This is a genomic window from Pantoea eucrina (assembly GCF_020079945.1).
Classification (GTDB): domain Bacteria; phylum Pseudomonadota; class Gammaproteobacteria; order Enterobacterales; family Enterobacteriaceae; genus Pantoea; species Pantoea eucrina.
This window is the reverse complement of record NZ_CP083448.1, coordinates 3209876-3323146: the sequence shown is the minus strand read 5'-3', so window position 1 is coordinate 3323146 and position 113271 is coordinate 3209876. Positions and strand designations below refer to the sequence as shown.

Annotated in this window: 103 protein-coding genes, 4 tRNA genes, 3 rRNA genes, 1 pseudogene and 1 riboswitch (2 of these 112 only partly in view); of the genes and pseudogenes, 52 read left to right on the top strand and 59 right to left on the bottom strand. The window is 55.9% G+C overall.

Going from position 1 to position 113271, the window contains the following annotated elements; translation table 11 throughout:
* The 3 genes from glnG to glnA form a co-directional block, all read right to left on the bottom strand.
* On the bottom strand, positions 1 to 274 hold the 5' portion of the coding sequence (gene glnG / locus LAC65_RS15815; RefSeq protein ID WP_039381345.1) for a nitrogen regulation protein NR(I). The gene continues 1136 nt to the left of window position 1, outside the view; the window shows 274 of its 1410 coding nt (coding positions 1-274); its start codon is at positions 272 to 274; its stop codon lies beyond the left edge, outside the window.
* A gap of 7 nt (positions 275 to 281) precedes the next feature.
* Entirely contained in the window at positions 282 to 1331 is a 1050-nt protein-coding gene (gene glnL / locus LAC65_RS15810) for a nitrogen regulation protein NR(II) (protein ID WP_039381343.1), read from the bottom strand.
* A 177-nt stretch (positions 1332 to 1508) separates the two neighbouring features.
* Positions 1509 to 2918, bottom strand: coding sequence for a glutamate--ammonia ligase (glnA, locus tag LAC65_RS15805; RefSeq protein WP_039381340.1), 1410 nt, complete (start codon positions 2916 to 2918; stop codon positions 1509 to 1511).
* Positions 2919 to 3357: 439 nt separating this feature from the next.
* On the opposite strand from glnA, the gene typA reads away from it, so the two are divergent.
* From typA to fabY, 5 genes are all read left to right on the top strand, one after another.
* The gene (gene typA / locus LAC65_RS15800) at positions 3358 to 5178 is read left to right on the top strand and encodes a ribosome-dependent GTPase TypA (RefSeq protein WP_039381337.1); all 1821 of its coding nucleotides are present in this window, start codon (positions 3358 to 3360) and stop codon (positions 5176 to 5178) included.
* Between the two features lie 139 nt (positions 5179 to 5317).
* The gene (gene yihX / locus LAC65_RS15795; protein WP_039381334.1) at positions 5318 to 5914 is read left to right on the top strand and encodes a glucose-1-phosphatase; all 597 of its coding nucleotides are present in this window, start codon (positions 5318 to 5320) and stop codon (positions 5912 to 5914) included.
* Between the two features lie 5 nt (positions 5915 to 5919).
* Complete coding sequence (locus LAC65_RS15790; RefSeq protein ID WP_039381331.1) at positions 5920 to 6786, top strand: virulence factor BrkB family protein; 867 nt, start codon at positions 5920 to 5922, stop codon at positions 6784 to 6786.
* The gene (dtd, locus tag LAC65_RS15785; protein WP_039381329.1) at positions 6783 to 7220 is read left to right on the top strand and encodes a D-aminoacyl-tRNA deacylase; all 438 of its coding nucleotides are present in this window, start codon (positions 6783 to 6785) and stop codon (positions 7218 to 7220) included. Before LAC65_RS15790 ends, dtd begins: the two co-directional genes overlap by 4 nt.
* A 59-nt stretch (positions 7221 to 7279) precedes the next feature.
* Positions 7280 to 8227 (top strand): fatty acid biosynthesis protein FabY, encoded by a 948-nt coding sequence (gene fabY / locus LAC65_RS15780; protein WP_039381327.1) that lies wholly within the window; start codon positions 7280 to 7282, stop codon positions 8225 to 8227.
* A gap of 48 nt (positions 8228 to 8275) precedes the next feature.
* Here the strand turns inward: fabY and LAC65_RS15775 are convergent, their stop codons facing one another.
* The 7 genes from LAC65_RS15775 to gmk form a co-directional block, all read right to left on the bottom strand.
* A complete protein-coding gene (locus LAC65_RS15775) occupies positions 8276 to 9955 on the bottom strand; it encodes an AsmA family protein (RefSeq protein WP_039385670.1) in 1680 nt (559 codons plus the stop codon).
* A gap of 122 nt (positions 9956 to 10077) precedes the next feature.
* Positions 10078 to 11466: a nucleobase:cation symporter-2 family protein gene (locus LAC65_RS15770; RefSeq protein ID WP_039381325.1), complete on the bottom strand. Its 1389-nt coding sequence runs from the start codon at positions 11464 to 11466 to the stop codon at positions 10078 to 10080.
* A gap of 133 nt (positions 11467 to 11599) precedes the next feature.
* Positions 11600 to 13678: an ATP-dependent DNA helicase RecG gene (gene recG / locus LAC65_RS15765; protein ID WP_039381322.1), complete on the bottom strand. Its 2079-nt coding sequence runs from the start codon at positions 13676 to 13678 to the stop codon at positions 11600 to 11602.
* The gene (gene trmH / locus LAC65_RS15760) at positions 13675 to 14370 is read right to left on the bottom strand and encodes a tRNA (guanosine(18)-2'-O)-methyltransferase TrmH (RefSeq protein WP_039381320.1); all 696 of its coding nucleotides are present in this window, start codon (positions 14368 to 14370) and stop codon (positions 13675 to 13677) included. Before trmH ends, recG begins: the two co-directional genes overlap by 4 nt.
* Before the next feature lie 3 nt (positions 14371 to 14373).
* A complete protein-coding gene (gene spoT / locus LAC65_RS15755) occupies positions 14374 to 16482 on the bottom strand; it encodes a bifunctional GTP diphosphokinase/guanosine-3',5'-bis pyrophosphate 3'-pyrophosphohydrolase (protein WP_039381317.1) in 2109 nt (702 codons plus the stop codon).
* Between the two features lie 20 nt (positions 16483 to 16502).
* Entirely contained in the window at positions 16503 to 16778 is a 276-nt protein-coding gene (gene rpoZ, locus LAC65_RS15750; RefSeq protein WP_013511051.1) for a DNA-directed RNA polymerase subunit omega, read from the bottom strand.
* A 57-nt stretch (positions 16779 to 16835) separates the two neighbouring features.
* Entirely contained in the window at positions 16836 to 17459 is a 624-nt protein-coding gene (gmk, locus tag LAC65_RS15745; RefSeq protein ID WP_039381313.1) for a guanylate kinase, read from the bottom strand.
* A 239-nt stretch (positions 17460 to 17698) separates the two neighbouring features.
* Between gmk and ligB the strand changes: the two are divergent.
* Positions 17699 to 19435 (top strand): annotated as a pseudogene (gene ligB / locus LAC65_RS15740) (NAD-dependent DNA ligase LigB); the annotation flags it as partial.
* Here ligB and LAC65_RS15735 read toward each other — a convergent pair.
* The 6 genes from LAC65_RS15735 to LAC65_RS15710 all read right to left on the bottom strand — a co-directional run bounded on the left by LAC65_RS15735 (position 19382) and on the right by LAC65_RS15710 (position 24578).
* Positions 19382 to 19999 (bottom strand): trimeric intracellular cation channel family protein, encoded by a 618-nt coding sequence (locus LAC65_RS15735; protein ID WP_071668661.1) that lies wholly within the window; start codon positions 19997 to 19999, stop codon positions 19382 to 19384. The pseudogene ligB and the gene LAC65_RS15735 sit on opposite strands and share 54 nt — an antisense overlap.
* A gap of 304 nt (positions 20000 to 20303) precedes the next feature.
* Complete coding sequence (locus LAC65_RS15730; protein ID WP_200889501.1) at positions 20304 to 20948, bottom strand: oligosaccharide flippase family protein; 645 nt, start codon at positions 20946 to 20948, stop codon at positions 20304 to 20306.
* 73 nt (positions 20949 to 21021) lie between these two features.
* Positions 21022 to 21288: a hypothetical protein gene (locus tag LAC65_RS15725; protein ID WP_039381300.1), complete on the bottom strand. Its 267-nt coding sequence runs from the start codon at positions 21286 to 21288 to the stop codon at positions 21022 to 21024.
* Between the two features lie 432 nt (positions 21289 to 21720).
* The gene (locus LAC65_RS15720; RefSeq protein ID WP_039381299.1) at positions 21721 to 22116 is read right to left on the bottom strand and encodes a hypothetical protein; all 396 of its coding nucleotides are present in this window, start codon (positions 22114 to 22116) and stop codon (positions 21721 to 21723) included.
* Positions 22117 to 22377: 261 nt separating this feature from the next.
* A complete protein-coding gene (gene lpxP / locus LAC65_RS15715; RefSeq protein WP_094111960.1) occupies positions 22378 to 23301 on the bottom strand; it encodes a kdo(2)-lipid IV(A) palmitoleoyltransferase in 924 nt (307 codons plus the stop codon).
* Positions 23302 to 23714: 413 nt separating this feature from the next.
* Entirely contained in the window at positions 23715 to 24578 is an 864-nt protein-coding gene (locus LAC65_RS15710) for a YicC/YloC family endoribonuclease (protein WP_039381293.1), read from the bottom strand.
* Positions 24579 to 24711: 133 nt separating this feature from the next.
* Here LAC65_RS15710 and LAC65_RS15705 point away from each other — a divergent pair, with 133 nt between their 5' ends.
* The 3 genes from LAC65_RS15705 (at position 24712) to pyrE (ending at position 26635) form a co-directional block, all read left to right on the top strand.
* Entirely contained in the window at positions 24712 to 25128 is a 417-nt protein-coding gene (locus tag LAC65_RS15705; RefSeq protein ID WP_039381290.1) for a DUF3574 domain-containing protein, read from the top strand.
* Between the two features lie 98 nt (positions 25129 to 25226).
* Entirely contained in the window at positions 25227 to 25943 is a 717-nt protein-coding gene (gene rph / locus LAC65_RS15700) for a ribonuclease PH (protein WP_039381287.1), read from the top strand.
* A gap of 50 nt (positions 25944 to 25993) precedes the next feature.
* Positions 25994 to 26635, top strand: a complete 642-nt coding sequence (gene pyrE / locus LAC65_RS15695) for an orotate phosphoribosyltransferase (RefSeq protein ID WP_039381285.1) — start codon at positions 25994 to 25996, stop codon at positions 26633 to 26635.
* Between the two features lie 74 nt (positions 26636 to 26709).
* Here pyrE and slmA read toward each other — a convergent pair whose 3' ends face one another.
* The 3 genes from slmA to coaBC all read right to left on the bottom strand — a co-directional run bounded on the left by slmA (position 26710) and on the right by coaBC (position 29075).
* On the bottom strand, positions 26710 to 27306 hold the full coding sequence (gene slmA, locus LAC65_RS15690) for a nucleoid occlusion factor SlmA (RefSeq protein ID WP_039381278.1): 597 nt from the start codon (positions 27304 to 27306) through the stop codon (positions 26710 to 26712).
* A 112-nt stretch (positions 27307 to 27418) separates the two neighbouring features.
* Positions 27419 to 27877 carry a dUTP diphosphatase gene (gene dut, locus LAC65_RS15685; protein ID WP_039381277.1) on the bottom strand — a complete coding sequence of 153 codons (459 nt, stop codon included), beginning with the start codon at positions 27875 to 27877 and terminating at the stop codon, positions 27419 to 27421.
* Positions 27855 to 29075 carry a bifunctional phosphopantothenoylcysteine decarboxylase/phosphopantothenate--cysteine ligase CoaBC gene (gene coaBC / locus LAC65_RS15680; protein ID WP_039381275.1) on the bottom strand — a complete coding sequence of 407 codons (1221 nt, stop codon included), beginning with the start codon at positions 29073 to 29075 and terminating at the stop codon, positions 27855 to 27857. The genes dut and coaBC overlap by 23 nt, the downstream gene beginning before the upstream one ends.
* Before the next feature lie 189 nt (positions 29076 to 29264).
* On the opposite strand from coaBC, the gene radC reads away from it, so the two are divergent.
* The 4 genes from radC to mutM all read left to right on the top strand — a co-directional run bounded on the left by radC (position 29265) and on the right by mutM (position 31468).
* Positions 29265 to 29921 carry a RadC family protein gene (gene radC / locus LAC65_RS15675; protein ID WP_039381272.1) on the top strand — a complete coding sequence of 219 codons (657 nt, stop codon included), beginning with the start codon at positions 29265 to 29267 and terminating at the stop codon, positions 29919 to 29921.
* 243 nt (positions 29922 to 30164) lie between these two features.
* Positions 30165 to 30401 (top strand): 50S ribosomal protein L28, encoded by a 237-nt coding sequence (gene rpmB / locus LAC65_RS15670; RefSeq protein ID WP_010616494.1) that lies wholly within the window; start codon positions 30165 to 30167, stop codon positions 30399 to 30401.
* A gap of 11 nt (positions 30402 to 30412) precedes the next feature.
* A complete protein-coding gene (gene rpmG, locus LAC65_RS15665; protein WP_001051798.1) occupies positions 30413 to 30580 on the top strand; it encodes a 50S ribosomal protein L33 in 168 nt (55 codons plus the stop codon).
* 78 nt (positions 30581 to 30658) lie between these two features.
* Entirely contained in the window at positions 30659 to 31468 is an 810-nt protein-coding gene (mutM, locus tag LAC65_RS15660; RefSeq protein ID WP_039381267.1) for a bifunctional DNA-formamidopyrimidine glycosylase/DNA-(apurinic or apyrimidinic site) lyase, read from the top strand.
* Here mutM and coaD read toward each other — a convergent pair whose 3' ends face one another.
* From coaD to LAC65_RS15620, 8 genes are all read right to left on the bottom strand, one after another.
* Positions 31469 to 31954 carry a pantetheine-phosphate adenylyltransferase gene (gene coaD / locus LAC65_RS15655; protein ID WP_039381263.1) on the bottom strand — a complete coding sequence of 162 codons (486 nt, stop codon included), beginning with the start codon at positions 31952 to 31954 and terminating at the stop codon, positions 31469 to 31471.
* A complete protein-coding gene (locus LAC65_RS15650) occupies positions 31951 to 32727 on the bottom strand; it encodes a glycosyltransferase family 2 protein (protein ID WP_039381258.1) in 777 nt (258 codons plus the stop codon). The genes coaD and LAC65_RS15650 overlap by 4 nt, the downstream gene beginning before the upstream one ends.
* A 3-nt stretch (positions 32728 to 32730) precedes the next feature.
* The gene (gene waaA, locus LAC65_RS15645; RefSeq protein WP_039381256.1) at positions 32731 to 34005 is read right to left on the bottom strand and encodes a lipid IV(A) 3-deoxy-D-manno-octulosonic acid transferase; all 1275 of its coding nucleotides are present in this window, start codon (positions 34003 to 34005) and stop codon (positions 32731 to 32733) included.
* 85 nt (positions 34006 to 34090) lie between these two features.
* Positions 34091 to 35224 carry a glycosyltransferase family 4 protein gene (locus LAC65_RS15640; RefSeq protein ID WP_039381254.1) on the bottom strand — a complete coding sequence of 378 codons (1134 nt, stop codon included), beginning with the start codon at positions 35222 to 35224 and terminating at the stop codon, positions 34091 to 34093.
* Complete coding sequence (gene rfaQ, locus LAC65_RS15635; protein ID WP_039381252.1) at positions 35217 to 36293, bottom strand: putative lipopolysaccharide heptosyltransferase III; 1077 nt, start codon at positions 36291 to 36293, stop codon at positions 35217 to 35219. The genes LAC65_RS15640 and rfaQ overlap by 8 nt, the downstream gene beginning before the upstream one ends.
* Before the next feature lie 72 nt (positions 36294 to 36365).
* A complete protein-coding gene (locus LAC65_RS15630) occupies positions 36366 to 37316 on the bottom strand; it encodes a glycosyltransferase (protein ID WP_039381249.1) in 951 nt (316 codons plus the stop codon).
* A gap of 47 nt (positions 37317 to 37363) precedes the next feature.
* Positions 37364 to 38473, bottom strand: coding sequence for a glycosyltransferase family 9 protein (locus LAC65_RS15625; RefSeq protein WP_039381248.1), 1110 nt, complete (start codon positions 38471 to 38473; stop codon positions 37364 to 37366).
* A 42-nt stretch (positions 38474 to 38515) separates the two neighbouring features.
* The gene (locus tag LAC65_RS15620) at positions 38516 to 39640 is read right to left on the bottom strand and encodes a glycosyltransferase (protein ID WP_052246462.1); all 1125 of its coding nucleotides are present in this window, start codon (positions 39638 to 39640) and stop codon (positions 38516 to 38518) included.
* Between the two features lie 299 nt (positions 39641 to 39939).
* Here LAC65_RS15620 and LAC65_RS15615 point away from each other — a divergent pair, with 299 nt between their 5' ends.
* Positions 39940 to 40908: a polysaccharide deacetylase family protein gene (locus LAC65_RS15615; protein ID WP_039381247.1), complete on the top strand. Its 969-nt coding sequence runs from the start codon at positions 39940 to 39942 to the stop codon at positions 40906 to 40908.
* Here LAC65_RS15615 and LAC65_RS15610 read toward each other — a convergent pair.
* From LAC65_RS15610 to rfaD, 6 genes are read right to left on the bottom strand one after another with little or no spacing between them, the layout of a single operon-like run.
* Positions 40896 to 41897: a glycosyltransferase family 2 protein gene (locus tag LAC65_RS15610; protein ID WP_039381242.1), complete on the bottom strand. Its 1002-nt coding sequence runs from the start codon at positions 41895 to 41897 to the stop codon at positions 40896 to 40898. The two genes, LAC65_RS15615 and LAC65_RS15610, sit on opposite strands and share 13 nt — an antisense overlap.
* Complete coding sequence (locus LAC65_RS15605; protein ID WP_039381241.1) at positions 41894 to 43150, bottom strand: O-antigen ligase family protein; 1257 nt, start codon at positions 43148 to 43150, stop codon at positions 41894 to 41896. The genes LAC65_RS15610 and LAC65_RS15605 overlap by 4 nt, the downstream gene beginning before the upstream one ends.
* Positions 43137 to 44318, bottom strand: coding sequence for a glycosyltransferase (locus tag LAC65_RS15600; RefSeq protein ID WP_039381240.1), 1182 nt, complete (start codon positions 44316 to 44318; stop codon positions 43137 to 43139). The genes LAC65_RS15605 and LAC65_RS15600 overlap by 14 nt, the downstream gene beginning before the upstream one ends.
* The gene (rfaC, locus tag LAC65_RS15595; protein WP_039381239.1) at positions 44315 to 45283 is read right to left on the bottom strand and encodes a lipopolysaccharide heptosyltransferase RfaC; all 969 of its coding nucleotides are present in this window, start codon (positions 45281 to 45283) and stop codon (positions 44315 to 44317) included. The genes LAC65_RS15600 and rfaC overlap by 4 nt, the downstream gene beginning before the upstream one ends.
* A complete protein-coding gene (gene rfaF, locus LAC65_RS15590; protein ID WP_039381237.1) occupies positions 45271 to 46329 on the bottom strand; it encodes an ADP-heptose--LPS heptosyltransferase RfaF in 1059 nt (352 codons plus the stop codon). The genes rfaC and rfaF overlap by 13 nt, the downstream gene beginning before the upstream one ends.
* Before the next feature lie 17 nt (positions 46330 to 46346).
* Positions 46347 to 47279, bottom strand: coding sequence for an ADP-glyceromanno-heptose 6-epimerase (gene rfaD, locus LAC65_RS15585; protein WP_039381236.1), 933 nt, complete (start codon positions 47277 to 47279; stop codon positions 46347 to 46349).
* Positions 47280 to 47509: 230 nt separating this feature from the next.
* Here rfaD and LAC65_RS15580 point away from each other — a divergent pair, with 230 nt between their 5' ends.
* Complete coding sequence (locus tag LAC65_RS15580) at positions 47510 to 48721, top strand: glycine C-acetyltransferase (RefSeq protein WP_039381234.1); 1212 nt, start codon at positions 47510 to 47512, stop codon at positions 48719 to 48721.
* Entirely contained in the window at positions 48718 to 49746 is a 1029-nt protein-coding gene (gene tdh, locus LAC65_RS15575) for an L-threonine 3-dehydrogenase (RefSeq protein WP_039381231.1), read from the top strand. Before LAC65_RS15580 ends, tdh begins: the two co-directional genes overlap by 4 nt.
* 30 nt (positions 49747 to 49776) lie before the next feature.
* Here the strand turns inward: tdh and LAC65_RS15570 are convergent, their stop codons facing one another.
* From LAC65_RS15570 to envC, 4 genes are all read right to left on the bottom strand, one after another.
* Positions 49777 to 50688: a hypothetical protein gene (locus tag LAC65_RS15570; RefSeq protein ID WP_039381230.1), complete on the bottom strand. Its 912-nt coding sequence runs from the start codon at positions 50686 to 50688 to the stop codon at positions 49777 to 49779.
* Positions 50681 to 51910 carry a glycosyltransferase gene (locus tag LAC65_RS15565; RefSeq protein WP_203025744.1) on the bottom strand — a complete coding sequence of 410 codons (1230 nt, stop codon included), beginning with the start codon at positions 51908 to 51910 and terminating at the stop codon, positions 50681 to 50683. Before LAC65_RS15565 ends, LAC65_RS15570 begins: the two co-directional genes overlap by 8 nt.
* 102 nt (positions 51911 to 52012) lie before the next feature.
* Positions 52013 to 52912, bottom strand: coding sequence for a divergent polysaccharide deacetylase family protein (locus LAC65_RS15560; protein WP_039385667.1), 900 nt, complete (start codon positions 52910 to 52912; stop codon positions 52013 to 52015).
* A 3-nt stretch (positions 52913 to 52915) separates the two neighbouring features.
* Positions 52916 to 54217, bottom strand: coding sequence for a murein hydrolase activator EnvC (gene envC / locus LAC65_RS15555; protein WP_039381228.1), 1302 nt, complete (start codon positions 54215 to 54217; stop codon positions 52916 to 52918).
* Positions 54218 to 54466: 249 nt separating this feature from the next.
* Between envC and LAC65_RS15550 the strand changes: the two genes are divergently transcribed.
* The 5 genes from LAC65_RS15550 to cysE all read left to right on the top strand — a co-directional run bounded on the left by LAC65_RS15550 (position 54467) and on the right by cysE (position 57576).
* Positions 54467 to 54898 (top strand): rhodanese-like domain-containing protein, encoded by a 432-nt coding sequence (locus LAC65_RS15550; protein WP_039381227.1) that lies wholly within the window; start codon positions 54467 to 54469, stop codon positions 54896 to 54898.
* A gap of 18 nt (positions 54899 to 54916) precedes the next feature.
* A complete protein-coding gene (grxC, locus tag LAC65_RS15545) occupies positions 54917 to 55171 on the top strand; it encodes a glutaredoxin 3 (protein ID WP_039381226.1) in 255 nt (84 codons plus the stop codon).
* Positions 55172 to 55211: 40 nt separating this feature from the next.
* Positions 55212 to 55676 (top strand): protein-export chaperone SecB, encoded by a 465-nt coding sequence (gene secB / locus LAC65_RS15540; RefSeq protein WP_039381225.1) that lies wholly within the window; start codon positions 55212 to 55214, stop codon positions 55674 to 55676.
* A complete protein-coding gene (gene gpsA, locus LAC65_RS15535) occupies positions 55676 to 56695 on the top strand; it encodes an NAD(P)H-dependent glycerol-3-phosphate dehydrogenase (RefSeq protein WP_039381224.1) in 1020 nt (339 codons plus the stop codon). The genes secB and gpsA overlap by 1 nt, the downstream gene beginning before the upstream one ends.
* Before the next feature lie 65 nt (positions 56696 to 56760).
* The gene (gene cysE, locus LAC65_RS15530; RefSeq protein ID WP_039381223.1) at positions 56761 to 57576 is read left to right on the top strand and encodes a serine O-acetyltransferase; all 816 of its coding nucleotides are present in this window, start codon (positions 56761 to 56763) and stop codon (positions 57574 to 57576) included.
* Here cysE and trmL read toward each other — a convergent pair.
* The 3 genes from trmL to cpxR are packed head-to-tail and all read right to left on the bottom strand — an operon-like array spanning position 57573 to position 60156.
* Entirely contained in the window at positions 57573 to 58046 is a 474-nt protein-coding gene (trmL, locus tag LAC65_RS15525) for a tRNA (uridine(34)/cytosine(34)/5-carboxymethylaminomethyluridine(34)-2'-O)-methyltransferase TrmL (RefSeq protein ID WP_039381222.1), read from the bottom strand. The genes cysE and trmL overlap by 4 nt on opposite strands.
* 35 nt (positions 58047 to 58081) lie before the next feature.
* Complete coding sequence (gene cpxA, locus LAC65_RS15520) at positions 58082 to 59458, bottom strand: envelope stress sensor histidine kinase CpxA (protein WP_039381221.1); 1377 nt, start codon at positions 59456 to 59458, stop codon at positions 58082 to 58084.
* Positions 59455 to 60156, bottom strand: coding sequence for an envelope stress response regulator transcription factor CpxR (gene cpxR, locus LAC65_RS15515; protein WP_039381220.1), 702 nt, complete (start codon positions 60154 to 60156; stop codon positions 59455 to 59457). Before cpxR ends, cpxA begins: the two co-directional genes overlap by 4 nt.
* A gap of 150 nt (positions 60157 to 60306) precedes the next feature.
* Between cpxR and cpxP the strand changes: the two genes are divergently transcribed.
* The 5 genes from cpxP to LAC65_RS15490 all read left to right on the top strand — a co-directional run bounded on the left by cpxP (position 60307) and on the right by LAC65_RS15490 (position 65099).
* Positions 60307 to 60819, top strand: coding sequence for a cell-envelope stress modulator CpxP (cpxP, locus tag LAC65_RS15510; RefSeq protein ID WP_039381219.1), 513 nt, complete (start codon positions 60307 to 60309; stop codon positions 60817 to 60819).
* A gap of 188 nt (positions 60820 to 61007) precedes the next feature.
* On the top strand, positions 61008 to 61910 hold the full coding sequence (gene fieF / locus LAC65_RS15505; RefSeq protein WP_039381218.1) for a CDF family cation-efflux transporter FieF: 903 nt from the start codon (positions 61008 to 61010) through the stop codon (positions 61908 to 61910).
* Between the two features lie 207 nt (positions 61911 to 62117).
* Positions 62118 to 63080 (top strand): 6-phosphofructokinase, encoded by a 963-nt coding sequence (gene pfkA / locus LAC65_RS15500; protein ID WP_039381217.1) that lies wholly within the window; start codon positions 62118 to 62120, stop codon positions 63078 to 63080.
* 140 nt (positions 63081 to 63220) lie between these two features.
* On the top strand, positions 63221 to 64210 hold the full coding sequence (locus LAC65_RS15495) for a sulfate ABC transporter substrate-binding protein (RefSeq protein WP_039381216.1): 990 nt from the start codon (positions 63221 to 63223) through the stop codon (positions 64208 to 64210).
* Between the two features lie 133 nt (positions 64211 to 64343).
* Positions 64344 to 65099 carry a CDP-diacylglycerol diphosphatase gene (locus tag LAC65_RS15490; RefSeq protein ID WP_052246461.1) on the top strand — a complete coding sequence of 252 codons (756 nt, stop codon included), beginning with the start codon at positions 64344 to 64346 and terminating at the stop codon, positions 65097 to 65099.
* A 52-nt stretch (positions 65100 to 65151) separates the two neighbouring features.
* On the opposite strand, the gene tpiA is transcribed toward LAC65_RS15490, so the two are convergent.
* The 3 genes from tpiA to fpr form a co-directional block, all read right to left on the bottom strand.
* A complete protein-coding gene (tpiA, locus tag LAC65_RS15485) occupies positions 65152 to 65919 on the bottom strand; it encodes a triose-phosphate isomerase (RefSeq protein WP_039381215.1) in 768 nt (255 codons plus the stop codon).
* Between the two features lie 121 nt (positions 65920 to 66040).
* A complete protein-coding gene (locus tag LAC65_RS15480) occupies positions 66041 to 66628 on the bottom strand; it encodes a YiiQ family protein (protein ID WP_039381214.1) in 588 nt (195 codons plus the stop codon).
* 103 nt (positions 66629 to 66731) lie between these two features.
* On the bottom strand, positions 66732 to 67478 hold the full coding sequence (gene fpr, locus LAC65_RS15475) for a ferredoxin--NADP(+) reductase (protein WP_039381212.1): 747 nt from the start codon (positions 67476 to 67478) through the stop codon (positions 66732 to 66734).
* Between the two features lie 285 nt (positions 67479 to 67763).
* Here fpr and emrD point away from each other — a divergent pair, with 285 nt between their 5' ends.
* Positions 67764 to 68960 (top strand): multidrug efflux MFS transporter EmrD, encoded by a 1197-nt coding sequence (gene emrD, locus LAC65_RS15470; RefSeq protein WP_039381210.1) that lies wholly within the window; start codon positions 67764 to 67766, stop codon positions 68958 to 68960.
* Here the strand turns inward: emrD and glpX are convergent.
* From glpX to LAC65_RS15455, 3 genes are all read right to left on the bottom strand, one after another.
* Positions 68950 to 69960 (bottom strand): class II fructose-bisphosphatase, encoded by a 1011-nt coding sequence (gene glpX, locus LAC65_RS15465; RefSeq protein WP_039381207.1) that lies wholly within the window; start codon positions 69958 to 69960, stop codon positions 68950 to 68952. The genes emrD and glpX overlap by 11 nt on opposite strands.
* A 97-nt stretch (positions 69961 to 70057) precedes the next feature.
* Positions 70058 to 71569, bottom strand: a complete 1512-nt coding sequence (gene glpK, locus LAC65_RS15460) for a glycerol kinase GlpK (RefSeq protein ID WP_039381204.1) — start codon at positions 71567 to 71569, stop codon at positions 70058 to 70060.
* Positions 71570 to 71598: 29 nt separating this feature from the next.
* Complete coding sequence (locus tag LAC65_RS15455) at positions 71599 to 72447, bottom strand: MIP/aquaporin family protein (protein WP_039381201.1); 849 nt, start codon at positions 72445 to 72447, stop codon at positions 71599 to 71601.
* 407 nt (positions 72448 to 72854) lie between these two features.
* Between LAC65_RS15455 and zapB the strand changes: the two genes are divergently transcribed.
* Positions 72855 to 73094 (top strand): cell division protein ZapB, encoded by a 240-nt coding sequence (zapB, locus tag LAC65_RS15450; RefSeq protein WP_039381198.1) that lies wholly within the window; start codon positions 72855 to 72857, stop codon positions 73092 to 73094.
* 51 nt (positions 73095 to 73145) lie between these two features.
* Here the strand turns inward: zapB and rraA are convergent, their stop codons facing one another.
* From rraA to priA, 6 genes are all read right to left on the bottom strand, one after another.
* Positions 73146 to 73631, bottom strand: coding sequence for a ribonuclease E activity regulator RraA (rraA, locus tag LAC65_RS15445; protein WP_039381195.1), 486 nt, complete (start codon positions 73629 to 73631; stop codon positions 73146 to 73148).
* Positions 73632 to 73786: 155 nt separating this feature from the next.
* Complete coding sequence (gene hslU / locus LAC65_RS15440) at positions 73787 to 75121, bottom strand: HslU--HslV peptidase ATPase subunit (RefSeq protein ID WP_039381194.1); 1335 nt, start codon at positions 75119 to 75121, stop codon at positions 73787 to 73789.
* An 11-nt stretch (positions 75122 to 75132) separates the two neighbouring features.
* Positions 75133 to 75663, bottom strand: coding sequence for an ATP-dependent protease subunit HslV (gene hslV / locus LAC65_RS15435; protein WP_071668633.1), 531 nt, complete (start codon positions 75661 to 75663; stop codon positions 75133 to 75135).
* Between the two features lie 176 nt (positions 75664 to 75839).
* Positions 75840 to 76781 carry a cell division protein FtsN gene (gene ftsN / locus LAC65_RS15430; protein WP_039381191.1) on the bottom strand — a complete coding sequence of 314 codons (942 nt, stop codon included), beginning with the start codon at positions 76779 to 76781 and terminating at the stop codon, positions 75840 to 75842.
* A 210-nt stretch (positions 76782 to 76991) separates the two neighbouring features.
* On the bottom strand, positions 76992 to 77990 hold the full coding sequence (gene cytR, locus LAC65_RS15425; protein ID WP_420852415.1) for a DNA-binding transcriptional regulator CytR: 999 nt from the start codon (positions 77988 to 77990) through the stop codon (positions 76992 to 76994).
* 197 nt (positions 77991 to 78187) lie between these two features.
* Entirely contained in the window at positions 78188 to 80386 is a 2199-nt protein-coding gene (priA, locus tag LAC65_RS15420) for a primosomal protein N' (RefSeq protein ID WP_224144793.1), read from the bottom strand.
* Positions 80387 to 80607: 221 nt separating this feature from the next.
* Between priA and rpmE the strand changes: the two genes are divergently transcribed.
* Positions 80608 to 80823, top strand: coding sequence for a 50S ribosomal protein L31 (rpmE, locus tag LAC65_RS15415; RefSeq protein ID WP_039381182.1), 216 nt, complete (start codon positions 80608 to 80610; stop codon positions 80821 to 80823).
* Positions 80824 to 80896: 73 nt separating this feature from the next.
* On the opposite strand, the gene metJ is transcribed toward rpmE, so the two are convergent.
* The gene (gene metJ / locus LAC65_RS15410; RefSeq protein WP_039381180.1) at positions 80897 to 81214 is read right to left on the bottom strand and encodes a met regulon transcriptional regulator MetJ; all 318 of its coding nucleotides are present in this window, start codon (positions 81212 to 81214) and stop codon (positions 80897 to 80899) included.
* A 275-nt stretch (positions 81215 to 81489) separates the two neighbouring features.
* Between metJ and metB the strand changes: the two genes are divergently transcribed.
* Complete coding sequence (metB, locus tag LAC65_RS15405; RefSeq protein WP_039381178.1) at positions 81490 to 82650, top strand: cystathionine gamma-synthase; 1161 nt, start codon at positions 81490 to 81492, stop codon at positions 82648 to 82650.
* A gap of 2 nt (positions 82651 to 82652) precedes the next feature.
* Positions 82653 to 85085: a bifunctional aspartate kinase/homoserine dehydrogenase II gene (locus LAC65_RS15400; protein ID WP_039381176.1), complete on the top strand. Its 2433-nt coding sequence runs from the start codon at positions 82653 to 82655 to the stop codon at positions 85083 to 85085.
* A gap of 57 nt (positions 85086 to 85142) precedes the next feature.
* Here the strand turns inward: LAC65_RS15400 and ppc are convergent, their stop codons facing one another.
* Both ppc and argE read right to left on the bottom strand, forming a co-directional pair.
* A complete protein-coding gene (gene ppc, locus LAC65_RS15395) occupies positions 85143 to 87794 on the bottom strand; it encodes a phosphoenolpyruvate carboxylase (RefSeq protein ID WP_039381173.1) in 2652 nt (883 codons plus the stop codon).
* A gap of 249 nt (positions 87795 to 88043) precedes the next feature.
* Entirely contained in the window at positions 88044 to 89192 is a 1149-nt protein-coding gene (gene argE, locus LAC65_RS15390; protein WP_039381171.1) for an acetylornithine deacetylase, read from the bottom strand.
* A gap of 164 nt (positions 89193 to 89356) precedes the next feature.
* Here argE and argC point away from each other — a divergent pair, with 164 nt between their 5' ends.
* From argC to oxyR, 5 genes are all read left to right on the top strand, one after another.
* Positions 89357 to 90361: an N-acetyl-gamma-glutamyl-phosphate reductase gene (argC, locus tag LAC65_RS15385; RefSeq protein WP_039381168.1), complete on the top strand. Its 1005-nt coding sequence runs from the start codon at positions 89357 to 89359 to the stop codon at positions 90359 to 90361.
* Between the two features lie 18 nt (positions 90362 to 90379).
* Positions 90380 to 91156, top strand: coding sequence for an acetylglutamate kinase (gene argB, locus LAC65_RS15380; protein ID WP_039381166.1), 777 nt, complete (start codon positions 90380 to 90382; stop codon positions 91154 to 91156).
* Between the two features lie 14 nt (positions 91157 to 91170).
* Positions 91171 to 92388 (top strand): argininosuccinate synthase, encoded by a 1218-nt coding sequence (locus tag LAC65_RS15375; RefSeq protein WP_039381164.1) that lies wholly within the window; start codon positions 91171 to 91173, stop codon positions 92386 to 92388.
* A 68-nt stretch (positions 92389 to 92456) separates the two neighbouring features.
* Positions 92457 to 93830, top strand: coding sequence for an argininosuccinate lyase (gene argH / locus LAC65_RS15370; protein ID WP_039381161.1), 1374 nt, complete (start codon positions 92457 to 92459; stop codon positions 93828 to 93830).
* A gap of 348 nt (positions 93831 to 94178) precedes the next feature.
* Complete coding sequence (oxyR, locus tag LAC65_RS15365) at positions 94179 to 95096, top strand: DNA-binding transcriptional regulator OxyR (protein ID WP_039381159.1); 918 nt, start codon at positions 94179 to 94181, stop codon at positions 95094 to 95096.
* On the opposite strand, the gene sthA is transcribed toward oxyR, so the two are convergent.
* A complete protein-coding gene (gene sthA / locus LAC65_RS15360) occupies positions 95079 to 96479 on the bottom strand; it encodes a Si-specific NAD(P)(+) transhydrogenase (RefSeq protein WP_039381156.1) in 1401 nt (466 codons plus the stop codon). The genes oxyR and sthA overlap by 18 nt on opposite strands.
* A 193-nt stretch (positions 96480 to 96672) precedes the next feature.
* Here sthA and fabR point away from each other — a divergent pair, with 193 nt between their 5' ends.
* Together fabR and LAC65_RS15350 are read left to right on the top strand one after the other, a co-directional pair.
* On the top strand, positions 96673 to 97317 hold the full coding sequence (gene fabR / locus LAC65_RS15355) for an HTH-type transcriptional repressor FabR (RefSeq protein WP_039381154.1): 645 nt from the start codon (positions 96673 to 96675) through the stop codon (positions 97315 to 97317).
* A gap of 18 nt (positions 97318 to 97335) precedes the next feature.
* Positions 97336 to 97692 carry a YijD family membrane protein gene (locus tag LAC65_RS15350; protein WP_039381151.1) on the top strand — a complete coding sequence of 119 codons (357 nt, stop codon included), beginning with the start codon at positions 97336 to 97338 and terminating at the stop codon, positions 97690 to 97692.
* A gap of 31 nt (positions 97693 to 97723) precedes the next feature.
* Here LAC65_RS15350 and trmA read toward each other — a convergent pair whose 3' ends face one another.
* A complete protein-coding gene (trmA, locus tag LAC65_RS15345; RefSeq protein ID WP_039381148.1) occupies positions 97724 to 98827 on the bottom strand; it encodes a tRNA (uridine(54)-C5)-methyltransferase TrmA in 1104 nt (367 codons plus the stop codon).
* Positions 98828 to 98940: 113 nt separating this feature from the next.
* Positions 98941 to 99120, top strand: a riboswitch (cobalamin riboswitch).
* Between the two features lie 69 nt (positions 99121 to 99189).
* Between trmA and btuB the strand changes: the two genes are divergently transcribed.
* The 9 genes from btuB to LAC65_RS15300 all read left to right on the top strand — a co-directional run bounded on the left by btuB (position 99190) and on the right by LAC65_RS15300 (position 107694).
* Complete coding sequence (btuB, locus tag LAC65_RS15340) at positions 99190 to 101055, top strand: TonB-dependent vitamin B12 receptor BtuB (RefSeq protein WP_039381146.1); 1866 nt, start codon at positions 99190 to 99192, stop codon at positions 101053 to 101055.
* A complete protein-coding gene (gene murI, locus LAC65_RS15335) occupies positions 101000 to 101851 on the top strand; it encodes a glutamate racemase (protein WP_039381143.1) in 852 nt (283 codons plus the stop codon). The genes btuB and murI overlap by 56 nt, the downstream gene beginning before the upstream one ends.
* Before the next feature lie 395 nt (positions 101852 to 102246).
* Positions 102247 to 103789 (top strand): 16S ribosomal RNA (locus tag LAC65_RS15330).
* A 72-nt stretch (positions 103790 to 103861) separates the two neighbouring features.
* Positions 103862 to 103938, top strand: a tRNA-Ile gene (locus LAC65_RS15325).
* Between the two features lie 139 nt (positions 103939 to 104077).
* Positions 104078 to 104153, top strand: a tRNA-Ala gene (locus LAC65_RS15320).
* Positions 104154 to 104347: 194 nt separating this feature from the next.
* Positions 104348 to 107253: ribosomal RNA gene (locus LAC65_RS15315) — 23S ribosomal RNA — on the top strand.
* Between the two features lie 63 nt (positions 107254 to 107316).
* Positions 107317 to 107432, top strand: a 5S ribosomal RNA gene (gene rrf, locus LAC65_RS15310).
* Together the 16S, 23S and 5S rRNA genes with 4 tRNA genes alongside form the textbook arrangement of a ribosomal RNA operon.
* A gap of 101 nt (positions 107433 to 107533) precedes the next feature.
* Positions 107534 to 107610 (top strand) — tRNA-Asp (locus LAC65_RS15305).
* A gap of 8 nt (positions 107611 to 107618) precedes the next feature.
* Positions 107619 to 107694, top strand: a tRNA-Trp gene (locus tag LAC65_RS15300).
* Between the two features lie 128 nt (positions 107695 to 107822).
* Here the strand turns inward: LAC65_RS15300 and hdfR are convergent.
* Complete coding sequence (gene hdfR, locus LAC65_RS15295) at positions 107823 to 108644, bottom strand: HTH-type transcriptional regulator HdfR (RefSeq protein WP_039381140.1); 822 nt, start codon at positions 108642 to 108644, stop codon at positions 107823 to 107825.
* Between the two features lie 121 nt (positions 108645 to 108765).
* On the opposite strand from hdfR, the gene LAC65_RS15290 reads away from it, so the two are divergent.
* The gene (locus tag LAC65_RS15290) at positions 108766 to 109104 is read left to right on the top strand and encodes a MaoP family protein (RefSeq protein WP_039381138.1); all 339 of its coding nucleotides are present in this window, start codon (positions 108766 to 108768) and stop codon (positions 109102 to 109104) included.
* A gap of 28 nt (positions 109105 to 109132) precedes the next feature.
* Here LAC65_RS15290 and LAC65_RS15285 read toward each other — a convergent pair whose 3' ends face one another.
* Positions 109133 to 110653 carry a YifB family Mg chelatase-like AAA ATPase gene (locus tag LAC65_RS15285; protein ID WP_039381135.1) on the bottom strand — a complete coding sequence of 507 codons (1521 nt, stop codon included), beginning with the start codon at positions 110651 to 110653 and terminating at the stop codon, positions 109133 to 109135.
* Between the two features lie 327 nt (positions 110654 to 110980).
* On the opposite strand from LAC65_RS15285, the gene ilvL reads away from it, so the two are divergent.
* From ilvL to LAC65_RS15265, 4 genes are all read left to right on the top strand, one after another.
* Entirely contained in the window at positions 110981 to 111079 is a 99-nt protein-coding gene (gene ilvL, locus LAC65_RS15280) for an ilv operon leader peptide (RefSeq protein WP_071669254.1), read from the top strand.
* 149 nt (positions 111080 to 111228) lie between these two features.
* The gene (gene ilvG, locus LAC65_RS15275) at positions 111229 to 112875 is read left to right on the top strand and encodes an acetolactate synthase 2 catalytic subunit (RefSeq protein WP_039381132.1); all 1647 of its coding nucleotides are present in this window, start codon (positions 111229 to 111231) and stop codon (positions 112873 to 112875) included.
* Positions 112872 to 113129 carry an acetolactate synthase 2 small subunit gene (gene ilvM / locus LAC65_RS15270; protein WP_039381130.1) on the top strand — a complete coding sequence of 86 codons (258 nt, stop codon included), beginning with the start codon at positions 112872 to 112874 and terminating at the stop codon, positions 113127 to 113129. Before ilvG ends, ilvM begins: the two co-directional genes overlap by 4 nt.
* 18 nt (positions 113130 to 113147) lie before the next feature.
* A protein-coding gene (locus tag LAC65_RS15265; RefSeq protein ID WP_039381127.1) for a branched-chain amino acid transaminase crosses the window boundary here: on the top strand, positions 113148 to 113271 show its 5' portion. The gene runs 806 nt beyond the window's last position; the window shows 124 of its 930 coding nt (coding positions 1-124); the start codon lies at positions 113148 to 113150; the stop codon falls past the right edge of the window.

Below are 113271 nucleotides of genomic sequence, written 5' to 3'. Positions count from 1 at the left end.
TGACGGCGGCATCAAGATCGGAGTGCGCCGTCATAATGATGACCGGCAGCATCGGATGACGCTGCTTGATCTGCTTCAGTAGCGCCAGGCCATCCATGCCCGGCATGCGAATATCTGACAATAGTACGTCCGGGGTTTTGCTGGCGAGTGCATCCAGCACCTCACTGGCGCTGTCAAACGTCGCGCAGCTTAAACCGGCTCCAGTGAGCGCGCGTTCAAGCACCCAGCGGATGGAGCTATCGTCATCGACGATCCAGACTATCCCTCGTTGCATAGAAACCTCACTGGCGAATGGGCAGGTAGACCGAAAACTCGGTGTGACCTGGCCAACTGTTAAATTCAATTTTTCCGGAGTGCTGATCGATCAGGCTGCGGGCGATAGAGAGTCCGAGACCGGTACCCCCTTCGCGTCCGCTGACCATGGGATAGAACAGCGTATCCTGCAGCTGTGCCGGTATGCCCGGCCCGTTATCTTCCACATCAATACGTGCCACCAGCCGGTAGCGCGTGCCGTGCAGCGTCAGCTGAAAAGCGGTACGCGTACGCAGCACGATGGTACCGCCCTCTGCGCCGAGCGCCTGCAGCGCATTGCGTACGACGTTAAGCAGCACCTGTTCAATCTGGTCAGGATCGTGCGGCAGCTCCGGCAGGCTGGGATCGTAGTCGCGTACCAGCGTTATGTTGTCCGGCAGCTCCATCGAGACCAGCTTGACCACGCGCTCCGCCACCTGATGAATGCTCTGCGTAACGTGCAGCCCCGGCTGCTGCGGGCCCAGCAGACGATCGACCAGGTTGCGCAGCCGGTCTGCCTGCTCGATGATAACGTTGGTGTATTCGTTCAGCGACGGGTCAGGTAACGCGCGCGACAGCAGCTGTGCCGCGCCGCGCAGGCCGCCAAGCGGGTTTTTAATCTCATGCGCCAGGCCGCGCACTAAATCGCGTGCGGCAACCTGCTGAGCATGCTGGATCTGCTCCTGGCTGAGCCGGCGCTGATTGTCCATCGGCGCCATCTCCAGCAGGATCAGGCCGTCCGGCAGACGCTGCGCGGTCAGCGACATGATGTGCGCGCGTCCGTCAACCACCAGCGTGACTTCGCTGTCGGTAAAGCCCTGGCCTGCGGCCAGGCTCTCGCGCATCACGTCAAGATTGAGCGAAAAGTAGCCGGTCAGCTCCGGCAGCGGCGTACCGAACAGCTTACGCGAACTCTGCGCCAGCAGCTGCTGCGCAGCCGGATTGGCATAGTGGATCACCAGCCCGTCATCGACCAGCAGAATACTGTTTATCAGGGAGTTGAGAATCTGCCCTGCGTCGGGCAGTGAGCCAGCAACCATACCACGATCCTCTGCACCAAATGGGTGCACTATAGCGTTTTGGGATGGAAAACTCCCCGATAACGGCAATTTTGCGGTGAAAAAAACCCATCCGGAGATGGGCTAAAGTTTCCACGGCAACAAAAAAACGTTGTCCTCTTTTGCCCGGCCTGGCGGACAAAAGAGGTGAATGGCCATTTAAACGCTGTAGTAGAGTTCAAATTCAACCGGGTGTGGCGTCATGCGAACGCGATCAACATCTGGCTTGCGCAGTTCGATATAAGCATCGATAGCGTCATCAGTGAATACGCCGCCGCGGGTCAGGAACTCGCGATCTTCATTCAGCGCGTTCAGTGCTTCTTCCAGAGAACCGGCTACTTTCGGGATCTCCGCTTCTTCTTCCGGCGGCAGATCGTAGAGGTTTTTGTCCATCGCATCGCCAGGATGGATTTTATTGATGATACCGTCGAGGCCAGCCATCAGCAGTGCAGTAAACGCCAGGTATGGGTTAGCCGCTGGATCCGGGAAGCGCGCTTCAATACGGCGGGCTTTCGGGCTGGCAACCACCGGAATACGGATGGAGGCTGAGCGGTTACGCGCGGAGTAAGCGAGCATAACCGGCGCTTCATAACCCGGCACCAGACGCTTGTAGGAGTTGGTGGTTGGGTTAGCCAGGGCGTTAATCGCTTTAGCGTGCTTGATCACACCGCCGATGTAGAACAGCGCGGTTTCAGAGAGGCCGCCGTACTTATCGCCAGAGAACAGGTTTACGCCACCTTTAGAGAGTGACATATGGCAGTGCATACCGGATCCGTTGTCACCAAACATCGGTTTTGGCATAAAGGTTGCGGTCTTGCCGTAGGCGTGCGCAACGTTGTGCACGACATACTTATAAATTTGAATTTCATCCGCTTTTTTGGTCATGGTGTTGAAGCGGGTTGCCACTTCGTTCTGACCAGCGGTTGCCACTTCGTGGTGATGTGCTTCTACAACCAGACCCATCTGCTCCATGGTCAGACACATGGCAGAACGGATATCCTGAGAGGAGTCAACCGGTGGTACCGGGAAGTAGCCGCCTTTCAGACCCGGACGGTGGCCTTTGTTGCCGCCTTCGTACGCTTTGCCAGTGTTCCAGCACGCTTCAATATCATCGATAGCGACGTGTGAACCTGAAGTCGATGAACCGAAACGGATATCGTCAAACAGGAAAAACTCTGGCTCAGGTCCGAACAGCACGGTGTCAGCAATACCGGAAGCGCGCAGGTACTCTTCAGCGCGCTTGGCGATGGAGCGCGGATCGCGATCGTAACCCTGCAGCGTGCCTGGCTCAAGGATGTCACACCGGATGATGAGGGTCGGGTCTTCGAAGAACGGGTCCATCACCGCAGTGGTGGCATCCGGCATCAGCACCATGTCTGATTCGTTAATGCCTTTCCAGCCACCGATGGATGAACCATCGAACATTTTGCCTTCTTCAAAGAAGTCTGCGTTAACCTGATGAGCAGGAATGGTGACGTGCTGTTCTTTACCTTTAGTATCGGTAAAACGCAGATCGACGAACTTAACTTCATGCTCGTTCATCATCGAGAGAACGTGTTCAGCGGACATACTCAACTCTCCTGGAAATGGTCATCTGTTGTCGTGGTGAGAGAACTCAAAATGCCTGGAATGTGTCACGACTACTGACCACCCCTGACTAAGATCCCGGCAAGCTATTCAGCCATCAGGCCACTGTCGTTTGCACTTAAAAAAGATAAAGCGAATTCTGTGCCAACTTTTTTTAAGTGCAATAAATAGCGCTGTGCGGCGCGCTGCGGTGCATCAGCAGCTGCACCAGAACAGACGCATTGCTTTATTATGGTGCAAAAAGATGCGCTGATGGCACTAAAATGGTGCATAAAGCCAGCAGAGTGCAGATATTTGCACCGCTAATGGTGCTAAAAACCAGCAGCGTGAGAATATTGTCGGGAAAACTGTGATCATGTTCAGTATTCCGCTTAATCCGTGTACAATACCGCGTTATTTCTATAATGCCTGAGGCAAAGCTGTGATCGAAAATTTGCGTAACATCGCCATCATCGCGCACGTTGACCATGGAAAAACCACCCTGGTCGACAAACTGCTGCAACAGTCTGGTACTTTTGACGCTCGTACCGAAGCGACTGAACGTGTGATGGATTCCAATGATTTGGAAAAAGAGCGTGGAATTACCATCCTCGCAAAAAACACCGCCATCAAATGGAACGACTACCGTATCAACATCGTTGATACCCCGGGACACGCCGACTTCGGTGGTGAAGTAGAGCGCGTCATGTCCATGGTGGATTCGGTGCTGCTGGTTGTTGATGCGATGGATGGCCCTATGCCGCAAACCCGCTTCGTAACCAAGAAAGCCTTTGCTCACGGTCTGAAACCTATTGTTGTTATCAACAAAATTGACCGTCCAGGCGCGCGTCCTGACTGGGTTGTAGACCAGGTATTCGACCTGTTCGTTAACCTCGACGCGACTGACGAGCAGCTGGACTTCCCTATCATTTATGCGTCAGCGCTGAATGGTATTGCAGGTCTGGAACACACTGATATGGCTGAGGACATGACTCCGCTGTATCAGGCAATCGTCGATCACGTTTCTCCGCCGCAGGTTGAAGCTGATGCGCCGCTGCAGATGCAGATCTCTCAGCTGGACTACAACAACTACCTGGGCGTTATCGGTATTGGCCGCATCAAGCGCGGTAAAATCAAGCCGAACCAGCAGGTTACTGTGATTGATAGCGAAGGCAAAACCCGCAACGCGAAAGTGGGTAAAGTGCTGACGCATCTGGGTCTGGAGCGTATTGACAGCGATCTGGCAGAAGCGGGCGACATCATTGCCGTTACCGGTCTGGGTGAACTGAACATCTCCGATACCATCTGCGACACGCAGAATGTAGAGGCGCTGCCGGCGCTGAGCGTAGATGAGCCTACCGTAACCATGTTCTTTAACGTCAATACCTCACCGTTCTGCGGTAAAGAAGGTAAATACGTTACTTCACGTCAGATCCTGGATCGCCTGAACAAAGAGCTGGTACACAACGTTGCACTGCGCGTTGAAGAGACCGAAGATGCTGATGCATTCCGCGTATCAGGTCGTGGTGAGCTGCACCTTTCCGTTCTGATCGAAAACATGCGTCGTGAAGGCTTTGAGCTGGCGGTATCCCGTCCGAAAGTTATCTTCCGTGAGCATGAAGGCCGCAAGCAGGAGCCGTTTGAGAACGTTACCCTCGATATCGAAGAGACCCACCAGGGCTCAGTGATGCAGGCGATGGGTGAGCGTAAAGGCGACATGAAAAACATGGATCCGGATGGCAAAGGCCGCGTACGTCTCGACTACGTGATCCCAAGCCGTGGTCTGATCGGCTTCCGTAACGAATTCATGACCATGACCTCCGGTACCGGTCTGCTCTACTCGACTTTCAGCCACTACGACGACGTGCGTCCGGGCGAAGTTGGTCAGCGTCAGAACGGCGTTCTGATCTCTAACGGTCAGGGTAAAGCCGTTGCGTTTGCTCTGTTTGGTCTGCAGGATCGCGGTAAGCTGTTCCTGGGTCACGGTGCAGAGGTTTATGAAGGCCAGATCATCGGTATTCACAGCCGCTCTAACGACCTGACGGTAAACTGTCTGACCGGTAAGAAACTGACCAACATGCGTGCGTCAGGTACCGATGAGGCGACGACGCTGGTTCCGCCACAGAAAATGACGCTGGAGCAGGCGATCGAGTTCATCGATGATGACGAACTGGTTGAAGTTACGCCACAGTCAGTCCGTATCCGTAAACGTCACCTGACCGAGAACGATCGCAAACGCGCGTCTCGCGGCGGTAAAGAGTAAACGATACGTTCTGTTATCAGGCCCCGCACTGCGGGGCTTTTTTGTTTCTGTTGCCCGCCTTTTTCCCCGAATGCTCCCTGTTCAGCTACGCTTTTTGCCGCTAGAGTGAATGATCCCGGAAGCACAGAGGAGAGGCGTCATGCTGTACATCTTTGATTTGGGTAACGTGATTGTTGATATCGACTTCAATCGCGTACTGGGCGTCTGGAGTGATTTAGGCCGTGTGCCGCTGGCCACGCTGCAGAGTCGCTTCAGCATGGATGAAGCGTTTGAACAACATGAACGGGGCGAGATCAGCGACCCGGAATTTGCCGAGCGCCTTTGCGAGCAGCTCGATATTGCCCTGAGCTATGAGCAGTTTACCGCTGGCTGGCAGGCCGTGTTTGTCGGCGTTCGCCCGGAGACGCTGGCGATCATGAACCAGCTTCGCGCCCGCGGCGAACGCGTGGTGATCCTTTCCAACACCAACCAGCTGCATTTTGAATTCTGGCCGACGCACTATCCGGAAGTTCAGCAGGCTGCCGATCGCGTCTATATGTCGCAGGAGCTCGGCATGCGTAAACCGGAAGCGCGGATTTTCAGCCATGTGCTGGCGCAGGAGGGTTACACGGCGGACCAGGCCATCTTCTTTGATGACAATCAGGCGAATATCGATGCGGCGCGCGCGCTGGGAATCGAAAGCGTGCTGGTGGAAGATCACAAAACCCTGCCCGCCTGGTTCGCAGCGCGTGGGTAAATGTGATGGCTAACACTCTGCGCCACCGGGCGCATGCGTTCTTTTTGTGGCTGAAACTGCTGTGGCGGCGCATCGACGAAGATAACATGACCACGCAGGCGGGGAATCTTGCCTACGTCTCCCTGCTGGCGCTGGTGCCGCTGGTGGCGGTGATCTTCGCGCTGTTCGCCGCGTTCCCGGTTTTTTCCGACATCAGCGTACAGCTCAAGAATTTTATCTTTACCAACTTTATGCCGGCAGCTGGCGACGTGATCCAGCGCTACCTTGACCAGTTTGTCGCTAACGTAAATAAAATGACGGCGGTAGGCGCGGTAGGGCTGATTGTCACGGCGCTGCTGCTGATGCACTCCGTTGACAGCGCGCTGAACGCCATCTGGCGCAGCAATTCGCCGCGTCCGATGATCTATTCGTTTGCCGTTTACTGGATGATCCTGACGCTCGGCCCGCTGCTGGCTGGCGCCAGCCTGGCGATTAGCTCCTATCTGCTGTCGCTGCGCTGGGTCAATGTCACCGGCGTTACCAGCCTGATCGACCAGGCGCTGCGTATCTTCCCGCTGGTGCTCTCCATTCTGGCGTTCTGGCTGCTTTACAGCGTGGTGCCAACGCGGCGCGTGCCGGGGCGCGATGCGCTCACCGGGGCGGTGGTGGCAGGCCTGCTGTTTGAGCTGGGTAAAAAAGGCTTTGCGCTCTATGTTACGATGTTTCCCTCGTATCAGTTAATTTATGGCGTACTGGCCGTTATCCCGATTCTGTTTCTGTGGGTCTACTGGACGTGGTGTATTGTTTTGCTGGGAGCGGAAGTCACCGTCACCCTGAATGACTATCGCCAGCTAAAGCTGCAGGAACATGAACCATCCCGTGAGGAAACATGATTGCATTAATTCAGCGCGTCAGTGCCGCCAGCGTGGCGGTCGACAACCAGATCATTGGTGAGATTGGCGCCGGACTGCTGGTGCTGCTGGGCGTGGAAAAAGAGGATGATGATCAAAAAGCCCGGCGGCTCTGCGATAAAGTGCTCGGCTACCGTGTTTTCGGTGACGAGAATGACAAAATGAATCTGAATGTGCACCAGGCTGGCGGCAGCGTGCTGGTGGTTTCGCAGTTTACGCTGGCGGCAGATACCCGTAAGGGCATGCGTCCCTCCTTTTCCGGCGGTGCCGTACCGGCAGAAGCGGAGCGGCTCTATAACGTCTTCAGCGACTGCTGCCGGGCCAGCGGTATCACAACCGCCAGCGGTCGCTTTGCGGCCAATATGCAGGTTTCACTGGTTAACGACGGTCCGGTCACTTTCTGGTTGCAGGTGTGAGATCGGCAGCCTGGCGGCAGGCAATCGGCCACGCTGGCTCCGAACGGGAGAATCATTTTATGTATCATCTTCGAGTGCCTCAGACGGCCGAAGAGCTGGACATGTATTACCAGTTCCGCTGGGAAATGCTGCGCAAGCCGCTGCGCCAGCCGCAGGGCTCAGAGCGGGATGCCTGGGACGCGCTGGCGCACCATCAGATGGTGGTGGATGAGCAGGGCAAGCCGGTTGCCGCAGGCCGCCTCTATATCAACGCAGAGAATGAAGCAGCTATTCGCTTTCTGGCCGTGCACCCGTCGGTACAGGGCAAGGGGCTCGGGACGCTGGTGGCGATGACGCTGGAATCCGTGGCGCGACAGGAAGGCGCCAAGCGCGTAACCTGCAGCGCGCGCGAAGACGCCGTGGAGTTTTTTGCCAAGCTGGGTTTTATCAATCAGGGTGAAATCACCGCACCGCAGACCACGCCGGTGCGCCATTTTCTGATGATCAAACCGGTGGTGACGCTGGATGATATTCTGCATCGCGCCGACTGGTGCGGCCAGCTCCAGCAGGCGTGGTATGAGCATATTCCCCTGAGTGAGAAGATGGGCGTGCGCATCCTGCAATATACCGGGCAGAAATTTGTCACCACCATGCCGGAGACCGGCAATCAGAATCCGCACCATACGCTGTTTGCCGGCAGTCTTTTCTCGCTGGCCACGCTGACCGGCTGGGGGCTGATCTGGCTGCTGCTGCGCGAACGTCATCTGGGCGGAACCATCATTCTGGCGGATGCGCATATCCGCTACAGCAAACCGATCAGCGGACGGCCCGGCGCCACTGCCGATCTCGGCTCGCTGAGCGGCGATCTCGACCGCCTCGCGCGCGGGCGCAAGGCGCGCGTGCAGCTGGAGGTTGAGCTGTACGGAAATGAAGAGCCGGGCGCAGTATTTGAGGGCGTCTATATTGTGCTGCCTGCGGACCAGCATGGTCCACTCGAAGCGGGTGGCTCCGGCGCGCTGATAAACTGAGGATGGTGCAGCCGATCGCGCGGCAACAACGCGATCGGCCTGCCGTTCTTAATCTGTCTGCCCGTTACGCATGCTCTGCTGCAGCGAGCCGGCGTCGGTGGTAACGGAAAGGTCTGCCGAAATGCCCGGACGCAGCGGCGTACCGGCGCGCAGTGACCCCTTAAGCTGCAGCTGTAGATTACTGTCACCGCTCTGCGTCAGCGCTGGCCAGCCCCAGTTTTCCAGTACGTTGACCGGCACCGCCTGGCCCTTCAGACTCAGCGTCAGCGGACGTTCGGCGCTCTGGCCTACCGTTGCCGTCGCCTCCAGCAGTCCATTGCCGTTAAAAGCGCTCATTTCTGTTATCTGGATTTGCTGCTCATCTGCCGTCAGCGCTATTGAGGGATGACGCAGATCGGTACGGTTAAAGGTCGCTTCTGCCGCGTTAAGACTCGCTTTGCCCGACCAGATCCCCCACTGATGCGCGCGCGCCAGCAGCAGATTATCCGCAGAGCCGTCCAGCGCCGTCATCTGGAAAGGAAACGCCGGATTGATATCGATAATCAGGTTACGATTGGCGGTGGCGTGCTTCACCAGCACGCTGTCAAGCCAGGCGGGCAGGGCAGCCTGCCAGCGCTCGCGCCAGTTCTGCGGCAGCGTATACTCCAGTCCGGCCACGGCCAGATCGTCCAGCGTCAGTTGCCGGTTGCTGCGCGTCCAGCTGCCGCTGGCGCGCAGAATACCGTTAACCCAGCGGGAGCTGAACTGCGTAAGTCTGACGCCTTCAGGCGAGAACTCTGCATTAACGATAGGATCATCCAGCGCCAGGCTGCCATTGATAAAGTTGCCGGCATTCATCGCCAGATAGCCTTCGTTACTCTGCCAGTCGCCGTTGCGCAGGGTAATGTCCCGCAGCGTAAGATCGAGGTCGGTGACCGCCCAGTCCGGTCCCTGCAGCCGGGCGTCGGTGACATCCAGACGGTTAATTGTGACCGCAGGGGCCGTCAGCAGCGGGCGCAGGAAATCATTCAGCGATTGGCTGGTCTGCAGACGGATATCATTCAGGCGCAGCTGATCAATGCTCCAGTTACCCTGGTCGTCACGCTCTGCCCGACCGGTCACCGATCCCCGGGCGATATCCGCACCTATCGTGGTGAGCTGCAGGCGGCGCTGCGCCACGTTGCCCTGTAGCAGCACGTTATCACCGGCCAGCCCGTTCAGCGTCAGCTGCGCGGCGCTTATCTGAAACTGTGCGTCACTGCCCAGCATATCGGCGGATACAGGTTTCCATGGAACAATACCGCCATTGACGCCGCGGGCAGAGAGCGGCAGCGCCGTGCGCGGGCTTTCCAGGCGCACATTGCGCAGCTGCAGGCGGTTGGCCTGAACGGGCAGCGTGGTGGATGGCGTCTGATTAGCGAGATTGATCTCCCCTTCATGAATTTCAATGCTGTCAAAATGAAGCCAGTCGCTGAACTGCACCATCGCCAGGCCCAGATCGATGCGTTTAGCCACGACAACCGCAGGCTGGCCATCGTGACCAAAACTGAAATTATCCAGCACGATATGCGAAGGGGAAGAGAAGTTGTGCTCAATTTTACTGACGGAGAGATGCCACGCAGTTTTATCACTTACCCAGCGGCTAAACCAGCCGGCGCCCCACTGTGTCTGCACCAGTACATAACCGATCACCAGCAGCAGCAGAATCAGCAGTAATAGAGTAAGGAAAAACTTGCCCAGGAATTTCATTGCATTCATCCATCGCGATCGTTGTCCGGTCAGTGGTTGTTATGCCTGAATTACCGTTACAGCTCAACCGTCTGGCGAAAAATGCGGATAAATAGCAGGCAGGCGGGCGCCTGCCTGCTGCGCTATTTTTCCTGCGGGAAAATAAGATTAAGCACGATCGCCGTAATACCGCCGGCAGCAATACCGGAAGAGAGCAGCGTTTTCAGCCACTCTGGCGCAAACTGCAGGATCAGCGGCTGCTGAGAGACACCGAGTCCGACCGCCAGCGATAGCGCAATAATCATGATAGCGCGGCGGTTAAGCGGCTCGCGGGATACAATGCGCACGCCGGAAGCGGCAATGGTGCCGAACATCACGATAGTGGCCCCGCCCAGCACCGGTTCCGGAATATGCTGAACAAAGCCGCTGACCGCCGGAAACAGCCCGAGAACCACCAGCATCAGCGCCACCACAAAGCCTACATAGCGGCTGGCCACGCCGGTCAGCTGGATCACGCCGTTGTTCTGACCAAAACAGGAGTTGGGGAAGGTGTTAAACAGGGCAGAGACGCAGGAGTTCAGGCCGTTTGCCAGTACGCCCCCTTTCAGGCGCTTCATATAGAGCGGGCCGCTGACCGGCTGTTCTGAAACGTCAGAGGTGGCGGTGATATCACCGATGGTTTCCAGCGAAGTAACCATAAAGACCAGCATCAGCGGGATCAGCAGATTCCAGTCAAAACCCAGCCCGTAATAGAGCGGTGAAGGCACAGCCAGCAGCGGCTGCTCTACCGGTGCCGCGCTCTCCGGCAGCATATCCAGTCCCCACGCCAGTGCATAACCCACCGCCATCGCGATCACCAGCGATGCCACACGCAGATAGGGGTTGCGCTGACGGTTAAGCAGAATAATCACCAGCAGTACGGCACCTGCCAGCAGCAGATTTCCAGGCGCGCCAAAGCTGTGATCGTTCATAGCAGCAAAGCCGCCGCCAATTGAGGTCAGCCCGACCTGAATCAGTGAGAGACCGATAATCATCACTACGATGCCCGACACCAGCGGCGTAATAATCCGGCGTGCAAGATGCAGCACGCGCGACAGCAGCATTTCGGTACAGGAGGCGACCATCAGCGTGCCAAACAGCGCTGCCATCATGGTGGGCACATCCGCGCCACCATTCTTCAGCGCCATACCGCCCATAATCAGCGGCGTAACAAAGTTAAAGCTGGTCCCTTGAATCGACAGCAGCCCGGAGCCCACCGGTCCCCAGGTTTTGATCTGCAGCAGCGACGCTACGCCGGAGGCAAACAGCGACATACTGATGATGTGCTGCGTATCCTGTGCCGGCAGCCCCAGCGCCTGGCAGATCAGCAGTGCCGGGGTGATCACGGCGACAAACATCGCCAGCAGGTGCTGACAGGCGGCAAACAGCGTCTGCGGCAGCGGCGGGCGATCCTCAAGACGATAAATCAGTTCGCTTTTTGTCGTGGCAGACGCACTGGCGGGCGAAAGGGGTTCGGCACGATTAACAGACATGACAGGCTCTCAGTAACAGCAAAGTGGCGATTTTAAACGGTTACCCGCTGAAAGCAATCGTTTGCATAGCTGCGGCTGATTACCGGCTGGACAATTTTTCAGCGGGCGCGCAGGGCGCGCCCGAAACCGGCCTCTATGCGTGGCTGTAGCGTTCAGTTTCCGGCAGCCAGCGCTCAATCAGCGCCTGTGCCTGTTCGGGGTAATATTGATGGATATGGCGCGCCACGCGCTGCACTTCGGGGATCATGGCCTGATCGCGCAGCAGGTCAGCGACCCTGAATTCAGCGTTGCCGGTCTGCCGCGTGCCCAGCAGCTCGCCGGGGCCGCGAATTTCAAGATCGTGCTGCGCAATCACAAAGCCGTCGTTGCTGTCGCGCAGTACCTGCAGGCGACGCTGAGCGGTTTTGCTCAGCGGGGCTTTATAAAGCAGCACGCAGTGTGAGGCGACAGCGCCGCGTCCGACGCGTCCACGCAGCTGATGCAGCTGTGCCAGACCGAGCCGCTCCGGGTTTTCGATGATCATCAGGCTGGCGTTAGGGACATCCACGCCAACCTCAATAACGGTAGTGGCGATAAGCAGCTGGATCTCGTTCGCTTTGAACGCGGCCATTACCGCCTGCTTCTCTGCGGGCTTCATCCGACCGTGCACCAGGCCGGTGCGCAGATCGGGTAATGCCACGCTCAGCTCCTGCCAGGTCGCTTCAGCGGCCTGCGCTTCCAGCACGTCCGATTCATCAATCAGGGTGCAGACCCAGTAGGCCTGACGTCCCTCCAGGCAGGCGCTTTTTACGCGTTCAATAATCTCGCTGCGGCGCGTGTCCGGAATGGCAACCGTTGTGACCGGCGTGCGGCCCGGCGGCAGCTCATCGATTGTCGAGGTGTCGAGATCGGCGTAGGCGGTCATCGCCAGCGTGCGCGGAATGGGTGTCGCGGTCATAATGAGCTGATGCGGATGAAAACCCTGCTCTTCGCCTTTTTCCCACAGCGCCAGCCGCTGATGCACACCAAAGCGGTGCTGCTCATCAATAATCACCAGCGCCATGCCGCTGAACTTCACCTGCTCCTGAAACAGCGCGTGCGTGCCCACCACCATCGCCACCTGACCACTGGCGATCGCCGCCTGCTGCGCTTCGCGCGCTTTGCCTTTCTGCTTGCCGGCGAGCCAGCCAACCTCGATGCCGAGCGGCGCAAACCACTGACGGAAATTTGCAGCGTGCTGCTCGGCCAGCAGTTCAGTCGGCGCCATCAGCGCCACCTGTTTGCCGTGGGCAATGACGTTCAGCGCTGCCAGAGCCGCCACCAGCGTTTTACCGGAGCCGACATCGCCCTGTACCAGGCGCAGCATCGGATAGTCATTAGCCAGATCGCGCTCAATCTCTTTTACCACGCGCTGCTGCGCGCCGGTCGGAGAGAAAGGCAGCGCGGCCAGCAGCCTGTCCACCAGCGTATGGCAGGGGGTCAGCGGCAGCGCATGATGACGCTGTGCGCCCGCGCGCACGGCCAGCATGCTGAGATTATGCGCCAGCAGCTCTTCAAGAATTAATCGCTTCTGTGCCGGATGGCGGCCGGTTTCCAGTTCGCTGAGCCGGAGATCGGGCGGCGGCCGGTGCAGCGTGCGCAGCGCATCAGGCAAGCTGATCAGCCCGCCGCTCAGCTCTGACGGCAGCAGCTCAGCGATCGCACAGCTCTCCAGGAGAGTCAGCGCCTGGTCGGTAAGATTGCGCAGCGTGGCCTGACGTATCCCCTCCGTGGTGGGATAGACCGGCGTCAGGGTTTCCTGCAGCTCAACGCCGCCCTGCTCACCCTGAACGCGGTATTCAGGATGGATAATTTCGGCGCCGCGCTGTCCGCGCTTGATCTCACCATAAGCGGTGACGCGGCGACCCGGCGCCAGGCTGTTTTTCATGCCGGCGGTGAAGTTAAAAAAGCGCAGAGTGGCAATCCCGCTGCCGTCACCAATCTGGCATACCAGCATGCGGCGGCGACCAAAGGTGACTTCGCTGTTCAGCACTTCGCCTTCGATGGTGGCCCAGATACCAGGCAGCAGATCGTTAATTTTGTAGAGCTGGGTGCGATCTTCATAGCGCAGGGGCAGGTGCAGCAGCAGATCCTGGATAGTAAACAGGCCGAGTCTGGCCAGCTTAGCGGCCTGGCTGGCGCCGACGCCGGTCAGGGTACTGAGCGGTATGGCATCCAGCAGCCGGCCTTTCATTTCCGACCCGTGGCTTGCATGGCGGACCACCAGCTGGCATCAGCATCGATGCCACCCTGCATGTTGATCTGCGGATAGGGCAGGCCTTTCTGCTTCGCCACGCGGGCGAGAACCGGATAGCCGCCTTCAAACAGCAGACGCTGCTGCTCTTCTTCATCCAGCAGGCTGTGCTTACGCTGATACATGCCGGCATTCTGTCGCTGGCGCTGTGCTTCATACAGAATCAGCGCCGAGGCCACAGAGACATTCAGCGACTGCACCATACCCACCATCGGAATAATAATATCCTGGTCAGCCAGCGCCAGCGCGTCGGCGGTGATGCCGGTTTTTTCCTGACCCATCAGAATGCAGGTCGGGCGGGTGTAATCGATAGCGCGAAAGTCGACCGCCTTGTCTGAAAGATGGGTGGCGAGCACCTGCATGCCGCGATCTTTCAGATGGCGTACCGCTTCCGTAATGTGCGTATGGGTTTTAACTTTTACCCAGCTGTTGCTGCCTGCGGAGGCCGAAACCATCGTGCGCATCCGCACGCTGGGCCAGACGGCGTGAACCTCATGAATGCCCACTGCGTCTGCCGTGCGGATCACCGCAGAGACATTGTGCGGCTTGTGCACCTGCTCCATGCAGACGGTGAGATCGTGCTGACGCAGCGCCAGCATTTCCTGAATTCGGGCAAAACGTTGAGCATTCATGCATTAATTACGGTTACGGTGGACTTTAATCACATCCGGCATCACGCGAATTTTGCGCATGATGTTTGCCAGATGGACGCGGTCGTTAGCAGTCAGACGGATAAAGGCGCTGTAGACGCGGCCATCGCGCTCTTCGGTATTCAGGCTCTGAATATTCGATCCCGCCGTGTTAATGGCGGCGGTCAGGTTCGCCAGCGCACCCTGGTGGTTAAACATATCCACCTTAATCTCCGCCACGAATTCCTGATCGGTTACCTTATCCCACTCTACAGCCATAAACTTCTCGGGCTCTTTCTGGTAGCCACGGATATTACGGCACGATTCATGGTGTACGACCAGACCCTTGCCAGGGCTGACGTGTGCGACAATCGGGTCGCCGGGAATAGGACGGCAGCACTTGGCGAAAGTGATCAGTACGCCATCCGCGCCTTTAATCGGCAGTTTTTTGCTGCGCTTGCTGCTCTGCGCCGCATCCGCAGCGGACTGCAGCAGGTTTTTCGCTACGACCACGCTCATGGCGTTGCCCAGACCAATTTCAGCCAGCAGATCGTCCATGCTGGCGAGCTTCATACGCTCCAGCTCCAGCTGCACGTTTTCTGCCGGTATCTCAGCCAGCTTTTTACTGCCGCCCAGCGCATGGCTCAGCAGACGACGCCCGAGGTTAACGGAATCTTCACGCTTGAGGTTTTTCAGCAGCTGACGGATCTTGGCGCGCGCTTTTGAGCTGACCACAAAGTTGAGCCAGGCAGCGTTCGGGCGTGCGCCAGGCGCGGTGATAATCTCGATTGTCTGTCCGCTGGTCAGCGGCTGTGACAGCGGATAGGGCTGGCGATCGACGCGCGCGCCGACACAGGCGTGGCCAATGTCGGTATGTACCGCGTAGGCGAAATCGACCGGCGTCGCACCAGCAGGCAGCTCAACGATGCGGCCTTCCGGCGTAAATACGTAGATCTCATCCGGAAACAGATCGGATTTAACACTTTCGATAAATTCAAACGAGCTGCCGGCGCTTTGCTGCAGCTCCAGCAGGCTCTGGAGCCATCGCTGAGCGCGGATCTGTGCGGTCGTGCCGCTTTCGCCCGCTTCTTTATAGGCCCAGTGGGCTGCCACCCCCATCTCTGCCATTTGATCCATATCTTCGGTACGGATCTGCACTTCAACCGGCACGCCGTGCGGGCCAATCATGGAAGTGTGCAGGGATTGATAGCCGTTAGCTTTGGGAATAGCGATATAATCTTTGACGCGGCCGGGACGCGGCTTATACAGGCTGTGCATCTGACCCAGCACGCGATAGCAGGTGTCGAGATCTTTCACCACCACGCGGAATGCGTAGATATCCATGATCGAGTGAAAACGCTGCTCTTTGAGGTGCATTTTGCGGTAGATCGAGTAAAGATGCTTTTCGCGTCCGCTGACGCGGCAGGGAATGCCCGCCTCCAGCAGACGCCCGTCAATTTCTGACAGGATCTTCTGAATCATCTCTTTACGATTACCGCGCGCCGCTTTGACCACCTCTTTGATCACCCGAAAACGATTAGGGTAGAGCGCTTCAAATCCCAGCTCTTCCAGCTCTGTTTTCAGATGATGAATACCAAGACGGTGCGCCAGCGGGCTGTAAATCTCCAGCGTCTCCAGCGCAATGCGGCGTTTTTTATCCGGACGCAGGGCGCCCAGCGTGCGCATATTGTGCGTACGGTCAGCCAGCTTGATCAGAATGACGCGGATATCCTGCACCATCGCCATGATCATTTTGCGGAAGTTTTCAGCCTGCGCTTCTTTCTTGTCGCGGAACTTCAGCTTGTCGAGCTTGGATACGCCTTCCACCAGTTCAGCCACGCTCTTGCCAAACAGCTGTTCCATGTCCTGATAGGTGGCAGGTGTATCTTCGATCACATCATGAAGCAGCGCGGCCATCAGCGTTTCATGGTCGAGTTTCATCTCGGCCAGAATGCAGGCCACGGCAACAGGATGGGTGATGTAGGGCTCACCGCTGGAGCGAGTCTGTCCCTCGTGAGCATCACGTGCGACAAGGTAGGCTTGCTTGAGGCGCTTGATTTGCTCCTCAGGCAAGTATTTTTCAATCAGCTGATTGAGGCTTTCAAACAGATACAAGGTTGACCTGCAGAGTGCGGTTAACGACGACCTTCAGCGATAGCGGTAACGGCTTGCAACTCAGCGGCTTCCTGCTCTTGCTGTTCCTGACGATCACGCACATCCAGAATCTGGTTGGTGATCAGGCCTTCTTCGATTTCGCGCAGGGCGATAACGGTGGCTTTATCGTTCTCTTCCGGAACCAGCGGGTCTTTGCCGCCTACCTGCATCTGACGTGCACGACGTGCAGCGACCAACACCAGGTCAAAACGGTTACCAATTTTCTCTACTGCGTCCTGAACGGTTACGCGTGCCATAGGTGTGCTACTCCACAGATGATGAAGAAATGACTGGGCATAATACTGAAACTGAATTCAGACTGCCAATAGTTTGCTGATTAAAGCATCATGACGCGCTTTCTGGCGTCCCATACGCAGACGTTCTGCGCGAATAATGGTTTTCAGATCGGACAGCGCCAGATCGAAATCATCATTAACAATCAGGTAATCGTATTCAGCATAGTGGCTCATTTCCGCCACGGCCTGCGCCATGCGGCGGGCGATAACCTCTTCGCTATCCTGACCACGGCCGCGCAGGCGGCGATCCAGCTCTTCGGTTGACGGCGGCAGGACAAAAATACTGCGTGCTGCAGGCATTCTGCTGCGGATCTGCTGCGCGCCCTGCCAGTCGATATCCAGAAAGACATCCACGCCGGTGGCCAGAACCTGCTCAATCGCGGCACGGGATGTACCGTAATAGTTGCCAAACACTTCGGCATGCTCGAGGAACGCATCCTCAGCAATCATGCTTTTGAATTCAGTTTTGGAAACAAAAAAGTAGTGCTCACCATGCGCTTCGCCAGGCCGCATGTCGCGGGTGGTATGCGATACCGACACCTGCGTGTCGTAGAGCGGTTGTGTCTTTAACAGCGCCTGAATCAGGCTGGATTTACCCGCGCCGCTGGGGGCGGAAACAATATAAAGCGTGCCTTGAGCCATGGTTATCTTGAATTGAGTAAAGAGCGGAGTCGATTTCCTGCACAGTATACACGGGTTAGGGCCGCCACGCAGCGTTTGCCGTGCAGGTAAGGCAATTCTTTTCTGCGAACAGGCGCAAACCGCGCGGTAACAGAGAGTAAAACGTCAGATTTGTGCGCGAGCGCGATTCCACACTCTGCGCAGGCTACTGGCTATGAGCCACCACCGTACGCTTCAATCAGCAAAAAAGGAGAGCGGCAATGAAACGATGGCTGTGGTTAGGTCTCTGCCTGCTGAATGCAGAAAGCCGGGGAAAAGCGCTGTGTCCTGTCTGGTCGCCGGTGCGGGCGCAGCAGGAGATAACGCGCCTGCAGGAGCAGTTGCGTCACTGGGACAACGTTTACTACCAGCAGGGGGCGTCGCTGGTCAGCGATGATGACTATGACAGTCTGCTTTCCCGGCTGCAGCAGTGGCAGCGCTGCTTTGTACCCGACGAACCGGTACATGAAACCGCGCTGCCAGCCAGCCGTGGCGCGCCACATCCGGTTGCGCATACCGGGGTGCGCAAGCTGCGCGACAGGCTGGCGGTTGCTTACTGGATGCAGCATAAATCCGCGCTCTGGGTCCAGCCTAAAGTCGATGGCGTGGCCGTCACGCTGCTCTATCGTCACGGCAGGCTGACGTCGCTTATCAGCCGTGGCGATGGCGTGCGCGGTGAGGAGTGGCGCGACAAAGCGGCGCATATTCCGGCTATTCCGCAGCGGATTGAGACCTCGCTGGCGGAGGTCGTCCTGCAGGGAGAGCTGTTTCTGCAGATGACCGATCATCAGCAGGCGCGCGATGGCGGAGCCAATGCGCGGGCGCAGGTGGCCGGCGCGATGATGCGGCGCGAGATCGGTCCGCTGCTGAAACGCACCGGGCTGTTTATCTGGGCGTGGCCGGACGGCCCACCGGAGATGACGGAAAAACTTACGCAGCTGTCGCGCTGGGGCTTTGATCTTGCCCGGCAGTGGAGCCAGCCGGTCAGCGATGAAGAACAGGTTGCCGCGTGGCGCGAGCGCTGGTTTCGCGCCGCGCTGCCGTTTGCCACCGATGGCGTAGTGATCCACGCTGCGCCTTCTGCTGCCGGCCGGGACTGGCAGCCAGGACAGGGAAGCTGGTCCGCCGCATGGAAATATCAGCCTGCCGAAGTCAGCAGCGAAGTGCGTGCCGTTACGTTTTCCGTTGGCCGCACCGGGAAAGTTGCGGTGGTGCTGAACCTGCAGCCGGTGCAGGCAGAGGATAAAACCATCCGGCGTATCAGCATCGGCTCTGTTGCACGCTGGCGCGCGCTGGATGTGATAGCCGGCGATCAGGTCACGCTGACGCTGGCCGGGCTGGGGATCCCGCGTCTGGAGCGGGTGATCTGGCGGGTGGCGGAACGCCACTATCCGGAACCGCCCGCCAGTGATGATTTTCACGCTACCAGCTGTCTGCATATTACGCCTGCCTGTCGTGCGCAATTTCTTTCCCGCCTGAGCGGGCTGAGCCAGAAAACAGTACTCGATATTGCCGGTATGCAGCGCAGCAGCTGGCAGCGCCTGGTGCAGCATGGTGCGCTGACGCACCTGTTTTCATGGCTGACGCTGACGCCAGAGCAGATTGCCGCAGCGGAAGGCATATCGCCGGCACGGGCGCAGCGTATCTGGCTCAGTTTCAGGCTGACGCGTCAGCAGCCGCTGCGACGCTGGATCGCGGCGCTGGGCCTGCCGCTGCCGCGTCAGGCGCTTGCGTCCCTGCCGGATACGCAGTGGGAAGCGCTGCTGGCACGCACCGGGGCGGACTGGCAGCAGCTGCCGGGGGTTGGCGACGTGCTGGCGCAGCGGCTGGTCACCATGCTGCAGACGCCTCAGCTGCGTGAGCTAATCGCGTTTCTGCAGCAGCAGGGCATTCCGGCCGTTCCCTCAGTGTTCAGGATGGGGATAGTTGAAGACCGGCAGGCCGAGACGGAAACGCAGGGCGAGCAGGCGGGCAGCAAAACCGAACAGCAGGGTGATAATGACCACCGCTTCATGTGCCAGCGAGGTTTTCAGCAGCAGGATATAGATCCAGCCAGACGCGAAGGCGATACCGGCATACAGCTCTTTCTGGAACACCAGCGGAATGCGGTTGCAGAACATATCGCGCAGTACGCCGCCAAATACGCCGGTGATGACCGCAGCAATTGCGGCGATGATCGCCGCGTGGCCGGAATCCAGCGCGACCTGCGCACCAATAATCGAGAACACCACCAGGCCCAGTGCATCAAGTACCAGAAACACTTTGCGCAGGTGATTCATCAGCGGTGCAACAAAAGTGGTGACCACCGCTGCCGCCGCAACAATCATGATGTACTCCGGATGCTTTACCCAGCCGAGCGGGTAGTGACCCAGCAGAATATCGCGCACCGACCCGCCTCCGATTGCGGTGACAGAAGCGATGATAATAACGCCAAACAGATCCATTTTGCGCCGGCCTGCAGCCAGCGCGCCGGTCATCGCTTCAGCGGTAATGCCGATAAGGTAGAGAACAGTTAATAGCATGGGGGGCTCCAGCAGTCTGGCCGGCAAGGCTAAAGCCTCCGCGGCGCAGAGACTATTGAGATTTTTTCAACTGAACGGAGTCAGATTAGAATAGATAATGTGATGATTAAGAAAAGGCAGGCAGGGAAGGGGATAAACAAAATGCGTCAATATTTGTGATAAAAAAATATGATGCGGGGAAGCCTGTTTTCAGACGAGGATCGATTAAATCGCCTGCAGCGCAGAAAAGAAAAAAGCGTGCTGTTAACCAGCACGCGAACGCATCGGACAGATGCCCAGAGCCCACCATACAGACTTGTTGTTATTATCCGTTTCTTGCTCGCACGCTGGCGAATTCTTTCAGGCTAAAACGGTACGCAGGCTGGAACCAGGCGCGACCGTAGTAGCAACAGAGCAGCATTCTGACGGAGACCAGCGCAAGGTATCCCCAGACCGCGCATAGTGCCGATGGCATCAGCCACACCGTAAAGAGTGTTGCCGCCAGGCCCGCTGCTACCGAGGTAATTTCGATAAAAGCGATACGCGTAAACTGCTTTTCCCGCTGCAGGATAGCCCGGTAGTGCTGCCCCTGCGGGATAATAATAAATATTACCGACATCATCTCCAGCATAACCGCAAGCTGCGGCTGCTGCGCGATAGCGCTATAAATGTCACTGCCAATAAACAATGCTGCAAAAATAAATAAGCCGGTAAAAATACTTCCCCAGTAAAGAACGGACATTTCGCTATTATTAAAGCTTATTTTGCGAATAATTTTATTATTAAAGCCGCGATCGGCAAGTGTATCGATAACCAGCAGAGCCAGTATGGCGATAACCAGCAGGTTTAATTCATTCGCCTGCAAAGTCTGCGCCAGCAGCGTCAATTGTAAGACGCCAATGCCAATAATTTTTGCTGAAGAGAGAAGCGACCATCTGGCGCTGGACAGCTCTCTTTCACGTATCGCCACAGTATGCTCATTATGGTACATGTACCATCACAGTTAAGGAATTGTACAGAGCAGAAGCGGCACGCCCTGCGCCTTAGTGCAGCACATCCTGACGCAACCCTGAAATACCTTTCAGGTTTTGCCATTTATAAATGCACTGCAGCAAATGGTGTTCTGAAAATAGCGCAATACCGCAGGCTTTTATTATTTCTTTTGTCTGCACGGTATCTCCTCCGGTACGGAGGAAATCCGTGAGATCGTTATAAAATCCCTTTGTATTATTATAATTTCCGGCCAGCATCCGTCTGGCAATCTCAACGAATTCTTTTTCTGATAACAAAGGATAAGTTGAGCGATCCATGTTTTTCCCTGTTTTTATTATTAAGTCTTGCTGTGTGTGAATACGTTATACAGTTTTTTATTTAATTTAACACCATCAGAAAACTCCTATAAACAAACTTTAGAAATTAATGGTTTCAGACTATGCATTAAAATAGTTAAGCAGTGATGTTTCTGACTAATTAATCTTTTCAGGAAATTGTCTTATTTATCTCAGCGTCTGTCCTCTGGATGACAAAAATATCTTTTTATATCAATGCCTTTACAAGATTGCGTTATGCCGTCAGCCAGGAATTTTCCGGTTAACGATGCTTTAGCCTGGCTGGGGGAGCGGTGCTGAAATCAGAGAAAAAACCACGAAACAGTTAAGGAGTACTGCGTAAAAAAATGCAGTTTTTTTTGTCATTGCGCCCAGCGATGGCTGGGAAATCAGGATTTATGTAAGCATTTGATTCTAGTGAGTTAAAAGATAAAGTAATCTTTCCATGTCGGCGCGCAGGGCCGCCACTTCCTGCACGAAGTGCGCATCGGAAGTAAAAGGCTGACAGTAGAGCACGGCCACAAGTTCAGCCCCCTGGCCATTAGCAATCACGCGCATCGGCATGTAGCGCTCTTTACCGCTGCCGTTATCTGTCCAGTAGTCCATAACGCCAAACGGATTATGCGGGGTAAAACGCAGTTTCAGCGAATTCTCTCCGCGCTTTGCCCGCCAGTATTGTCCCTCCTGCATCAGCGTTGCGCCGTTCAGGTCGCTTACCCATTTTGCAAAACAGGTGGGTTGCCAGATGGTTTCATACAGATCCAGCCAGTTACGCGGCACGGTAAGCGTGAGAGTCTGTGAGGGCAGCATAATGCCTCCTGAGGCAGTGTCATTCATAATGAACTCACCCTATCGGAAGCTGACCGGGCTGCCTATGACGCAACAGAAAAAGTGTGGTGCAGCAGAGGTTTTTTGCGCTATTGCCGGTGAAGCCGCGCTGCCGGCAGAAGGATGACTGTTACGTGAGGGGGCGGGTCAGCCGGCAGCGGATGCTGCCAGCGGGTAGATCCTGATTACCGGAGCGGCAGTCCGCACGAAAGAGGAAATGCATGCGGACCGTTATTGCGCAGATCAGACGTAAAGAGAGGCTTCACCTGGCGGACGCGTTTTGAAACGGCGATGCAGCCACAGGTACTGCTCCGGCGCGCGCAGGATCTCTTTTTCAATCACTCTGTTCATATAGGCAGCGGCAGCGGCTTCATCTTCATGCGGATAGCCTTCCAGTTCCGGCTGAATGATGAGCTGGTATCCGGTTTTATCCGGGTTGCGGATCAGGACAATCGTCAGCATTGCGGGCCGCGCAAGACGTGACAGAACAAAGGTGCCGTTCGTGGTTGCCGCTTTCTCTACCGCAAACAGCGGTGCAAATACGCTGCCTTTCGGACCGTAATCCTGGTCGGGGGCAAACCAGACGGCTTCGCCCTGCTTTAGCGCCTGTACCATGCCGCGCAGATCGCGACGGTCAATCATCGCTTTATTGGAACGCATACGGCCTCTGGTCTGCGCCCACTCCATCGCCTGATTGTTATGCGGACGATACATAGCCATCATCGGCTGACAGAGACCGGTAATGCGGCCGCCCAGCTCCAGTGACATAAAGTGCACGCCAATAACCATAACGCCGCGCTGCTGATTCTGCGCATTCTGCAGGTTAGCAATGCCGCTGACGTCAAACAGACGACGAACCCGCGCATCTGACCAGAACCATGCGATACCGGTTTCTGCCAGCGCCATGCCGAGCGACTCAAAGTTGCCGGCAATCATGACCTCTTTCTCTTCTTCATTAATATGCGGGAAGCAGAGTTCAATATTGCGACGGGTGATGCGTTCGCGCCGCTTGAGGAAATGGCGCGAGAGTTTACCCGCCGTTGCCCCGAGACGGATCAGAACGGGATAGGGAAGCTGCACCAGCAGCCAGAGCACGGCCAGACCGAACCAGGTAAACCAGTAACGGGGATGCAGCAGTGTGGAGCGAAACTGTCCGGTTTTCTTCATAGCACCTTCATAGGTAGAGTAAATGTAACGCGCTAAGAAGTCGGTCCATGGTTCCTGGTGCGGTACAACTGTAGTAATTACGACCGGCACTTTAGCAAATAGTGCCTTAAGAATTCTGCTAACTTTAGTATCTTTAGGATTGATGGAATTCATGGAATCCGGGATATTACCGGCTGCAGGAAGGATGATTTTTATTTTATGTAAGTAAAATCAATCAGATAAAACAGCATCATTAATGCTGAAGATACAATAGATATGTCAGTACAGGTCAGCAGCAGACACAGATGTACATCATTGCACGCACAATGCTTACATTGCAAAAGATAAAAAATAGTCTACCTGAAGGGTTGCTGCCTGAACCCGCTGCTGTGTGGGCTCAGGCAGAGATGCTGCTGAGGCTGGCAGATGAAACGTTATTCGATATTCTGAATCTGCTCACGCATCTGCTCAATCAGCACCTTCAGCTCAATGGCTGAAGCGGTGATATCTGCATTGATCGATTTAGAGGCTAAGGTGTTCGACTCGCGGTTAAACTCCTGCATCATAAAGTCGAGGCGACGGCCGACCGCTTCCTTCTTCTTCAGGATGTTGTAGGTCTCTTTAACATGCGCGTCGAGGCGATCCAGCTCTTCCGCCACGTCAACGCGCTGGGCCATCATAACCAGCTCCTGCTCCAGACGATTATTCTCCAGCTGAACTTCCGCCTCTTCCAGCCGGGTCACCAGGCGTTCGCGCTGCCATTTCAGCACGTCCGGCATCTGCGCACGTACTTTACTGACTTCCTGCGACACGCCTGCAAGACGCTGCTCAATCAGACTCTTCAGCGCGTTACCTTCACTTTCACGCGCTTCGATAAAGTCATCCAGCGCGCCATCGAGCGCCGTCAGCAATTCAGCATTAATGGCATCCAGATCCTGCTCCGGTGCTGACATTACGCCCGGCCAGCGCAGAATATCCAGCGGATTAATGGCACCCTCATCGCTCTGCATTTTTACCCAGTTGGCGGCCTGCACCAGCTGTTTTGCCAGCGCTTCGTTCAGTTGCAGCTCGCCCTGCGCGCCCGGATCGGCATCAAAACGCAGATGGCACTCAATTTTGCCGCGCGTCAGGCGGGTGCGGATGCGCTCGCGGATCACCGGCTCCAGGCCGCGGAACTGTTCCGGCAGGCGAATATAGGTTTCCAGATAGCGCTGGTTCACCGAGCGCAGTTCCCAGGTCGCGCTGCCCCAGCTGCCTTTGGCTTCGCGACGGGCGTAAGCGGTCATACTGCGGATCATAAGCTTGTACTCTTTCAGGGAATGTTCTGCGCATTATAGCGGCGTGCGGTGCGGCGGGATAGAGATAGCAAAACGCTGCTATGTTTAGAGCAGGCCCACTAATCCTGAGCGAGCATATTACCCGGCAATGATGATGTCCGATCTGTTTGGTACTGCGTATAAATCTGTTTGCAGCCTGATGGCGCTACTGCTGCTGGCCGGATGTCAGACTGCACCCGCGCGTCTGCAGCCGATCCCGCAGCACAACGCACCGGTGGCGCTGTGCGGTGCCGGCGAGATGATGATGCAGACCACGCTGTGGCTGAGTGCAGTGCCGGAGCGAGAATGGCAGCCGTTTCTGCGTGAGGCGCTGATGCCGCACTTTGGCGATACGCTGACAAGCTATGACGCTGCAGGGAAGGGGGAAGCGCGCCGGGTTGTAGTGCTGCTCTATCCGCCGGATGTCGCTTTTTCTGCCGTGATTGAGCGCGCGCGCGACCGGTATCGGGCGCGCTTTAACGCCAAAACCACCACCCGCATCGATACGCTGGTCTGCGCTGCTGTCCGCTGAGCAGAAAGAGAATCGTCGATCTGCCCCATGCGCGCGGGACAGCTGCGGCTGAAGTCCGTATAATGCGCAGCCAAACTCAAGCAAGCCGGAGAGAACCTATGCGTCCTGCAGGCCGTAGCACTTCTGAAGTGCGTCCCGTTACCCTTACCCGTCACTACACCAGACACGCCGAAGGCTCGGTTCTGGTTGAATTTGGTGAAACCAAAGTGCTCTGCACCGCGACCGTTGAGGAAGGCGTGCCGCGTTTTCTTAAGGGTAAAGGTCAGGGCTGGGTAACCGCAGAATATGGCATGCTGCCGCGTTCAACCCACAGCCGCATGGCGCGCGAAGCGGCCAAAGGCAAGCAGGGTGGCCGTACGCTGGAGATCCAGCGTCTGATTGCCCGCTCGCTGCGTGCTGCGGTCGACCTCGCCGCGCTGGGTGAATACACCATTACGCTGGATTGCGATGTTATTCAGGCGGACGGCGGCACGCGTACCGCGTCAATCACCGGCGCCTGCGTGGCGCTGGCGGATGCGCTGAATGCGCTGGTTGCTACAGGTAAACTGAAGCGCAGCCCGCTGAAAGGCATGGTAGCCGCTATCTCCGTCGGTATCGTTGGCAGCGAGGCGCTATGCGATCTGGAGTATGTTGAAGATTCCGCAGCGGAAACGGATATGAACGTGGTGATGATGGAAGATGGTCGTATGATTGAGGTGCAGGGCACCGCAGAAGGCGAACCGTTCAGCCACGAGGAGCTGTTAACACTGCTGGCGCTGGCGCGAGGCGGGATTGAACAGTTGATTCAGGCGCAGAAGGCTGCGCTATCCAGTTGATGTACTAAGGCGACCTTCGGGTCGCCTTTTCTTTATTTGAGGAGTGAGAGATGAAAGCCTGGCAGCGTCAGTTTATTGAATTTGCCCTGAATAAAGGGGTGCTTAAATTTGGTGAGTTTACCCTGAAGTCGGGACGAAAAAGCCCCTACTTTTTTAATGCCGGCCTGTTTAACAGCGGACGCGATCTGGCCCTGCTGGGGCGTTTCTATGCGCAGGCGCTGGTTGACGGCGGTGTCAGTTTTGACCTGCTGTTTGGCCCGGCTTATAAAGGTATTCCTATCGCCACGACCACCGCCGTAGCGCTGGCCGACCATCACGATCGCGACGTGCCCTACTGCTTTAACCGCAAAGAAGCAAAAGATCACGGTGAAGGCGGTTTGCTGGTGGGCAGCCCGCTGGAAGGCAAAGTGATGCTGGTTGATGATGTTATCACCGCCGGTACGGCAATCCGCGAATCGATGGACATTATCAGCGCGCATCATGCCACGCTGGCTGGCGTCCTGATTTCACTCGATCGCCAGGAACGCGGGCGCGGGGAGATATCAGCGATTCAGGAAGTCGAGCGCGACTATCACTGTACGGTTACCGCCATTATTACCCTGAGCGATCTGATCGATTATCTGGCTGAGAAGCCGGAGATGGCAGATCATCTGGCGAAAGTGCGCGCTTACCGTAACGAATACGGTATTTAAAACCGCGCTGCGGCCGCCATCAGTGACGGCCGCAGCATGCGCGCTGATGCACGCCTGGCCCGACAGGTAAGAGATTAAATCAGCTGCGCGACTATCAGCGGCCAGCGGCTGTCAAACTCTGCGGTCGGACTATAGCGAAACTCAGAACGGACAAAGCGCGACAGCAGGCCTTCACAAAACGCCAGCAGCTGGCTGGCCAGCAGGGCTTCATCTGTCCGGAACCCCTCTCCGTCGCGGATTTTCTTTTCACGCATCACCTGACGCATCTGCGTTTCAATGCGCTCAAACAGCTGGTTGATACGGCCCTGCAGGCGATCCTGTTCAAACATCAGCGCGTGGCCGGTCAGAATACGTGTCAGCCCCGGATTACGCTCACCAAATCCCAGGATCAGCTGCACAATCAGACGCAATCGTGCCGTGGTCTCTTTTTCGTCGTTCAGGATCAGATTGATGCGGGTAATCAGACTCTCTTCGATAAACTCAATCAGACTGTCAAACATCCGTGTTTTACTGGGGAAGTGGCGGTAGAGAGCCGCCTCGGAAACGCCTACGTTAGCGGCCAGCCGGGCGGTGGTAATTCGCTGGGTGCCATCCCCTGACTCCAGCATCTGCGCCAGCGTCTGCAAAATCTCTTCGCGACGATTCCTTTTCGCGACTTTTTTCTCTGCCATGACCTTCAACACCCCTGAAATTCATTAAATACAGGCAATACCTGCCTGTCTGCCACAGGTAATGACCTGCAGCGACATGCGTTAACAAGATGGCTAAATGAAGAGTGGTAACTTACTGACGGCCAGAGTGGCCAAAACCGCCTGCACCGCGATCGCTGGTGTCAAAATCTTCGACCAGGTTAAATTCCGCCTGTACCACCGGCACGAACACCAGCTGCGCCAGACGATCGCCCGGCTGCAGGGTAAAGTGCTCCTGACCGCGGTTCCAGACTGAAACCATAAGCTGTCCCTGGTAGTCAGAATCGATCAGGCCGACCAGATTACCGAGCACGATACCGTGCTTGTGGCCCAGGCCGGAGCGCGGCAGGATCACCGCGGCCAGCGTCGGATCAGCGATATGGATGGCCAGGCCGGTTGGCACCAGGGTAGTCATGCCTGGCGCAATTTCCAGCGCCTCATCGAGGCAGGCGCGTAAGTCGAGACCTGCAGAACCAGAGGTGGCGTAAGCGGGCAGCGGAAAGTCGCTGCCAACGCGCGCATCAAGAATTTTAACGTCTATTTTTTTCATCATAACGGCTGACTATCTCGTCTATTAACTGTTGGCCAAGGAGCGACTTATCGCTGAGCGGTAAGCGCTTTTCTCCCTCCTGCCAGAAAAGGTGAAGCGCATTGGTGTCGCTGTTAAAACCCTGACCCGCCTGCGCGACATCGTTAGCGCAAATCAGATCCAGATTTTTCCGTACGCGTTTTTGCCGCGCGTATTCTTCCACATTCCGGGTTTCGGCGGCAAATCCCACCACGTAGGGACGATTTTCCTGCAGTGCCGCCACGCCGGCGACAATGTCCGGATTCTTTATTAGCTGCAGCGTGACGTTATCGTCGTCACCCTGTTTTTTCATTTTTTCTGCTGCAACGGTTGCCGCGCGATAGTCCGCCACGGCGGCACTGGCGATAAAGATATGCTGCTGGTGGATCTGCGCCATCACCGCCGCCTGCATCTCCAGCGCGGTCGTCACGTCGATACGCTGCACGCCAGCGGGGGCGGCCAGCGTGACCGGACCGGAGACCAGCGTGACGCGGGCACCACGTCGGGCCGCAGCTGCTGCGATCGCGTAGCCCATTTTGCCTGAGCTGTGGTTACTGATATAGCGCACCGGATCCAGCGCTTCGCGGGTCGGACCCGCGGTAATCATGATACTGAGATGCTGCAGATCGCGGACTGGCTCGGCCCACTCAAGCGCATGCGCCACAATCGCCAGCGGATCGAGCATACGGCCTGGTCCTGTGTCACCGCACGCCTGGCTGCCGCTATCCGGTCCCCAGATCATGACGCCGCGCTGCTGCAGACGCTGCAGGTTCTCCTGCGTAATAGCGGCACGGTACATCTGCTGATTCATCGCCGGTACCAGCGCCAGCGGCGCGTCGCTGGCGAGACAGGCGGTAGTCACCAGATCGTTAGCCATCCCGGCAGTTATGCGGGCGATTAAATCAGCTGAGGCGGGAGCCAGTACAATCAGGTCAGCCCATTTCGCCAGCTCAATATGACCCATCGCGGCTTCGGCAGCGGGATCGAGCAGGTCATCAACCACCGGGTAGCCGGAGACCGCCTGCAGGCTGAGCGGGGTAATAAAGGCCCGGGCCGCGGAGGTCATCATCACGCGCACCTCGGCGCCGCGATCGCGCAGACGTCGCACCAGCTCCGGCGCTTTATAGGCAGCGATACCGCCGCTGACGCCCAGCAGAATTTTTTTCCCGGCTAATCCAGTCATGTTGTTTGCCTCAACTTAACGCATGATGCCGCGCCCGGCGCAGCAGACAGGCCAACTTTATCATAAAACCGCCCGGCCGCCTGTTCACCGACCGTGCCCTTTGCGAGGCATCTCTGAAAAGAGAAATGCCGCACTGGCACCACTGACCGCCAGCGCGCATCCTGTCCATACGCCACGGGGAGTTGTGCAATGAAGAAACTGGCACCACGGGAAAAACTGATACAGGCAGGCGCAGAATCGCTGGATGATGCTGAACTGCTGGCAATCTTTCTGCGCACCGGTACGCACGGCATCAGCGTTATGACGCTGGCACGGCAGATGCTCAATGAGTTTGGCTCACTGTATCGCATCATGACTGCCAGCGAGCGTGAACTGAGCCTGATCAAAGGCGTTGGCAGAGCAAAGCTGACCCAGCTGCATGCGATAGCAGAGCTGGGAAGGCGTTTTTTTGCCAGCCAGCTGGCGCGTGAAAATGTGATGGAGAATCCGCAGGTCACACGTCACTATCTGCAAAGCGTACTGGCTCATGAGACGCGGGAAATTTTTATGGTGCTGTTCCTTGATAACCAGCATCGTGTTCTGCAGGCGCAGAAGATGTTTGCCGGCTCGATCAGCAGCGTGGAGGTTCATCCGCGCGAAATTGTGCGGGAAGCGCTGAAAATCAACGCTGCAGCGGTGATTCTGGCGCACAATCACCCTTCGGGACACGCCGATCCGAGCCGCGCGGATCGTGAAATTACCGCAAAAATTGCTCAGGCCTGCGCGCTGCTGAGTATTCGCCTGCTGGACCATCTGGTGATCGGTCACGGCGAGTTTACCTCATTCGCTGAGCGCGGCTGGCTATAGTTTTACGCTTCAATCGGGCAGAAATGCGGCGTTTTTGCACGATCCGGAGGGATCTTTATCTGTTCGGGACTTGAGCACTTGAGCTGAGCGGCGTATACTACGCCACCTTTGAGAATCTCGGGTTTGGCGTTTGGGCCAGCTTAGCGGGTTCACATGGAACTCGCCTGGCGGGCTAAGGCCTGACGAGGCGGCCAAAACCTATGTTTTTAAAGCTCGAGCTGATTTGATTTTTGGAGAATAGAAATGTCACGAGTCTGCCAGGTAACTGGAAAGCGTCCGGTGACCGGTAACAACCGTTCCCACGCAATGAACGCGACGAAACGCCGTTTCCTGCCGAACCTGCACTCTCACCGTTTCTGGGTTGAGAGCGAGAAGCGCTTCGTTACTCTGCGTGTATCTGCTAAAGGTATGCGTGTTATTGATAAAAAGGGCATCGATACGGTTCTGGCCGAAATCCGCGCCCGTGGTGAGAAGTACTAAGGAACTGAATCATGGCTAAAGGTATTCGTGAGAAGATCAAGCTGGTTTCCTCTGCTGGTACAGGTCACTTCTATACCACCACGAAGAACAAGCGTACTAAACCTGAGAAGCTGGAACTGAAAAAGTTCGATCCGGTTGTACGTCAGCACGTGATCTACAAAGAAGCCAAAATTAAGTAATTTTGGTGTTCTTGCGAAAAACCCGGCTCCGGCCGGGTTTTTTGTTTGTGCGCTATGTCAACACGTTGAGGAGATGCGATGCCTGAATTACCTGAGGTAGAAACCAGCCGACGCGGTATTGAGCCACACCTGGTGGGGGAAACCATTCTGCACGCTATTGTGCGCAATGGGCGCCTGCGCTGGCCGGTTTCCAGTGAAATACACGCGCTGAGCGATCAGCCGGTACTGAGCGTGCAGCGGCGGGCAAAGTATCTGCTGCTGGAGCTGCCCCATGGCTGGATCATCATTCATCTCGGCATGTCCGGCAGCCTGCGCATTCTGCCCGGTGAACAGCCGGCAGAAAAGCATGACCATGTCGATCTGGTCATGAGTAACGGCAAAGTGCTGCGCTATACCGATCCGCGACGTTTTGGCGCGTGGCTCTGGAGCGCCGATCCGGCGGGCAGCAGCGTGCTGGCCCATCTCGGACCGGAGCCGCTGAGCGACGCCTTCAGCAGCGACTATCTGTTTACCCGCTCGCGCGGCAAGCGTACCGCCATCAAGCAGTGGCTGATGGACAATAAGATTGTGGTTGGGGTAGGCAATATTTACGCCAGTGAGTCGCTGTTTACCGCCGGTATACTGCCGGATCGGGCGGCGGGAAGCCTGAGCGAGGCGGAAGCGACGCTTCTGGTGGACACGATAAAAGCGGTGCTGCTGCGCTCCATTGAGCAGGGAGGCACCACGCTGCGCGATTTTTTACAGACTGACGGTAAGCCAGGTTATTTTGCTCAGCAGCTGCAGGTCTATGGCCGCGCTGGCGAACCCTGCCGCGCCTGCGGCACGCCAATCCTCAGCGGCCGGCATGGACAGCGCAGCACCTTCTGGTGTCCGCACTGCCAGCATTGATTACGGCTGCTGCAGTCTGGCCAGCAGCGCCTGATGAATGACGGCAGGCAGGAATGCCTGCACGTCACCCCCGTGACGCGCCACCTCTTTTACCAGCGATGACGACACAAATGAGAAGCCCTGCGACGGCAGCAGAAACACCGTTTCCAGCGCGGGCAGCAGATGGCGGTTCATCTGTGCCAGCTGTGATTCGTACTCAAAATCAGCCACCGCCCGCACGCCGCGCACCAGTACGTTCGCCTGCTGCGTCCGGGCAAAATCAGCCATCAGCTCATTAAAGCCCACGACCTCAACGTTAGTCAGATGCGCGGTGGCCTGACGCGCTAAATCGACGCGTTCGTCCAGCGTAAACAGCGGTTTCTTACCGGGGCTGGCAGCAATCGCCACGACCAGGCGATCAAACATGCGGGCCGCGCGCGTGACAATATCAAGGTGTCCGAGCGTCATCGGGTCAAACGTGCCGGGATATATCGCTTTCGTACTCATACGCGGCCTTGTGCAGAAGTATGGTGCAGCGCCCAGAGCGCGGCATATTTATTGAACGTATACTGCGCGTTAACCACTGCCAGGATCCAGCCCTGTTTCCCGTCAAGAAAGCCGGCGCGCAGCAGCAGCGTTTTAGCAAATGCCCCCAGCGTATGGGAGAAAATGGCGAACAGGCCGCAGCGCTTGCCACGCTGAAAGCGCTCCTGCGCCCAGGCTTCGGCATAGTTCATCTGTTTGCGCTGAAACGTTATCAGATCGCGGCAGGTGAGGTGCGCCAGATCGCCAGGCAGCGTCACCACGGGCGCGCCCTGCGTCTCCAGCGACTCATGCACCAGATTGTCGTTATAGCTGAGATGGCGCGGATAGAGACGCATCACGCGATCCGGATACCAGCCGCTGTGACGCATAAAACGGCCGAGGAAAAAATTGCTGCGGCTAAGGCTATAAACCGTGGCAGAAGGCGGCTGGCGCAGCACCTGCTCAATTGAGCGGCGCAGCGCCAGCGTCACGCGCTCGTCAGCATCCAGCATCAGGATCATCTCTCCGGTAGCGAATGCCTGCGCGCGCTGGCGCTGCTTGCCATAGCCTGCCCACGGCAGCGCTTCATAAACCTGCGCGCCCTGCGCCCGGGCAATCTCTGCAGTGGCATCACTGCTGCCCGAATCGAGCAGGATAATTTCATCGGCCCAGGCAACAGATGCCAGCGCGTCAGGCAGAAGTTCAGCTTCATTCCGGGCGATCATCACGACCGAAAGACGTTGGCGTTGTGACATAAATTAGTGTGCTCGCGGTGGCAGATGAGGCTCCAGCAGCTGCAGCAGGCGCTGCAGCGCGCCCTGATTCTGATGCAAAACCTCAACGGCGTGACGGCCATAATAGCGACGATAGTCATCATCCTGCAGCAGGTTGGCGACCTCTTTCTCCAGCGCAGCGGCGTCACTGACCGTGATCAGCCCCTCTGCCTGCTGCAATTTGGCGCAGATATCTTTGAAGTTCCAGGTGTGCGGCCCCATCAGCACCGGGATGGCATGAGCAGCAGGTTCGAGCGGGTTATGGCCGCCGCGTTCAACCAGGCTGCCGCCGACAAAAGCGAGGTCGGCAATGCCATACAGCAGCATCAGCTCACCCATGGTGTCACCAATCACGACCTGTGTGGCGGCGGAAGGAACCGCACCGCTGCTGCGCAGCATAAACGTAAAGCCGCGTTTTTGCGTCAGATGGCACGCATCCTTAAAGCGTTCCGGATGACGCGGCACCAGGATCAGCAGCAGATCGGGAAACTGCTGCAGCAGCTGGCGGTGGGCATCCAGCACGATGGCTTCTTCACCTTCGTGAGTGCTGGTGGCAATCCACACCGGACGGCGCGATGCCCACTGACGCCGCAGCGTAACGGCTCTGGCCGCCAGCTCTGGCGTAACGGAGATATCAAATTTCAGGCTGCCGGTAACCGCCAGGTGCGACCGTTTCAGGCCCAGACTGAGGAAGCGATCGCCATCTTCGCTATTCTGCGCCGCGATAAGCGTGATGCTCTGCAGCAGATCGCGCATAAAGCCACCCAGCTTTTTATAGCCGCGGGCGGAACGCTCGGAGAGGCGGGCGTTAGCGATGACCAGCGGAATCTCGCGCTGGTGCAGGATGCGAATGATATTTGGCCACAGCTCGGTTTCCATAATGATAACCAGACGCGGATCAACCGTATCCAGAAAACGGTTGATGGCACCGGGCAGATCGTAAGGCAGGTAAACATGATGCACATCTTTACCAAATGCCGACTGCGCGCGCTCTGAGCCGGTGGGCGTCATAGTGGTCACGGTGATGGGCAGTGACGGATAGCGATGGCGCAGCGCCCGCACCAGCGGTACCGCAGCCAGTGTTTCACCTACCGATACTGAATGCAGCACGATACCGTGCGGCTCAACCTTGCCGGTGCAGTAGCCATATCGCTCAGCCCAGCGTTTACGGTAGGCCGGCGCTTTACGACCGCGCAGCCACAGGCGCAGCCAGATAAATGGCTGAATCAGATAGAGCAGGGCGGTATACAGGGTCGTCATAGTTATCGTTACGACATATTCGCGTCAAAAAACCGGAGAAAGGCGGCATACTATCAGAAATTCACCGCCTGCTCACATCACTTCGTCAGCGCTGGCTCAGCACGCGCTGATAGAGCGAGGTCAGCGCATCTGCCAGTCGCTCAGGCCCGTAAGGTTCCACCCGGCAGCGGGCGGCGGCGCCCATACAGTTGTCGTCTGACAGGGCAGGCACCGCCAGCACGGCCTCTTTTAACGCGCGAATATCCAGCGCGTCGCAGACAAAGCCCTCTTCACCGTGACGGATAAACTCGGCTCCGCCGCAGCCGGTGCTGGTGATCACTGCCAGTCCGCAGGCCATGGCTTCCAGGACCACATTCGGAAATGGATCGTACAGCGTTGGCAGCAGCAGCGCATCGGCGGCGTGATAGAACGGCTGCACATCCTGCTGAACGCCGGCAAAGCGCAGGCGATCAAGACAGTTAAGCTGGTTTGCCAGCTGCTGATAGCGCGACAGCTGTTTATCCTGACCGACCACAATCAGATAGCGATCGGTTTGCGCCACCGCCTCGATCGCCGCTTTCAGCCCCTTGCGCTCAAACCCGGAGCCGACATAGATCATCACGTGCGCATCCTGCGGCAGCCGCAGCTGATGGCGCGCTGCATGGCGCAGGCTGGGTGTCGCGGGCTGAAAGCGTTTGCTGTCAATGGCATTGTGGATCACGTGAATGTTGCCGGCATCCAGCGTGAAATGGCGCAGGATATCCCGCTTCACCATCTCAGAGTTGCAGATCACCGCTTTGAGCGACGGATCGTTAAACATCTCCGCTTCAGCCTGCAGCACATAGCGATGGTACGGGCTGAGCGCTGCGCTCAGCCGCTGCCACGGGGAAACAATGCGCGCCCGCTGCTCTAACCAGACCCGATGTACGCCGTCGCCGGCACGAAAAATGTCGCACCCGGCGATGCGCTCGTGACTCTGAACAAGGTCAAACTGTTCCCGCTCCCAGCAGGCGCGCGCTGCACGTGCAAAACCGCGCTCGCGGGAGATGCGGCCAAACTTTGCCGGGTTGCAGATATGCAGATGCCAGGCGGGATTGGGCGCGCCCTGCCAGCTGCGGGTAATGATATTGAGATCCAGCTGCTCGCTATCCAGCGCTTCCAGCGCGCGTGAAATAAAGCGTTCGGCCCCGCCGTCCGGGCGATATTTCTGCCGGACGATAGCCAGACGTATTTTATTCATGCAAATAGCTCCTTGCGGCGGTCAGCACATCGGCGACCGGAATCGCGGAAAGATAGCGCTGCTCCGTGCGGGTGTCGATCGAGTCGGGCGACGGCAGCGGTGCATAATCACCTGCCCAGATCACCCGGTTATTATTGCCCCACGGGCGCCAGTGCTGCAGCTTTGTCGGTCCGAACAGCGCCAGGCAGGGCGTGTCCAGCGCCGCGGCCATATGCATCGGCGCAGAGTCGACACCAATAAAGAGCTGCGCCGCGTCGATTAGCGCGGCCAGCTGCGGCAGCGACAGCTGGCCGGCAAGGGATACCACGCGTGAGGCGGAGCAGAGCGACTGAATATGCGCTATCATCGCCAGCTCTTTTTTATCCGGCGCTGCCGTCAGCACCAGGGTATGCCCTTCATCAGAGAGCGCCGTGATCAGCTGCGCCATCTTTTCATCGTCCCAGCATTTAAATACCCAGCGCGACGTAGGCTGCAGCACAATAAACGGCCCGGCGATCTGCTGCTGCGCCAGCAAAACATCTACTTTCTGCCGATCGGCTTCGCTGAAATGCATCGACGCGACTGCATTTGTTACGTCGATTCCGAGCGGAGCCAGCGCGCTCATATTCTGTTCAACCGTATGCAGCTGATGATGCCGGGTGGTAGGGACGCGCTGATTGTGGCACCAGCGCCAGAGGGCGTTGTCGCGTTTGCGATAGGCAAAGCCGATGCGCACCGCAGCACCTGACAGGCCGGTAATAATGGCGCTGCGCCACTGGTCGGCGAGGTTGATCACCAGATCGTAGCGGCAGGCGCGAACGGCGGAGAGCAGCGCCAGTTCATGGCGCAGTTTCTGCAGGCTGCCCTCTTTTTTCCAGCTGCGATCGATAATATGCAGCTGGCGAATTGCCGGATGCGCTTCCAGCATCGGCCGGGTTTCTTTATAGAGCAGCACATCGATATGTGCATCAGGATAACGCGCGCGCAGCGCATTGATGACAGGCGTTGTCAGCAGCATGTCACCATGATGGCGCAGTTTGATCACTAAAATAGATTGTGGTGTGAACCGGGCTGGAATCGGGCTTGCCATACTTATTGATCTCAGGATTCAGTGAGCCGATTGTAGGGCAAACCCGAAAGGGGTTAAAGCGAGCAGTGGTGCTTATTTCTGGCGCCAGCGATAAATGCGGCTCAGCCACAGCAGCAGCTGATACCACTGCTTCAGGCCGCGCGTATTGCGCAGCATACGTTTATGCGTCCCTGTACTGAACAGATCCGCCAGCATTGCCTGCCGCGCTTCCGCTTCAGGCTCGCGCCGGATAGCGTGACAAACGCTGAGCGCTTCATGCGTGATCTGGTAGTGAAATGCCGGATAAATGCGGATATGACGGCGATAGCGCTGGTTCAGCTCTTCCAGCATCCGGGCAATTTTCAGGTAGTGACGCTGATACTCTACGTTGCGCTGGCCGGTGCGTTTGCGGTTACTGATGGAAGCGTCGTGCATGTAGTAGCGATAGAGCACGCGATCGGTATAGCGCACGCGCGTGGCGTTAAACATAAATTCTGTGGTCCAGGGAATGTCCTGATGATGCAGTCCCGGCTCAAACAGCAGATTGCAGCGCGTAATCAGCTCACGACGATAGATGCCGAGCCAGACAACATGCATGTAACGCCGCGTTTTGAGCGCGGTGTTCAGCCACTCAGGTCCGCTCAGCACAGCGGTGCTGGTGAGACGATCGTGAGGAATAAGCGGTCTGGTACGCTGACTCGCTTTGAAATACCACTCGGCGTTGCACTGTGCTGCATCGAGTCCATCACGCTCTGCCATCTCCGTCAGCGTCTGATACATCGCTGCATCCATGGTGTCATCGGCGTCGGGAAAGCTGACGTACTTACCGCGCGCGATCGCCAGGCCGGCATTTCGCGCCCGTGACACGCCGCCGTTGGCCTGATGGATCACACGGATATGCGGATAGCGTGCAGCGTAAGCGTCCGCCTGCTCGCCGGAGCCATCAGTTGAGCCATCATCGACAATGATGATCTCAAGGTCGGTCAGCGTCTGGGCTAACAGCGCCTGGAGGCAGGCAGTAAACTCAGTGCCGGCATTGAACATCGGGATAATAAGGCTGAGTAGTGGCATGGAATGTTCTGGCTGGGCTGTCATGAGGTCATTTCATTGTTTCGGCGCGCCAGACGCTGCTGCTGTCGGGTGCGAATAAAATCGTGGATATCACTCAGCTTACGCTGATCCAGGTTGAAAAGCTGTTCAACCGGATGCGCGAATTTATATTGCGCATCAAAGACAAAAGAAGAGGGCGCGATATGGTCAGGACCAATCAGCAGTACATCGCCCAGCGGCCTCTGCTCTTCTGCGCAGCAGGGACCATAAATCAGAATCACCGGTACCTGCTGTGCATCAGCGATGTACACATTGCCGGAATCGGAGGCGATATAAAAATCCATTTCGCCGATAACGGCCGGCAGCGCTTCCAGCGACACTTTCCCCACCAGACTGATCAGGTTGTCGCGATGCCCGGCTGTTTTGAATAGCTCCTGAACGCGCGATTGTTCATTCGGCGCACCAAAAGCAAAAAAGGTGCAGTGAAGGTCGCTCAGGTGGTCAAACAAACGCTGCCAGATAGCTGGCGGAATGGTTTTGGCCTGATTACCGGCGGTCACACTGATACCGATACGCGTTCCCGCGCACGCGGTAATCTCTGCGGGCAGGGAATCAGGCTGCCATAGCGGCAGCGTCGCGTGTTTGGGGTAGCTCTCTTTAGTGAAAGAGCGATCGGCTAGCTTCAGATAGTTTTCCAGCGTCAGCGTATTTTTTTCATGCTGCACTTCGCCGCTTGCGGTGTAATAGAAAAGGTTCTGATACCCCTTGCGGCGATAGCTGGACAGAAACTGCTTATTATCTGCATTGCAGCAGGCGGCAATAAACAGATTCAGGTTAGTCGGGTGCAGCAGATAAATATTGTCGTAGCGATTGAGCAGATGCCAGACTAACCTGAGCTTTTTCAGCAGGCTGGAACGATACTCTTCGATATACCAGATGCGTTCAAGGGTGACATCATTGCTGGCGAGCGGCGCAACGCTTCTGCTCAGCAGCGCATCGCTTTTCCCGAGGTGCGTGAGCAGCGGAGTGATATTAATAAAATCGCCAATTTTGGCGGTCTGAATCACCAGATTTTTTTCGCTGCGCGTCCGGAACAGCTTCATTACCCATTTAATCGGGCAAAAAATGATAAATATAATAAGGTAGGTCAAGCAATTATCCCCATATTCTGGCCGCATCCCACCGGGGATTTCTTAATTCGAAACATGGCGTGCCGTTGAAAATGATGTTTCTGTTACAGGATCCAGCTGCAGATATTGCTGACAAATCGTAGCCAGACTATAAATGCTTAAATCGAGGTGCTGTAAATCGGGGGGGCTGGCATACACATCGCGCATTTTTTCTGCCAGCGATGCGGCGTTCAGATCGGCCAGACAGCGGGAGAGCGGGCCGGTCAGGATCTCAGCCGGGCCACCGGGGCAGCGTGTACTGACTACCGCCGTGCCGCAATGTAAAGCCTCAACCAGCACGTTGCCAAACCCTTCGCTATCTGAACTCACAACCAGCATCTGAGCATGGCGGATCCACGGATAAGGGTTTTGCTGAAAGCCTTCGAAGCAGACGCGCTCTGAAATGCCCAAATCCCGTGCCTGCTGGCGTAACGCCTCCAGGAGTTTCGCGCTGCCCTGACCCAGCAACACCAGGGGAGCCATTATGCCGCTCCGCGCATAAGCGTCGAGCAAACGGTCCTGACGTTTCGCCTCATGAATGCGTCCTACGTGGACAAGGTAATTCTGGCCGGCCAGCGGGCAGGGCCCGGCCGCCAGCTCGTCGAGCCGATCAAAGTCGAAAGGATTGAAAATAACGCGGGTCAGGCGTGGCCTGACGCCGACATTCTTTATCAGATCATCGATAACATACTGCGACACGCCGACCAGCTGACGCCCCTGATAGACGTAACGTATTTTTAGCTGCTTTAACCAGCGGGAAAAACCTGTTTTGCGTCCCAGATAGGAGGCAGAAAAGACGCCGTGCAGGCAGTACCAGGTTTTAGCAGAATCAAGCGATCGGGCTCGCCTGACAATGCGATCGGTTTTGTGTAAGTGGGAAAAGATTAAACTGAACTTGCCGTTCAGCGCTTCACTCTGGCGTACCGCCTCATCCAGCAAGCGCGCACGGCGTACGGTTTCTGTCATTTTTCGCCACGGGCGGACGCTGTGATCGCACACCACCTGATAATCCACGCCTGCAGGGATAGGGTAATCGCATATTTTTCGCAGAGAGAAAATCGAGACACGATGTCCCAGGGAAATAAAACCCTCAGCCAGCGTTAAGACGACTTTTTCGGCGCCGCCGCCGGGCAAACCATCGATCACCATTAAAATGCGTTTCGACAAATTATCTACCTCTGCCTGCCTGTCAGCCTGGTGGTGAAACTGATCTATTATCTTTCCGATATGAGTACGTTTATCGGCAAATGAACGAATGCTGTAAAAAGTCTGCCATAACTGCGCGCGGTAAGCAGCTAAAGATAAATCCGCCCTGCTTTTTATTCACGCTATTCTGGTTTAATCAGAGCGCTGCTCCCTGACCCGGCCAGCGGCGCTGGAAAAGTTTGCGCCTGCCACAGGCGGTGCGTACCATAGTGATGATAACAGTGAAATATACCGGACAAGTTATGGAAAAGCCTGCCTTTTTGATTACCCTGGATACGGAAGGCGATAACCTGTGGCGCAACCGCAGCGGAAAGGTGACAACGCATAATGTCAGCTTCCTGCCCCGCTTTCAGAGGCTGTGCGAAAAGTATGGCTTCAAACCCACCTGGCTGACGAATTACGAGATGGCGAGCGATCCTGCCTATGTAGAGTTCGGACAGGATCTACTGGCCCGCGGACAGGGGGAGATCGGTATGCATCTTCACGCCTGGTATAGCCCGCCGGAATATAAACTGACGCAGGATGACTGGCGTTATCAACCCTATCTGATTGAGTATCCTGAGTCCGTTTTACGCGATAAGGTCGCCTTTATGACGGCGTTGCTGGAGGATGCATTTCAGCAAAAAATGACCAGTCATCGCGCCGGTCGCTGGGCCTTTAACGAAGTTTATGCGCAGGCTTTAATCGATAACGGTTATCTGGTTGACTGCTCCGTGACGCCCCGGGTCAGCTGGCGTAATTCATCCGGCGCCCCGCAGGGGAGCGGAGGAACCGACTATAGTCATTTCCCCGATCGCGCTTACTATATAGACACCAGCGATATCTCAAAGCCGGGTAACAGTTCGCTGCTGGAGTTGCCCATGAGCATTCAGTATCGCTATGGCGCGATGACCAACCAGTTTAAAAAGGCGTGGAATCAGCTGCGTGGCAAGCCGCGTGGTCCCTCAGTTAACTGGCTGCGCCCGACCGGCGGCAACCTGAATGAAATGAAAAAGGTTGCTGCGCAGACGCTCGATCAGGGCAGTGATTACATCGAGTTTATGCTGCACTCCTCTGAATTCATGCCAGACGGCAGCCCCACGTTTAAAACGGAGGCGGACATCGACAGGCTGTACGACGATCTGGAGCAGCTGTTTATCTGGCTTCAGCCGCGTGTACAGGGAATGACGCTGACAGAGTATGCCTTGCATAAAAAAGCTCATGCACGCTGATGCGTTTCAGATTTGCGCTTTCTGAACCGGCTTTTCAGGTATGAGAAGAGTGTATCGACCTGAGGAAAGCGCAGCTGCAGATATTTTTTTGTCCTGCAGTTGCCCTTGCAGATTATTGCCGCTGCGCGGAACAGCGTGATGGCAGAGCGTTCATAATAGTAATAGCCGTAGATGATTTTCGACATACTCTTTATTTCTTTAAAGCAGTCCATCAGCATATAGGATGCCAGACGCTGACGAGAATTATCTTTATCTTTTGCCCAGGCAAGCATTTTCTGCATGGCAAAGGTCAGATCATCGATATCGCTTTTTCTGACATTGCGCGTAATACCGCTTTTGTTATCGCGGTAAAAATAGAGCGTATTGTCCAGATGCGTAATCTTATCTGTCCTGAAATAGAGGAAAGGCGTAAAGATAACATCTTCGTAGCGCCTGCCTGATGCGAAACTTTCACCGCTCAGCAGAGCGCGGCGGTAAACCCGGTTCCACAGATGCCACATCGATTTTTGGAACAGGGGTTCAAGGCAATCTATCCCCAGAGTCTGAAAGTCATAGGCGATATGTTTTACATCGACTTTTTCCGTCTCATCAGGCGGCTGATGTTCAAAACGCTGATAGTTAAAGTCGATTAAATCATCATTATCAGCCAGCAGCAGCGGCCTGATAACCGCAATATAGTGTCTGCTGATAATATCGTCTGCATCAATAAATGTGACAAACTTTCCCTGAGCCTGCTGCATGCCGGTATTGCGGGTATCAGCAATCCCACAGTTCTTCTGCTGCAGAAACCGAACTGCCTGGTGCTGTTGTGCCTGCAAAAAATTTTCTATCACGCTGACTGAGTTATCTGTTGAACCATCATCAATAATGATGACCTCAATGTCAGATTCAAGTTGCGCAAACAGCGATTGCAGGCAGGGAATAATAAACTCCCCCGCATTAAAGCAGGGGATAATGATGCTTAAAACAGGCGGGATCGATTTCGTCATTGATTTTTTTCCTGATGATGCGGGCCTTTCATCATGGAGAAAGCAAATATAATAGTGAGGCAGTAGATCAGCGTACATTCTGTACTAAAGAAAATCACATCACTTAACCCATAACCGATCAATGCCAGCGCCAGCGTCAGTAAAAGCGCATTGCCGCCGCGCCTGAATGCATAAACCAGCAGCATAATATAGAAGTTCACCAGTGCCAGCGCGCCGGCGATACCCTTTATCGAAAAGGTTTCCAGCACTTCGTTATGCATATGAACCGTCAGGTAGGGTAAGGCGCCATAGAGTTGTGGCTGCTGCTGAATGATCTTTCTGGCCAGCAGAGCCCGCTGTTCGGCTGACTGGCCCGCAGGTGACTCGATGCCGGTTTGCAAAGCAATAATCTGCATGCTCAGGCGGGAGACAACTGAGTTTTCACCGCGGTTTTTATGCATATCTGCAATATTTTGCTGAAACTCGTCGATGCGATTAGCAATCTTTTCTTTGAATATCAGCGAGCCGGCGATAAACAGCGCTGGGATAATGACAAAAAGCGCGATTTTATATCTTCTGCTGATAACATTTTTTGAAAATAAGACGAGTATCAGGGCCATTACGGGAAAAAGAAGCATTGCCGCACGCGTGCCGGTCAGAATAATGGCAAGATAACTAAACAGAAAGGCTGCAGGAAAAAGGAAAAGCTTAAGTTTGTTTTTCTGCAACAAAATTGCTTTGAGAAACAATAAATTAACAGCACTGATGATATAGGCAGCCATGGTGGCCCGATCAAAGTTCAGCTCAACGCGGCGCAGATGCAGCCAGACGCCCTGATAGATGGCATAGGCATTAACCGCCAGGCCAGTCAGCAGTGCGGCAAGGATGGCTTTTTGGCGCAAATCGCTTTTATCATTTAAAACAAAGAAAAGAATAAGTGCGCCCGATATCTGCAAGCGGCCCGTTGACTGATACTGGCGATAGAGGCTGATAAAGTCACCAGGCTGTTTATAGACCGCGGTCCAGATGATACTGGCGATACCCACCAGTAACATAGCTACAGGCAAAGCGATATTTATTCGCAATTTAGCGTAATATAAGGCATGGGTAGCCAGGGTAATAAAAGCAATATAGCTGGTTATATAAAATACGTTGCGGCCAAAGCTGCCACCAAAGGGCGCTGTAAGCAGCGCAGTTGCGCATCCAAAAAATATCAGGGTACTTATTGCTGAGTGAGGAGCTTCACGCCTTGCCAGGTAATTACTGATTTGCATTTTTTGTATTCGCAATCTCGGTTAAGGAACTCTCTATTTCATGTCTGAAATACGCATAGTCAAAGTGCTTCATAGTCCAGCTTTTAGCGTTTTCACTGTATGTCTGATAGTTCTCTTTTTGTATCAGAAATTCAAACGCATCAGCACAATCGATATGAGAAAGCAGCATCGGTTCTGTCATGTCATCTTTTATCGGGTCATACACCTGATAAGGGAAATTGACATCAATTCCCGTAAGCTGCTGATGTTCACTCAAAGAGACTTTTGGTGCTAAGCCGACGCCGCAAATTTTGTCTGCAATCACTTCAGGCTGCCCGTCGACAAAAGGAAAAATTACAGGTACGCCAAAATAGAGTGCTTCCATACATGAGAGCCCAAAAGGCTCGGTCACCGGCGTGCTCATGTAAATATCAACGCGATTGAAAAATTCGGCAATATTATGCTGAAAACCACTGAACCTGACACGCTCTGCTATGCCAAGCCGCTGCGCTAAATCTTCAAATGCTTCACGGTCAGGGCCTTTGCCGGCAATTTCAAGCGTGACATTGTGCCCGCGCGTTAACAGCTCTTTCATCATCAGTAGCGAAACGGAGATCCCCTTCAGACCCACCTGACGTGATGCCGTTCCGATTCTGACTGGCTGGCTAAGCTGCCGCACTGCAGGATCTATTCCCTGAGGCGTAACGAGACGGTTAATTACGACTTTATGCAGGCAGGGCAGATTGAAGCGGTGCTGCATTACTCTGGACGACGCCCGGGAAGCGGAAATAACCCCATCCAGCATGGCCATAAACGCAAGCGTCTTGCCGTTCTTTGGATAACGCCATGAACAGCCGTGATCGTAATAAACCAGTTTTGCCTTGCGGGGTTTAGCGGTAAGCCGGGGAACCAGATCCCAGACGATAATCATATCGGCATTACTGGCATTTACGCGTTTTTGCAGCAGGTGCTTGCGCAGAAACTGCGGGCTTTTCAGACGAAAGCGCGAAAACAGCCGGTTAGCGAAGGTAACGTGCTGCCGGGGCATCTGCTGCAAAATATCCGGGTCGATCTGATTGCTGATGCAGATGACGTCATCGCTTCCGTCAGAGACATCATTAATGTACTGAAGGAACAGCCGCTCAACGCCGCCCATTTTACCTAAGTTGATAATGTGCAGTTTCTTCATGCCAGCACCTGCTTTAATGTCTCCAGCACCGTATCCGGCATGATATCTGCCATGCTGTCACCCTGAACCGGGCGCAGCGCATGCTGGTTTCTGCCGTAACCGCCAATCAGACCCGGATCGGTGGGACCGAACAGCGTAATATTGGGTCTGTCCAGCGCTGCGGTCAGATGGCTGAGCCCGGTGTCCACCGAGACCACTGCGCGTGCGCCTGCCAGCTGCTGCGCCACCTGTTCCAGCGTCAGTTTTGGCAGTACTTCCACATGCGAAAAGCCCTCTGCCAGCCGCTGCGCGCGCTGCTGTTCATGTATTGCACCCCACGGCAGCCTGATTTGCAGGCCGGTGGGCTGCAGCAGCCCGATCAGCTCGCGCCAGTGCGCTTCCGGCCAGTGTTTATTGTCGCGGGTTGTAGCGTGCAGAAACACCAGCCAGGAGGGAGCGGCTTCGGTCCGGGGAGTCAGAAAATGTGCCGCAATGGCGTAATCGCCCTGGGTGGCAGGCTTTTCATAGCCCAGACTTTTCGCAAACAGCTCACGCGTGCGCTCAACGGCGTGCTGCTGCTTGCTGACCTCATGGCGCCTGTCATACCACCAGCTCGCAAAAGGCTCCCGCGCGCTGCGGCTGTCCAGACCATGCTTCGTGCCGGTTGCCAGACGCGTCACCAGGGCTGCGCTTTTAATCAGGCCCTGTGCGTCAATAACCATATCATACTGGCGCGACTGCAAATTGCGCTTAAACGCGACGCGCTCTTCGCGCTGCTGACTGCCAAACCAGTGTTTGCGCCAGCGACGGATCGCAACCGGCAGGACTTTATCTACGGCAGGATGCCAGCCGGGGATCTGAGCAAAATTCTCTTCTACCACCCAGTCAAAGCGTATACCTGGCAGCGCCTGCATGGCATCGGTAAGCGCGGGCAGCGTATGGAGAACATCTCCCATTGAAGAGGTTTTAACGATTAAAACGTGCATGTCTGCTCCTGCGCCGGCTGTAGCAGCGCGCTCAGGGTCTGATGCACGCGCGCAGGGGTAATGTCGATCAGGCTCTGATGATAACCCTCAGCGGCATCGCCTTTACGCACTTTGTGATAGCCGCTGATTAGCCGGATAACGCGGGCCTGACGGGAAAGCGGCGGCGTGAAATCCGGGCTGCTCGGGCCATACAGCGCGACCAGCGGCCGGTTGAGCGCTGCCGCAATGTGCATCAGACCGGAATCGTTGCTGACCACGGCGCGACAGTGGGCGAGCAGGATCACGGCCTGCTCCAGCTGCGTCTCACCTGCCAGATTTTTGCCGTGCGCACGCAACGGCTCAGGCAGCGCCTGCAGAATCGACTCGCCGGTATCGCGATCTTTAGCTGAGCCAAACAGCACGACCTGGTAGCCTTCTGCGATCAGCTGTTCCGCCAGGGCAGCATAGTGATAATGCGGCCAGCGTTTCGCCGGTCCAAACTCTGCTCCCGGACAAAAGCCGATAACCGGACGATCGGTGGAGAGGCCAAACTGCGCAGCCGTCATGCGCTTTTCGTCGTCCTCTACGCGCAGCTGCGGCCATAGCAGCGGCTGTGGCAGCTGCTGAGCGGAGGTTACCGGCGTGTCATACGCCAGGGAAACATAGCGCTCTACCATTAGCGGAAACGCCGCTTTGTCCAGTACCCGCACATCATTGAGCACGCCGTAACGCATTTCACCGCGCCAGCCGGTGCGGCGCGGTATGCCGGCGAAAAAGGGGACCAGCGCCGATTTAAACGAGTTCGGCAATACGTAAGCGCGATCGTAACCGCTGGCCTGCAGGGTTTTGCCGAGACGACGGCGTTCGCCCAACGCCAGCGCGCCGTGCCCCAGCGGCATCGCCAGCGCCTGATTCACTTCCGGCATGCGTGACAGCAGCGGGCGGCACCACGCGGGTGCCATCACATCAATGACCGCATCAGGATGCGCCACCTTGAGAGTGCGATAGAGACTTTGCGACATCATCATATCGCCGACCCAGGAAGGGCCAATAACCAGAATTTTCATCGCTGATGCGGGTGTCCTTATGCGTTGCGATTCAGCCAGGCCATGTACTCGCCCACGCCCTGTGCGACAGTTTTAAATGGCTTGTCATAGCCCGCTTCACGCAGTTTTGTCAGATCGGCCTGGGTAAATGCCTGATAGCGTCCTTTGAGTTTATCCGGGAAAGGAATGTACTCAATCTGGCCCTGCTGATGGAATTTAAGCACGGCATCAGCCACTTCCTGGAACGATTCCGCGCGTCCGGTGCCGCAGTTATAGATACCGGATACGCCATTCTCCCAGCACCACAGGTTTACAGCCACAACATCATCTACATGGATAAAATCACGGCGGAAGCTGTCGCTGCCTTCAAACAGCTTAGGGTTCTCACCGTTGCTGATTTGCGTATTCAGATGAAACGCCACGCTGGCCATACTGCCTTTGTGCCCTTCGCGCGGACCATACACATTGAAATAGCGGAAACCGCACACCGGCGAATCCGCTTCAGGCAGAATCTGACGCACGTAGTGATCGAACAGCATTTTTGAATAGCCGTAGACGTTCAGCGGCTCTTCATACTGACGTTCTTCGATAAAGTTCTCATTGCGGCCACCATAGGTCGCGGCAGAGGAGGCGTAGAGAAACGGGATCTCGCGCTCAAGGCAGAAATGCAGCAGATCTTTAGAGTACTGATAGTTGTTATCCATCATGTACTTGCCATCCCACTCGGTGGTGGCGGAACAGGCACCTTGATGGAATACCGCTTCAATCGGCCCCAGATCTTCGCCTGACATGATGTAAGAGAGAAACTCCTCTTTATCCATATAATCAGCGATATCCAGATCCGCCAGATTGACGAATTTGGTGCCATCTTTCAGGTTATCCACGACCAGAATGTCGCTATGACCGCGATCGTTAAGCGCTTTAACGATGTTGCTGCCAATCATGCCAGCGCCGCCGGTAACGATAATCATATGCTTAGCCTTTAATCAGTTAGGGTGAAACAGAAGGTTTCACGCACGAATACTCATCATCATAACATTTCAGCCCTGTCCGGACAGCCAGATGCGTGAGGCGTATCGCACAAACGCTGACTACGGCGTGAACTATGCTGCAAAACGAACATTTAACTGGCTGAAATATCGTCTGCCTGCTATTTGCTCAGTAAGATGCTCCGGTAATTTACGATCTAAGGAGCAGAATCATGTCCAATCAGTTTTATTCGCAAATCCGTCAGCAGCTTGAGACAACGCGTCAGGACGGATTGTTCAAACAGGAACGTCGCATTACGTCAGCCCAGCAGGCGGAGATCAGCGTTGATCACGGCACGCCGGTCATTAACTTTTGTGCCAATAACTATCTCGGTCTGGCGAATCATCCGGCGCTGATTCAGGCAGCGAAAGAGGGTATGGATTCCCACGGCTTTGGTATGGCGTCGGTGCGCTTTATCTGCGGTACGCAGGATACGCATCAGCAGCTGGAGCGTAAGCTGGCTGACTTTCTTGGTATGGAAGCGTCTATTCTTTTCTCCTCCTGTTTTGACGCTAACGGCGGCCTGTTTGAGGCGCTGCTGGGTCCGGAGGATGCCATTATTTCCGATGCGCTGAATCACGCCTCCATCATTGATGGCATACGCCTGTGTAAGGCGCAGCGCTATCGCTACGCCAATAACGATATGCAGGCGCTGCGTACCTGTCTGCAGGAGGCGCGTGATAAAGGTGCCCGGCATATCGCGATCGCTACCGATGGCGTGTTCTCTATGGATGGCGTGATTGCCAATCTGCAGGGGATTTGCGACCTGGCGGAGGAGTTTGATGCGCTGGTCATCGTCGATGACTCTCATGCGGTGGGCGTTATCGGCGCAGCAGGGCGCGGCACGCATGAATACTGCGACGTGATGGATCGCGTTGATATCCTCACGGGAACGTTAGGTAAAGCGCTGGGCGGTGCCTCCGGCGGCTATGTAGCCGCGAAAAAAGAGGTCGTGGAGTGGCTGCGTCAGCGTGCTCGTCCCTATCTGTTTTCTAACTCGCTGGCTCCGGCAATTGTCGCGGCCTCGCTGCGGGTGCTGGATCTGCTGAGTGAGGGTGACGGTCTGCGCCAGCGGCTATGGGATAACGCGCGCTTCTTCCGGGAGAAGATGACCGCGGCAGGCTTCACGCTGGCCGGCGCCGATCACGCCATTATTCCGGTGATGCTGGGTGAGGCTAACGTGGCGCAGCAATTTGCCACGCTGCTGCAGCAGGAAGGCATTTACGTCACCGGCTTTTTCTATCCGGTGGTGCCGCAGGGTCAGGCGCGCATCCGCACGCAGATGTCTGCCGCTCACACGCAGGCGCAGCTGGAACAGGCTATCGCCGCTTTTATCCGCGTCGGCCAGCGGCTGGGCGTGATTGCTGCAGGAGCAGAAAAATGAAAGCACTTGCCAAACTGAAAGCTGAAGAGGGGATCTGGATGGTGCAGGATGCACCGGTGCCGGAACCGGGTCATAACGATCTGCTGATTAAGATCCGTAAAACTGCTATTTGCGGTACGGATATCCACATCTACAACTGGGATGAGTGGTCGCGTAAAACCATTCCGGTCCCGATGATCACCGGACATGAGTATGTCGGTGAAGTGGTTAGCATGGGACAGGAGGTGAAAGGCTTCGCCATTGGCGATCGCGTTTCCGGAGAGGGGCATATTACCTGCGGCCACTGCCGTAACTGCCGGGCAGGGCGAACGCACCTGTGCCGCAATACGGTGGGCGTGGGGGTCAATCGCCAGGGCTGCTTCGCGGAGTATCTGGTTATCCCGGCATACAACGCGTTTAAAATTCCCGATAACATTTCTGACGAACTGGCAGCCATCTTCGATCCGTTCGGCAACGCCGTACATACCGCGCTGTCATTTGATCTGCCCGGTGAAGATGTCCTGATCTGCGGCGCCGGGCCAATTGGTATTATGGCTGCCGCCGTCTGCAGGCACGTAGGTGCCCGTCACGTTGTGATCACTGACGTGAATGAATACCGTCTGAGTCTGGCTCGCGAGATGGGCGTGACCCGTGCGGTTAACGTGGCGCAGGAAAATCTGCGCGACGTGATGCAGGATCTCGGTATGACCGAAGGATTTGATGTCGGACTGGAGATGTCAGGCGCACCGGCAGCTTTCCGCACGATGCTGGAAACCATGAACCACGGCGGACGCATTGCGCTGCTGGGCATTCCACCCGGCGATATGTCGATCGACTGGAATCTGGTCATCTTCAAAGGCCTGTTTATCAAAGGTATCTATGGCCGTGAGATGTTTGAAACCTGGTACAAGATGGCGGCGTTAATCCAGTCCGGACTGGATCTTACGCCGGTGATCACCCACCGCTATGACATCGACGCGTTTCAGCAGGGGTTCGATGACATGCGCTCCGGACGGTCAGGGAAAGTGGTGCTGAGCTGGGATTAAACGGACTCCGGCCCGCGGGCCGGAGTAGTATCAGCCGCGTTTTTTCTCTTCATCCGTCAGGTAGCGTACTTTGCGCGTATAGTCCTGACCTTTAAACTGCAGCGGCTGCGCCGGGTCCTGCAGATACTTCTGCCATTCGCTTAACGGAAAACCGCCGTGTGCGCCAATGACCTCAGGCGGAATGACCGCTGCCGTTCCGCCGATGCGCTTGGAGACCGGCCAGTTTGCCCACTCGCCCAGGTTAACCGTAACCAGATCGAGCATATCCAGCAGCGCAGAGAGCGGCAGCTGATCGGTGGGGGGCTGATTATCATTCATCAGCTCCCAGGTATCCTGAAACAGCGTCAGCCACAGCGGGCAGATACGCTTCCAGGTCTGACGCGTGGCGGCCAGATAAGCGCCGTTGACATGGTCAACCAGCCAGGGCCGGATGGCGGGTTTATAGTAAGCCGGGATCTGCTCCTCAGCCGCGTTTTCAAGTTTGGCAATCATTCTGCCTTCTCTGAAGCTGGAGTAAAGATGGCCTTCACGCAGGCTGAGGGCAGGATCTTTAAGCAGGTTGAGGTCAGAGTCGATCATCAGAACCGCGTCACCGCTGGCCTGCAAAGGCGCCTGCAGTTTGATCAGCCGGCTGCGGTAAATCTGTTTATAACGGTAGCTCTCTTCACGGTGCGGAATGGTCAGCGTGGCAACGCGGGTCTTTGCCGGCAGCTCACCAAATTGTGTCGCGGGCTGGTCGCTGACGATAACAATCTCCGTGACGCTGGTGGCAAAACGGCTGGCAAAGCAGGCGCTGAGCAGCGCTTCTTCAATATAGTCCTCACCCGCACACGGGATCACCACGGAGGTGACAGGAGTCTTGCCCTGCACGCGACTCTGACTGTAGGGAATATTATGCCGCGCGCGAATATGGCGGAAACGTTTATTAAAAAAATTAAGCATGACTCTTTTCCTGAATAACATTAGCCAGAACCGTTTCTACGCCCTGAATATAGTTTTCAATAGCGTAATGTTCGCGTACCTTTCCGGCAGCCGTGTCGGTTAATTTCTGACGTAATTCTCTGTTCTCCCACAGAGCGATCAGCTGCTGTGTCAGCTCTGCAATATCACCATATTCAAACAGCAGACCGGTCTGGTTGTGTTCAATCAGCTCAGCTGTCCCGGTTACCCGCGATCCGATAACGGCAGTATTGACCAGCATCGCTTCAAGCACCACGCGGGGTAAGCCTTCACTTTGCGAGGCCAGTATGAACGTGTCGAACGCGGCCAGAAAATCCAGCGCATTATTTTTAAAACCGGTGAAAACGATGCGGTCAGCAATCTGCTCTTTTTCTGCCAGCTGTGCAAGGTTAGCCTGTTCCGGACCGGTACCGACAATCAGCATTTTCCAGTCAGCGTGAGGGTAAAGGCGGTGAAACCGGCCCAGTGCGCTCAGCGTATGGTGATTGGCTTTACGCGCTATCAGTGACCCAATAGAGCCAAACACAAAGGTTTCCGGGGCAATCTGCAGCGCCTGACGAACCGCGGTACGATCGGGCAACGGCTGGTAGATATCGATGGCATTGCTGACGGTATGACAAAGTTGAGGATGGACACCATGGCGCTGCAGCGTATGACTGACACCGTGCGAAACGCAGATAATCGCTTCGCAGTCCCGGTTCAGCATCGCGACCAGCTGGCAATTCAGTACCGGGTCAATACGGCAGTGCTGAACCACCGGAATATTAAGCGGGCGGGCTGCCAGATAGCCTTCAGTGTTGGTACTGGGCTGATTATTCATATAAAGCAGGTCAAACTGCCCGGATTGCAGAAGCGCGCCAATCTTGTGCGCGTTCGGGATAATACGCCATCGGCGATCCACAAAATGAATCGCTTTTTTTCTGCTCTCTTTGCTGAAAAAAAGCAGCGTGCGGACTATTTCTTTGCTGATTTTTGCCCAGAGAGGTTGTCTGCGCTGCGGAATAAACGTCACCGGAATCGTTAACGATCCAAGAATTTGCTCAATGGTTTCGTTATTGCCGCGCGAATAATTATGATAAAAGCAGCAGGTAATATCGAACTGGTTACGATCGATCCGCTTCAGTAATTCCAGCATGCTATTCGTGCCGCCGCCCCACTCGCGACCATTATCAAGCAGTAGAATTTTTCGTTTATGCGGCGTCATTCCTGCTGATGTCCTTGTTCTGTGCCGTGAGTTTTCCGGCAAGAGTATAAACTTTCTGGCTGCAATGTGAATGTCAGCGGTGCGGTGGCCCACACCGCTGCTTTAAAACAGCGCTTTCAGTTTGAGCATGAAAGGGTTCTGCATCAGGCCTTCGCCGATAATTTCCACTGCCCGCTGCTGCGGCACTGGCGCGGCACTGACTTTACAGATGGCAGGCGCGCGGAAGCGCACGCTGGCGGGTTTAGCCGGAGAGGCTGCAGCAGGTTTTGCGCTGTGACGCAGCGGCTCATCCAGCAGCTGTCCTGGCGTAACCAGCGTAATATCAGCCGGAAGGGAAGGCAGCATCTGCTGCAGCACGCGCACTGTTGTCGGGTGCGGATGGCCGATAGCGATAGCAAACCCGTCCCGCTGTGCCAGCTTAACCGCCCGGGTAAACTGCTGTCGTACCATCGCTTCATTTTGATTATCATCAAGAAACACGCGGCGTTTCACGACTTTGACCTGCGTGCCCTGCGCCGCTGCAACGGCCTGACTATTGCCGATGGTCAGGCTGTCGAGAAAATAGTAGTTGTAGTGATTCAGCACCTGCATCACTTTCTGCATGCCGGGCAGGCTGGAGGTCATTTTACTGCCCATATGATTGTTCAGGCCAACCGCGTAGGGAACTTTACCGCTGGCTTCACGGATAATGCGGGCGATTTCGTCGCTGCTCATCTCCGGCGTCAGGGTATCTTTTTCCAGCGGCTGTTTGCTGAGCGGCGCCATCGGCAGGTGAATCAATACTTCATGACCGCGCTGATGGGCTTTGGTTGCCATCTCACGCGCATGCGGGGCGTTGGGCAGTACGGCAACAGAGATGGCTGCCGGCATCGCCAGCACTTTGTTCTCTTCGGTGGGACGGTAGCCAAAATCATCAATGACAATCGCTAATTTTGCCGCCTGCACGCTGAAACTCAGAAGCGAGCCGCATAGCAGAGCGGGTAACGTTCGGGATAAAAACAGCACTTATCTTCCTAACCACGGTAGTGGGTTAACAGCTTTGCCCTGACGGCGGATCTCAAAATAGAGCGACGGCGTACCGCGGCCGCCACTGGTGCCTACCAGCGCCACCGGCTGACCAGCTTTGACCTGTGCACCGACGCTTACCAGTGCGCTCTGGTTATAGCCGTACAGGCTCATATCGCCTTTACCGTGCTCCAGTACCACAACCAGCCCGTAGCCCTGCAGCCAGTCGGCCATCAGTACCCGTCCATCCGCAATCGCTTTCACTTCGGTGCCTTCCGGTGCGTCGATTACCAGTCCTTTCCAGCGTAGCTCACCCTGCATCGCCTCACCGAAGCGGTGTTCAATTCTGCCGCGTACCGGCCAGAAAGCCTGGCCGCCTGCGCGCCCCAGTCCGCCGGTACGCGCCATCAGCTCACGCTCGCTCTGCGTGGGGGCATAGCTGGAGCCTTTCGCTTTGGCCTGCGCCTGACGCTGGCGCACCTTCTCGGCTTCACGCGCCTCGCGCTCGGCCCGCTGACGCGCTTCGCGCTCTGCTTTGGCAATTTTATCCTGCAGACGGCTTTCGTTCTGACGCATTTCAACCAGGTCTGCCTGATCTTTTTCCAGCGCGTTCTCCAGCGCGGAGAGGGTCTTTTTGCGGGCGGCGCTGGCGTTTTCCAGTTTGCTTTGCTGCGCCTGCTGCTGAACGAGCAGATTTTTTTGCTGCTGCTGTTTGCTCTGCATGGTCAGACGCTGCTCAGCCAGCTGCTGCCGGGTCTGCCGCAGCTCATCGATATTTTTTTGCCGCGCGGCGTTGAGGTAACCAAAATAGGCCAGGATGCGTTCACTGCGCTGCGCTTCTGCGCCGCCCAGCAGCAGCTGTACACCATTATGCTGCCCCTGGCGAAAAGCGGCGTCGAGCTGCTGCGCCAGCAGGCTTTCCTGCTGCGTCTGCTGCTTTTCAAGGCGGGAGATAGAGGCGGTAAGCTGAGCAACCTCTTTGTCGAGCGTGCTTAAGCTATTGCGCGTTTCGCGTAGCTGACGGCTCGCCTGGGCAATAATCTTCTCCTGACTCCGGAGCTGATCGAGCAGTTTACTGCGCTCAACTTTCTGAGCTTTAACGCTCTTCTCTTTTTCCGCGATACTTTGCTGAATGGTTTTTAGCTGCGCTTTATTGTCGTCAGCGCTGTAACCCGTAACAGGCAGCAAAAAAATACCCGCACACAGCAGGCTGAGGGAGAGGGGGGACCAGCGGAATACCAGCTGAGAAGCCGGGCCGTTGTAATGAGTCCTTGTAGGTGTAATGCGCGCTTTTCCCTTCATAGTTGATAATTATTCCACGATGAACAGCCGCTTACCAGTTATCCCGGCCAGCTTTTAGATTACGAAACGTGTCGCTTTAAAGCTTAGCGCGATAAACATTGTCTGAATTTTGCGATTAAAACATTTTTTTTGGAAAATGACGCACAAATCGTATCTCTGCCCGCATCGCGACTGTACATGCGAAGTGGCGCAGGTATACTCAGAACCCTTGTTTTAGCTTATAAGCCCGGTCTGGAGTCGTTACCTCTCATGCAAGAAATCATGCAGTTTGCAAGCAATCACCCCATCCTTAGTCTGGCATGGGTCGTTTTACTTATTCTGGTGATTGTGACCACCGTTAAAGGGATGTTCTCTAAGGTAAAAACCATCAGCCGTGGCGAAGCGACCCATCTGATTAATAAAGAGAACGCGGTGGTAGTAGACGTGCGTTCACGCGACGATTATCGCAAGGGACATATTTCCGGCGCGGTTAACGTAGCAGCAGCAGATATTAAAAAAGGCAGCTTCGGCGAGCTGGAAAAGCACAAGTCGCAGCCCATAATTGTGGTATGTGCCACCGGTCAGAGCGCGGGCGATTCAGCAGCAACGCTGAGCGCAGCAGGCTTTGAACATGTCGCTGTCCTGAAAGATGGCGTCAGCGGCTGGAGTGGCGAAAACCTGCCGCTGGTTCGCGGTAAATAATCATCTGAGGTATTCCGCATGGCTAATGTTGAGATTTACACCAAAGTAACCTGCCCATACTGCCATCGTGCAAAGGCGTTACTGGATCAGAAAGGCGTTTCTTATCAGGAGATCCCTATCGATGGGGACGCAATGAAACGTGAAGAGATGATCCGGCGCAGTGGCCGCACCACGGTGCCGCAGGTTTTTATCGACGCTCAGCACATCGGTGGTTGTGACGATCTCTACGCGCTGGACGGGCGTCAGGGACTCGATCCTCTGCTTCAGGCTTAACTCTTCTGCACTGATAATTATCACTTAAGGACTTAGTAACATGTCAGAACAAAGCACCAACGAAATGCAGTTCCAGATCCAGCGCGTTTATACCAAAGATGTCTCTTTTGAAGCGCCAAACGCACCACAGGTTTTTCAGAAAGAGTGGGAGCCGGAAGTCAAACTGGATCTGGATACCGCCTCTTCTCAGCTGGCTGATGAAGTGTATGAAGTGGTGCTGCGCGTGACGGTAACCGCAACCGTAGGCGAAGAGACCGCATTCCTGTGCGAAGTACAGCAGGCGGGTATCTTTACCATCAGCGGTATTGATGGCACGCAGATGGCGCACTGCCTTGGCGCATACTGCCCGAACATTCTGTTCCCTTACGCACGTGAGTGCGTGACCAGCTTGGTTTCACGCGGTACGTTCCCGCAGCTCAATCTGGCTCCGGTTAACTTCGATGCGCTGTTCATGAACTACCTGCAGCAGCAAGGTGAAGGCGAAGCGCCACGTCAGGATGCCTGATGACAACAGATAACGCGTCTATCAGCGTACTCGGTGCCGGCTCGTACGGCACCGCTCTCGCTATCACGCTGGCTCGCAACGGGCATCCGGTTCTGCTCTGGGGCCACAATCCGCAAAGCGTCGCCCGCCTGCAGGCTGACCGCTGTAACACCGCTTTCCTGCCCGATGTTCCTTTTCCCGATAATCTGATCCCTGAAGCCGATCTCGCCCAGGTGGTTCGCGCGAGCCGCGATCTGCTGGTAGTAGTACCGAGCCATGTTTTTGGCGACGTGCTGCAGCAGATTAAACCTTACCTGCGTATCGATTCCCGTGTTGTCTGGGCTACCAAAGGCCTGGAAAAAGAGACCGGCCGTCTGCTGCAGGACGTTGCGCGGGAGATCCTGGGCGACGCTATTCCGCTGGCGGTAATTTCCGGGCCTACTTTTGCCAAAGAGCTGGCCGCCGGTTTACCTACCGCTATCGCACTTGCGGCGACCGATGCGGAGTTTGCTGACGATCTGCAGCAGAAGCTGCACTGCGGCAAAAGCTTCCGCGTTTATAACAACGCCGATTTTACCGGTGTTCAGCTGGGCGGGGCCGTTAAAAACGTTATTGCTATCGGTGCCGGCATCTCAGACGGTATCGGCTTCGGCGCTAACGCACGTACCGCACTGATCACCCGTGGCCTGGCAGAGATGAGCCGTCTGGGCGCGGCGCTGGGTGCCGATCCGGTAACGTTTATGGGCATGGCAGGACTGGGCGATCTGGTGCTGACCTGCACCGATAACCAGTCACGCAATCGCCGTTTTGGCATGATGCTGGGTCAGGGCGAGAGCGTTGAAGAGGCGCAACGCATTATCGGACAAGTTGTAGAAGGCTACAGAAATACCAAAGAAGTCAAAGCCCTGGCAGCGAGAATGGGCGTTGAAATGCCGATAACCGAGCAGATTTATCAGGTACTGTATTGCGAAAAAACGGCGCGAGAGGCAGCATTAAGCTTACTGGGTCGTGCAAGGAAGGACGAAAACAGCCCGGGCTAGAGCAGGATGCTCAGCACACCAACCTGTAGCGCCTCTGCGGCGCTTTTTTATGGGAGTAAACAGCAATGTCGTCTGAAGAGTTAGAACTGGTCTGGAACCATATCAAAGCAGAAGCCAGAGCGCTGGCAGATTGCGAACCGATGCTGGCCAGCTTTTATCACGCGACTTTGCTGAAACATGAAAATCTCGGCAGCGCGCTCAGCTACATGCTGGCGAACAAGCTGGCGAATCCGATTATGCCTGCTATCGCTGTGCGTGAAATTGTTGAAGAAGCGTATCGTCAGGATCCGGAGATGATTGTCTCAGCGGCCTATGATATTCAGGCCGTACGCCAGCGCGATCCGGCAGTAGACAAATACTCTACGCCGCTGCTCTACCTGAAAGGCTTCCATGCGCTGCAGGCCTATCGTATTGGCCACTGGTTGTGGAAAGAGGGTCGCCGCGCGCTGGCTGTCTATCTGCAAAATGAGATCTCCGTTTCCTTCGCCGTTGATATTCACCCGGCGGCCCGTATCGGGCGCGGGATCATGCTGGATCACGCTACGGGTATTGTGATCGGCGAAACGGCCGTAGTAGAAAATGATGTCTCTATCCTGCAATCCGTTACGCTGGGCGGGACCGGCAAAACCAGCGGCGATCGCCATCCTAAAATTCGCGAAGGCGTTATGATTGGTGCCGGCGCTAAAATCCTCGGCAACATAGACGTAGGTCGCGGAGCAAAAATCGGTGCCGGCTCGGTGGTACTGCAGCCTGTTCCCCCGCATACCACCGCCGCTGGCGTTCCGGCGCGCATTGTGGGCAAACCCGCCAGCGATAAACCCTCAATGGATATGGATCAGCATTTTACCGGCGCCGGTTTTGAATATGGTGACGGGATTTAATCTCTGATCAGCGCGCCGGCGAAATCGAGCTGGCGCCACGCTTCATACACCACCACTGATACGGCATTGGAGAGATTCATGCTGCGGCTTTCGGCGCGCATCGGGATGCGTATCTTCTGTCCGGCAGGCAGGGCGTCAAGGATTTCCGCGGGCAGGCCCCGGCTTTCCGGGCCAAACAGCAGGTAGTCCCCGGCCTGATAGCTGACGGCGCTGTGTGCTGGCGTACCTTTCGTGGTCAGGGCAAACAGACGCTGCGGCGCCTCAGACGCGAGGAAAGCGCTGTAGCTGGCGTGTTTTTTCAGCGCGGTATATTCATGATAATCAAGTCCGGCGCGGCGCAGCCGTTTGTCATCCCACGCAAAGCCAAGCGGCTCAATCAGATGCAGCTGAAAGCCGGTGTTAGCGCACAGGCGGATGATATTACCGGTGTTGGGTGGTATTTCAGGTTCGAATAAAACAATGTTCAGCATAAGGCCCCCGCAATCAGGGGCCGAAGCATAACAAATTACTGGCGGGCAGAGTATAGCGGGAGCCAGAGCGTCAGGCGCAGCCCGCCCAGCGGGCTGTTATCTGCTTTGACCCAGCCGCGGTGCTGCTGTACGGCCGTCTCCACAATCGCCAGCCCAAGCCCGGTGCCGCCAGACTCGCGATCGCGCGCTTCATCAGTGCGATAAAACGGGCGGAAAATCTGCTCGCGATCTTCTTCGCTTACGCCCGGACCGTCATCATCCACGTGAACGGTAATGCCCTGAATATCCACCGAGAAGCTCACGCTGATGTGTGAATCAGAATAGCGCAGCGCATTGCGCACGATGTTCTCCAGAGCGCTCTCCAGCGCATGCGGGTTGCCATACAGCGGCCACGGGCCAGGCGGATAGGGCACTTCCATGGTTTTACCCATCTGTTCCGCTTCAAAGCGCGCATCCTCCAGCACGCCGTTCCATAGCTGGTTTGCTTTCATCGCCTCGCTGACCAGGGCGTTTTTATGCTGGGTACGTGACAGCACCAGCAGATCGTTGATCATGCCATCCAGCCGCTGCGCTTCGGTCTCAATGCGCTGCAGCTCTTTCCCTTCGCCATGACGACGACGCAGCAGAGCCGTAGCCAGCTGGAGGCGCGTCAGCGGAGTGCGCAGCTCATGGCTGATGTCGGACAACAGGCGCTGCTGGGCAGTCATCATGCGCTCAAGCGCGCTGACCATCTGATTAAAACTGGATCCGGCCGCCAGAAACTCCTGCGGACCTGACTCCAGTTCAGGATGCTGACGCAGATTGCCGCTGGCCACTTCATCCGCCGCGTATTTCAGCTTGCGCGCTGGTCGAGCCAGGCTCCATGCCAGCCAGAGCAGCAGCGGAGAGCTAATCAGCATCGTGACAATCAGCAGCAGCAGCGGCCGGTCGAATAACAGGTTGATAAAATCGAGCTGAGAACTGGTGGCTGGTCGGATCAGATAGAGCTGATAGTTATCTTCACCGTCGCGTACGGCAAAGGGACCAACCATCTCAACGCGGCCATATTTTTTCTTCTGCGGGTGATCGGCGTTATCTGACTGACCGATAAAGTTGCGGATCACCTGCATTTCATTGTGCTGTGCGCCGATGACCCGGCCTTCACTGGTGACCAGCAGCAGGCGCTGACCCGGGGGCGCCCATTTGTCGATAGCGCGAAACAGCCGGCGCCACCACATCAGGTCATTAGGCGGATCCTGAGAGAGTTCCGCTTCCACATGCTGTTCAATCATGGTGCCCTGCCGCTGTTCGCTTTCCATCAGAGCGGTCATCTGACGCGAATCGAGCTTGGGCACCATCAGGACCAGCATCAACACCAGCGCCAGCGTAAGCCAGAAGATGGCGAAGATGCGGGTCGTCAGACTGCCTATCATGATGCAGAAACCATCAGATAGCCGCGTCCGCGCAGCGTTTTGAACCATGGATGGCCATCACGACGCTCAGGGAGTTTGCGGCGCAGGTTGGAGATATGCATATCGATGGCACGGTCAAAGGGCGTCAGGCGTTTGCCAAGCACTTCCTGACTGAGATGCTCGCGCGATACCACCTGGCCAAGATGCTGCGCCAGCAGGTAAAGCAGCGTGAACTCGGTGCCGGTGAGATCGAGTGTTTCGTTATCGAAGCTCGCCTCCTGGCGCCCCGGATTCAGACGCAGGCAGTCGACTTCAAGCGTCGGCGAACTGGTATCGTGCTGCTGTTGCTGCTGCTCGCTCCAGTTTGAACGACGCAGGATCGCACGAATACGCGCCACCAGTTCACGGTCGTTGAACGGTTTAGGCAGGTAGTCATCCGCCCCCAGCTCCAGCCCCAGAACGCGATCCAGTTCGCTGCCGCGCGCGGTCAGCATAATGACCGGCGTCTGATGCTGCTGACGCAGCTCTTTCAACGTATCGATACCGTTTTTCTTCGGCATCATGACATCCAGCAGCAGCAGGTCAACAGAGCTGTCCAGCAGAGTAAGTGCCTGCTCTCCATCGCTGGCTACAATGACTTCAAACCCTTCCATTTCGAGTAATTCTTTAAGCAGCGAAGTTAATTCGCGGTCGTCATCTACCAACAGGATTTTATTCATTTTTTATTGCCCTCCGCAGGCAAAATACCGTGTTCCCACACTGGCAATCCAACGCTTTACGTAGTTTTACACCCCCTGACGGTTGTTTGCAGCTGCCGCCGTAAACTGGGTCTCGTTGAATCGCAAAACAGAGCAAACCGGGAGTAAACGATGCGCAACTTAACCGTCATCGTCATTGCTTCAGCGATGGTTCTTAGTCACGCCAGCGCAGTTGCAGCAGAGACGACAGCGATTGAAGAGATGCATCAAAACGGCGGCTTGACGACAGGCAGTATGACGCAAAATCCGCAAAGTCACATGTTCGATGGTATTGAGCTTACCGAACAGCAGCGGCAGCAAATGCGGGACCTGATGCAGCAAGCACGTCATGAGCGCCCGGTGTTAAGCGTTCAGGATATTGAAACTATGCATGACCTTGTCACTGCAGACAAATTTAATGAATCGGCGATCCGCCAGCTGGCTGAAAAACAGGCCCGCGCGCAGGTTGACCTGCAGGTTGAGATGGCCCGGGTTCGTAATCAGATGTATCACCTGCTGACGCCTGTGCAGCAGGCAGCGTTAAAAAAGAATCATGAACGCCGGCTGAATGATGTTCGTCGGTTCTCAGGATTGCAGTCGTCGTCATCGCTGCAAGCAGTGAGTAGCACCAGTAGTAACCAGTAACATAGTATCCCTGTTTTTCCTTGCCATAGACACCATCCCTGTCTTCCCCCGCCATGATAGCGGGGTTTTTTTTGCCCGCCGTATGCCGTTGCCGGTGAATAGCGCATCGCAGACGCAGCTCTGCCGGACTGATGATAAACTTGTTTTCAGTTAAGACGGGCACGCGCATCTGTTTAATAGGGCGAAACATGGATTCTGAGTACGCAACACTGGTCCGGCGCGCTGCGCTGGCCGCTACCTCACTGGCGCTGGCGCTGCTGCTGGTCAAGATTTTTGCCTGGTGGTACACCGGCTCGGTCAGCGTGCTGGCGGCACTGGTGGATTCGCTGGTCGACATCGCCGCCTCGCTGACCAATCTGCTGGTGGTGCGTTATGCGTTGCAGCCCGCCGACGATGATCACACTTTCGGCCATGGCAAAGCAGAATCGCTGGCGGCGCTGGCGCAGAGCATGTTTATCTCCGGCTCCGCGCTCTTTCTGTTTCTGACCGGCATTCAGCACCTGGCAAAACCGGAAACGCTGCGCGCGCCGCTGGTCGGCGTTGTCGTAACCATTGTTGCCCTCTTTTCCACGCTGGCGCTGGTGGCTTTCCAGCGCTGGGTTGTACGGCGCACCCGCAGTCAGGCGATTCGCGCCGATATGCTGCACTATCAGTCAGATATCGTTATGAATGGCGCGATTCTGGTGGCGCTGGGTCTGAGCAGCTACGGTTTTGCGCGTGCTGATGCGCTGTTTGCGCTGGGGATCGGCGTCTATATCCTCTATAACGCGCTGCGTATGGGATATGAAGCCGTGCAGGCGCTGCTGGATCGCGCGCTGCCGGAGCAGGAGAAGCAGCAGATTATTGCACTGGTGACACAGTGGCCTGGCGTATGCGGCGCGCATGCATTGCGTACCAGGCAGTCAGGGCCGACGCGGTTTATTCAGCTGCATCTGGAAATGGAAGATGCGCTGCCGCTGGTTCAGGCGCATCACGTTGCTGATGAGATTGAACAGGCGCTGCGCCGGAAATTTCCAGGTTCTGACATCATTATTCACCAGGATCCCTGCTCGGTCGTACCGGAACATCAGCAGGGCTTTTTCCGCTTTTAGCTTTTCTAATTCAGGCGCTTATATGTTAAAAATGACAAAACGCTAACAACTCTTTAAAAAATTAGCGAAAACTTGTCTGACCTGAATCAATTCAGCATTGAGCCTTTGATATACTATCTGCAACTATTAAGCCCCACGTTCGGGAGCAGGCATGACCCGGTCGATCGGCGGGAATAATCCTTAGTTTTGAACAATCCAGAGGTTGTCATGATCAAAAAAATCGGAGTACTGACCAGTGGCGGCGACGCCCCGGGCATGAACGCAGCCATTCGCGGAGTTGTCCGTTCCGCCCTGAGTGAAGGCCTGGAAGTCTTTGGTATCTATGACGGCTATCTGGGTCTGTATGAAGATCGCATGATTAATCTCGACCGCTACAGCGTTTCTGACATGATTAACCGCGGCGGCACTTTTCTCGGCTCGGCGCGCTTTCCTGAGTTCCGCAATGAAGAGGTACGCCAGGCAGCGATCGAAAACATGAAGAAGCGGGGTATCGATGCGCTGGTGGTGATTGGCGGTGACGGCTCCTACATGGGCGCCAAACGGCTGACTGAGATGGGTTTCCCCTGTATCGGTCTGCCAGGCACCATCGATAACGATGTGGCCGGGACTGACTACACCATCGGTTATTTCACCGCGCTGGAAACGGTGGTGGAAGCGATTGACCGCCTGCGCGATACCTCCTCATCGCATCAGCGTATCTCAATTGTGGAAGTGATGGGCCGCTACTGTGGCGATCTGACGCTGGCCGCGGCGATTGCCGGCGGCTGCGAATTTATTGTGCTGCCGGAAATCCCGTATACCCGTGAAGAGCTGGTTGAAGAGATTAAGGCGGGCATTGCAAAAGGGAAAAAGCACGCCATCGTGGCGATTACCGAGCACATCTGCGATATCGACGATCTGGCGCGCTTCATCGAAGAAGAGACAAAGCGTGAAACCCGCGCCACCGTGCTCGGACATATCCAGCGCGGCGGCGCGCCCTGTGCTTACGACCGCATTCTGGCGTCGCGTATGGGCGCTTACTCGATTGAGCTGCTGCTGCAGGGCTATGGCGGCCGCTGTGTCGGGATCCAGAATGAGAAGATGGTGCACCACGATATCATCGACGCGATTGAGAACATGAAGCGTCCGTTCAAGCGCGACTGGCTCGATACGGCGAAAAAGCTCTACTGATCTGCATGCAGGCGCGATCCCGTTCGCGCCTTTTCCTCTTTTTTATATTCCTGCAAGTTATAACTGCTTATTTTTAATTCTTTAATCCACTGTTCGCTTTGTGTCACTCTTGCGGCATAACCTACGCGGGAGAGCAGGAAATGAATAAGTGGAGTATCGGCATCACCTTGTTACTGGCATCGTCTGGTGCGCTGGCAAAGGATTATCAGCTGTTAAACGTCTCATACGATCCGACCCGCGAACTGTACGAACAATATAACAAGGCCTTCAGCGCCCATTACAAGCAGGAAACCGGTGATAACGTGGTGATCCGTCAGTCGCACGGCGGTTCCGGCAAGCAGGCGACCTCCGTCATCAACGGTATTCGTGCCGATGTGGTTACGCTGGCGCTGCAGTCTGATGTGGATGCGATTGCTGAGCGCGGACGTATCGACAAAAACTGGATCAAACGCCTGCCGGATAACTCTGCGCCCTATACCTCCACCATTGTGTTTCTGGTACGCAAAGGCAATCCCAAAAATATTCATGACTGGTCAGATCTGACTAAGCCTGGCGTATCCGTGATCACGCCAAATCCGAAAACTTCCGGCGGTGCCCGCTGGAACTATCTGGCGGCATGGGGCTGGGCGCTTGATCAGAATCAGGGCGACCAGGCTAAAGCGCTCGCTTATGTGAAAGCGCTGTTTAAAAATGTTGAGGTGCAGGATTCCGGTGCGCGCGGCGCAACCAATACGTTTGTAGAGCGCGGAATAGGCGACGTACTGATCGCCTGGGAAAACGAAGCGTATCTGGCGGTAGAAAAACTGGGTAAAGATAAGTTTGAAATCGTGACGCCAGGCGAGTCTATTCTTGCAGAGCCAACGGTTTCTGTAGTGGATAAAGTGGTCGACGCGCAGGGTACACGCAGCGTGGCGGAAGCTTACCTGAAATATCTCTACTCGCCGGAAGGCCAGACTATCGCGGCGCAGAACTTCTATCGTCCGCGTGATGCAGAGGTCGCGAAGAAGTTCGCCAGTACCTTTGCACCAGTAAAACTCTTCACCGTAGATGAGAAATTTGGCGGCTGGAGTAAAGCGCAGAAAGATCACTTCGCCGACGGTGGCAGCTACGATCAGGTTATGAAGCCCTGATTACCCACTATGAGCGATAAAAAAGGTCAGCTTTTAGCTGACCTTTTTTTGTATAAAAATCGATATATGATAGTCATCACGCTGTGTAACTGATTAAAATAAGACCATTTCATCAGTGGCTAAGGGATTGATTATGAAAGAAAGGAATCGGTTTTTATCAGGCCTGGTGTGGAGTCTGGTTATCATTATTGTCATGCTGAGCATAGCCATTTTTTATTACTACCGGAATGGCGAGGCGCTGTGGCGGATTGTAAGCGAACAGTGTGTGCCCGCTATGGCGCAACACAGCAAACCAGCCCCTTGCAAAGAAGTTAATCTCCGGCAGGGTCATGTTATCTACAAAGATATTAAAGGCCCGCATCATTATCTGTTGATGCCCATCGAAAAAATATCTGGTATGGAAAGTCCGGTGTTGCTGGACCCGTACACGCCCAACTTTCTCGCGGCTGCCTGGCAGCATCGCGATCTGCTGGTTCAGGGCAGTCAGCCAGTCAGCGATAGCGCATTTTCTCTGGCGATCAATGCGCAGTATGGACGCTCTCAAAATCAGCTGCATATCCATCTCTCCTGTCTGCGTCCGGAGGTGCGTCAGCAGCTCGATAGTCAGGCATCTCACCTGCATGACGCGTGGCAGCCTGTGACAATAAACCGGCATCGCTATCTGGTTCGCGCAATCTCTGAAGCACACTTGTTCAATCAAAGTGCGTTTATCCGTCTGGCGAAAGAAGTGGCAGGGGCGCGCGAAAAAATGGGGCACTATGGGATGGCATTGACAGCATTACCGGATGGCCGATTAGCGTTGCTGGCGCTGGAGCGTAACTGGCTGATGCTGAATGGTGGATCGGCAGGCGAACTCCAGGATTATCAGTGTCAGCTGCTCAATAAGTAAATGTACAAAAAAGGCGGCCGTAAGGCCGCCCTGAAACAGGTTATAAAAAAGCTTATGCTTTTTTCGCTGCTGCCGCCGCTTTTACGATTACGGCAAAGGCGTCTGCTTTCAGCGATGCGCCGCCTACCAGCGCCCCGTCGATATCGGGCTGGGTAAAGAGTTCAGCCGCATTTTTATCGTTTACTGAGCCGCCATACTGAATAATGACCTGCTGTGCGACAGCGGCATCTTTCTTCGCAATATGATCGCGAATAAATTTGTGCACCGCCTGCGCCTGCGCTGGCGTGGCCGACTTGCCGGTGCCGATAGCCCAGACGGGTTCATAGGCGATGACTGCACCTTCAAACGCTGCTGCGCCCTGAGTTTCCAGCACGGCATCCAGCTGACGCGCGCACACTTCTTCGGTTTTGCCTGCTTCATTTTCCGCTTCGGTTTCGCCGATGCAGAGTACCGGCACCAGACCTGCCTCTTTCAGCACCGCAAACTTCTTCGCGATAAATTCGTCGCTCTCTTTGTGATAAGTGCGACGCTCAGAGTGACCGATGATGATGTACTTTGCGCCGATATCTTTCAGCATCTCTGCGGAGGTTTCACCGGTGAATGCACCTGAAAGGTTAACATCGACATTCTGCGCGCCCAGCGCAATGTGGCTACCGGAAATCGCATGTTTTGCCTGATCCAGATAAATTGCCGGTGGAGCAATCGCTACACCACAGCCGTCCACGCCTGACAGCGCGGTACGCAGACCTTCAATCAGCTCGCCGGTCATCTGCTTGCTGCCATTCAGTTTCCAGTTACCCATAACCAGTGGATGTCGCATTCGTTCCTCCGCATTACGCGATTCATGAAATAGCGCTGCCGTCATGGCAGCGATGTCTGCCAGACAGTATAGAGATCAAAAGGGGCGCTGGCTTTGCTTTTCGTCACTTCTGCCTGCGATATCAGGGAGTAGCCAGCGTGAGCTTAATCGGCTCTACGGCAAACGTCAGGCCCTTGTCGCCATTGTCAGCCACCACAAAGCGCAGTGCGCCCTCCGTGCGGCTGAAATAGCGAACGCCTTTGCCGGCGCTCAGTAACGCGTCCAGCTTCTGGCGTCCCTCTTCGGGCGAGAGTCCCGGCACGAAATAGCGCAGCAGAGCGCTCATATAATTCATCGCCTGCAGCTGAGCCTGCTTCATCTCCGGACCCGGCACCGGCAGCCATGTGATCTGCAGCGTTTTAATCTTTCCGGTGCCCTGTTCCAGCGCGGTGGAAGAGTAAAGCGTTTCGCTGATTTTGCTGGCTGCGCGCGTCAGATGGCTCTTGTCATCACGATTGTCTATTGCACGATATTCCAGCAGCGGCAGTGCAGGATTAGCCGCGTTATAGCTTTCACGAAACTGCGCGATCGTCATATCAAACGCAGGCGCGCCCGTCAGCAGATAAGGCGCCACCGGCAGATGCGCACTGCGATCGGGTGGCGGCTCGTCTGCCCGGGCGGGAGATGACAGCGCGCAGCTAAGCAGCAGCGCGGCTGACAGTTTCTTCATTGCATCGGCCCTGAATCATTCACTTATGGCAGATTAAAACGGGTTTTACCGCCGAAAGTCAAAATCCGCGCGGTGAAAAGCGTGGCGGGATGTTACGGCATCCTTACCAGTAGTGTTCGCTGGTCATGTGGCCCGGCTTGCGTTTGAAATGTTTGCGCATATCGCGGCTCTCTTTCAGCAGCTGCTGGGTATCGCGCACCATCTGTGGATTACCACACAGCATAACGTGGCTGCTCTCTGCGTCGAGCGACAGACCCACGGCACGCTCCAGCTCACCGCTCTCAATCAGCTGCGGTACCCGGCCCTGCAGCGAACCCGGGCTGTTTTCACGGCTGACCACGGTCTGAATCTGCAGCTTGCCCGCATACCGCTGCTGCAGCGTCTGCATCAGCGGCAGAAAGCTAAGGTCGCTGGCATAGCGCGCAGCGTGAATCAGGACAATATGGTCAAAGCGATCCAGACCTTCGCCCTGCTGTAAAATTGACAGGTAGGGGCCGATGGCGGTGCCGGTCGCCAGCATCCACAGGGTGCGGCAGTCAGGGATTTCATCCAGGGTGAAAAAGCCGGCTGCCTCTTTGGTCAGCATGACGTGATCACCCGGCTGCAGCGCCTGCAGGCGCGGACTGAGTTTACCCTCCGGTACGGTGACCAGATAAAACTCCAGCAGCGGATCGTCGGGGGCGTTAACGTAGGAGTAAGCGCGCTGCACGCGCTCACCCTCTATTTCCAGCGCCAGTTTGGCAAACTGCCCGGCGATAAACCGATCGATAGGGGCAGTAACGCGCAGGCTGAACAGCGCGTCGGTCCAGTTTTTCACCTCTTTAACTTCTGCATTAATCCACTCGGCCATAGGTGCTCCTGTTGAATTCTCCCGGTTATCGCTATCTTTACCAGCCCGCTCTGCGCTTGTCAGCCCGGCGGCGGCGAAAGCGCTCTTTGCGACAAATCCGCCGCACAGATCACTACCTGTAGCAACCTGTTTACAGTCTGGTACAGGAGGTTGACGGCTGGCAACCTGGCTTCCTGCAGCTCAGCTCTCGATTTGCCACGTAATCCTGATATTTTTGCCGCCATTACTGCCGGCGAACCCTAAGTGCTGCCGGCGCGTTCTTTTTTCAGGCTGATATCGTGTTCCATGCAGATCGATAAAACTCAAAACCGTTTTCTGTTATTCATGCTGATTGTGCTGGTGGCCGTGGGTCAGATGGCACAAACCATTTATGTGCCCGCTATGGCAGTAATGGCAGAAGCGCTCAACGTGCGCAGCGGCGCAATGCAGCAGGTCATGGCGGCCTATCTGATCACCTATGGCGGATCGCAGCTGATCTACGGCCCGCTCTCGGACAGCGTCGGACGTCGCCCGGTGATCCTTACCGGCATGACGATCTTTGCCTGTGGTGCGCTGATCGCGCTGTTCGCCTCATCGCTGCAGATGCTGGTGCTGGGCAGCGCTATCCAGGGGCTCGGCACCGGCGTTGCCGGCGTTATGGCGCGCACGATGCCGCGCGATCTGTATGCCGGAACCGCGCTGCGGCGGGCCAACAGCCTGCTGAATATGGGCATTCTGGTGAGTCCGCTGCTGGCACCGGTAATAGGTGCGCTGCTGACCCGGCTGATTGGCTGGCACGCCTGCTTCGCCTTTCTGCTGCTGCTGTGCCTGGGCGTTACGGCATCTATGGCGCGCTGGCTGCCGGAAACCCGGCCGGGCGATGCACCGGCTACGCCTTTTCTGCGCCGCTACGCCACGCTGCTGAGCGACGGCAATTTTATCCGTTATCTGCTGCTGCTGGTGGGCGCGCTGGCGGGCATCGCCGTCTTTGAAGCGAGCTGCGGTGTGCTGATGGGCGGCGTACTGGGACTGGATGGCCTGACCGTCAGCATTCTGTTTATTCTGCCTATTCCGGCCGCCTTTTTTGGTGCCTGGTTTGCCGGCCGGGAAGAGACCTCCTGGCATACGCTGATGTGGTATGGGGTAAACAGCTGCCTGCTGGCTGGCCTGCTGATGTGGATCCCGTCATGGTTTGGCGTAATGAATATCTGGACGCTGCTGGTGCCGGCGGCGCTGTTTTTCTTCGGTGCCGGCATGCTGTTCCCGCTGGCAACATCGGGTGCCATGGAGCCTTACGCCTGGCTGGCGGGCAGCGCCGGAGCGCTGATTGGCGGCCTGCAGAACCTGGGCTCAGGAGTGGTCGCGTGGCTCTCTGCCCTGCTACCGCAGCACGATCAGTCCAGCCTTGGCCTGCTGATGTTTGTCACGTCGCTGGTGATGCTGCTGTGCTGGTGGCCGCTCTCACGTCATCCCGAGAGCGGCAAGCAGACGGTTACAGGATAAACGGGTGCAGCGCCGTATCCTTGCGATCCAGATAGTGGATCGACTGGATGCGGCGAATGGTACGCGACTTGCCGCGTACCAGCAGCGTCTCGCTGGTGGCGATATTGCCGTTACAGGTAATGCCCTTCAGCAGATCGCCGCTGGTGATGCCGGTGGCCGCAAAAATCACGTTGTCGTTGCGCGCCATCTCATTCAGCGTTAACACGCTGCCCACCGCAATCCCCATTTCCGCGCAGCGCAGCAGCTCCTGTTCGCCCAGCCGGCGATTCTCTTCGCTCTCTCCTTTAACCTGATGCCGCGCCAGCAGGCGTGCCTGCATGTCACCATCCATGGCGCGGATCACGGCTGCCGAGACGACACCTTCAGGCGCGCCGCCGATGCCATACAGCACATCGACTTCACTGTCAGGCATACAGGTGAGGATCGACGCGGCCACATCGCCATCGGGAAAAGCAAACACGCGCACGCCGAGCGCCTGCAGCTGGGCAATAACTGCGTCATGGCGTGGCTTCGCCAGAATGGATACCGTCAGCTGCGCGAGCGGCTTACCGAGCGCAATGGCGATATTTTTAAGATTGGTTTCCAGCGGCAGACTGAGGTCGATAGCGCCGCGCGCTCCCGGTCCGACGATCAGCTTCTCCATGTACATATCTGGTGCGTGCAGAAAGCTGCCTTTATCGCCGACTGCCAGCACCGCCAGCGCGTTAGCCTGGCCCAGAGCGGTCATGCGCGTGCCTTCAATCGGATCGACCGCAATGTCCACGGCATCACCCTGACCGGTGCCGACCTGCTCGCCGATATAGAGCATCGGCGCCTCATCAATTTCGCCTTCACCGATAACGATGCGGCCATCAATGTTGATGGTGTTGAGCATAATGCGCATGGCGTTAACGGCGGCGGCGTCGGCCGCATTTTTATCGCCACGTCCTAACCAGCGATAGCCAGCCAGCGCTGCCGCTTCAGTGACACGGGAAAATTCAATTGCGAGTTCGCGTTTCATGGTTTGCACCTGACAGAAAAACAGGCGGGCAGTGTAGCACAGCGGTAAAAGCGGGAGAGGGAGAAACCCGCGGCACGGACCGCGGGCAGGGGGTTACTTACGCTTCGTCTTCCCAGGCTTTGGCACGGGCAACCGCTTTCTGCCAGCCCGCGTAGCGCAGGTTGCGCTCAGTGGTTTCGATGCCAGGGCGGAATTCGCGTTCCACGACGGCTTTAGCACGCACCTCGTCCAGATCGTTCCAGAAGCCGACGGCCAGGCCTGCCAGATAGGCTGCGCCCAGCGCCGTGACCTCACGCACTTCCGGACGTTCAACGCGGGTGCCGAGAATGTCAGACTGGAACTGCATCAGGAAGTTGTTCGCGACAGCGCCGCCGTCAACGCGCAGCGACTGCAGGCGGGTGCCGGCGTCGTTCTGCATCGCTTCCAGTACATCGCGCGTCTGATAGGCGATCGACTCCAGCGTCGCGCGGATAATGTGGTTGGCATTGGCACCGCGCGTCAGGCCGAAGATAGCACCACGGGCATAGGGGTCCCAGTAAGGCGCGCCCAGGCCGGTAAATGCCGGCACCATATAGACGCCGTTCGTATCTTTAACTTTCAGCGCAAAATATTCTGAATCGGTGGAGTCGTTGATCAGCTTCATTTCGTCGCGCAGCCACTGAATCGAGGCGCCGCCGATAAATACGGCACCTTCCAGCGCATAGTTCACTTCGCCACGCGGGCCGCAGGCGATAGTGGTCAGCAGGCCGTGGGTAGAGGTTACCGCTTCAGTACCGGTATTCATCAGCATAAAGCAGCCGGTACCGTAGGTATTTTTCGCCATGCCAGGCTGTACGCAGAGCTGGCCATACAGGGCCGCCTGCTGGTCACCTGCAATCCCGGCGATCGGAATACGCGTGCCGCCTTTACCGCCAATGTTGGTCTGACCATAAATTTCAGAAGAGCCTTTAACTTCCGGCAGCATTTCGCGCGGAATGTCGAGGATCTCCAGCATGCGTGCATCCCACTCCAGCTTGTGGATGTTATACATCATGGTACGCGAGGCGTTGGTATGGTCAGTGATATGCACACGGCCCTGCGTCATCTTCCAGACCAGCCAGGTATCCACGGTACCAAACAGCAGCTCGCCGCGTTTCGCACGCTCGCGTGCGCCTTCGACGTGATCGAGGATCCATTTCACTTTGGTGCCGGAAAAGTAAGGGTTAATCACCAGACCCGTGGTGTGCTGGATATACTCTTCCAGTCCCTCTTTCTTCAGCTTATTACAGTAGTCAGCGGTGCGCGGATCCTGCCAGACAATGGCATTGTAGATAGGTTTGCCGGTCTCTTTATCCCAGACGATGGCGGTTTCACGCTGGTTAGTGATACCGATAGCGGCGATCTGATCGGAGTTAATGTCAGCGTGTGCCAGCACTTCCACCAGCGTTGAGCTCTGTGAAGCCCAGATATCCATCGGGTCATGCTCAACCCAGCCCGCTTTCGGGTAGATCTGCGTAAACTCACGCTGTGAAACAGCAACGATGTTGGCGTCATGGTCGAGTACGACGGCACGGGAGCTGGTAGTACCCTGATCGAGCGCGACGATATATTTTTTATCTGGCGTAGTCATAATAATGTCCTGATGATTAAGAGTGAAACTTACGCTTTACGCTGTTCAGCGCGCGCTACAGGTTTTTCTGTTTTGCTGGTTTCTGCGATGTTTACCGGCAGGTGGCGACCAATCAGCGCACGATAGCTAAAGGCACCCAGACATGCACCCACCAGCGGACCAAATACAGGCACCAGGAAGTAAGGAATATCTTTGCCGCCGGTGAAGGCTACGTCACCCCAGCCAGCGATAAAGGCAAACAGTTTCGGTCCAAAGTCACGTGCCGGGTTGAGCGCAAAGCCGGTCAGGGGACCCATTGAACCACCGATAATAGCAACCAGCAGACCAATCAGCAGCGGCGCCAGCGGGCCACGCGGTACGCCATTGCCATCGTCAGTCAGCGCCATGATAACCGCCATCAGTACGGCTGTGATCACCATCTCTACCAGAAACGCCTGACCGACCGTGATGTGCGGATTAGGATAAGTAGAGAAGATACCCGCCAGGTCGAGGCTCTGCACGCTGCCACGCACCATTTGATGGCTCGCTTCATAATCGAAAAACAGATTGTAATAAAGGCCGTATACCAGTGCAGCGGCACAGAAGGCGCCGGCAACCTGCGCCAGAATGTAAGGTAAAACTTTACGCCCTTCAAAATTAGCAAACAGGCAGAGCGCCACGGTGACCGCCGGATTGAGATGCGCGCCGGAGACGCCCGCACTCAGATAGACCGCCATCGAAACAGCCAGACCCCAGATGATGCAGATTTCCCACTGACCGAATGCCGCACCGGCCAGCTTCAGCGCAGCCACACAGCCCGCGCCAAAAAAGATAATCAAACCGGTGCCGAGAAACTCGGCGATACATTGACCTTTGAGTGTGTTCGTTGTCTGACTCATAATGGAATTCCTGAAGCGAGGTTAAATGTTATCAGTTTTTGTTCTCAATCCCTGAGTCGCCCAGCGCTAATGTAGGGTTGATGTGAATTTATCGTTAACGAACATAAACGAGAAATAGCGAAATTGAATTCTGTGTACTGCGTCATAAAAATGCGCGTTTTCGCGTCTTTTACCTTTCTTTAAGGCCAATTAATCTGTCTCTTAACGCACTTAGCGCATCATGACTGGCAACGGGTTTATTTTTTAAGCATTAGCTGAAAAGTGTTACAGACTGGCCGCCAATGCCCCGTGCCGCTGGACTTGCCGGGTTTGGCTACATACAATCGGGACAACATGGCTGTATGCGTCTTTATTGAGGCAGCTACAGCTTCATCAACGCCTTGCGAGTTTTAGGAGAGGTCAGAACGATGTCATTTGAAGTATTTGAGAAACTGGAAGCGAAAGTACAGCAGGCGATTGATACCATCACGCTGCTGCAAATGGAAATTGAAGAGCTGAAAGAGCAGAACAATACGCTGAAAAACGAAGTGAGCCAGGCTTCCGGCAATCAGGACGCGCTGGCGCGTGAAAATCAGCATCTGAAGGAAGAGCAGCATGTCTGGCAGGAACGTCTGCGGGCACTGCTGGGAAAAATGGAAGAGGTTTAAGCACCTGCGCTTAAACCTGCGGGTGCTCAGGCACCCGTTTTTGTTTGCGGTTTACTCAATATCAAGCGCATCTTCTGACAGAATGATGCCCGTGTTATCCGCATAGAGATGATCGCCGGAGAAAAAGGTTACGCCGCCAAAGTTTACGCGTACGTCGCTCTCACCAATGCCTTCACCGGCCGCCCCAGCGGGGATAGCGGCAATCGCCTGGATGCCAATTTCCAGCTCTTCCAGTTCATCAACCTGCCGCACCGAGCCGTAAACGACCAGACCTTCCCACTCATTTTGCGCCGCAAGCCGCGCCAGCTGGGCATCCACCAGCGCACGACGTACCGAGCCACCGCCATCTACCAGCAGCACTCGTCCACGCCCGTTCTCTTCCAGCAGGTCGTAAAGCAGGCCGTTGTCTTCAAAACATTTGACTGTGGTAATCTGCCCACCGAATGAGGTGCGTCCACCGAAGTTGGAAAAAAGTGGTTCAACCACATTCACTTCTTCATGGTAGATGTCACAGAGTTCAGATGTATCGTATTTCATAAGGATGCCGTCTGTTTGCCACAGGAAAGATAAGTATATCGCTATCTGAAGAGTGTTGGCAAAATCATCACCGGCAAAAAGCAGCGCCGCATCAATATGCTGCGCAAAAAAATGCCCGGCGCAGTGGCCGGGCAGCAGAAACGATCAGAAGGGTGTTACAGGATGAAGCGGCTGAGATCTTCGTCTGCGACCAGTACATCCAGATGCTTGCCGACATACTCAGCGTCGATGGTAATGGACTCACCGTGGCGATCGCTGGCGTCATAGGAGATATCTTCCATCAGACGCTCCAGTACAGTATGCAGGCGGCGTGCACCGATATTTTCAGTGGTCTCATTAACCTGCCAGGCTGCTTCAGCAATCCTGCGGATACCATCCTCGGTGAAGTCCACATTAACGCCTTCCGTACCCATCAGCGCTTTGTACTGCACGGTGACGGAAGCGTTAGGCTCAGTAAGGATGCGCTCGAAGTCGTTCACGGTCAGCGCCTGCAGCTCAACGCGAATCGGCAGACGACCCTGCAGTTCCGGGATCAGATCGGACGGGCTGGCTACCTGGAATGCGCCGGAGGCGATAAACAGGATATGGTCGGTTTTAACCATGCCGTGCTTAGTCGAAACGGTACAGCCCTCAACCAGCGGCAGCAGATCGCGCTGCACGCCTTCGCGTGAAACGTCCGGACCAGAAGACTGGCCGCCGCGCTTACAGATTTTGTCGATCTCATCGATAAACACGATACCGTGCTGCTCTACCGCGTCGATAGCGTCCTGCTTCAGCTCTTCCGGGTTAACCAGTTTTGCCGCTTCTTCTTCAATCAGCAGCTTCATGGCATCTTTGATCTTGAGCTTGCGCGGCTTCTGTTTCTGACCGCCCAGGTTCTGAAACATGGACTGCAGCTGGCTGGTCATCTCTTCCATGCCCGGAGGCGCCATGATCTCTACGCCAGCCGGCGCGGCGGCAAGGTCGATCTCAATCTCTTTATCATCCAGCTGACCTTCGCGCAGTTTTTTGCGGAAAGACTGACGCGCAGCTGATGGCTCGGCGTTCTGCTCTGGCTGGCCCCAGTTGTTTTTAGCCGGTGGGATCAGCACGTCGAGAATGCGCTCCTCGGCCATCTCTTCAGCACGATATTTATTCTTTTCAATCGCCTGGCTGCGCACCATTTTGATGGCGGAGTCGGTCAGATCGCGGATAATCGAATCGACCTCTTTACCGACATAGCCAACTTCGGTGAATTTTGTCGCTTCAACTTTAATGAACGGGGCGTTGGCCAGCTTCGCCAGACGACGGGCAATTTCGGTTTTACCGACGCCGGTCGGGCCAATCATCAGGATATTTTTCGGGGTCACTTCGTGACGCAGCTCTTCGTCAAGCTGCATGCGGCGCCAGCGGTTACGCAGCGCAATGGCAACCGCTTTTTTAGCGCCGTCCTGGCCGATGATAAAGCGATTAAGCTCGCTGACAATCTCGCGTGGAGTCATCTCAGACATGATTCAGGTCCTTACGCCTTAGACGGTAATTCTTCGTAGTTAATATTATGGTTGGTGTAGATACAGATATCGCCGGCGATGTTCAGCGCTTTCTCAACAATATCGTGTGCACCAATGTCGGTATTTTCCAGCAGCGCGCGTGCCGCTGCCTGGGCGTAGGGGCCGCCGGAGCCGATCGCTATCAGGTCGTTTTCCGGCTGAATAACATCGCCGTTACCGCTGATGATCAGCGAAGAGTTCTCATCCGCTACCGCCAGCAGCGCTTCAAGACGGCGCAGCATGCGATCGGTCCGCCAGTCTTTTGCCAGCTCAACCGCGGCTTTAACCAGATGACCCTGATGCATTTCCAGCTTACGCTCAAACAGTTCAAACAGGGTAAAGGCGTCGGCAGTGCCGCCCGCAAAGCCCGCAATCACTTTATCGTTGTAAAGACGACGCACTTTTTTGACGTTGCCTTTCATTACGGTGTTGCCAAGCGTTGCCTGGCCATCACCACCAATAACGACCCGGCCGTTGCGTCGTACACTTACTATTGTTGTCACGGGCAGACCCCTTGTTGCAGTTGAAAAAAGACACCGCGCACCCGGCGCGGCGTATCATGCAAACAGATATGGGGTGGGTTAAGAAGGTTTCAACCCCTCAGGGCGATGGGGTTTGTCTTAATTCGGCTACGCCTGCTCCCGGCGGTAGAGTGAGGCCGGGAGCAGGGCTCAGGCTATCAGGGCAGGGCGAGCGGAATACAGCTGCCGTGACCGGAACTGTGCAGCCGCTTCACGGTACTGTCAGCTTTACTCCGATCTTTAAACGGACCAATCACCACGCGATTCCAGCCGCCGCCGGTCGTGATACGGCTTTCAAAACCTTCAAAAGCGAGACCGGCGCGCACAGATTCCGCCTGATCGCTGCCTTTAAAGGAGCCACACTGCACCATCCAGCGCTGTGTGGAGGCTTTCTCTTCCGGCTTCACTTTGGTGGTTTCTGGTTTTGCCTGCTGTACCGGTGCCGGTCGTTCAGCCTGCTGCTGCTGGCGCTGCTGAGCCTGCAACTGCTGCTGACGCTGCTGCTGTGCCTGTATCTGCTGCTGACGTTGCTGTTGCTGCTGTTGTCGTTGCTGAGTCTGCTGCTGCAGCAACTGCTGCTGCTGTGCCTGTATCTGCTGCTGACGTTGCTGCTGCTGTACCTGCTGACGCTGTAATGTCTGCTGACGCTGAGCCGGCGTCTGCTCGTTCCACGGCACTTCGTTCAGCTGCGTAGGCTGCTGGCGCATATCCGCCTGCATCTGCTCCAGCAGCTGGCGCTGTTCATCGGTCAGCTGCGTCTGCGACTGCACTTCGCCGCCGGCTGAAGGCTCAGTCGGTGAGGGAACCGTAATTTGCCGGTTTTCCAGCTCTTTGATGTATTTCCAGCGCTCTTCCGGCTTGGGCGGCAGGCCATTACCACTAACTTTATGATTCGGGATAACCGGCGTCTCTTCTTTTTTATGGTGCGCGATGAACCATAAACCACCGGCAAAAGTGACCAGTACTGCGGCAGCGAGCACTACCATCAGTTTCGATATACCCGATCCGCCTTTGCTTTTTTTGCTGCTGCTGCGACCGGCGGGTTTTTTGCGACGCGTCCCTGTTGAACGCCCGCGGCCTACATAATCTCTCTGTGCCACTTTCGTCCTGATACCTTCAAAATGCCTGCGGGCGTAGACCCTGAACAGTGTGAGTTGCAGCCAGCCTGGCTACAGCTTGAAAAATGACGGGTATAAATGAGGTGTAAACCGCCCGGCAATGAATGCGCCATGTTACTCAAGGGTGCGAACTTTGACCAGCAGAGTCTGCCTTCAGAATCTGCTGAAAATGTGCAGTGCGGCACGTGTGACCTAACGCTTTTTAGCCGGTGCTGTACTGCCGCGCACGCGCAGTTCTGCATCCAGCAGGCGCGAACCATTATTTACCCGCTTGCCCTGCAGCTCATCCAGCAGCAGCAGCATCGCTTCGCGGCCAATATCAAAGCGCGGCTGCGCCACGGTAGTCAGGGGCGGTTCGTAATAGCGCGCCAGCTCAATATCATCAAAGCCAACGATGGAGAGATCCTGCGGAATGCGCATCCCCAGTTTGCGCGCCTGATTCATGGCGCCCAGCGCCATCAGATCGCTGTGACAGAATAGCGCTTCCGGGGGCTGCGGCAGACTCATCAGCTGTTTCAGGGCGCGGGCACCGGCTTCAAACGAGAAATCACCGCGTACGATAAACATCGGTTCAACGGGGATGCTGCTGCGGCGCAGCGCCTGAATATAACCCTGCAGCCGATACTGGCTGAGCGGAACCGCTTCAGGCCCGGTAATACAGGCGATACGACGATGCCCGAGCTGCAGCAAATGGTTAACGGCTTCAAACGCCGCGGTCAGGTTGTCAATGTGCACGGTGGGCAGCGCCATCTCCGGCGCGAATTCATTTCCCATAACCATGGGCGGCAGGCTGCGCAGCGCTTCAGGATCGGCGTCAAACGGCAGCTGTGAACCCAGCAGCACCATGCCGTCAATCTGTCGCGTCAGCATCAGATCAAGAAAGGTTTTTTCCTGATGATCCTGATGCGCGCAGTCGCCAATCAGCACCAGGTACCCCTGCTGCGCGGCGGTGACCTCAATGCCGCGGATAATTTCGCTAAAAAAGGGATCGCAGATATCGGGCACAATCACCAGGATAGTCCGGGTTTCATTGCGTCTGGCATTGCGCGACAGGCCATGCGATGCATAGCCTGTCGCAATGACCGCCTGCTCGACTTTTTGCCGGGTTGCGGCTGACACTTTCTCCGGATTCATCAGCGCCCGGGAAACGGTCGCCGTAGAGACGCCTGCGTGCTCAGCCACATCTTTCATCGTGGCAGCAGATGAAGTTTGCTTCGGGTCCAACGTGTTACTCCTGGCGTGATACAGCGTACAGTTTGTCTGCAAGGGCCGGTCCTGGCCGGGTGATCCTATTGATAACGCATTGGCGGGCAGGGCTGTTACTTAATTTGCATAAAAACTGTGACTTGTTCGACTTTTTTCGATCTGGCTCGCAGATGCGGATGCCATCAGCTCTCGCCGGGATCGATATCCAGCGTCCATTTTACTTTGCGTGCAGCGGGCAATGTGCTCAGCAGCGGCAGCGAACTGCTTAATAACTGCTGCAGGCGTTTGCGTGACGGATGCTGCAGCAGCAGCTGCCAGCGCCACCGACCGCTGCGTTTTGGCGCCAGCGCCGGCACCGGGCCCATCAGCCAGGTGGCTTCATCTTTCAGCGGGCTCGCCTCCAGCAGATTACGCAGCTGGACGAGAAAAGCGGCAGCCTGCTGATTATCCATATCTTCGGCACGAAATAGCGCGTGGCTGGTCCAGGGCGGCAGCTGCACCGACTGGCGTTCAAGCAGCGCCTGGTCAGCAAAGGCGAAGTAGCCGCGATGCAGCAGCGTCTGCAGCAACGGATGCTCCGGATGGTGCGTCTGCAGCAGTACTTCACCCTGTTTGCCGGCGCGTCCGGCGCGACCTGCAACCTGGGTATAGAGCTGCGCGAAACGTTCTGTGGCACGAAAATCAGCCGAGAAGAGCGCGCCGTCAACGTCCAGCAGCGACACCAGCGTAACATCAGGAAAATGATGGCCTTTTGCCAGCATCTGCGTGCCCACCAGAATACGCGCGCCGCCGCGATGCACATCCGCCAGATGCTGCTCCAGCGCACCTTTACGGCTGGTAGTATCACGATCGATGCGCGAAACCGGCACGTCCGGAAACAGCGTGCCCAGCTGCTGCTCCAGCTGTTCTGTGCCTACGCCAACCGGCATCAGATGGGTTGAACCGCAGCCGGGACACTGCAGCGGCAGCGGACGCTGGCTGTCGCAATGGTGGCAGCGCAGCTGGCGGTGATGCTGGTGCAGCGTGTAGTAGCTGTCGCAGCGCTGGCATTCCGCCAGCCAGCCGCAGTCGTGGCACATCAGCGCCGGTGAAAAGCCGCGCCGGTTCAGAAACAGCAGCACCTGATTATCCGCCTGCAGGTGCTGGCGCATTTTACTGAGCAGCGCCGGCGCCAGACCACCCTTAAGCGGCTGTCCTTTCAGATCGATCAGCTGCTGCAAAGCGGGCTTTGCATTACCGGCGCGCTGGGTGAGATTAAGCTGCCGGTATTTGCCGACGCGCACGTTATGCAGCGTCTCCAGCGCGGGTGTGGCCGAACCCATGACAATCGGGATGTTCTCTTCATGTGCACGAAACACCGCCAGATCGCGGGCCTGATAACGCCAGCCCTCCTGCTGTTTATAGGAGCTGTCATGCTCTTCATCGATAATGATTACGCCAGGCCGCGCCAGCGGGGTGAACAGCGCAGAGCGCGTACCAATAATAATCGCGCTTTCGCCGCGCCGGGCGCGCAGCCAGACCGCCAGCCTTTCGCTGTCATTCAGCGCAGAGTGCAGCACATCAATCGGGGCATCAAAACGTTCCCGGAAGCGCGCAATGGTCTGCGGCGTGAGGCCAATCTCCGGCACCAGCACCAGTGCCTGCATGCCGCGTGACAGAATGTTTTCCAGGATAGTGAGATAGACCTCGGTTTTACCGGAGCCGGTGATCCCGGCCAGCAGCCACGGAACGTAGCGATCGTCTTCCGCCCGGATAGCCCCGACGGCCATGGCCTGATCGGTATTGAGCCGCAGACGCTCGCCTTTAATGGCAAAATGCGTCCGCCAGTCCGCGGCAGATGGCGCATGCTCGCGCAGCTCGCACAGCCCTTTGGCTCTGAGCGCCTGCAGAGCGGCGTCGTTAAAGCTCTGTTCGTTTACCTGATGACGATAGAGCGGTTGCTGACGCAGCGCGGCCAGCGCCTGCTGCTGCTTTGGTGCACGCTTCAGACTTTCCGGCGCCACTTCCCGTCCGGCCTCCGTGATCGCCCACTGCCACAGCGGCGCTTCCTGTGCCGGTTTCCCCTGGCGGAGCAGAACCGGTAACGCATGACTCAGCACTTCCCCGACGGGTGAATGATAGTAACCGGCCGCCCAGTTGAGGATGCGCCACAGCGCGGGCGAAAACAGACTGCTGTCATCCAGCACGGCTTCTATCGGTTTCAGCTGCTTCAGCGGCAGATCGCTGCTTTCGGTCACGCCGGTCACAATGCCAGTCAGCTTACGGTTGCCAAAAGGCACGCTGACGCGACTGCCGGTTGCCGGCTGCGCAGCGTCAGCAGGGAGCAGATAATCAAACAGGCGCGGTAGCGGGACGGGCAGGGCAACCTTTACGACGGACATTGCGATCTCTATCCAGTTCTGTAATCAGGGACGGTAGTGTACACGCTGGGGCCGCAGGCGTGTATGGCTGAGCAATGTTTGCCTCGGGCGGTTAAATTCTGTATACTATGCCGCCTCTGGTGAGATAGCTCGTCAGAGATACATATAATGTTCAACCGCGTGTGGTGCTGTGCAGGTTCGCCTGGCATGGAGAGCGACACGGCCTTTTATGAGGTTTTCCCATGAAACAAGGTATTCACCCGAAGTACGAAGCAGTGACCATCACTTGCTCTTGCGGTAACGTGATCAACACCCGTTCTACCATGAACCACGACCTGAACCTGGACGTGTGCGGCAAATGCCACCCGTTCTATACTGGTAAGCAGCGTGTTGTTGACACCGGCGGCCGCGTTGATCGCTTCAACAAGCGTTTCAGCATTCCGGGCAGCAAAAAATAAGATTTATTTGCCGCCGGGTTATCCCGGATGCAAAAGAAAACCCAGCCTCGGCTGGGTTTTTTTATACCAGAATTTAATATTCCCAGCTATTCGGGTCGATGCCCATCTCGCGCATAATCTGCTTCGCTTCTTCCGGGATCTCATCGCTGCGCTCTTTGCGCAGGTCAACGTCGTCGGGCAGAGGCTGACCGGTAAACGCGTGCAAAAAAGCTTCACACAGCAGCTCACTGTTCGTGGCGTGACGCAGATTGTTCACCTGACGACGTGTACGCTCATCGGTTAAAATTTTAAGCACTTTCAGCGGGATAGAAACCGTTATTTTTTTAACCTGCTCGCTTTTTTTACCGTGCTCAGCGTACGGGCTGATATATTCGCCGTTCCATTCAGCCATGAGTTACCTTAATTAATAAAAGTGTTATAGGGGATGATCCGTGGATTATGCCCGATTTTTGCGTGCCTGACCGCCTGCGCCGTGGATTTTGTGCTTCAGCGCCGCGTTAATGAAGCGCATGCGCTGCTCAGCAGGCAATAACCTATAATTTTAGCGGTTATTCGCTCTGCGCTCAATCTATACGCAAAGACATTTAGATGTCCAGATGTATTGACGTCTGTTAGCGGAATGTTATCCTGTGGGCACTTTACCCCTCTTCAGGAACAGCAGAGCCCATGACGCGCAAACAGGCAACCATCGCAGTACGCAGCGGTTTGAATGATGACGAGCAGTATGGCTGCGTAGTCCCGCCGATTCATCTCTCCAGCACCTATAATTTTCTCGACTTTAATGAGCCGCGCGCCCACGACTATTCGCGCCGCGGCAATCCGACGCGCGATGTGGTACAGCGCGCGCTGGCTGAGCTGGAGGGCGGGGCGGGTGCCGTACTGACAAATACCGGCATGTCTGCGATTCACCTGGTGACCACTGTATTCCTGAAGCCCGGCGATCTGCTGATCGCACCCCACGACTGCTATGGCGGCAGCTACCGCCTGTTTGACAGCCTCAGCAAGCGCGGGGCTTACCGTGTGAAGTTTGTCGACCAGGGTGACAGCGCAGCGCTGGCCGCAGCGCTGGCCGAAAAGCCAAAACTGGTGCTGGTGGAAAGCCCGAGCAATCCTCTGCTGCGCGTAGTGGATATTGCGGCAATCTGTCAGGCGGCGCGCGCGGCGGGTGCCGTCAGCGTGGTGGATAACACCTTCCTGAGCCCGGCGCTGCAAAATCCGCTCGCCCTCGGGGCCGACCTGGTGATCCACTCCTGTACAAAATATCTCAACGGCCACTCTGACGTGGTGGCCGGGACGGTGATTGCAAAAGATCCGGCCGTTGCCACCGAGCTTGCCTGGTGGGCCAATAACATCGGCGTGACCGGCGCGGCGTTTGACAGCTATCTGCTGCTGCGCGGTCTGCGGACGCTGGCACCCCGCATGGCAGCGGCCCAGCGCAACGCGCTGGCGATAGTGGACTATCTGAAGCAGCAGCCGCTGGTGAAGAAGCTGTATCATCCTTCTCTGCCGGAAAATGCCGGTCATGAATATGCGCGACGTCAGCAACGTGGCTTTGGCGCCATGTTAAGCTTTGAGCTGGATGCAGATGAAGCGCGGCTGCGTCGTTTTCTGAAAGCGCTGCAGCTGTTTACGCTGGCGGAGTCGCTGGGCGGAGTAGAGAGCCTGATTTCACATACGGCCACCATGACACATGCCGGCATGTCTGCGGAAGCACGCGCAGCCGCCGGCATCTCTGAAACACTGCTGCGGGTCTCCGTCGGCATTGAAGATCACGAAGATTTAATTGCCGATTTGGATAACGCCTTCCGAATCGCAGCCGGGGAGTAATCATGACCAGTACAGCAGGCGCGGGAACGCCGACGAAGCAGCTGCATAAATTTGGTGGCAGCAGCCTGGCGGATGCCAGCTGCTACCAGCGCGTAGCGGCCATTATGGCTGATTACAGTCAGCCAGGCGATCTCATGGTGGTCTCTGCCGCAGGCAGCACCACGAATCAGCTGATCGGCTGGCTGAAGCTGAGCCAGAGCGATCGCCTCTCGGCGCACCAGGTGCAGCAGACGCTTCGCCGCTACCACAGCGAGCTGATTGCTGCGCTGCTGCCAGCGGAGGCGGCCGACCGGCTGACTACCCTTTTTATCCGCGATCTGGAGCGCCTGGCGGCGCTACTGGATGGCGCGATAACTGAAGCGGTATATGCAGAAGTGGTCGGGCATGGCGAAATCTGGTCGGCGCGGCTGATGGCTGCGGTACTGAGTCAGCGCGATGTTGACGCCGCCTGGCTGGACGCACGTGATTTTCTGCGGGCGGAGCGCGCGGCTCAGCCGCAGGTGGATGAGGGAAAATCCTGGCCGCTGCTGCAGGCGCTGCTGGCGCAGCATCCGCATAAGCGTCTGGTCGTCACCGGTTTTATCAGTCGTAATGAGGCAGGTGAAACCGTGCTGCTGGGGCGCAACGGTTCTGACTATTCCGCTACCCAGATCGGGGCGCTCGCGGGTGCGGGGCGCGTGACCATCTGGAGCGATGTGGCTGGCGTCTATAGCGCCGATCCACGCAAAGTTTCCGATGCCTGCCTGCTGCCGCTGCTGCGGCTGGATGAAGCCAGCGAGCTGGCGCGACTGGCGGCGCCGGTACTCCATACCCGTACGCTGCAGCCGGTCTCCAGCAGCGATATCGATTTACAGCTGCGCTGCAGCTATCAGCCTGAGCAGGGTTCAACCCGTATTGAGCGCGTGCTGGCCTCCGGCACCGGCGCGCGTATTGTCACCAGTCACGACGATGTCTGTCTGGTGGAGATCCAGCTTGCTGAAGGTCACGATTTTGCTACGCAGCAAAAAGAGATCGATCAGCTGCTGAAGCGCGCCCAGCTGCGTCCGCTGGCAAGCGGCCTGCATCCCGATCGTCGCCTGCTGCAGCTCTGCTATACCGCGGAAGTGGTTAACAGTGCCTTTACGCTGCTGCAGGATGCGGCGCTGCCGGGCCATCTGCAGCTGCGCGATGGCATGGCGCTGGTGGCGCTGGTGGGAGCTGGCGTAACGCGCAATCCGCTGCACAGCCACCGTTTCTGGCAGCAGATTAAAGATCAGCCGGTTGAGTTTGTCTGGCAGTCAGAAGAGCATATCAGCCTGGTCGCGGTGCTGCGCACAGGACCGACCCGCCATCTGATTCAGGGACTGCATCAGTCGCTGTTTCGCGCAGAAAAACGTATCGGCCTGATGCTGTTCGGAAAGGGCAATATCGGCGCGCGCTGGCTGGAGCTGTTCGCCCGCGAGCAGGAAACGCTCTCCGCCCGTACCGGCTTTGAGTTTGTGCTGGCTGGCGTGGCTGACAGTCGTCGCAGCCTGCTGAGTTACGAAGGGCTGGATGCCAGCCGCACGCTGGCTTTTTTCGACGATGAAGCGCAGGCGCTGGATGAGGAGTCGCTGTTTCTGTGGATGCGCGCGCATCCGTTTGATGACCTGGTGGTGCTTGACGTAACCGCCAGCGCGCCGCTGGCGCAGCAGTATCTCGATTTTGCCAGTCACGGTTTTCACGTGATCAGCGCAAATAAAGTGGCTGGCGCATCAGACAGCCAGAGCTGGCGTCAGATCCGCGATGCCTTCGCCAAAACCGGGCGCCACTGGCTTTATAACGCGACGGTCGGTGCCGGTTTGCCGGTTAACCACACGGTACGCGACCTGCGCGAAAGTGGCGACTCAATACTCTCCATCAGCGGAATTTTCTCCGGCACGCTGTCGTGGCTGTTTTTGCAGTTTGACGGCAGCGTTCCCTTCAGCGAGCTGGTGGATCAGGCGTGGCAGCAGGGGCTGACCGAACCCGATCCGCGCGTCGATCTCTCCGGGCAGGATGTGAAGCGCAAGCTGGTGATCCTGGCGCGTGAGGCGGGCTACGATATCGAGCCGGATCAGGTGCGGGTAGAGTCGCTGGTACCAGTCGACTGTGAGGCGGAATCGGTTGATCACTTTTTTGAAAACGCAGACGAGCTGAATAACCAGATGCTGCAGCGCTACGAAGCGGCGCAGGAGCTGGGCCTGGTGCTGCGTTATGTGGCGCGCTTTGATGCCAGCGGTAAAGCCCGCGTCGGCGTGGAAGCGGTGCGGCCTGAACATCCGCTGGCAGCGCTGCTGCCGTGCGATAACGTCTTTGCCATTGAGAGCCGCTGGTACCGCGATAATCCGCTGGTGATCCGCGGACCCGGTGCCGGACGTGATGTTACCGCTGGTGCGTTGCAGTCGGATCTGAACCGTCTCGCCCAGCTGCTTTAATCCGGACTGCTGCAGAGAGAATAAAAAAGGAGCCTGAGGCTCCTTTTTTTGTATCGGCTAACCGGTGTTGCGCATGCCGGCGGCCACGCCGGCGATGGTTACCATCAGCGCCTGCTCAACCCGCGCGTCCGGTTCGTCACCGCGTACTTCCTGCGCACGGGCGCGCAGCAGCAGCTCTGCCTGCAGCACGTTCAGGGGATCGGTATACACGTTGCGCAGCGCAATGGATTCGGCAATCCACGGCTGATCCGCCATCAGATGCGCATCATTTGCAATGGTCAGCACCGCTTTAATATCCGCTTCCAGCTGGTCGCGCAGCTGTTTACCCAGCGGCCAGAGCGCTTTATCAACCAGGCGCTGATCGTAATACTCGGCCAGCCACAGGTCAGCTTTGGAGAAGACCATCTCCAGCATCCCGAGGCGGGTTGAGAAGAACGGCCAGTCGCGGCACATCGTTTCCAGCTGATCCTGATGACCTTCATCCATCGCTTTCTGCAGCGCCGCGCCGGCGCCGAGCCAGGCTGGCAGCATCAGACGGTTTTGCGTCCAGGCAAAAATCCACGGAATGGCGCGCAGGGATTCAACGCCACCGGTCGGACGACGTTTAGCCGGACGTGAGCCCAGCGGCAGTTTGCCCAGCTCCTGCTCCGGTGTGGCAGAGCGGAAGTAGGGAACAAAGTCAGCATTTTCACGGACGTAGCCGCGATACATGGCGCAGGAGTGCGCAGAAAGGCCGTTCATGATCTCCCGCCACTCCTGTTCAGGCTCCGGCGGCGGCATCAGGTTCGCTTCCAGAATGGCCCCGGTATAGAGCGAGAGGCTGGCGATGGTGACTTCCGGCAAGCCATATTTAAAGCGGATCATTTCGCCCTGTTCTGTCACGCGCAGGCCACCTTTAAGACTGCCCGGCGGCTGAGAGAGCAGTGCAGCGTGCGCAGGCGCGCCGCCACGGCCAATGGAGCCGCCTCGCCCGTGGAACAGCGTCAGGGTAATGCCCGCTTTTTCACAGGTTTTAATCAGCGCGTCCTGCGCCTGATACTGTGCCCAGCTGGCCGCCATCACGCCGGCATCTTTTGCCGAGTCGGAATAGCCAATCATTACCATCTGTTTGCCGTTGATAAAGCCGCGATACCAGTCGATATTCAGCAGCTGCGTCATAACATCATTGGCGTTGTTCAGGTCATCCAGCGTTTCAAACAGTGGCGCGACCGGCATAGCGTACGGAATGCCCGCCTCTTTCAGGAGCAGATGAACCGCCAGCACGTCAGAAGGCGTTTTCGCCATAGAGATCACGTAGGCCGCGATGGAACCCTGCGGCGCTTCGGCGGCGACTTTACAGGTTTCCAGCACTTCGCGCGTGTTGTCGCCCGGCTCCCACTGGCGCGGCAGCAGCGGACGTTTTGAATTGAGTTCGCGGATCAGAAACGCCTGTTTGTCCGCTTCTGACCAGCTTTCGTAGTCGCCGAGGCCGAGATAGCGCGTAACTTCCGCAATCGCTTCGGTATGACGGGTGCTCTCCTGGCGGATGTCGATGCGCACCAGCGGAACGCCAAAGCATTTTACCCGGCGCAGCGTGTCCAGCAGCTGGCCATTAGCGATAATGCTCATACCACACTGCTGCAGCGACTGATAAATAGCAAACAGCGGCTGCCAGAGCTGCTCATTGGAGACCAGCAGATCGGTCGGGCGCGGCAGGCGTTCGCCTTTCAGGCGCTGCTCCAGATATGCCTGCGTGTTCATCAGCTGGCTGCGCATGCGTTTCAGGATCATGCGGTAAGGTTCAATTGCGTCCGGATCGCCGCACATTACGCGTACTTCGTCGCTGCATTCTGACATCGACAGCTCAGAGATCAGCACCCCTACATCGCGCAGGAAGAGGTCGGCTGCTTTCCAGCGGCTCAGCTGCATGACGTGGCGGGTAATAGGTGCGGTCACGTTCGGGTTGCCGTCACGATCGCCGCCCATCCACGAAGTGAATTTAATCGGCACAAAATCCACCGGCAGCTGAATGCCAAACGTCTCTTCAACCTGCTCATTCAGTTCACGCAGAAACGCGGGCACGCCCTCCCACAGGCTATTTTCCACGACAGCGAAGCCCCATTTCGCTTCATCGACCGGGGTAGGGCGATATTTACGGATCTCATCCGTATGCCACGCCTGGGCTACCAGCTGGCGCAGACGGCGCATCACCTGATTGCGCTCATAGTCGGTAATATCAGCGTGGTCGAGCTGCTCCAGGCAGCTGTTCACTTCGCCGAGCTTGTGGATCAGGGTGCGGCGGGTAATTTCAGTCGGGTGTGCGGTCAGGACCAGCTCCAGCGACAGCTCTTCAATCGCCTGACGGATAGCCATTTCGCTGAGATCGCTATGCTGCTTCAGGCGCTCAAACGTCTTTTTCAGCAGCTCCGGATGGTTAGCGCCATCGCCGCTGCGTGAAATGGTCTGATACTGTTCAGCCACGTTAGTAAGGTTAAGAAACTGACTAAAGGCGCGGGCCACCGGCAGCAGCTCATCGTTAGAAAGGTTCTGCAACGTTGACAGCAGCTCCCGGCGATGAGAGTCATTGCCTGCACGGGATGACTTAGAGAGTTTGCGGATGGCTTCCACCCGATCGAGAATGTTCTCTCCCAGTGCATCCTTTATCGTATCCCCGAGCAGTTTGCCGAGCATACTGACATTACTTCGCATTGCGGAATATTGTTCGTTCATTTGACCCTGACACCCTTATCGTCTTTTAACCCCTCTGGACCCAACCAGCGGGTATAACATCATCTTTTATCTAGCCACGATTTGTGAACTCCGTCAATTAGCCTGAACTGACGAAAACAGGCAGCTAACGTGCGGAAAGTGATAAGTTTTATCGGGGATAGAGAGAGATAAGTTATTCTTATCAGCAAACACCAGATAATGACGGGGCATTTTGCTGATTAAACAGTGAAATGCCCCGCAGATTATCTATCAGTGACAAAAATGCTGCACAACCTGCGTGATCAGGGCGTGAGTTGGCTTAATAAATGCGGTATCGATAAATTCATCCGGCTGATGCGCCTGCTCGATTGAACCTGGTCCCAGCACCAGCGTCGGGCAGATCTGCTGAATAAAAGGCGCTTCGGTACAGTAGTTGACCACTTCCGTCGGCACGCCCAGCAGCTTCTCCACCACCGTAACCAGTTCATGATCGGCCGGACACTCATAACCCGGAATAGGCGGATGCAGTTCGCCTACGGTCAGGCGGCCAGGCCAGCGGGCGCTCACCGGTGCCAGCGCTTCATTCAGCAAGCCATCCAGATCGTTCAGGCTCAGGCCCGGCAGTGGCCGGATATCCATATGCAGTTCGCAACAGGCGCAGATGCGGTTAGCCGCGTCACCACCATGAATATGACCAAAGTTCATAGTCGGATAAGGAATGGCAAAGCCATCATGGTGATAGCGCTCTTTCAGGGTATGGCGCAGCTTCATCAGTTCTGTAATAGAGGCGTGCATCAGCTCAATCGCATTTACGCCGCGCGCCGGATCGCTGGAGTGGCCTGACTGGCCCTCAATGCGGATAGCGTGTGAAAGGTGGCCTTTGTGGGCGCGCACCGGTTTGAGCGAGGTAGGCTCACCGATAATGGCGCAGTCGGGGCGCAGCCGGGCTGACTCAGAGAAATATTTGGCACCTGCCATCGTGGTCTCTTCGTCAGCGGTCGCCAGCACATAGAGCGGTTTTTTAAGCGTAGTGACGTCAACATCGCGCAGCGCATCGAGAATAAAGGCGAAGAAGCCTTTCATATCTGCCGTGCCCAGCCCGTAAAGTTTATTGTCATGTTCAGTCAGGACAAACGGATCGCGTGTCCAGCGTCCGTCATCAAAGGGTACGGTGTCAGTATGACCCGCCAGCAGCAGTCCGCCTGCGCCTTCACCGCTGCGCGCCAGCAGGTTGAACTTATGTCGCGTGCCCGGCACCGGCTGAACTTCAACGCTGAAGCCCAGATCGCGGAACCAGCCCGCCAGCAAATTGATTAAACTTTCGTTGCTCTGGTCAAGCGCGCTGTCGGTTGCGCTGATTGACGGTGAGGCGATCAACTGGCGGTAGAGTTCGATAAAAGGTGGAATTTTTGACTTCACTGTTGACGGTCCTTAGGTTAGGATGTATCAATATTCATGCACTAATAGTGAATAAAAATACATTAACGTCGTCTGCATGTGAACTGAAAAAGTGCAAACGGCATCGTGGGCAACGGGGCACGGCCGCGACCCGATACGTTGACTGTAAAAAGGTATACAGCCTGATGTTGAATACGCTGATCGTTGGTGCCAGTGGTTATGCTGGCGTAGAGCTTGCCACTTACCTGAATCGCCATCCGCATATGAACATAACCGCTTTAGCGGTTTCAGCGCAAAGCCCGGATGCCGGAAAATTGCTCTCCGATCTCCATCCGCAGCTGAAAGGTATCGTGGATCTGCCGCTGCAGCCGCTGAGCGATCCGGCGGCGTGGGCAGAGAAAGTCGATGTGGTGTTCCTCGCGACGGCGCATGAAGTCAGCCACGATCTGGCACCTGAATTTCTGAAAGCAGGCTGCGTGGTCTTCGATCTCTCAGGCGCCTTCCGGGTCAACGATGAGGCGTTCTACACCCGCTATTATGGCTTCAGTCATCAGCATCAGGCGTGGCTGGATAACGCGGTATATGGTCTGGCCGAATGGAATCACGAACGTATTAAAGAGGCCCAGCTGGTGGCCGTGCCTGGGTGCTATCCCACCGCAGCGCAGCTGGCGCTGAAGCCGCTGCTCAAAGCGGATCTGCTGAATGACGCGCAGTGGCCGGTAATCAATGCCACCAGCGGCGTCAGCGGAGCCGGGCGTAAAGCCAGCGTCGCGACCAGCTTTTGCGAAGTGAGCCTGCAGCCCTACGGCCTGTTTAACCACCGTCATCATCCGGAAATAGTTGCCCATCTTGGCGCGCCGGTTATTTTTACCCCGCATCTGGGTAATTTTCCCCGCGGTATTCTCGCAACCATCACCTGCCGTCTGAAAGCGGGCATTACGCAGCAGGATGTGACCGATGCGTTTTATGCGGCCTATCACGACAAGCCGCTGGTGCGCCTCTATGACAACGGCGTACCGGCGCTGAAAGCGGTAGTGGGCCTGCCGTTCTGCGATATCGGTTTTGCCGTACAGGATGAGCATCTGATTGTGGTTGCGGCAGAAGATAACCTGCTGAAAGGCGCGTCATCACAGGCGATTCAGTGTCTGAATATTCGTTTCGGTTTCCCTGAAACACTCTCTCTGATTTAACGGACGGATAACGTAACCATGAGCAATCCACTGATCATTAAACTGGGCGGCGTACTGCTGGATAGCGAAGAAGCACTGGCCCGGCTGTTTGATGCGCTGCTGGCGTATCGTAATGAACATCAGCGTCCGCTGGTGATTGTGCACGGCGGCGGCTGTCTGGTCGACGAACTGATGAAAAAGCTCGCGCTGCCGGTGAAAAAGAAAGATGGCCTGCGCGTTACACCCGCCGATCAAATCGACATTATTACCGGCGCGCTGGCGGGCACTGCGAATAAAACGCTGCTGGCGTGGGCAACCCGTTACGGCATTAATGCTGTCGGGCTGTGTCTGGGCGATGCCGGACTGGTCAGCGTCGCGCAGTTTGACGAAGAGCTGGGGCATGTCGGGCAGGCCACGCCGGGCAACCCTGCGCTGCTGAATACGCTGCTTAATGCAGGCTATATGCCGGTTATCAGCTCAATTGGCATCACTGCCGGCGGAGCGCTGATGAATGTGAATGCCGATCAGGCAGCGACGGCGCTGGCAGCCACTATCGGAGCCGATCTGGTGCTGCTCTCTGACGTCAGCGGCATTCTCGACGGCAAAGGCCAGCGCATCGCTGAAATGACCGCAGCGAAAGCGGAACAGCTGATTGCGCAGGGCATTATTACCGACGGTATGATTGTTAAAGTCAACGCTGCGCTGGATGCGGCACGCACGCTGGGCCGTCCGGTCGATATCGCCAGCTGGCGCCATGCTGAGCAGCTGCCCGACCTTTTCAACGGCGTGTCGATTGGCACCCGGATTCTCGCATAATCAAGGATTAAGACATGAGCACGCAAAACATTAAAAAAATCGTTCTGGCCTACTCAGGCGGCCTCGATACCTCAGCCATCATTCCATGGCTGAAAGAGAATTACGGTGGCTGCGAAGTTGTGGCGTTTGTCGCCAATATTGGTCAGGACCCGGCCGACCTGGAAGGCGTTGAGAAAAAAGCGCTGCAGTCGGGCGCATCTGAATGTCACGTAGTGGATCTGCGTGAAGAGTTCATCAGCGATTACGTCTATCCGGTGCTGCAGACCGGTGCCCTGTATGAAGGCACCTATCTGCTGGGCACGTCAATGGCGCGTCCTATCATTGCTAAAGCGCAGGTTGAACTGGCGCTGAAAGTGGGTGCTGACGCGCTGTGCCACGGCGCAACCGGTAAAGGCAACGACCAGGTGCGTTTCGAAACCACCTATACCGCGCTGGCACCACAGCTTAAAGTTGTTGCGCCATGGCGCGAGTGGGATCTGCGTTCGCGTGAGGCGCTGCTCGACTATCTGAAAGAGCGCAATATCCCGACGACCGCGTCGCTGGAGAAGATCTACAGCCGCGATGAGAACGCGTGGCATATCTCCACCGAAGGTGGCGTGCTGGAAAGTCCGTGGAATGCACCGAATAAAGATTGCTGGGTATGGACCGTGGATCCGCTTGAAGCGCCGGACCAGCCGGAAAATGTCACCGTGACCGTTGAAAAAGGCTGCGTGGTTGCCGTAAACGGCGAGCAGCTGAGCCCGTTCCAGTGCCTGGAAAAACTCAACGTACTGGGTGCTAAACATGGCGTTGGCCGGATCGATATCGTGGAAAACCGTCTGGTTGGCATCAAATCACGCGGCTGCTATGAAACCCCTGGCGGTACCATCATGGTAAATGCGCTGCGTGCGGTTGAGCAGCTGGTTCTGGATCGCGACAGCTTCAAATGGCGTGAGCAGCTGGGCCAGGAGATGTCTTACGTGGTTTACGATGGTCGCTGGTTCGCGCCGCTGCGCCAGTCTATTCAGGCGGCGGCGGCATCGCTGGCTGAAGAGGTCAACGGCGAAGTGGTTCTGCAGCTTTACAAAGGTCAGGCTACGGCGATTCAGAAGAAATCGGCTAACAGCCTCTACTCAGAAGAGTTCGCCACCTTTGGTGAAGATGAGGTGTATGACCATCGTCACGCGGGCGGCTTTATTCGCCTGTTCTCCCTCTCTTCGCGCATTCGTGCGCTGAACGAGCAGAAGAAGTAAGCACGCGGCAGCAGTTATATAAGGGCGGCTCAGGCCGCCTTTTTCAACACGATTTTAGGAGCAAGCAGATGGCACTTTGGGGCGGACGGTTCTCGCAGGCAGCAGACCAGCGGTTTAAACAGTTTAATGATTCACTGCGTTTTGATTACCGCCTGGCGGAGCAGGACATTACCGGCTCTGTGGCGTGGTCAAAAGCGCTGGTAACCGTGAACGTTTTAACCTCAACGGAACAGCAGCAGCTTGAAGCGGCGCTGAACGAGCTGCTGGCGGACGTACGCGCGAATCCGTCACAGATCCTGGAAAGCGATGCAGAAGATATTCACAGCTGGGTCGAGGGCAAGCTGATCGATAAGGTCGGGGCGCTGGGTAAAAAGCTGCATACCGGACGCAGCCGTAACGATCAGGTTGCCACCGATCTGAAGCTCTGGTGCAAAGAGCAGGTTGCCCTGCTGCTGGACGCGACGCGTCAGCTGCAGAGCGCGCTGGTGGCGACGGCAGAAGCGAATCAGGATGCCGTCATGCCGGGCTATACGCATCTGCAGCGCGCGCAGCCGGTTACATTCGCCCACTGGTGTCTGGCGTATACCGAAATGCTGGCGCGCGATGAGAGCCGTCTGCAGGATACGCTGAAGCGGCTGGATGTCAGCCCGCTGGGCTGTGGTGCGCTGGCCGGTACCGCTTATGAGATTGACCGCGAGCAGCTGGCAGGCTGGCTCGGTTTTGCTTCGGCAACGCGTAACAGCCTGGATACCGTATCCGATCGCGATCATGTGCTGGAGCTGCTCTCCGACGCGTCAATTGGCATGGTGCATCTGTCGCGCTTTGCAGAAGACCTGATTTTCTTTAACACGGGCGAGGCGGGCTTCGTCGAGCTGTCTGATAAAGTCACCTCAGGTTCATCGCTGATGCCGCAGAAGAAAAATCCGGATGCGCTGGAGCTGATTCGCGGTAAATGCGGCCGTGTCCAGGGCGCACTGACCGGCATGATGATGACGCTGAAAGGCCTGCCGCTGGCCTACAACAAAGATATGCAGGAAGATAAAGAAGGGCTGTTTGACGCGCTGGATACCTGGCTCGACTGTCTGCATATGTCAGTGCTGGTTCTGGATGGTATTCAGGTTAAACGTCCGCGTTGTCAGGAAGCGGCTGAACAGGGCTACGCCAATGCCACTGAGCTGGCAGACTATCTGGTCGCGAAAGGCGTGCCGTTCCGCGAGGCGCATCATATTGTGGGAGAAGCGGTCGTCGCGGCTATCCAGCAGGGTGTGGCGCTGGAAGCGCTGAGTCTGGCTCAGCTGAAGCAGTTCAGTGACGTCATCGAAGAGGATGTCTATCCGGTGCTTTCGCTGCAGTCCTGCCTCGACAAGCGTAACGCGCGCGGTGGTGTTGCGCCGCAGCAGGTAGCCCAGGCGATTCGCGAAGCACAGGCGCGTCTGCAATAGCCGCTCCCGGACGCTGGCCGGTTTGATACGCCATAAAAAAAGCGGGCTTTATAAAAAGCCCGCCAACCTCTGGCTTCGGAATTGCATATTTTTATAGGCACATCATCAGCGTACCGGCACTCCCCGCCAGCACAGTGATTGGGTTCAGCAAAACAGATTTGCTGCGTAAAAAGCGTTTTTTGTAAAAGCGTTCAGCCCCGGCACATGTTCAGCAAATAAATAAATTTTTCTACAAATGCATGGGCTTAAATCAGTGAGCGCTATTATTCCCGTGCATAGCTTGATAGGGCCAATCGTTCGTTGCTATTCTATCTATCGCCACGGGCTATCGTGGTTTGGAGGATATTAATGAACATTCGCGATCTCGAGTATCTGGTTTCACTTGCGGAACACCGCCATTTCCGTCGCGCTGCTGATGCCTGTCATGTCAGTCAGCCGACTCTGAGCGGACAGATCCGCAAGCTGGAAGATGAACTGGGCGTCATGCTGCTGGAACGTACCAGCCGTAAAGTGCTGTTCACCCAGGCAGGATTACTGCTGGTTGATCAGGCGCGAACCGTACTGCGTGAGGTTAAGGTGCTGAAAGAGATGGCCAGCCAGCAGGGTGAAGCGATGTCCGGACCGCTGCATATCGGACTGATCCCCACGACCGGCCCCTATCTGCTGCCCAATATTATTCCTATGCTGCATCAGACTTTCCCGAAGCTGGAGATGTATCTGCATGAAGCACAGACTCAGCAGCTGCTGGCACAGCTCGACAGCGGGAAACTTGACTGCGCTATTCTGGCGCTGGTTAAAGAGAGTGAAGCCTTTATTGAAGTGCCGCTGTTTGATGAGCCCATGAAGCTGGCGATCTACAAAGATCACCCGTGGCACGATCGCGATCGCGTGCCGATGTCCGATCTGGCGGGTGAAAAACTGCTGATGCTGGAAGATGGTCACTGCCTGCGCGACCAGGCGATGGGCTTCTGCTTTGAGGCGGGTGCGGACGAAGATACCCATTTTCGCGCCACCAGCCTGGAAACGCTGCGTAATATGGTGGCGGCCGGCAGCGGCATTACGCTACTGCCTTCACTGGCGGTGCCTAAAGAGCGCGTGCGCGATGGTGTCTGCTATCTGCCCTGTTATAAACCGGTACCGCAGCGCACTATCGCGCTGGTTTACCGGCCAGGTTCGCCTCTGCGCAGCCGCTATGAGCAGCTGGCAGAAGCAATCAAAACCCATATGCAGGGCCATTTTGACGCCGCGTTAAAACAGGCGGTTTAATCCGTTCAGCGCGGCCACGCGATAGGCTTCAGCCATGGTGGGGTAGTTAAAGGTGGTATTCACGAAATACTCAATCGTGTTACCGCCATTTTTCTGCTCCATAATGGCCTGACCGATGTGAATGATCTCCGCTGCGCGCTCACCAAAGCAGTGGATCCCCAGAATCTCTTTTGTCTCGCGGTGAAACAGGATTTTCAGGCTGCCGACGTGCATGCCAACAATCTGCGCGCGTGCCAGATGCTTAAACTGCGCACGACCCACTTCATAAGGCACTTTCATCGCGGTCAGCTGCTGCTCTGTTTTTCCTACCGAGCTGATTTCAGGAATGGTGTAGATACCGGTCGGAATATCTTCGATCAGATGCGCACTCGCTTCACCTTTGATGATCGCCTGAGCAGCAATACGCCCCTGATCGTAGGCGGCGGAAGCCAGGCTTGGATAGCCAATCACATCACCCACGGCATAAATATGTGGCTGCGCGGTCTGATACATACTGTTGACTTTGAGCAGGCCGCGTCCATCCGCTTCCAGACCCACGTTCTCCAGCGAAAGCGAGTCGGTGTTCCCGGTGCGGCCGTTCGCATACAGCAGACAATCCGCTTTGACTTTTTTGCCGGACTTCAGGTGCATGATCACGCCATCGCTGACGCCTTCAATCTTCTCAAACTCTTCGTTGTGACGGATCACCACACCGCTGTTCCAGAAGTGGTAAGAGAGAGAGTCGGACATCTCCTGATCGAGGAACGCCAGCAGACGATCGCGGGTGTTGATGAGATCGACCTTGACGTTAAGACCGCGGAAGATAGAGGCGTATTCGCAACCAATCACGCCGGCACCATAGATGATCACATGACCCGGTTCATGATGCAGGTTCAGGATAGAGTCGGAATCGTAGATGCGCGGGTGTGTAAAGTCGACGTCGGCCGGGTGATAGGGACGTGAGCCGCAGGCAATGACAAATTTTTCTGCCGTAAGCTGCTCGCGGGTGCCATCAGGCTGCTCCACCTCTATCGTGTTGGCATCAACAAAATGCGCGTCGCCCTGATAGAGTTCACAGCGGTTACGCTCATAAAAGCCCTGGCGCATGGCAGTCTGTTGACTGATAACATTTTCGGTGTGGTTAAGGATATCAGCGAACGAGGAGCGGAGAAGACGGGTATGATCGCTGTAGAGCGGGTTCTGATTGAATTCAATGATGCGGCTGACGGCATGACGCAGCGCTTTGGAAGGGATGGTTCCCCAGTGTGTACAACCGCCGCCAATGTTGTGGTAGCGTTCGATCACTGCGATGCGCGCTCCCTGCTTGACCAGCCCCATCGCCGCACCTTCGCCGCCCGGACCGGAGCCAATTACAATGGCATCGTAATCGTAAGACTTTTGCATACCAGTACGTCCTATTCTTCTATACATTTTTACAACGAGATTCTAACATCTCGCCGCGCACATCTGAATTCTAACAGTGAAAAATGCAGAAGTTTGACATTCAGTGAGGTTAACAGGCGGTGACAAAGTTTGCCCGGCTGTACGCTGAAAAGTTTGTTATAGTGAGCGCCTGATTACTCACAAGGCCGCAAAAATGGGCGTTCGGGCGCAACAAAAAGAACGTACAAGACGTTCGCTGATTGAAGCTGCATTCAGTCAGCTTAGTGCAGAAAGGAGTTTTGCCAGCCTGAGTTTACGCGAAGTGGCACGTGAAGCCGGCATTGCCCCAACCTCATTCTATCGTCACTTTCGCGATGTGGATGAGCTTGGACTGACCATGGTTGATGAGAGCGGGCTGATGCTGCGCCAGCTGATGCGCCAGGCGCGCCAGCGTATCGCGAAAGGCGGCAGCATCATTAAAACGTCGGTGGCAACCTTTATGGAGTTCATCGGCAACAACCCGAATGCGTTTCGGCTTCTGCTGCGCGAACGTTCCGGCACGTCAGCCGCCTTCCGCGCTGCTGTTGCACGTGAGATCCAGCATTTTATCGCAGAACTGGCTGACTACCTTGAGCTGGAAAGCCGTATGCCGCGCAGCTTTACCGAAGCGCAGGCTGAGGCGATGGTGACCATTGTTTTTAGCGCCGGCGCTGAAGCGCTGGATGTCGACTCTGACCAGCGGCGTAAGCTGGAAGAGCGGCTGGTACTGCAGCTGCGTATGATCGCCAAAGGCGCCTACTACTGGTATCGCCGGGAACAAGAGCGGCTGGCCGTGACCCTGGAAATCCCTGAAAAATAACGTGATAAGGATAATGAAATGATTGAGCAGCATCCTCGTGATAAAGGAACGTTATTACTCTCTTTTATCACTGGTTTAGCAATCAACGGCTCCTTTTCGGCGCTGTTCAGTAGCTTTGTGCCGTTTTCCATTTTTCCGCTGATAGCGCTTGGGCTGTCAGCATGGTGCCTGCACCAGCGTTATCTCAATCGCAATATGCCGGACGGCATGCCGTCACTGGCCGCGGCATTTTTTCTGCTGGGCATTCTGGTTTATAGCGCCATGGTGCGCGCAGAATATCCGGATATCGGCTCGAACTTCATTCCTGTCATTCTGATGACGGGACTGGTGTTCTGGATTGGCACGCGCTTCCGCCGCGCCAGAAGCCGGCAGTAAAAAAAACGGGAACCTGCGGGTTCCCGTTTTTTTATGCTTTGCGCGTCAGCAATACGCCGCATTCCATATGGTGGGTGTACGGGAACTGATCGAACAGCGCCAGTCGCTCAATCTGATGCGTGCCTGACAGCGCGGCCAGATTGTCGCACAGAGTCTGCGGGTTACAGGAGATATACAGAATACGCGGATACGCCTGCACCATTTTTACCGTTTCATCATCCAGCCCGCTGCGTGGCGGATCGACAAAAATGGTCTCGCACTGATAGCTGCTGAGATCGATGCCTTCCAGCCGGTTAAAGCTGCGCACGCCGTTCATGGCCTGGGTAAACTCTTCCGCTGCCATACGAATAATCTGTACGTTATCGATCTGATTCACAGCGATATTGTACTGAGCCGACGCCACCGAGGGTTTAGCTATCTCTGTGGCCAGTACGCGGCGGAAATTGCGCGCCAGCGCCAGCGAAAAGTTACCGTTACCGCAGTAAAGCTCCAGCAGGTCGCCACGCGACTGCTGCGTAACATCCAGCGCCCACTCCAGCATCTGAATGTTCATGGCGGCATTAGGCTGGGTAAAGCTGTTTTCCACCTGGCGGTAAATCAGCTCTTTGCCCGCCACCGGCAGACGCTCATCCACGTAGTCGCGATCCAGACAGATTTTGGTTTTGGTCGCGCGTCCAATCAGCTGCACATCAAATCCTTCAGCGCGCAGCTGGTCACGCAGCGTGCTGGCGGCGGCATGCCACTCTTCTTCCAGTTTGCGATGATAAAGCAGGGAGATCACAATCTGGTTGCTCAGCGTGGAGAGATAATCGATCTGGAACAGCTTAAAGCGCAGCACCTGATTATCACGTATCGCTGCCATCAGTCTGGGCATCATCTGATTAATCAGCTCGCTGGCGGCTGGAAAGCTGTCCACGCGAATGCGCTGTTTGGTCGTCTGGTCGAAGATGATGTGATAGAGGTCGTCACCGTCGTGCCAGATGCGAAACTCTGCGCGCATACGGTAGTGACTGACCGGCGATCGGAACACCTCCACGTCAGGCGTGGTGAAAGGGGTCATCATCGTCTGTAAACGGCTGACTTTTTCAGCGAGTTGCGCGTCATACTGGTCAATCGGGAGCTGTTCGGGTGTCATCTTCAATCCTGGTAATAAGCCTGCTTGCCGGGCGATTGTAGGCATTCAACTGCTGATGTCCAGCCCAACCGAACGTCAGAAAGCGGGAGGGGTGGATCGGCGGCGGGCTTAACCGTAGACTGCGGCCGCCGGCCTCATTGAGTTAAAAGGGAATCCAGTGCAAATCTGGAGCTGACGCGCAGCGGTAAAAGAATGTCGTGGTGATCGCCCAGGCAGACACTGTCCTGACGGATGGGAAGTCTTCACCATTTATGGTTCTCAGCCCGAAGACCTGCCGGTGTATCGTCGCAAACGCTGAGATCATCGCGTGCTATCGATCTCAGGCCTGCGGCATCCGGCTCGATCCTTTGGATGCTATAACAATGAAAATAACGTCTGCTTCGCTGTTCGCCCTGAGTGCAACAGCGCTGTCGCTCTGGGCGCGCTCTGGCTATGCCCGGCAAAATGATAATACGCAACTTGTCACCGCTAACCGTTTTCAGCAGCCGGTCAGCAGCGTGCTGGCACCAGGTGAGGTGATCACGCGGGAAGATATCGATCGCTGGCAGGCTAAATCGCTGACGGATGTCATGCGGCGCCTGCCGGGCGTGGATATTGCGCAAAACGGTGGTCCGGGCCAGACCAGTTACATCTATATCCGCGGTGCGGAAGCGCGTCATACGCTGGTGCTGATTGACGGGATCCCGCTGGCGAAGTCGGGGATCACCGGGATCGCTGACTTTAGCCAGATTCCGCTGGCGTTGATTCAGCGTATTGAGCTGATCCGCGGACCACGCTCCGCCGTTTACGGCGCCGATGCCATTGGCGGCGTGGTGAACATCATTACTGAGAACAGTGAGCCAGGCGGGCAGATAACGGCGGGCCTCGGGTCGAATCGCTATCAGGAGTATGATGCGGCGCTGCGACACAAGGTGGGCGAGGATACGCTGGTAACCGTAGCGGGGGCCTTTCAGTCGACGCGCGGCTATAACATCCAGCCGCAGTCGGCGTACGCAGTGGATGGCGATCGGGACGGCTTTCGCAGTAAAACATTCTGGGCCGGTGTGAATCACCGTTTCAGCGACAGTTTATCCGCCTTCTTTCGCGGCTACGGCTACGGCAATAATAGTGCGTATGATGCAGGCTATCAGGACGGCAGTGATAAACGGCAGATTTATAATCATACCTATGAAGGCGGTATGAAGTTCAGTGAAGAGCGCTACTCTTCGGAACTGAGCTACAGCTACCAGCGCTATAAAGATTACAACTATGCCAGTACGCTCGGCCTCTATCGTCCGGGCACGTCGCTGGATGATATGAGCCAGCGCAATCTGCAGTGGGGTAACAGTGTTGCCATGGCGCATGGCACACTCAGCGCCGGCATCGACTGGCAGCAGCAGAAACTGGCGTCCAGCGATCGGTTCAGCGCTGACAACTACACGCGTAACAGCACCGGTTACTATCTGACTACGCAGCAGCAGTTCAATACGCTTACGCTGGAAGGTGCGCTGCGCGGTGACGATAACAACCAGTTTGGCTGGAACGGCACGTGGCAGGCAGCGGCGGGATGGGCGTTTATGCCCGATTATCGCCTCATCTTTTCGTATGGCACCGCTTTCCAGGCACCTACACTGGGGCAGATGTATGGGCAGAGCCGTCTGTTTATTGCATCCAATCCCGATCTCCGGGCTGAGAGGTCACATCAGATTGAAACCGGTCTCGAAGGACTCAGCGGTCCGGTCGAATGGCACCTCTACCTTTACCACAATAAAATCAATAACCTGATCGACTACAGAGCTGACGAAAACTTTACTGGCACCTACTACAACGTACAGTCAGCGACGATTAAAGGCGTGGAGTGGAGCGGCAGTGCAGATACCGGTATTTTTACCCACCGTATCACGCTGCAATATATCGATCCGCGCCGCGATGACGATAATGAGGTGCTGGCACACCGTTCCCGCCAGCAATATAAGTATCAGCTGGACTGGACCGCACTGGATATCGACTTTGATCTCGCCTGGCAATATTTTGGTAAAAGCTACAACAACAATACCAACCAGTACGCAGCAACACAGCGTCGCATGCCGGGTTATAGCCTGGTTGATTTCTCAGCTGCGTATCCGGTCACGTCTCATCTGACAGTTCGTGGTAAAATTGCCAATCTGTTGGATAAGGATTATGAGACGGTTTATGGCTATCGCACCCCTGGACGAGAATACTACCTTAGCGCCAGCTACAGCTTCTGATCTCCGTCCCACCGTGCTGGTGTTTGATTCCGGCGTAGGTGGGCTTTCCGTCTATGATGAAGTCCGGCAGCTGCTGCCGGACCTGCACTATCTCTACGCTTTCGATAATGAAGGGTTTCCCTATGGCGAGAAAACGGAAACGTACATTGTTGAACGCGTAGTGGCAGTGGTTACGGCCATTACGCAGCGTTTTCCGCTCGCATTAGTCATCATTGCCTGTAACTCGGCCAGTACCGTCTCTTTACCTGCACTGCGCGAACGCTTTGCGTTTCCGGTCGTCGGCGTGGTGCCGGCAATTAAACCGGCGGCTCGCCTGACACGTAACGGAGTCGTCGGGCTGCTGGCAACGCGGGGAACGGTAAAGCGTCCTTATACCCATGAACTGGTGAAACAGTTTGCCCGGGAGTGCACCATTGAGATGCTGGGGTCTGCTGAGCTGGTGGAACTGGCAGAGGCGAAGCTGCATGGTGAACCGGTATCACTGAATGATGTTCGCCGGGCAGTGCAACCCTGGTTACGTATGAAAGAGCCGCCGGATACGGTCGTGCTGGGCTGCACGCACTTTCCACTGCTGCGCGATGAACTGCAGCAGGTTCTGCCGGATGGAACCCGGCTGGTTGATTCCGGTGCTGCTATAGCCAGGCGTACCGTCTGGCTGCTTGAGCACGAGGCGCCTGATGCGGCTTCTGCTGACAGCAACATCGCGTTTTGCACATCTATGGATGAAGAAGCGGTACAGTTATCCGGCGTTTTACAGCGTTATGGCTTTCCGCTGCTCGAAAAACTGGCAGTTTGAGGCGGTTTCGCTGAAAAAAACAACACTCAGAAAATAATTCAAAATTAGCACTTGTCAGCCCGGAAGAACTCCCTATAATGCGCCTCCACTGACACGGCACAACGGCTTACGAAGCGTCGCGTTAAGCAGGTGGCTTTTACAGCAACCTTCAGAAAAGCAAAAATAAATGCTTGACTGAAAATGCGGAAAGCGTAATATACGCATCCCGCGCCGCTTGAGAAATCGCGGCGCTGCTCTTTAACAATTTATCAGACAATCTGTGTGGGCACTCGCAGGATTGATATCACAAGCCTACGGGCTTTAAAAAATATCAAGTCTTTGCTGAGTGAACACGTAATTCATTACGAAGTTTAATTCACAGAGCACCGCTTAACTTGTTTAAGCAAATCAAACTTAAATTGAAGAGTTTGATCATGGCTCAGATTGAACGCTGGCGGCAGGCCTAACACATGCAAGTCGGACGGTAGCACAGGGGAGCTTGCTCCCCGGGTGACGAGTGGCGGACGGGTGAGTAATGTCTGGGAAACTGCCCGGTGGAGGGGGATAACTACTGGAAACGGTAGCTAATACCGCATAACGTCTTCGGACCAAAGTGGGGGATCTTCGGACCTCACGCCACCGGATGTGCCCAGATGGGATTAGCTAGTAGGTGGGGTAACGGCTCACCTAGGCGACGATCCCTAGCTGGTCTGAGAGGATGACCAGCCACACTGGAACTGAGACACGGTCCAGACTCCTACGGGAGGCAGCAGTGGGGAATATTGCACAATGGGCGCAAGCCTGATGCAGCCATGCCGCGTGTATGAAGAAGGCCTTCGGGTTGTAAAGTACTTTCAGCGGGGAGGAAGGCGGTGAGGTTAATAACCTCGCCGATTGACGTTACCCGCAGAAGAAGCACCGGCTAACTCCGTGCCAGCAGCCGCGGTAATACGGAGGGTGCAAGCGTTAATCGGAATTACTGGGCGTAAAGCGCACGCAGGCGGTCTGTTAAGTCAGATGTGAAATCCCCGGGCTTAACCTGGGAACTGCATTTGAAACTGGCAGGCTTGAGTCTCGTAGAGGGGGGTAGAATTCCAGGTGTAGCGGTGAAATGCGTAGAGATCTGGAGGAATACCGGTGGCGAAGGCGGCCCCCTGGACGAAGACTGACGCTCAGGTGCGAAAGCGTGGGGAGCAAACAGGATTAGATACCCTGGTAGTCCACGCCGTAAACGATGTCGACTTGGAGGCTGTTCCCCTGAGGAGTGGCTTCCGGAGCTAACGCGTTAAGTCGACCGCCTGGGGAGTACGGCCGCAAGGTTAAAACTCAAATGAATTGACGGGGGCCCGCACAAGCGGTGGAGCATGTGGTTTAATTCGATGCAACGCGAAGAACCTTACCTGGCCTTGACATCCAGAGAACTTAGCAGAGATGCTTTGGTGCCTTCGGGAACTCTGAGACAGGTGCTGCATGGCTGTCGTCAGCTCGTGTTGTGAAATGTTGGGTTAAGTCCCGCAACGAGCGCAACCCTTATCCTTTGTTGCCAGCGGGTCGTGCCGGGAACTCAAAGGAGACTGCCGGTGATAAACCGGAGGAAGGTGGGGATGACGTCAAGTCATCATGGCCCTTACGGCCAGGGCTACACACGTGCTACAATGGCGCATACAAAGAGAAGCGACCTCGCGAGAGCAAGCGGACCTCATAAAGTGCGTCGTAGTCCGGATCGGAGTCTGCAACTCGACTCCGTGAAGTCGGAATCGCTAGTAATCGTAGATCAGAATGCTACGGTGAATACGTTCCCGGGCCTTGTACACACCGCCCGTCACACCATGGGAGTGGGTTGCAAAAGAAGTAGGTAGCTTAACCTTCGGGAGGGCGCTTACCACTTTGTGATTCATGACTGGGGTGAAGTCGTAACAAGGTAACCGTAGGGGAACCTGCGGTTGGATCACCTCCTTACCTGAAGATACCTTCCCGCGAAGTGCTCACACAGATTGTCTGATAGAAAGTAACGAGCAGAAAAACCTCTACAGGCTTGTAGCTCAGGTGGTTAGAGCGCACCCCTGATAAGGGTGAGGTCGGTGGTTCAAGTCCACTCAGGCCTACCAGATTTGTCTCATGCTGCGTTATGTCTCCGGCTCGCATAGTTCACTATGCTTCGCGGAAACATGCCTTGCCTGAGCCAAATCAACGTTTCTCCCTGGAGAGAAGTTGAGTGGTAGTAGATGGTCTCTGCAGTGACTGTATGGGGCTATAGCTCAGCTGGGAGAGCGCCTGCCTTGCACGCAGGAGGTCAGCGGTTCGATCCCGCTTAGCTCCACCATTACAGTCCTGAAAAATACTTCAGAATATGCTGTTAAGCATATTGCGAAGTATTTGCTCTTTAACAATCCGGAACAAGCTGAAAATTTGAAACGACCGCGTCGTATTCGTTCTCCGTAATAAGAACGATGCGCGATGCGGCCGGGTCTCAAGATTATCGCGATTCACAGCGTTCAAAACGCCTGTGGGTTGTGAGGTTAAGCGACCAAGCGTACACGGTGGATGCCCTGGCAGTCAGAGGCGATGAAGGACGTGCTAATCTGCGAAAAGCGCCGGCAAGGTGATATGAACCGCTACAGCCGGCGATGTCCGAATGGGGAAACCCGGTGCACCCAGTGCATCATCGCAGCATGAATACATAGTGCTGCGAGGCGAACCGGGGGAACTGAAACATCTAAGTACCCCGAGGAAAAGAAATCAACCGAGATTCCCCCAGTAGCGGCGAGCGAACGGGGAGCAGCCCAGAGCCTGAATCAGCTTGTGCGTTAGTGGAAGCGTCTGGAAAGGCGCGCGATACCGGGTGACAGCCCCGTACACGAAAACGCACAGGCTGTGAGCTCGAAGAGTAGGGCGGGACACGTGGTATCCTGTCTGAATATGGGGGGACCATCCTCCAAGGCTAAATACTCCTGACTGACCGATAGTGAACCAGTACCGTGAGGGAAAGGCGAAAAGAACCCCGGCGAGGGGAGTGAAACAGAACCTGAAACCGTGTACGTACAAGCAGTGGGAGCCTTCTTTATGGGGGTGACTGCGTACCTTTTGTATAATGGGTCAGCGACTTATATTCTGTAGCAAGGTTAACCGCATAGGGGAGCCGTAGGGAAACCGAGTCTTAATTGGGCGCTAAGTTGCAGGGTATAGACCCGAAACCCGGTGATCTAGCCATGGGCAGGTTGAAGGTTGGGTAACACTAACTGGAGGACCGAACCGACTAATGTTGAAAAATTAGCGGATGACCTGTGGCTGGGGGTGAAAGGCCAATCAAACCGGGAGATAGCTGGTTCTCCCCGAAAGCTATTTAGGTAGCGCCTCGTGAACTCATCTCCGGGGGTAGAGCACTGTTTCGGCTAGGGGGCCATCCCGGCTTACCAACCCGATGCAAACTGCGAATACCGGAGAATGTTATCACGGGAGACACACGGCGGGTGCTAACGTCCGTCGTGAAGAGGGAAACAACCCAGACCGCCAGCTAAGGTCCCAAAGTCATGGTTAAGTGGGAAACGATGTGGGAAGGCACAGACAGCCAGGATGTTGGCTTAGAAGCAGCCATCATTTAAAGAAAGCGTAATAGCTCACTGGTCGAGTCGGCCTGCGCGGAAGATGTAACGGGGCTAAACCATGCACCGAAGCTGCGGCAGCGACGCTTGCGTCGCTGGGTAGGGGAGCGTTCTGTAAGCCGCAGAAGGTGGCCTGTGAGGGCTGCTGGAGGTATCAGAAGTGCGAATGCTGACATAAGTAACGATAAAGCGGGTGAAAAGCCCGCTCGCCGGAAGACCAAGGGTTCCTGTCCAACGTTAATCGGGGCAGGGTGAGTCGACCCCTAAGGCGAGGCCGAAAGGCGTAGTCGATGGGAAGCAGGTTAATATTCCTGCACTTGGTGTTGCTGCGAAGGGGGGACGGAGAAGGCTAGGTTATCCGGGCGACGGTTGTCCCGGTTTAAGCGTGCAGGTGTGAAGACCAGGCAAATCCGGTCTTCTTTAACACTGAGGCGTGACGACGAGGCTCTACGGAGCCGAAGTAACTGATGCCCTGCTTCCAGGAAAAGCCTCTAAGCTCCAGGCAACACGAAATCGTACCCCAAACCGACACAGGTGGTCAGGTAGAGAATACCAAGGCGCTTGAGAGAACTCGGGTGAAGGAACTAGGCAAAATGGTGCCGTAACTTCGGGAGAAGGCACGCTGGCGCGTAGGTGGAGGGACTTGCTCCCCGAGCCGAGGCCAGTCGAAGATACCAGCTGGCTGCAACTGTTTATTAAAAACACAGCACTGTGCAAACACGAAAGTGGACGTATACGGTGTGACGCCTGCCCGGTGCCGGAAGGTTAATTGATGGGGTTATCCGCAAGGAGAAGCTCTTGATCGAAGCCCCGGTAAACGGCGGCCGTAACTATAACGGTCCTAAGGTAGCGAAATTCCTTGTCGGGTAAGTTCCGACCTGCACGAATGGCGTAATGATGGCCAGGCTGTCTCCACCCGAGACTCAGTGAAATTGAAATCGCTGTGAAGATGCAGTGTACCCGCGGCAAGACGGAAAGACCCCGTGAACCTTTACTACAGCTTGACACTGAACATTGAGCCTTGATGTGTAGGATAGGTGGGAGGCTTTGAAGCGCGGACGCCAGTCCGCGTGGAGCCATCCTTGAAATACCACCCTTTAACGTTTGATGTTCTAACGTGGGCCCGTTATCCGGGCTGCGGACAGTGTCTGGTGGGTAGTTTGACTGGGGCGGTCTCCTCCCAAAGCGTAACGGAGGAGCACGAAGGTTGGCTAATCCTGGTCGGACATCAGGAGGTTAGTGCAATGGCATAAGCCAGCTTGACTGCGAGAGTGACGGCTCGAGCAGGTGCGAAAGCAGGTCATAGTGATCCGGTGGTTCTGAATGGAAGGGCCATCGCTCAACGGATAAAAGGTACTCCGGGGATAACAGGCTGATACCGCCCAAGAGTTCATATCGACGGCGGTGTTTGGCACCTCGATGTCGGCTCATCACATCCTGGGGCTGAAGTAGGTCCCAAGGGTACGGCTGTTCGCCGTTTAAAGTGGTACGCGAGCTGGGTTTAGAACGTCGTGAGACAGTTCGGTCCCTATCTGCCGTGGGCGCTGGAGAATTGAGGGGGGTTGCTCCTAGTACGAGAGGACCGGAGTGAACGCACCGCTGGTGTTCGGGTTGTCACGCCAGTGGCACTGCCCGGTAGCTAAGTGCGGAAAAGATAAGTGCTGAAAGCATCTAAGCACGAAACTTGCCCCGAGATGAGTTCTCCCTGGCTCCCTGAGAGCCCTGAAGGGACGTTGAAGACGACGACGTTGATAGGCCGGGTGTGTAAGCGCAGCGATGCGTTGAGCTAACCGGTACTAATGACCCGTGAGGCTTAACCTTACAACGCCAGAGGCGTTTTGAGAGACCCGATTTTCAGCTTGTTTTGCCGGATAACAGAATTTGCCTGGCGGCCACAGCGCGGCGGTCCCACCTGACCCCATGCCGAACTCAGAAGTGAAACGCCGTAGCGCCGATGGTAGTGTGGGGCCTCCCCATGCGAGAGTAGGGAACTGCCAGGCATCCAATTAAGACCAGAGCTTCTGGTCGTGACCTCCCGGTGACGCGGAGAGGGCGAAACACCTGGCTTCAGGCGCGGTCCTGAGGGCAGTAAAGAATCGGTGGAGCGGTAGTTCAGTTGGTTAGAATACCTGCCTGTCACGCAGGGGGTCGCGGGTTCGAGCCCCGTCCGTTCCGCCACCCTATTTAGGGGCGTAGTTCAATTGGTAGAGCACCGGTCTCCAAAACCGGGTGTTGGGGGTTCGAGTCCCTCCGCCCCTGCCAGAAAACAATCCTTTGCTTCGGCAAAGGATTTTTTTTTGCCTGAAATTCAGGATCCTTCTGCATCCTTTCAAAAAAAGAAAGAGTCTGCGCCCGCTTTCACAGCTTCAGACCCTTCTCAATCTGCTATCTCAGTGCGTCAGAACCGGAAATTTGAGCAGCTGGCGGATATGCGTTTGCTGATCGCTATTCTGCAGCCAGACGGCATATAGCGGACGCACCGCTACCGGTGTATCAGGGATCGGCACAATATCGTTATATATTCCCTGCCAGGAATCGGGTAAAAAAGCACAGGCCCCGGTAGTGTGTAACAGTTCCCGCGTTACATGTGCCGATGTCGTGGTTAATACCGGAACATCATCACTCGACAAATAGCTCTCATGCTGATGAAAATCTGCGCCCCATTCCAGTTTGATATAATCATACTTCTCGCGTTTTTCCGTTTTACGCGCCCGGAACAGAGCAAGTGAAATATGACCAATCTGCTGGCTGGTCAGCTCATCCATTTTTGGCGCTTCCGTGGTGATTAGCAGATCAAGCTGCCGCTCATGCAGCTGTTTAACCAGCAGATGACGCTGGGCAATACGGGCTTCCATATGCAGGCTCTCACGGTTCTCATAGAGCGTCTGAAGCCAGGGCGTGAGATAAGCCTCCCACAGGGAAGCGCTGGCACCGATTGAGAGCTCATGATGCTGCTGCGTATGCGAAACCTCTTTCTTTGCCATCAGCCAGGTACTCATCAGGCTTTCCGCATAAGGTAATAACCGCTCACCTGCTGAAGTCAGGCGGATGTTATTACGATGGCGGGTAAAGAGATTTACGCCCAGCTGGTTTTCCAATTGACGGATGCGAAAACTGACAGCAGATTGCGTAAGGTACAGCGCCTCCGCAGCACGTCCAAAATGACGCGTTCTGCTCACCTCCAGAAAAGTTTTCAGTAATTCCGTATCCACACTATTCTCCCAAAATTTGTTTGTCGTACTGATTTAAATGTTTTGTTTTACACTCTGTCAAGCCTATCTAATACTCCGCGCCATAAATAGCACGGCCATATGAGAATCAGGAGCGTGTAAAATGGCGGAAAGCTTCGCAACAACAAATCGTTTCTTCGATAACAAACATTATCCACGTGGATTTTCACGTCACGGTGATTTCACCATTAAAGAAGCCCAGCTTCTGGAGCGTCACGGATACGCTTTTAATGAGCTTGATCTGGCAAAACGCGAACCGGTAACAGAAGAAGAGCGGTCGTTTCTTGAAGTGTGCCGCGGACAACGTGAGCCGCTGACCGAAGCAGAGCGCGTCTGGTCTAAGTATATCGCCCGCATCAAGCGTCCCAAGCGCTTTCACACCCTGTCGGGTGGCAAGCCGCAGATGGATACGGTTGAAGATTTCAGCGACAGTGATGACTGATAAAACGGGGCTCTGAACGGCCCCGTTTTTATTCCAGCGTCTTATGCAGATAAATCATTAAACGATCGATACTGCGGTAGCTCACCGCTTCCTGCAGATGTGGCCGTACTATCTGTGTTTCCCCGGCAAGATCGGTGATGGTTCTGGCCACTTTCAGGATGCGCTGCCATGCACGCACCGACAAACCCAGCGTATTAAGTATTCCTTCCAGCCACTCTGCATCAGCCTGTAACAACGCACAGTCGCGCGCGATCTCCGCATTAGTAAGATGGGCATTAATTTTGCCGGCGCGCGCCTGCTGTCGTGCTCTGGCTGCCAGCACCCGTTCCCTGACCTGTGCAGTGCTCTCGCCGGTGACAGCCTGCTGACTCAGGCTACCGCCTGGCAGCAGCGGGATCTCAAGCGACAAATCAAAGCGGTCCAGAAAGGGCCCTGACAACCGGCTGAGATAACGCAGTACCTGCTGTGGTGAACAGCGGTTGTGATTGCCCTGGTAATGCCCGGTGGGGCTGGGGTTCATTGCGCCTATCAGCTGAAAGCGCGCAGGATAAGTCACTTTAGCCCGCGTACGGGAGAGCGCAATTTCGCCTGATTCAATAGGTTCACGCAGCGCATCAAGGACGCGGCGATCAAATTCCGGTAACTCATCCAGAAACAGTACGCCATTGTGTGCCAGTGATATTTCACCCGGGCGGGGTATAGAGCCTCCGCCAACCAGCGCATAGAGTGAGGCGCTGTGATGAGGTGCCCTGAAAGGGCGCTTGCGCCACTGAGCGCGCTGTTCACCATTGCTGACCAGGCTGGCAATTGCCGCACACTCCAGCGCTTCACCGTCGTCCAGCGGGGGCATAATGCCCGGCAGACGCGTCGCCAGCATCGTTTTGCCTGTACCGGGTGGTCCGAGCAGCAGCAGATTATGTCCGCCTGCTGCTGCAATCTCCAGCGCGCGTCGTCCCTGCTGCTGACCAATAACGTCACGCAGATCCTGCGGTGAGTCCGTGGCCTCTTCGGCAACGGTCTGCGCCACTCTGAGCGTGGTCTGATTGTGCAGAAAAGCGCATATTTCACTAAGATGCACGCCGGTCAGCGTTTCGCCCTGCTGGATTAATCCCACATCCTGCTGATTCTGTTCAGCAACAATCATCTGGCGGCCGGCTCTGAGCGCTGCCATAGCGGCCGGAATTGCGGCCTGCACGCCACAGAGCGCGCCGTTAAGCGCCAGCTCACCCAGGAACTCATAGCGCGTAAGTTTATCCCCTGGCAGCTGTTCTGAGGCTGCGAGAAGCGCGATAGCAATCGGCAGATCGTAGCGACCACCCTCCTTAGGCAGGTCAGCAGGCGCCAGATTGATGGTGATACGTTTGGCCGGAAAGCTGAATCCGCTATTAATAATAGCGCTGCGTACCCGTTCGCGAGCCTCCTTAACCGTGGTTTCAGGCAGGCCGACCAGCGTCAGCGCAGGCAATCCATTACTGATATGAACCTCGACGGTTACCAGCGGCGCTTCGATTCCCAGTGCCGCACGGGTCAGAACTTTAGATAAAGACATCACCCCTCCTTGTTGCCTCTATCCTTGCTCCTCAGCGCGCTATCTGCGATCCCGGTTGTGCCATTTTGACCGTCTTATTCCATATTTTTCTCTATTGTTTCACTGTTTTCGCCAAAAATGAGCGATCTCTTCCGCTAAGCATTATGCAATTACGCGCCGGGCGTGATGAATATTTATCACAAATCTGAATAACCTAGTTTTTACAAGGTGATAACGATGATTGCATCAGAACCGCGAAAAATTGGCTGATGAAAATTATTGTAAATGACCCGGTAACTATGATAACTCTGTAGGCATTACTTCGAACAAGTGAAAAAAAGACAACGTATGAAAGCCCTTCTATCCGTGATTAGCCTAGTCGTGATTAGCGTGGTGGTGATTATTAACCCACCGTGCGGGGCTGCGTCTGGAGAAAGAAAGGCTTAAAAATCAAGTCTGAAATCCCAAAAACCCCCGCACCGAAAGGTCCGGGGGTTTTTTTTTGACCAGACAAACTATCAGCTGATTAGCGAGGAGCAGATTATGAGCAGTAGCATAAAATTCTGTTGTTCTCACAGGATTACAGGAGAATAACCATGACAGGTGCACAATGGGTAGTTCAGGCATTACGCGCGCAGGGCGTTGATACCGTGTTCGGTTATCCTGGCGGCGCTATCATGCCCGTGTACGATGCGCTATATGATGGCGGCGTAGAACATCTGTTGTGCCGTCATGAGCAGGGCGCGGTGATAGCGGCTATCGGCTATGCCCGTGCTACGGGTAAAACCGGCGTCTGCATCGCAACCTCTGGTCCGGGAGCCACTAACCTGATCACTGGCCTGGCGGATGCGATGATGGATTCTGTTCCCGTAGTAGCCATCACCGGACAGGTTTCATCCGCTGTGATGGGAACCGACGCTTTTCAGGAGATTGACGTCCTTGGGCTGTCGCTGGCCTGCACCAAACACAGTTTTCTGGTTGAATCGCTTGACGATCTGCCTTCAGTGATGGCCGAAGCCTTTGCTATCGCGCAGTCGGGACGCCCGGGGCCGGTACTGGTTGATATCCCAAAAGATATCCAGATTGCCAGCGCGGAACTGACGCCCCATCTGCTGCCGGTTGAGGAGACGCTTTCCCATTCGCCGCAGCACATTGATGACGCGCGCGCCTTAATGGCACGTGCGGCAAAACCCATCCTCTATGTAGGGGGTGGCGTGGGTATGGCGCAGGCGGTACCGGCACTGCGTGCGCTGGCAAAAGAAAGCGGCATCCCGGTCGTCTCAACCCTGAAAGGGCTTGGCTGTGCAGAGAGCAGCAGCGAGCTTTATCTCGGGATGCTGGGCATGCACGGCACTAAAGCGGCCAACCTTGCCGTACAGTCGTGCGATTTGCTGATTGCAGTAGGCGCCCGCTTTGATGACCGCGTGACCGGCAAGCTGGATACCTTCGCCCCGCATGCCAGCGTTATTCATATCGATATCGATCCGGCGGAGCTGAACAAACTGCGCCGTGCTCATGTTTCGCTGCCAGGCGACCTCCGGCAGATACTGCCCGCGCTGAGTATGCCTCTGCAGATCGATGCATGGCGTCAGGAAGTCCGCGCGATGAAAGCGGAGTTTAGCTGGCGCTACGATCATCCCGGTGACGCTATTTACGCACCGCTGCTGCTGAAGCAGGTTTCCGATCGCAAACCGGACAGTACGGTTGTGACCACCGATGTGGGTCAGCATCAGATGTGGACCGCGCAGCATATGCAGTTCAGCGCGCCGGAAAATTTCATCACCTCCAGCGGTCTCGGCACCATGGGATTTGGTCTGCCGGCAGCCGTGGGGGCGCAGATTGCCCGCCCTGATGATACGGTAATCTGCGTCTCCGGTGATGGTTCCATCATGATGAACATTCAGGAGCTGGGCACGATTAAACGCAAACAGCTGCCGGTAAAAATTCTGCTGCTGGATAACCAGCGGCTGGGCATGGTGCGCCAGTGGCAGCAGCTGTTTTTCGATGGCCGCTATAGCGAGACCATCCTGACCGATAACCCCGATTTTCTGATGCTGGCCCGCGCGTTTGATATTCCAGGCCAGCGTATCAGCCGTAAAGATGAAGTTGACGCCGCGATTGATGCTCTGCTGAACAGCGAAGGACCTTATTTCCTGCATGTTTCGATTGATGAGCATGAAAACGTCTGGCCACTGGTCCCGCCGGGTGCCAGCAACGCAAACATGATGGAGAAGAGCATATGAATCAGCATCAGTTATCAATTGAAGCCCGTTTTCGCCCGGAAGTGCTGGAGCGCATTTTACGCGTTGTTCGCCACCGCGGCTTTCAGGTCTGCGCGATGAATATGGGCTCCGCCAGCAACGCAGACAATATTAATATCGAAATGACCGTTGCCAGCCAGCGCTCAGTCGATTTACTGTCTTCTCAGTTACGCAAACTTTTGGATGTCGCCTGTGTCGAGATCCAGCAGCAGACAACACAACAAATCCGCGCTTAGTCGCCAAAGGACATAACGATGAGTACGAAGAAAGCAGACTTTATTTGGTTCAACGGAGAGATGGTTAAGTGGGAAGACGCCAAGGTCAGCGTTATGTCTCACGCACTGCATTACGGCACTTCCGTGTTTGAAGGCGTACGCT

What these genes read in the sequence shown, in the direction of transcription:
- LAC65_RS15705 (WP_039381290.1), top strand. Translation starts at nt 24,712, where the DNA reads ATGTCCGATCTGTTTGGTACTGCGTATAAATCTGTTTGCAGCCTGATG.
- trmA (WP_039381148.1), bottom strand. Translation starts at nt 98,827, where the DNA reads ATGACACCCGAACAGCTCCCGATTGACCAGTATGACGCGCAACTCGCT.
- LAC65_RS15605 (WP_039381241.1), bottom strand. Translation starts at nt 43,150, where the DNA reads ATGCAAATCAGTAATTACCTGGCAAGGCGTGAAGCTCCTCACTCAGCA.
- fabR (WP_039381154.1), top strand. Translation starts at nt 96,673, where the DNA reads ATGGGCGTTCGGGCGCAACAAAAAGAACGTACAAGACGTTCGCTGATT.
- coaBC (WP_039381275.1), bottom strand. Translation starts at nt 29,075, where the DNA reads ATGACTGGATTAGCCGGGAAAAAAATTCTGCTGGGCGTCAGCGGCGGT.
- coaD (WP_039381263.1), bottom strand. Translation starts at nt 31,954, where the DNA reads ATGAGTACGAAAGCGATATATCCCGGCACGTTTGACCCGATGACGCTC.
- rfaQ (WP_039381252.1), bottom strand. Translation starts at nt 36,293, where the DNA reads ATGGCAAGCCCGATTCCAGCCCGGTTCACACCACAATCTATTTTAGTG.
- cpxR (WP_039381220.1), bottom strand. Translation starts at nt 60,156, where the DNA reads ATGAATAAAATCCTGTTGGTAGATGACGACCGCGAATTAACTTCGCTG.
- fpr (WP_039381212.1), bottom strand. Translation starts at nt 67,478, where the DNA reads ATGGCCGAGTGGATTAATGCAGAAGTTAAAGAGGTGAAAAACTGGACC.
- tdh (WP_039381231.1), top strand. Translation starts at nt 48,718, where the DNA reads ATGAAAGCACTTGCCAAACTGAAAGCTGAAGAGGGGATCTGGATGGTG.
- murI (WP_039381143.1), top strand. Translation starts at nt 101,000, where the DNA reads ATGGCTATCGCACCCCTGGACGAGAATACTACCTTAGCGCCAGCTACA.
- metJ (WP_039381180.1), bottom strand. Translation starts at nt 81,214, where the DNA reads ATGGCTGAATGGAACGGCGAATATATCAGCCCGTACGCTGAGCACGGT.
- grxC (WP_039381226.1), top strand. Translation starts at nt 54,917, where the DNA reads ATGGCTAATGTTGAGATTTACACCAAAGTAACCTGCCCATACTGCCAT.
- LAC65_RS15550 (WP_039381227.1), top strand. Translation starts at nt 54,467, where the DNA reads ATGCAAGAAATCATGCAGTTTGCAAGCAATCACCCCATCCTTAGTCTG.
- LAC65_RS15770 (WP_039381325.1), bottom strand. Translation starts at nt 11,466, where the DNA reads ATGTCTGTTAATCGTGCCGAACCCCTTTCGCCCGCCAGTGCGTCTGCC.
- radC (WP_039381272.1), top strand. Translation starts at nt 29,265, where the DNA reads ATGAAGAAACTGGCACCACGGGAAAAACTGATACAGGCAGGCGCAGAA.
- LAC65_RS15400 (WP_039381176.1), top strand. Translation starts at nt 82,653, where the DNA reads ATGACCAGTACAGCAGGCGCGGGAACGCCGACGAAGCAGCTGCATAAA.
- LAC65_RS15790 (WP_039381331.1), top strand. Translation starts at nt 5,920, where the DNA reads ATGGCTAACACTCTGCGCCACCGGGCGCATGCGTTCTTTTTGTGGCTG.
- cytR (WP_420852415.1), bottom strand. Translation starts at nt 77,990, where the DNA reads ATGAAAGATGTGGCTGAGCACGCAGGCGTCTCTACGGCGACCGTTTCC.
- rpmE (WP_039381182.1), top strand. Translation starts at nt 80,608, where the DNA reads ATGAAACAAGGTATTCACCCGAAGTACGAAGCAGTGACCATCACTTGC.
- rpmB (WP_010616494.1), top strand. Translation starts at nt 30,165, where the DNA reads ATGTCACGAGTCTGCCAGGTAACTGGAAAGCGTCCGGTGACCGGTAAC.
- cysE (WP_039381223.1), top strand. Translation starts at nt 56,761, where the DNA reads ATGTCGTCTGAAGAGTTAGAACTGGTCTGGAACCATATCAAAGCAGAA.
- LAC65_RS15620 (WP_052246462.1), bottom strand. Translation starts at nt 39,640, where the DNA reads ATGGTGATCGATGGTTTGCCCGGCGGCGGCGCCGAAAAAGTCGTCTTA.
- LAC65_RS15630 (WP_039381249.1), bottom strand. Translation starts at nt 37,316, where the DNA reads ATGTTCAATGCCGGCACTGAGTTTACTGCCTGCCTCCAGGCGCTGTTA.
- LAC65_RS15375 (WP_039381164.1), top strand. Translation starts at nt 91,171, where the DNA reads ATGAGCACGCAAAACATTAAAAAAATCGTTCTGGCCTACTCAGGCGGC.
- ppc (WP_039381173.1), bottom strand. Translation starts at nt 87,794, where the DNA reads ATGAACGAACAATATTCCGCAATGCGAAGTAATGTCAGTATGCTCGGC.
- LAC65_RS15775 (WP_039385670.1), bottom strand. Translation starts at nt 9,955, where the DNA reads ATGAAATTCCTGGGCAAGTTTTTCCTTACTCTATTACTGCTGATTCTG.
- dtd (WP_039381329.1), top strand. Translation starts at nt 6,783, where the DNA reads ATGATTGCATTAATTCAGCGCGTCAGTGCCGCCAGCGTGGCGGTCGAC.
- rfaD (WP_039381236.1), bottom strand. Translation starts at nt 47,279, where the DNA reads ATGATTATCGTTACCGGCGGCGCTGGCATGATTGGCAGCAACATCGTT.
- glnL (WP_039381343.1), bottom strand. Translation starts at nt 1,331, where the DNA reads ATGGTTGCTGGCTCACTGCCCGACGCAGGGCAGATTCTCAACTCCCTG.
- emrD (WP_039381210.1), top strand. Translation starts at nt 67,764, where the DNA reads ATGCAGATCGATAAAACTCAAAACCGTTTTCTGTTATTCATGCTGATT.
- LAC65_RS15650 (WP_039381258.1), bottom strand. Translation starts at nt 32,727, where the DNA reads ATGTCACAACGCCAACGTCTTTCGGTCGTGATGATCGCCCGGAATGAA.
- LAC65_RS15490 (WP_052246461.1), top strand. Translation starts at nt 64,344, where the DNA reads ATGAAAGAAAGGAATCGGTTTTTATCAGGCCTGGTGTGGAGTCTGGTT.
- tpiA (WP_039381215.1), bottom strand. Translation starts at nt 65,919, where the DNA reads ATGCGACATCCACTGGTTATGGGTAACTGGAAACTGAATGGCAGCAAG.
- ilvM (WP_039381130.1), top strand. Translation starts at nt 112,872, where the DNA reads ATGAATCAGCATCAGTTATCAATTGAAGCCCGTTTTCGCCCGGAAGTG.
- argH (WP_039381161.1), top strand. Translation starts at nt 92,457, where the DNA reads ATGGCACTTTGGGGCGGACGGTTCTCGCAGGCAGCAGACCAGCGGTTT.
- LAC65_RS15735 (WP_071668661.1), bottom strand. Translation starts at nt 19,999, where the DNA reads ATGCTATTAACTGTTCTCTACCTTATCGGCATTACCGCTGAAGCGATG.
- mutM (WP_039381267.1), top strand. Translation starts at nt 30,659, where the DNA reads ATGCCTGAATTACCTGAGGTAGAAACCAGCCGACGCGGTATTGAGCCA.
- rph (WP_039381287.1), top strand. Translation starts at nt 25,227, where the DNA reads ATGCGTCCTGCAGGCCGTAGCACTTCTGAAGTGCGTCCCGTTACCCTT.
- LAC65_RS15615 (WP_039381247.1), top strand. Translation starts at nt 39,940, where the DNA reads ATGGAAAAGCCTGCCTTTTTGATTACCCTGGATACGGAAGGCGATAAC.
- LAC65_RS15580 (WP_039381234.1), top strand. Translation starts at nt 47,510, where the DNA reads ATGTCCAATCAGTTTTATTCGCAAATCCGTCAGCAGCTTGAGACAACG.
- LAC65_RS15480 (WP_039381214.1), bottom strand. Translation starts at nt 66,628, where the DNA reads ATGAAGAAACTGTCAGCCGCGCTGCTGCTTAGCTGCGCGCTGTCATCT.
- LAC65_RS15570 (WP_039381230.1), bottom strand. Translation starts at nt 50,688, where the DNA reads ATGCTTAATTTTTTTAATAAACGTTTCCGCCATATTCGCGCGCGGCAT.
- trmL (WP_039381222.1), bottom strand. Translation starts at nt 58,046, where the DNA reads ATGCTGAACATTGTTTTATTCGAACCTGAAATACCACCCAACACCGGT.
- LAC65_RS15495 (WP_039381216.1), top strand. Translation starts at nt 63,221, where the DNA reads ATGAATAAGTGGAGTATCGGCATCACCTTGTTACTGGCATCGTCTGGT.
- yihX (WP_039381334.1), top strand. Translation starts at nt 5,318, where the DNA reads ATGCTGTACATCTTTGATTTGGGTAACGTGATTGTTGATATCGACTTC.
- LAC65_RS15725 (WP_039381300.1), bottom strand. Translation starts at nt 21,288, where the DNA reads ATGGATCGCTCAACTTATCCTTTGTTATCAGAAAAAGAATTCGTTGAG.
- trmH (WP_039381320.1), bottom strand. Translation starts at nt 14,370, where the DNA reads ATGAATGCTCAACGTTTTGCCCGAATTCAGGAAATGCTGGCGCTGCGT.
- btuB (WP_039381146.1), top strand. Translation starts at nt 99,190, where the DNA reads ATGAAAATAACGTCTGCTTCGCTGTTCGCCCTGAGTGCAACAGCGCTG.
- LAC65_RS15565 (WP_203025744.1), bottom strand. Translation starts at nt 51,910, where the DNA reads ATGACGCCGCATAAACGAAAAATTCTACTGCTTGATAATGGTCGCGAG.
- lpxP (WP_094111960.1), bottom strand. Translation starts at nt 23,301, where the DNA reads ATGAAGAAAACCGGACAGTTTCGCTCCACACTGCTGCATCCCCGTTAC.
- LAC65_RS15710 (WP_039381293.1), bottom strand. Translation starts at nt 24,578, where the DNA reads ATGATCCGCAGTATGACCGCTTACGCCCGTCGCGAAGCCAAAGGCAGC.
- LAC65_RS15285 (WP_039381135.1), bottom strand. Translation starts at nt 110,653, where the DNA reads ATGTCTTTATCTAAAGTTCTGACCCGTGCGGCACTGGGAATCGAAGCG.
- rpmG (WP_001051798.1), top strand. Translation starts at nt 30,413, where the DNA reads ATGGCTAAAGGTATTCGTGAGAAGATCAAGCTGGTTTCCTCTGCTGGT.
- cpxP (WP_039381219.1), top strand. Translation starts at nt 60,307, where the DNA reads ATGCGCAACTTAACCGTCATCGTCATTGCTTCAGCGATGGTTCTTAGT.
- LAC65_RS15610 (WP_039381242.1), bottom strand. Translation starts at nt 41,897, where the DNA reads ATGACGAAATCGATCCCGCCTGTTTTAAGCATCATTATCCCCTGCTTT.
- dut (WP_039381277.1), bottom strand. Translation starts at nt 27,877, where the DNA reads ATGATGAAAAAAATAGACGTTAAAATTCTTGATGCGCGCGTTGGCAGC.
- argB (WP_039381166.1), top strand. Translation starts at nt 90,380, where the DNA reads ATGAGCAATCCACTGATCATTAAACTGGGCGGCGTACTGCTGGATAGC.
- waaA (WP_039381256.1), bottom strand. Translation starts at nt 34,005, where the DNA reads ATGACGACCCTGTATACCGCCCTGCTCTATCTGATTCAGCCATTTATC.
- envC (WP_039381228.1), bottom strand. Translation starts at nt 54,217, where the DNA reads ATGAAGGGAAAAGCGCGCATTACACCTACAAGGACTCATTACAACGGC.
- ilvL (WP_071669254.1), top strand. Translation starts at nt 110,981, where the DNA reads ATGAAAGCCCTTCTATCCGTGATTAGCCTAGTCGTGATTAGCGTGGTG.
- cpxA (WP_039381221.1), bottom strand. Translation starts at nt 59,458, where the DNA reads ATGATAGGCAGTCTGACGACCCGCATCTTCGCCATCTTCTGGCTTACG.
- LAC65_RS15350 (WP_039381151.1), top strand. Translation starts at nt 97,336, where the DNA reads ATGATTGAGCAGCATCCTCGTGATAAAGGAACGTTATTACTCTCTTTT.
- argC (WP_039381168.1), top strand. Translation starts at nt 89,357, where the DNA reads ATGTTGAATACGCTGATCGTTGGTGCCAGTGGTTATGCTGGCGTAGAG.
- LAC65_RS15720 (WP_039381299.1), bottom strand. Translation starts at nt 22,116, where the DNA reads ATGCTGCCCTCACAGACTCTCACGCTTACCGTGCCGCGTAACTGGCTG.
- pyrE (WP_039381285.1), top strand. Translation starts at nt 25,994, where the DNA reads ATGAAAGCCTGGCAGCGTCAGTTTATTGAATTTGCCCTGAATAAAGGG.
- fieF (WP_039381218.1), top strand. Translation starts at nt 61,008, where the DNA reads ATGGATTCTGAGTACGCAACACTGGTCCGGCGCGCTGCGCTGGCCGCT.
- secB (WP_039381225.1), top strand. Translation starts at nt 55,212, where the DNA reads ATGTCAGAACAAAGCACCAACGAAATGCAGTTCCAGATCCAGCGCGTT.
- pfkA (WP_039381217.1), top strand. Translation starts at nt 62,118, where the DNA reads ATGATCAAAAAAATCGGAGTACTGACCAGTGGCGGCGACGCCCCGGGC.
- zapB (WP_039381198.1), top strand. Translation starts at nt 72,855, where the DNA reads ATGTCATTTGAAGTATTTGAGAAACTGGAAGCGAAAGTACAGCAGGCG.
- glnA (WP_039381340.1), bottom strand. Translation starts at nt 2,918, where the DNA reads ATGTCCGCTGAACACGTTCTCTCGATGATGAACGAGCATGAAGTTAAG.
- recG (WP_039381322.1), bottom strand. Translation starts at nt 13,678, where the DNA reads ATGAAAGGCCGGCTGCTGGATGCCATACCGCTCAGTACCCTGACCGGC.
- slmA (WP_039381278.1), bottom strand. Translation starts at nt 27,306, where the DNA reads ATGGCAGAGAAAAAAGTCGCGAAAAGGAATCGTCGCGAAGAGATTTTG.
- ilvG (WP_039381132.1), top strand. Translation starts at nt 111,229, where the DNA reads ATGACAGGTGCACAATGGGTAGTTCAGGCATTACGCGCGCAGGGCGTT.
- glpK (WP_039381204.1), bottom strand. Translation starts at nt 71,569, where the DNA reads ATGACTACGCCAGATAAAAAATATATCGTCGCGCTCGATCAGGGTACT.
- metB (WP_039381178.1), top strand. Translation starts at nt 81,490, where the DNA reads ATGACGCGCAAACAGGCAACCATCGCAGTACGCAGCGGTTTGAATGAT.
- priA (WP_224144793.1), bottom strand. Translation starts at nt 80,386, where the DNA reads ATGTCCGTCGTAAAGGTTGCCCTGCCCGTCCCGCTACCGCGCCTGTTT.
- rfaC (WP_039381239.1), bottom strand. Translation starts at nt 45,283, where the DNA reads ATGCACGTTTTAATCGTTAAAACCTCTTCAATGGGAGATGTTCTCCAT.
- glpX (WP_039381207.1), bottom strand. Translation starts at nt 69,960, where the DNA reads ATGAAACGCGAACTCGCAATTGAATTTTCCCGTGTCACTGAAGCGGCA.
- fabY (WP_039381327.1), top strand. Translation starts at nt 7,280, where the DNA reads ATGTATCATCTTCGAGTGCCTCAGACGGCCGAAGAGCTGGACATGTAT.
- LAC65_RS15455 (WP_039381201.1), bottom strand. Translation starts at nt 72,447, where the DNA reads ATGAGTCAGACAACGAACACACTCAAAGGTCAATGTATCGCCGAGTTT.
- LAC65_RS15640 (WP_039381254.1), bottom strand. Translation starts at nt 35,224, where the DNA reads ATGAATAAAATACGTCTGGCTATCGTCCGGCAGAAATATCGCCCGGAC.
- rraA (WP_039381195.1), bottom strand. Translation starts at nt 73,631, where the DNA reads ATGAAATACGATACATCTGAACTCTGTGACATCTACCATGAAGAAGTG.
- gpsA (WP_039381224.1), top strand. Translation starts at nt 55,676, where the DNA reads ATGACAACAGATAACGCGTCTATCAGCGTACTCGGTGCCGGCTCGTAC.
- sthA (WP_039381156.1), bottom strand. Translation starts at nt 96,479, where the DNA reads ATGCAAAAGTCTTACGATTACGATGCCATTGTAATTGGCTCCGGTCCG.
- oxyR (WP_039381159.1), top strand. Translation starts at nt 94,179, where the DNA reads ATGAACATTCGCGATCTCGAGTATCTGGTTTCACTTGCGGAACACCGC.
- rfaF (WP_039381237.1), bottom strand. Translation starts at nt 46,329, where the DNA reads ATGAAAATTCTGGTTATTGGCCCTTCCTGGGTCGGCGATATGATGATG.
- LAC65_RS15290 (WP_039381138.1), top strand. Translation starts at nt 108,766, where the DNA reads ATGGCGGAAAGCTTCGCAACAACAAATCGTTTCTTCGATAACAAACAT.
- gmk (WP_039381313.1), bottom strand. Translation starts at nt 17,459, where the DNA reads ATGGCTCAAGGCACGCTTTATATTGTTTCCGCCCCCAGCGGCGCGGGT.
- LAC65_RS15600 (WP_039381240.1), bottom strand. Translation starts at nt 44,318, where the DNA reads ATGAAGAAACTGCACATTATCAACTTAGGTAAAATGGGCGGCGTTGAG.
- hslU (WP_039381194.1), bottom strand. Translation starts at nt 75,121, where the DNA reads ATGTCTGAGATGACTCCACGCGAGATTGTCAGCGAGCTTAATCGCTTT.
- rpoZ (WP_013511051.1), bottom strand. Translation starts at nt 16,778, where the DNA reads ATGGCACGCGTAACCGTTCAGGACGCAGTAGAGAAAATTGGTAACCGT.